102 protein-coding genes and 1 tRNA gene (2 of these 103 cut by a window edge) are annotated in these 115,343 nt (G+C 52.7%); 76 read left to right on the top strand and 27 right to left on the bottom strand.

Going from position 1 to position 115,343, the window contains the following annotated elements; all coding sequences use genetic code 11:
- Both EYB48_RS03965 and ftsY read right to left on the bottom strand, forming a co-directional pair.
- Window positions 1-526: the 5' portion of a cell division ATP-binding protein FtsE gene (locus EYB48_RS03965; protein WP_162019013.1), read on the bottom strand. 149 nt of this gene lie to the left of the window's left edge; 526 of the gene's 675 nt are visible here — the first part of the coding sequence; its start codon is at window positions 524-526; the stop codon falls past the left edge of the window.
- A 12-nt stretch (window positions 527-538) separates the two neighbouring features.
- The gene (gene ftsY / locus EYB48_RS03960) at window positions 539-1,669 is read right to left on the bottom strand and encodes a signal recognition particle-docking protein FtsY (protein ID WP_162019012.1); all 1,131 of its coding nucleotides are present in this window, start codon (window positions 1,667-1,669) and stop codon (window positions 539-541) included.
- 102 nt (window positions 1,670-1,771) lie between these two features.
- Between ftsY and rsmD the strand changes: the two genes are divergently transcribed.
- The 3 genes from rsmD (at window position 1,772) to EYB48_RS03945 (ending at window position 3,385) form a co-directional block, all read left to right on the top strand.
- Window positions 1,772-2,440 (top strand): 16S rRNA (guanine(966)-N(2))-methyltransferase RsmD, encoded by a 669-nt coding sequence (gene rsmD / locus EYB48_RS03955; RefSeq protein WP_235934903.1) that lies wholly within the window; start codon window positions 1,772-1,774, stop codon window positions 2,438-2,440.
- A 139-nt stretch (window positions 2,441-2,579) separates the two neighbouring features.
- Window positions 2,580-3,074, top strand: a complete 495-nt coding sequence (coaD, locus tag EYB48_RS03950) for a pantetheine-phosphate adenylyltransferase (protein ID WP_162019011.1) — start codon at window positions 2,580-2,582, stop codon at window positions 3,072-3,074.
- Window positions 3,075-3,130: 56 nt separating this feature from the next.
- Window positions 3,131-3,385, top strand: coding sequence for a YfhL family 4Fe-4S dicluster ferredoxin (locus EYB48_RS03945; protein ID WP_162019010.1), 255 nt, complete (start codon window positions 3,131-3,133; stop codon window positions 3,383-3,385).
- A 37-nt stretch (window positions 3,386-3,422) separates the two neighbouring features.
- Here EYB48_RS03945 and EYB48_RS03940 read toward each other — a convergent pair whose 3' ends face one another.
- From EYB48_RS03940 to EYB48_RS03930, 3 genes are all read right to left on the bottom strand, one after another.
- On the bottom strand, window positions 3,423-4,550 hold the full coding sequence (locus tag EYB48_RS03940; protein ID WP_162019009.1) for a GGDEF domain-containing protein: 1,128 nt from the start codon (window positions 4,548-4,550) through the stop codon (window positions 3,423-3,425).
- A gap of 23 nt (window positions 4,551-4,573) precedes the next feature.
- On the bottom strand, window positions 4,574-5,419 hold the full coding sequence (locus EYB48_RS03935; RefSeq protein ID WP_162019008.1) for an MOSC domain-containing protein: 846 nt from the start codon (window positions 5,417-5,419) through the stop codon (window positions 4,574-4,576).
- A gap of 163 nt (window positions 5,420-5,582) precedes the next feature.
- Complete coding sequence (locus EYB48_RS03930) at window positions 5,583-6,638, bottom strand: GlxA family transcriptional regulator (protein ID WP_235934901.1); 1,056 nt, start codon at window positions 6,636-6,638, stop codon at window positions 5,583-5,585.
- An 89-nt stretch (window positions 6,639-6,727) separates the two neighbouring features.
- Between EYB48_RS03930 and EYB48_RS03925 the strand changes: the two genes are divergently transcribed.
- Window positions 6,728-7,372, top strand: a complete 645-nt coding sequence (locus tag EYB48_RS03925; protein WP_162019007.1) for a cysteine hydrolase family protein — start codon at window positions 6,728-6,730, stop codon at window positions 7,370-7,372.
- 114 nt (window positions 7,373-7,486) lie between these two features.
- Here the strand turns inward: EYB48_RS03925 and ychF are convergent, their stop codons facing one another.
- The 3 genes from ychF to EYB48_RS03910 are packed head-to-tail and all read right to left on the bottom strand — an operon-like array spanning window position 7,487 to window position 11,809.
- Entirely contained in the window at window positions 7,487-8,578 is a 1,092-nt protein-coding gene (gene ychF, locus EYB48_RS03920; protein WP_162019006.1) for a redox-regulated ATPase YchF, read from the bottom strand.
- Between the two features lie 23 nt (window positions 8,579-8,601).
- The gene (locus tag EYB48_RS03915) at window positions 8,602-9,996 is read right to left on the bottom strand and encodes an MATE family efflux transporter (protein ID WP_162019005.1); all 1,395 of its coding nucleotides are present in this window, start codon (window positions 9,994-9,996) and stop codon (window positions 8,602-8,604) included.
- Window positions 9,997-10,036: 40 nt separating this feature from the next.
- Window positions 10,037-11,809: an SgrR family transcriptional regulator gene (locus tag EYB48_RS03910; protein WP_162019004.1), complete on the bottom strand. Its 1,773-nt coding sequence runs from the start codon at window positions 11,807-11,809 to the stop codon at window positions 10,037-10,039.
- Window positions 11,810-12,078: 269 nt separating this feature from the next.
- Between EYB48_RS03910 and EYB48_RS03905 the strand changes: the two genes are divergently transcribed.
- The 4 genes from EYB48_RS03905 (at window position 12,079) to EYB48_RS03890 (ending at window position 15,082) form a co-directional block, all read left to right on the top strand.
- Window positions 12,079-13,458, top strand: a complete 1,380-nt coding sequence (locus EYB48_RS03905; RefSeq protein ID WP_162019003.1) for an MFS transporter — start codon at window positions 12,079-12,081, stop codon at window positions 13,456-13,458.
- Window positions 13,459-13,568: 110 nt separating this feature from the next.
- Window positions 13,569-14,480, top strand: coding sequence for an SPFH domain-containing protein (locus tag EYB48_RS03900; protein ID WP_162019002.1), 912 nt, complete (start codon window positions 13,569-13,571; stop codon window positions 14,478-14,480).
- Between the two features lie 147 nt (window positions 14,481-14,627).
- Entirely contained in the window at window positions 14,628-14,846 is a 219-nt protein-coding gene (locus EYB48_RS03895) for a hypothetical protein (protein WP_162019001.1), read from the top strand.
- Between the two features lie 2 nt (window positions 14,847-14,848).
- Window positions 14,849-15,082, top strand: a complete 234-nt coding sequence (locus EYB48_RS03890; RefSeq protein ID WP_162019000.1) for a type II toxin-antitoxin system antitoxin — start codon at window positions 14,849-14,851, stop codon at window positions 15,080-15,082.
- A 231-nt stretch (window positions 15,083-15,313) separates the two neighbouring features.
- On the opposite strand, the gene EYB48_RS03880 is transcribed toward EYB48_RS03890, so the two are convergent.
- The 5 genes from EYB48_RS03880 to uvrA form a co-directional block, all read right to left on the bottom strand.
- On the bottom strand, window positions 15,314-15,922 hold the full coding sequence (locus tag EYB48_RS03880; protein WP_162018998.1) for a hypothetical protein: 609 nt from the start codon (window positions 15,920-15,922) through the stop codon (window positions 15,314-15,316).
- Window positions 15,923-15,976: 54 nt separating this feature from the next.
- On the bottom strand, window positions 15,977-19,513 hold the full coding sequence (locus EYB48_RS03875; RefSeq protein WP_162018997.1) for a Kelch repeat-containing protein: 3,537 nt from the start codon (window positions 19,511-19,513) through the stop codon (window positions 15,977-15,979).
- A 113-nt stretch (window positions 19,514-19,626) separates the two neighbouring features.
- Window positions 19,627-20,724, bottom strand: coding sequence for a patatin-like phospholipase domain-containing protein (locus EYB48_RS03870; RefSeq protein ID WP_162018996.1), 1,098 nt, complete (start codon window positions 20,722-20,724; stop codon window positions 19,627-19,629).
- 28 nt (window positions 20,725-20,752) lie between these two features.
- Entirely contained in the window at window positions 20,753-21,328 is a 576-nt protein-coding gene (gene pth / locus EYB48_RS03865) for an aminoacyl-tRNA hydrolase (RefSeq protein WP_162018995.1), read from the bottom strand.
- Window positions 21,329-21,352: 24 nt separating this feature from the next.
- Window positions 21,353-24,220: an excinuclease ABC subunit UvrA gene (gene uvrA / locus EYB48_RS03860; RefSeq protein ID WP_162019423.1), complete on the bottom strand. Its 2,868-nt coding sequence runs from the start codon at window positions 24,218-24,220 to the stop codon at window positions 21,353-21,355.
- A gap of 248 nt (window positions 24,221-24,468) precedes the next feature.
- Between uvrA and EYB48_RS03855 the strand changes: the two genes are divergently transcribed.
- From EYB48_RS03855 to EYB48_RS03840, 4 genes are all read left to right on the top strand, one after another.
- Window positions 24,469-25,653, top strand: coding sequence for an MFS transporter (locus EYB48_RS03855; protein WP_162019422.1), 1,185 nt, complete (start codon window positions 24,469-24,471; stop codon window positions 25,651-25,653).
- Between the two features lie 75 nt (window positions 25,654-25,728).
- Complete coding sequence (gene ssb, locus EYB48_RS03850; protein ID WP_162018994.1) at window positions 25,729-26,220, top strand: single-stranded DNA-binding protein; 492 nt, start codon at window positions 25,729-25,731, stop codon at window positions 26,218-26,220.
- A gap of 259 nt (window positions 26,221-26,479) precedes the next feature.
- Window positions 26,480-27,604: a HEPN-associated N-terminal domain-containing protein gene (locus tag EYB48_RS03845; RefSeq protein ID WP_162018993.1), complete on the top strand. Its 1,125-nt coding sequence runs from the start codon at window positions 26,480-26,482 to the stop codon at window positions 27,602-27,604.
- A gap of 268 nt (window positions 27,605-27,872) precedes the next feature.
- Window positions 27,873-28,274, top strand: coding sequence for a lysozyme inhibitor LprI family protein (locus EYB48_RS03840; RefSeq protein ID WP_162018992.1), 402 nt, complete (start codon window positions 27,873-27,875; stop codon window positions 28,272-28,274).
- Between the two features lie 65 nt (window positions 28,275-28,339).
- Here the strand turns inward: EYB48_RS03840 and EYB48_RS03835 are convergent, their stop codons facing one another.
- Complete coding sequence (locus EYB48_RS03835; protein ID WP_162018991.1) at window positions 28,340-29,137, bottom strand: 4'-phosphopantetheinyl transferase family protein; 798 nt, start codon at window positions 29,135-29,137, stop codon at window positions 28,340-28,342.
- A gap of 126 nt (window positions 29,138-29,263) precedes the next feature.
- Here EYB48_RS03835 and EYB48_RS03830 point away from each other — a divergent pair, with 126 nt between their 5' ends.
- The 16 genes from EYB48_RS03830 to EYB48_RS03755 all read left to right on the top strand — a co-directional run bounded on the left by EYB48_RS03830 (window position 29,264) and on the right by EYB48_RS03755 (window position 55,318).
- On the top strand, window positions 29,264-31,204 hold the full coding sequence (locus EYB48_RS03830; protein ID WP_162018990.1) for a TonB-dependent receptor plug domain-containing protein: 1,941 nt from the start codon (window positions 29,264-29,266) through the stop codon (window positions 31,202-31,204).
- A 321-nt stretch (window positions 31,205-31,525) separates the two neighbouring features.
- A complete protein-coding gene (locus tag EYB48_RS03825; RefSeq protein ID WP_162018989.1) occupies window positions 31,526-32,809 on the top strand; it encodes an isochorismate synthase in 1,284 nt (427 codons plus the stop codon).
- Complete coding sequence (locus EYB48_RS03820; RefSeq protein WP_162018988.1) at window positions 32,806-34,473, top strand: (2,3-dihydroxybenzoyl)adenylate synthase; 1,668 nt, start codon at window positions 32,806-32,808, stop codon at window positions 34,471-34,473. The genes EYB48_RS03825 and EYB48_RS03820 overlap by 4 nt, the downstream gene beginning before the upstream one ends.
- Before the next feature lie 37 nt (window positions 34,474-34,510).
- Entirely contained in the window at window positions 34,511-35,401 is an 891-nt protein-coding gene (locus tag EYB48_RS03815) for an isochorismatase family protein (RefSeq protein WP_162018987.1), read from the top strand.
- A 10-nt stretch (window positions 35,402-35,411) separates the two neighbouring features.
- Window positions 35,412-36,245 carry a 2,3-dihydro-2,3-dihydroxybenzoate dehydrogenase gene (gene dhbA / locus EYB48_RS03810; RefSeq protein WP_235934899.1) on the top strand — a complete coding sequence of 278 codons (834 nt, stop codon included), beginning with the start codon at window positions 35,412-35,414 and terminating at the stop codon, window positions 36,243-36,245.
- A gap of 43 nt (window positions 36,246-36,288) precedes the next feature.
- Window positions 36,289-37,509, top strand: coding sequence for an efflux RND transporter periplasmic adaptor subunit (locus EYB48_RS03805; RefSeq protein ID WP_235934897.1), 1,221 nt, complete (start codon window positions 36,289-36,291; stop codon window positions 37,507-37,509).
- 5 nt (window positions 37,510-37,514) lie between these two features.
- Window positions 37,515-40,736 (top strand): multidrug efflux RND transporter permease subunit, encoded by a 3,222-nt coding sequence (locus EYB48_RS03800; RefSeq protein ID WP_162018985.1) that lies wholly within the window; start codon window positions 37,515-37,517, stop codon window positions 40,734-40,736.
- A 7-nt stretch (window positions 40,737-40,743) separates the two neighbouring features.
- The gene (locus EYB48_RS03795) at window positions 40,744-41,025 is read left to right on the top strand and encodes a hypothetical protein (RefSeq protein ID WP_162018984.1); all 282 of its coding nucleotides are present in this window, start codon (window positions 40,744-40,746) and stop codon (window positions 41,023-41,025) included.
- Window positions 41,015-41,356: a hypothetical protein gene (locus EYB48_RS03790; RefSeq protein ID WP_162018983.1), complete on the top strand. Its 342-nt coding sequence runs from the start codon at window positions 41,015-41,017 to the stop codon at window positions 41,354-41,356. Before EYB48_RS03795 ends, EYB48_RS03790 begins: the two co-directional genes overlap by 11 nt.
- Window positions 41,353-42,978, top strand: coding sequence for a PepSY-associated TM helix domain-containing protein (locus EYB48_RS03785; RefSeq protein WP_162018982.1), 1,626 nt, complete (start codon window positions 41,353-41,355; stop codon window positions 42,976-42,978). The genes EYB48_RS03790 and EYB48_RS03785 overlap by 4 nt, the downstream gene beginning before the upstream one ends.
- On the top strand, window positions 42,975-44,261 hold the full coding sequence (gene fes, locus EYB48_RS03780) for an enterochelin esterase (protein ID WP_162018981.1): 1,287 nt from the start codon (window positions 42,975-42,977) through the stop codon (window positions 44,259-44,261). Before EYB48_RS03785 ends, fes begins: the two co-directional genes overlap by 4 nt.
- 60 nt (window positions 44,262-44,321) lie before the next feature.
- Window positions 44,322-44,534 carry an MbtH family protein gene (locus EYB48_RS03775; protein ID WP_162018980.1) on the top strand — a complete coding sequence of 71 codons (213 nt, stop codon included), beginning with the start codon at window positions 44,322-44,324 and terminating at the stop codon, window positions 44,532-44,534.
- A 10-nt stretch (window positions 44,535-44,544) separates the two neighbouring features.
- A complete protein-coding gene (locus EYB48_RS03770; protein WP_162018979.1) occupies window positions 44,545-52,065 on the top strand; it encodes an amino acid adenylation domain-containing protein in 7,521 nt (2,506 codons plus the stop codon).
- Window positions 52,066-52,152: 87 nt separating this feature from the next.
- Window positions 52,153-53,391: an enterobactin transporter EntS gene (entS, locus tag EYB48_RS03765; RefSeq protein ID WP_162018978.1), complete on the top strand. Its 1,239-nt coding sequence runs from the start codon at window positions 52,153-52,155 to the stop codon at window positions 53,389-53,391.
- Between the two features lie 324 nt (window positions 53,392-53,715).
- Complete coding sequence (phnD, locus tag EYB48_RS03760; RefSeq protein ID WP_162018977.1) at window positions 53,716-54,699, top strand: phosphate/phosphite/phosphonate ABC transporter substrate-binding protein; 984 nt, start codon at window positions 53,716-53,718, stop codon at window positions 54,697-54,699.
- Between the two features lie 274 nt (window positions 54,700-54,973).
- A complete protein-coding gene (locus EYB48_RS03755) occupies window positions 54,974-55,318 on the top strand; it encodes a hypothetical protein (protein WP_162018976.1) in 345 nt (114 codons plus the stop codon).
- Window positions 55,319-55,429: 111 nt separating this feature from the next.
- On the opposite strand, the gene EYB48_RS03750 is transcribed toward EYB48_RS03755, so the two are convergent.
- Window positions 55,430-57,112: a methyl-accepting chemotaxis protein gene (locus EYB48_RS03750; protein WP_162018975.1), complete on the bottom strand. Its 1,683-nt coding sequence runs from the start codon at window positions 57,110-57,112 to the stop codon at window positions 55,430-55,432.
- Between the two features lie 234 nt (window positions 57,113-57,346).
- Here EYB48_RS03750 and EYB48_RS03745 point away from each other — a divergent pair, with 234 nt between their 5' ends.
- From EYB48_RS03745 to tatC, 27 genes are all read left to right on the top strand, one after another.
- Window positions 57,347-58,054, top strand: a complete 708-nt coding sequence (locus EYB48_RS03745) for a transposase (RefSeq protein WP_162018974.1) — start codon at window positions 57,347-57,349, stop codon at window positions 58,052-58,054.
- Between the two features lie 189 nt (window positions 58,055-58,243).
- The gene (locus EYB48_RS03740) at window positions 58,244-62,926 is read left to right on the top strand and encodes a glutamate synthase-related protein (protein WP_162018973.1); all 4,683 of its coding nucleotides are present in this window, start codon (window positions 58,244-58,246) and stop codon (window positions 62,924-62,926) included.
- A 116-nt stretch (window positions 62,927-63,042) separates the two neighbouring features.
- Window positions 63,043-64,506: a glutamate synthase subunit beta gene (locus EYB48_RS03735; protein WP_162018972.1), complete on the top strand. Its 1,464-nt coding sequence runs from the start codon at window positions 63,043-63,045 to the stop codon at window positions 64,504-64,506.
- 316 nt (window positions 64,507-64,822) lie between these two features.
- Entirely contained in the window at window positions 64,823-65,626 is an 804-nt protein-coding gene (locus EYB48_RS03730) for an ABC transporter ATP-binding protein (protein ID WP_162018971.1), read from the top strand.
- Window positions 65,623-66,393 (top strand): lipid asymmetry maintenance ABC transporter permease subunit MlaE, encoded by a 771-nt coding sequence (gene mlaE / locus EYB48_RS03725; RefSeq protein ID WP_162018970.1) that lies wholly within the window; start codon window positions 65,623-65,625, stop codon window positions 66,391-66,393. Before EYB48_RS03730 ends, mlaE begins: the two co-directional genes overlap by 4 nt.
- A gap of 115 nt (window positions 66,394-66,508) precedes the next feature.
- The gene (gene mlaD / locus EYB48_RS03720) at window positions 66,509-66,985 is read left to right on the top strand and encodes an outer membrane lipid asymmetry maintenance protein MlaD (protein ID WP_162018969.1); all 477 of its coding nucleotides are present in this window, start codon (window positions 66,509-66,511) and stop codon (window positions 66,983-66,985) included.
- Window positions 66,982-67,755, top strand: coding sequence for an MlaA family lipoprotein (locus tag EYB48_RS03715; protein WP_235934894.1), 774 nt, complete (start codon window positions 66,982-66,984; stop codon window positions 67,753-67,755). Before mlaD ends, EYB48_RS03715 begins: the two co-directional genes overlap by 4 nt.
- Window positions 67,756-67,841: 86 nt before the next feature.
- Window positions 67,842-68,480 (top strand): MlaC/ttg2D family ABC transporter substrate-binding protein, encoded by a 639-nt coding sequence (locus EYB48_RS03710; protein WP_162018968.1) that lies wholly within the window; start codon window positions 67,842-67,844, stop codon window positions 68,478-68,480.
- Between the two features lie 10 nt (window positions 68,481-68,490).
- Window positions 68,491-68,778: an STAS domain-containing protein gene (locus tag EYB48_RS03705; protein WP_162018967.1), complete on the top strand. Its 288-nt coding sequence runs from the start codon at window positions 68,491-68,493 to the stop codon at window positions 68,776-68,778.
- 151 nt (window positions 68,779-68,929) lie between these two features.
- Window positions 68,930-69,850, top strand: coding sequence for an ABC transporter ATP-binding protein (locus tag EYB48_RS03700; RefSeq protein WP_162018966.1), 921 nt, complete (start codon window positions 68,930-68,932; stop codon window positions 69,848-69,850).
- Between the two features lie 5 nt (window positions 69,851-69,855).
- A complete protein-coding gene (locus EYB48_RS03695) occupies window positions 69,856-70,611 on the top strand; it encodes an ABC transporter permease (RefSeq protein WP_162019419.1) in 756 nt (251 codons plus the stop codon).
- Window positions 70,612-70,715: 104 nt separating this feature from the next.
- Window positions 70,716-70,952 (top strand): BolA family protein, encoded by a 237-nt coding sequence (locus EYB48_RS03690; RefSeq protein WP_162019418.1) that lies wholly within the window; start codon window positions 70,716-70,718, stop codon window positions 70,950-70,952.
- Window positions 70,952-72,202 (top strand): UDP-N-acetylglucosamine 1-carboxyvinyltransferase, encoded by a 1,251-nt coding sequence (gene murA, locus EYB48_RS03685; RefSeq protein ID WP_162018965.1) that lies wholly within the window; start codon window positions 70,952-70,954, stop codon window positions 72,200-72,202. Before EYB48_RS03690 ends, murA begins: the two co-directional genes overlap by 1 nt.
- Window positions 72,202-72,855 (top strand): ATP phosphoribosyltransferase, encoded by a 654-nt coding sequence (hisG, locus tag EYB48_RS03680; RefSeq protein ID WP_162018964.1) that lies wholly within the window; start codon window positions 72,202-72,204, stop codon window positions 72,853-72,855. Before murA ends, hisG begins: the two co-directional genes overlap by 1 nt.
- 18 nt (window positions 72,856-72,873) lie before the next feature.
- Complete coding sequence (gene hisD, locus EYB48_RS03675) at window positions 72,874-74,187, top strand: histidinol dehydrogenase (RefSeq protein WP_162018963.1); 1,314 nt, start codon at window positions 72,874-72,876, stop codon at window positions 74,185-74,187.
- A gap of 16 nt (window positions 74,188-74,203) precedes the next feature.
- Entirely contained in the window at window positions 74,204-74,980 is a 777-nt protein-coding gene (locus EYB48_RS03670) for a DNA-methyltransferase (RefSeq protein WP_162018962.1), read from the top strand.
- 84 nt (window positions 74,981-75,064) lie between these two features.
- Complete coding sequence (gene hisC, locus EYB48_RS03665) at window positions 75,065-76,150, top strand: histidinol-phosphate transaminase (RefSeq protein WP_235934891.1); 1,086 nt, start codon at window positions 75,065-75,067, stop codon at window positions 76,148-76,150.
- Complete coding sequence (hisB, locus tag EYB48_RS03660; RefSeq protein ID WP_162018961.1) at window positions 76,147-76,749, top strand: imidazoleglycerol-phosphate dehydratase HisB; 603 nt, start codon at window positions 76,147-76,149, stop codon at window positions 76,747-76,749. The genes hisC and hisB overlap by 4 nt, the downstream gene beginning before the upstream one ends.
- A 50-nt stretch (window positions 76,750-76,799) precedes the next feature.
- Complete coding sequence (gene hisH / locus EYB48_RS03655; protein ID WP_162018960.1) at window positions 76,800-77,438, top strand: imidazole glycerol phosphate synthase subunit HisH; 639 nt, start codon at window positions 76,800-76,802, stop codon at window positions 77,436-77,438.
- 87 nt (window positions 77,439-77,525) lie between these two features.
- Window positions 77,526-78,317, top strand: a complete 792-nt coding sequence (hisA, locus tag EYB48_RS03650; RefSeq protein WP_162018959.1) for a 1-(5-phosphoribosyl)-5-[(5-phosphoribosylamino)methylideneamino]imidazole-4-carboxamide isomerase — start codon at window positions 77,526-77,528, stop codon at window positions 78,315-78,317.
- Complete coding sequence (gene hisF / locus EYB48_RS03645; protein WP_162018958.1) at window positions 78,314-79,078, top strand: imidazole glycerol phosphate synthase subunit HisF; 765 nt, start codon at window positions 78,314-78,316, stop codon at window positions 79,076-79,078. Before hisA ends, hisF begins: the two co-directional genes overlap by 4 nt.
- Window positions 79,075-79,476 (top strand): phosphoribosyl-AMP cyclohydrolase, encoded by a 402-nt coding sequence (gene hisI / locus EYB48_RS03640; protein ID WP_162018957.1) that lies wholly within the window; start codon window positions 79,075-79,077, stop codon window positions 79,474-79,476. The genes hisF and hisI overlap by 4 nt, the downstream gene beginning before the upstream one ends.
- A complete protein-coding gene (locus tag EYB48_RS03635; protein WP_162018956.1) occupies window positions 79,473-79,826 on the top strand; it encodes a phosphoribosyl-ATP diphosphatase in 354 nt (117 codons plus the stop codon). Before hisI ends, EYB48_RS03635 begins: the two co-directional genes overlap by 4 nt.
- Before the next feature lie 55 nt (window positions 79,827-79,881).
- Window positions 79,882-80,253: a histidine triad nucleotide-binding protein gene (locus tag EYB48_RS03630; protein ID WP_162018955.1), complete on the top strand. Its 372-nt coding sequence runs from the start codon at window positions 79,882-79,884 to the stop codon at window positions 80,251-80,253.
- Window positions 80,254-80,291: 38 nt separating this feature from the next.
- Entirely contained in the window at window positions 80,292-80,504 is a 213-nt protein-coding gene (gene tatA, locus EYB48_RS03625) for a Sec-independent protein translocase subunit TatA (RefSeq protein ID WP_162018954.1), read from the top strand.
- 36 nt (window positions 80,505-80,540) lie between these two features.
- Entirely contained in the window at window positions 80,541-81,035 is a 495-nt protein-coding gene (gene tatB / locus EYB48_RS03620; protein ID WP_162018953.1) for a Sec-independent protein translocase protein TatB, read from the top strand.
- Between the two features lie 58 nt (window positions 81,036-81,093).
- Window positions 81,094-81,858, top strand: coding sequence for a twin-arginine translocase subunit TatC (gene tatC, locus EYB48_RS03615; RefSeq protein WP_162018952.1), 765 nt, complete (start codon window positions 81,094-81,096; stop codon window positions 81,856-81,858).
- Between the two features lie 281 nt (window positions 81,859-82,139).
- Here the strand turns inward: tatC and EYB48_RS03610 are convergent, their stop codons facing one another.
- Together EYB48_RS03610 and EYB48_RS03605 are read right to left on the bottom strand one after the other, a co-directional pair.
- Window positions 82,140-82,808: a DUF2461 domain-containing protein gene (locus EYB48_RS03610; RefSeq protein ID WP_162018951.1), complete on the bottom strand. Its 669-nt coding sequence runs from the start codon at window positions 82,806-82,808 to the stop codon at window positions 82,140-82,142.
- A gap of 3 nt (window positions 82,809-82,811) precedes the next feature.
- Window positions 82,812-83,978, bottom strand: a complete 1,167-nt coding sequence (locus EYB48_RS03605; protein WP_162018950.1) for a Do family serine endopeptidase — start codon at window positions 83,976-83,978, stop codon at window positions 82,812-82,814.
- A 9-nt stretch (window positions 83,979-83,987) separates the two neighbouring features.
- On the opposite strand from EYB48_RS03605, the gene EYB48_RS03600 reads away from it, so the two are divergent.
- On the top strand, window positions 83,988-84,755 hold the full coding sequence (locus tag EYB48_RS03600) for a Nif3-like dinuclear metal center hexameric protein (protein ID WP_162018949.1): 768 nt from the start codon (window positions 83,988-83,990) through the stop codon (window positions 84,753-84,755).
- Window positions 84,756-84,846: 91 nt separating this feature from the next.
- Here EYB48_RS03600 and mscL read toward each other — a convergent pair whose 3' ends face one another.
- A complete protein-coding gene (mscL, locus tag EYB48_RS03595) occupies window positions 84,847-85,269 on the bottom strand; it encodes a large conductance mechanosensitive channel protein MscL (protein ID WP_162018948.1) in 423 nt (140 codons plus the stop codon).
- A gap of 481 nt (window positions 85,270-85,750) precedes the next feature.
- On the opposite strand from mscL, the gene petA reads away from it, so the two are divergent.
- The 7 genes from petA (at window position 85,751) to EYB48_RS03560 (ending at window position 92,469) form a co-directional block, all read left to right on the top strand.
- Window positions 85,751-86,365: a ubiquinol-cytochrome c reductase iron-sulfur subunit gene (gene petA, locus EYB48_RS03590; RefSeq protein WP_162018947.1), complete on the top strand. Its 615-nt coding sequence runs from the start codon at window positions 85,751-85,753 to the stop codon at window positions 86,363-86,365.
- Window positions 86,365-87,777, top strand: coding sequence for a cytochrome b (locus EYB48_RS03585; RefSeq protein ID WP_162019416.1), 1,413 nt, complete (start codon window positions 86,365-86,367; stop codon window positions 87,775-87,777). Before petA ends, EYB48_RS03585 begins: the two co-directional genes overlap by 1 nt.
- 25 nt (window positions 87,778-87,802) lie before the next feature.
- Window positions 87,803-88,567 (top strand): cytochrome c1, encoded by a 765-nt coding sequence (locus EYB48_RS03580; protein ID WP_162018946.1) that lies wholly within the window; start codon window positions 87,803-87,805, stop codon window positions 88,565-88,567.
- Window positions 88,568-88,715: 148 nt separating this feature from the next.
- Window positions 88,716-89,327 carry a glutathione S-transferase N-terminal domain-containing protein gene (locus EYB48_RS03575; RefSeq protein ID WP_162018945.1) on the top strand — a complete coding sequence of 204 codons (612 nt, stop codon included), beginning with the start codon at window positions 88,716-88,718 and terminating at the stop codon, window positions 89,325-89,327.
- Window positions 89,328-89,441: 114 nt separating this feature from the next.
- Window positions 89,442-89,915 carry a ClpXP protease specificity-enhancing factor gene (locus tag EYB48_RS03570; RefSeq protein ID WP_162018944.1) on the top strand — a complete coding sequence of 158 codons (474 nt, stop codon included), beginning with the start codon at window positions 89,442-89,444 and terminating at the stop codon, window positions 89,913-89,915.
- Window positions 89,916-89,976: 61 nt separating this feature from the next.
- Window positions 89,977-90,052: transfer RNA gene (locus tag EYB48_RS03565), tRNA-Thr, on the top strand.
- A gap of 281 nt (window positions 90,053-90,333) precedes the next feature.
- Entirely contained in the window at window positions 90,334-92,469 is a 2,136-nt protein-coding gene (locus EYB48_RS03560) for a S9 family peptidase (protein ID WP_162018943.1), read from the top strand.
- A 77-nt stretch (window positions 92,470-92,546) separates the two neighbouring features.
- Here the strand turns inward: EYB48_RS03560 and EYB48_RS03555 are convergent, their stop codons facing one another.
- Both EYB48_RS03555 and grxD read right to left on the bottom strand, forming a co-directional pair.
- On the bottom strand, window positions 92,547-93,134 hold the full coding sequence (locus tag EYB48_RS03555) for a UbiX family flavin prenyltransferase (RefSeq protein ID WP_162018942.1): 588 nt from the start codon (window positions 93,132-93,134) through the stop codon (window positions 92,547-92,549).
- A gap of 4 nt (window positions 93,135-93,138) precedes the next feature.
- Window positions 93,139-93,450 (bottom strand): Grx4 family monothiol glutaredoxin, encoded by a 312-nt coding sequence (gene grxD, locus EYB48_RS03550; protein WP_162018941.1) that lies wholly within the window; start codon window positions 93,448-93,450, stop codon window positions 93,139-93,141.
- A gap of 225 nt (window positions 93,451-93,675) precedes the next feature.
- On the opposite strand from grxD, the gene EYB48_RS03545 reads away from it, so the two are divergent.
- Entirely contained in the window at window positions 93,676-95,610 is a 1,935-nt protein-coding gene (locus tag EYB48_RS03545; RefSeq protein ID WP_235934889.1) for a sigma-54-dependent Fis family transcriptional regulator, read from the top strand.
- A gap of 30 nt (window positions 95,611-95,640) precedes the next feature.
- Here the strand turns inward: EYB48_RS03545 and EYB48_RS03540 are convergent, their stop codons facing one another.
- The 3 genes from EYB48_RS03540 to EYB48_RS03530 all read right to left on the bottom strand — a co-directional run bounded on the left by EYB48_RS03540 (window position 95,641) and on the right by EYB48_RS03530 (window position 100,471).
- The gene (locus EYB48_RS03540) at window positions 95,641-96,024 is read right to left on the bottom strand and encodes a DUF779 domain-containing protein (RefSeq protein WP_162018940.1); all 384 of its coding nucleotides are present in this window, start codon (window positions 96,022-96,024) and stop codon (window positions 95,641-95,643) included.
- 149 nt (window positions 96,025-96,173) lie between these two features.
- A complete protein-coding gene (gene adh / locus EYB48_RS03535; protein ID WP_162018939.1) occupies window positions 96,174-97,694 on the bottom strand; it encodes an aldehyde dehydrogenase in 1,521 nt (506 codons plus the stop codon).
- A gap of 428 nt (window positions 97,695-98,122) precedes the next feature.
- On the bottom strand, window positions 98,123-100,471 hold the full coding sequence (locus EYB48_RS03530; RefSeq protein ID WP_162018938.1) for a Tex family protein: 2,349 nt from the start codon (window positions 100,469-100,471) through the stop codon (window positions 98,123-98,125).
- Between the two features lie 239 nt (window positions 100,472-100,710).
- On the opposite strand from EYB48_RS03530, the gene EYB48_RS03525 reads away from it, so the two are divergent.
- From EYB48_RS03525 to EYB48_RS03505, 5 genes are all read left to right on the top strand, one after another.
- Window positions 100,711-101,703, top strand: coding sequence for an alpha/beta hydrolase family protein (locus EYB48_RS03525; RefSeq protein WP_162018937.1), 993 nt, complete (start codon window positions 100,711-100,713; stop codon window positions 101,701-101,703).
- A 257-nt stretch (window positions 101,704-101,960) separates the two neighbouring features.
- A complete protein-coding gene (locus EYB48_RS03520) occupies window positions 101,961-103,469 on the top strand; it encodes a COG3014 family protein (RefSeq protein ID WP_162018936.1) in 1,509 nt (502 codons plus the stop codon).
- A 22-nt stretch (window positions 103,470-103,491) separates the two neighbouring features.
- A complete protein-coding gene (locus tag EYB48_RS03515) occupies window positions 103,492-103,893 on the top strand; it encodes a YcfL family putative periplasmic lipoprotein (protein ID WP_162018935.1) in 402 nt (133 codons plus the stop codon).
- Window positions 103,894-103,928: 35 nt separating this feature from the next.
- Window positions 103,929-104,543: a penicillin-binding protein activator LpoB gene (lpoB, locus tag EYB48_RS03510; RefSeq protein WP_235934888.1), complete on the top strand. Its 615-nt coding sequence runs from the start codon at window positions 103,929-103,931 to the stop codon at window positions 104,541-104,543.
- Window positions 104,544-104,564: 21 nt separating this feature from the next.
- Window positions 104,565-105,383, top strand: coding sequence for a penicillin-binding protein activator LpoB (locus tag EYB48_RS03505; protein WP_162018934.1), 819 nt, complete (start codon window positions 104,565-104,567; stop codon window positions 105,381-105,383).
- A 196-nt stretch (window positions 105,384-105,579) separates the two neighbouring features.
- Here EYB48_RS03505 and EYB48_RS03500 read toward each other — a convergent pair whose 3' ends face one another.
- Entirely contained in the window at window positions 105,580-106,926 is a 1,347-nt protein-coding gene (locus EYB48_RS03500; protein ID WP_162018933.1) for an MFS transporter, read from the bottom strand.
- A gap of 150 nt (window positions 106,927-107,076) precedes the next feature.
- Here EYB48_RS03500 and cyoA point away from each other — a divergent pair, with 150 nt between their 5' ends.
- The 7 genes from cyoA to EYB48_RS03465 are packed head-to-tail and all read left to right on the top strand — an operon-like array spanning window position 107,077 to window position 113,863.
- Window positions 107,077-108,093 carry a ubiquinol oxidase subunit II gene (gene cyoA, locus EYB48_RS03495; RefSeq protein WP_162018931.1) on the top strand — a complete coding sequence of 339 codons (1,017 nt, stop codon included), beginning with the start codon at window positions 107,077-107,079 and terminating at the stop codon, window positions 108,091-108,093.
- A 2-nt stretch (window positions 108,094-108,095) separates the two neighbouring features.
- A complete protein-coding gene (gene cyoB, locus EYB48_RS03490; RefSeq protein WP_162018929.1) occupies window positions 108,096-110,099 on the top strand; it encodes a cytochrome o ubiquinol oxidase subunit I in 2,004 nt (667 codons plus the stop codon).
- Window position 110,100: 1 nt separating this feature from the next.
- Window positions 110,101-110,727, top strand: coding sequence for a cytochrome o ubiquinol oxidase subunit III (gene cyoC, locus EYB48_RS03485; RefSeq protein WP_162018927.1), 627 nt, complete (start codon window positions 110,101-110,103; stop codon window positions 110,725-110,727).
- Complete coding sequence (gene cyoD, locus EYB48_RS03480; RefSeq protein ID WP_162018925.1) at window positions 110,724-111,176, top strand: cytochrome o ubiquinol oxidase subunit IV; 453 nt, start codon at window positions 110,724-110,726, stop codon at window positions 111,174-111,176. The genes cyoC and cyoD overlap by 4 nt, the downstream gene beginning before the upstream one ends.
- Window positions 111,173-111,952, top strand: coding sequence for an SURF1 family protein (locus EYB48_RS03475; RefSeq protein ID WP_162018923.1), 780 nt, complete (start codon window positions 111,173-111,175; stop codon window positions 111,950-111,952). Before cyoD ends, EYB48_RS03475 begins: the two co-directional genes overlap by 4 nt.
- 44 nt (window positions 111,953-111,996) lie before the next feature.
- Window positions 111,997-113,313: an ATP-binding protein gene (locus EYB48_RS03470; protein WP_162018921.1), complete on the top strand. Its 1,317-nt coding sequence runs from the start codon at window positions 111,997-111,999 to the stop codon at window positions 113,311-113,313.
- Between the two features lie 13 nt (window positions 113,314-113,326).
- Window positions 113,327-113,863 carry a response regulator transcription factor gene (locus EYB48_RS03465; RefSeq protein ID WP_162018920.1) on the top strand — a complete coding sequence of 179 codons (537 nt, stop codon included), beginning with the start codon at window positions 113,327-113,329 and terminating at the stop codon, window positions 113,861-113,863.
- Window positions 113,864-113,895: 32 nt separating this feature from the next.
- On the opposite strand, the gene EYB48_RS03460 is transcribed toward EYB48_RS03465, so the two are convergent.
- The 3 genes in view from EYB48_RS03460 to EYB48_RS03450 are tightly spaced (at most 2 nt apart) and all read right to left on the bottom strand, a layout consistent with a single transcriptional unit that may run on beyond the window.
- Entirely contained in the window at window positions 113,896-114,312 is a 417-nt protein-coding gene (locus EYB48_RS03460; protein ID WP_162018918.1) for a GNAT family N-acetyltransferase, read from the bottom strand.
- A gap of 2 nt (window positions 114,313-114,314) precedes the next feature.
- Complete coding sequence (gene prmC / locus EYB48_RS03455) at window positions 114,315-115,166, bottom strand: peptide chain release factor N(5)-glutamine methyltransferase (protein ID WP_162018917.1); 852 nt, start codon at window positions 115,164-115,166, stop codon at window positions 114,315-114,317.
- A protein-coding gene (locus EYB48_RS03450; protein ID WP_162018916.1) for a disulfide bond formation protein B crosses the window boundary here: on the bottom strand, window positions 115,166-115,343 show its 3' portion. Its footprint extends 323 nt past the window's final position; the window shows 178 of its 501 coding nt (coding positions 324-501); the start codon falls outside the window, past its right edge; its stop codon occupies window positions 115,166-115,168. The genes prmC and EYB48_RS03450 overlap by 1 nt, the downstream gene beginning before the upstream one ends.

Genomic DNA, 115,343 nt, shown 5'->3' with positions numbered 1-115,343 from the left:
CCTTATTCGCGTTATCACGGTCGAGGAAAGCCGTAGGCTCATCCGCCAGAATAATCTTGGGACGATTCACAATCGCGCGTGCGATCGCCACCCGTTGTTGTTCTCCGCCTGATAATTCCATAGGCATGGCCTGCGCCTTATCCGGCAAACCGACTTTGTCGAGCGCAATGCGCGCGCGCGATTCGGCTTCACTGGCCGAGGCGCCGGTCACAATCAGCGGCAGCATCACATTGGCCAGTACATGGCGGTCAGACAGCAGTTTCTGATCCTGCAGTATCAGCCCCAGCTTGCGCCGCAGATAGGGCAGACTGCCTGCTTTGAGTTTGCTGATATCCTGGCCATTGACAATCACACGGCCGCTGCTGGGTTTTTCTATACCAGCGATCATTTTCAATAAAGTCGATTTCCCGGCACCGGAAGCACCGGCCAGAAAAATCAGCTCTCCATCGGGGATAGAGAGCGACACATCGCGCAGCGCATAGGCATCGCGGGAATACTGCTTACTGACATTATCAAATTCGATCATGGTAGCTCGCTTTTAATTGAGCAGGGCGTCAACAAATTCCTGGGCATTGAAGGGCTGCAAATCCTCTATCTGTTCACCGATACCGATGAAGTAGACCGGCACCGGGCGAGTTTTGGCGATCGCCGCCAGTACACCGCCTTTGGCCGTACCATCGAGCTTGGTGATCACCAGCCCGGTGAGTTGCAGTGCATCGTCAAATGCCTTGACCTGTGCCAGGGCATTCTGACCGGTATTGCCATCAATAATTAACAGCACTTCCTGAGGTGCACCATCCATGCCCTTGGCAATCACGCGCTTAATCTTTTTCAGCTCTTCCATCAGATGCAGCTGAGTCGGCAAACGGCCTGCGGTATCGACCATCACCACATCAGTACCGCGCGCCTTGGCCGAGGCAACCGCATCAAAAGCGACTGCGGCCGGATCACCGGATTCCTGGGCGATCACCGTTACGTCATTGCGCTCACCCCAGATCGTCAGCTGTTCACGTGCCGCAGCACGGAAAGTGTCGCCTGCCGCCAGTACCACCGATTGCTGATGGGTCTGCATATGTTTCGCCAGCTTGCCTATGGTGGTGGTCTTACCAGCACCATTGACGCCCGCGATCATCATGACCATGGGCTGATATTGGCCTAGCACTAAAGGCTTTTGTAAAGGTGTCAGCAAGTCGATCAGTAAAGTCTTCAGTGCTGCCTTGACCTGCTCTGCTTCCGTCAGCTTTTCTTCTTTGACTTTCTTTTTCAGTGCATCGAGCAAAAACAGCGTCGCTTCCACGCCTGCATCTGAAGTCAGCAAGGCCGCTTCCAGCTCATCATATAAGTCATCATCGATGCGTGCACCGATGAACAGCGTGGTCAGATTAGACGAGGTTTTGGCCAGTCCTGCTTTCAGGCGGCTCAGCCAGGAGCGCTTTTGTTCCGGCGCAGGAGCGGGGGCTGCGACGATTTCTGCGGGCTGCGCTGCGCTAGCCTGTACTTCTTGCACGTTCTGGGCTGGCGGGGTGACAACTGCAGGCGTAACAGACACAGGGGCCGGGCTAGTGGTTAAGGGGGCGGCTGGCGCTGGTGCCGGTGCTGACTGAGCACTGGCTGGCTGTTCCGGTACGGGCGCCGGTTCTTTGGGTTTTCGTTTGAAAAAGCTAAACATCGGGGATGAATTTGTCGAGTGCGGGAAGGTATACCTCACTTCCCTGGATTAGAATGCTGCCATTCTAACAGACAGCGCTGGGTAAAATGACTTACCCATGTCATGCAAACAATGAAAACAACTGGCAAAAAAAATGTCGCGCCTAAGCGTGCCACCCATCAGATACGCATCATAGGCGGGCAGTGGAAGCGCAGTGTGCTGACTGTGATCGATGCGGAGGGCTTGCGTCCTACCCCCGACCGTGTGCGTGAAACGGCGTTTAACTGGCTCAATCACTTGTTTGATGCCTACTGGGCGCAGTGCCAGTGTCTGGACCTGTTCGCGGGCAGCGGTGCACTCGGTTTCGAAGCAGCCAGCCGTGGTGCGCAAAGCGTGACGATGGTGGAAAACCATACTCAGGCTTACCAGCAGTTAGCTGAGGTCAAAAGCAAACTGGGTGCTGAACAATGTCATTTACTGCGCAGTGATGCGCAAAAAGCGATAGCGCAACTGATCACTCAGGGAAAACAGTATGATTTGATTTTCCTGGACCCGCCGTTTGCCAAGGACTGGCTGCATAAAATGTTGCCATTTTGCCTAACATTATTGCAGCCTAAGGGCGTATTGTATGTCGAGGCTGAATTTGCACTGAATCCCGAGTCTGACGATGTAGGTATGCAGGATTTGTTGCGAGGTTGGCAGGTGTTGCGGGCCGATAAGGCAGGAAGTGTGTATTTTCACATTCTGCAACGCAGCAATTTGGCGCATGAGGCGCACGAAATTAAGGCATAATGCCGTTTCAAATTGTTTAGGACTGTCGCAAAATCGCCCCGGCGGCGTTATGGTTCCTTGCCGGGACAATTTTGCGACAGTCCTATTGTTAAGTCTTGGTGCAAACCCTGTACGATAAGTGAAAAAAAAGGGAGTGAAGATGGTCACAGCCGTTTATCCGGGAACATTCGATCCTTTGACCCGTGGTCATGAGGATTTGGTACGTCGCGCCTCAGGCTTATTCGATACGCTGGTGGTGGGCGTTGCCGACAGTAAGAGTAAACGCCCTTTTTTCTCACTGGAAGAGCGCCTGAGTATCGCCAATGAGGTATTGGGGCATTATCCGAATGTACGGGTAGAGAGCTTTTCCGGCTTGTTAAAAGACTTTGTGCGAAAAAACGACGCCCGTGTGATCGTGCGTGGTTTGCGCGCTGTGTCGGATTTTGAATATGAGTTTCAGATGGCAGGCATGAACCGCTATCTGTTGCCGGATGTAGAGACCTTGTTTCTGACGCCGTCTGATCAGTACCAGTTCATCTCCGGTACCATCGTGCGTGAAATTGCGATGTTTGGCGGCGATGTCTCCAAATTTGTATTCCCTTCAGTAGACCGTTGGCTCAAGCAGAAAGTCGCTGCGCTCAACGAAAATAAGTAAGCTGTACCACACCCTGTCGGGCATGCAGGCAGGGTGGTTTTCAGAAAGAGATAGACATGGCGTTAATGATTACAGACGATTGCATCAACTGCGACGTTTGCGAACCCGAGTGCCCCAATGATGCCATCTTCATGGGCCCGGAAATTTATGAAATCGATGCGCACAAATGCACCGAATGCGTAGGTCACTACAAAGAGCCGCAATGCAAGCAGGTTTGCCCAGTCAACTGTATTCCGTTTAATCCTGAATGGCGTGAGACGCCAGCGCAGCTGCAGGCCAAATACGAGCGGCTGCAGGCAGAACAGAAATAACTTCTTCGTATATACAGCAGCGCTTCCTGTGCTGCGCTTACTGATAACAGACGCGGTTACGGCCACCATGTTTGGCTGCATATAATGCGTGGTCAGCACGCGCCAGCATCTCGCGTGCAACATGGTGTGCATCGCCGAAATTCTCTTGTAATCCGACCACCGTGAGGCCGATAGAAATACTGGTCTTGCACTGTCCGCCATCGGTCAGCGCAAACGAGGTGGATGCGATACTGCGGCGTATGCGTTCGGCCACCATTGCCGCATCCTGCAGGCTGGTATTGATGAGCAAGACTACAAACTCTTCGCCGCCAAAACGTCCCAGCGTATCGCTGAGCCGCAGCTCGGCCTTGATGCGGCGCGCCACTTCACACAGCACATCATCGCCACCCTGATGACCGCACTGGTCATTGATGTTTTTGAAGTAGTCGATATCCAGATACATGCAGGCGATGCTGTAATTCTGGCGCCGCGCACGTGCAATTTCCTCCAGCATGCGTTGTTCCACATAACGCCGGTTGCTGACCTGGGTCAGCGGGTCGGTCAGGCCTATATACACCAGACGCTCATTGTTGAGCACGTTTTCCAGGCAGATCGCAATGATAGAACCCAGGCGTTCAATAAAGTCGGTCGCCATACTGTGCTGAAAACGATCCGCTTGCAGACTGCCCAGATTCAGATAGCCGATCAGTTTATTCTGGCGCAGCAGCGGTATCACAGCGACACTGCGTGGCTTTTTGTGGCAGCAGCGGAACAGGCGCGCATGGTGCAGGTCTTGATAAGGACCCAGTACAGGCTTGAGTAAAGGCAGGCTGTGGATCTGTAATTCTTTACTGTGGCGTATGAAGTGCAGATGCGGAAATGAAGACAGATCGATACGCAGATCTGCCAGCATTTTTTGCAGGTCAGTGCGTGGGTCAAGTAATACCAGCGTCACCATATCAAGTTCAGAGGTAATCGCGAGCGCACTGAAAATATGACTGATCAGTTCTTCAAAATGGCTGGCTCCGATAATTTTTAAATCGAAGTGCTGATGCCGCTCCATGATGTTCTGATTACGGTGCGCCTGCTCCAGGATATCTTGCAGACGTGTACGCAGCAGGAGATTTTCCTGACGCATTTGCTCGAGCTGATGCTGGACCTGGGCCGGATGCAGAGTGTGGTTCATGGTGATCTGATAGCTTCCCGGTCTCAGAATGCGATTTCTATGTCCAGCTGCGCACCGACTTGCAGTGTCTTGCCCAGCCCTTGTGCCACCACCAGATTCACACCAAAGGTGGTTTCGCCATCGACCTTGGGATTGGACCGGTAACTTTGCAGGATATCGACCGGATTCCATCCGGCCTCACCGCTGGACTGATCGACCGCAGGCATAGGGCAGCGCGTGCAGGGTTTGACAGCACGTAATTCCACGCCATCACTGAAAACAAAACGCTCTGCATAATCTTCTTCAAACGCAGGACTGTCTGCGATTATCAGATTGGGCCGGAAGCGATTGATGGGAACGGCTGCATGGCCTTGCGCGATTGCGCGCTGATTCAGATCATCCAGCGAGGATTGTGCCGCCAGCAGAAAAGGATAGCCGTCGGCGAACAGCGTGCGCACGGCTGGCTCACCGGTCCATTTGAGGCTGGCGGTACGTTGCGCCTGTGGCGCAACCTTCACCAGGCGGCAGTTCAATCCCAGTGCAGCAGAAAACCATGCAGCTATCGTATCGCCCGCATCCAGCGCAGGCAGCGTGTCGTCCCATACCGTCACAGCTAATTCACGCTGCCAGACGATGTCAGGTGGCAGCAGTACATCTGGCTGGCCGCTCCAGCTGACGCGCAGCACGCCATCGTTAATCTGGGTGCGCAAGCGCGCCATCTGCGGGTGGCTGCGTTGTGTCAGAAACTGACCATCCGGCGTGACCAGCATCCATTCACGGTCACGTACACCCTGATACTCCAGTCCGCTCTCACCGATGACTGCACTGCTCAGGCTGATGCCAGCACAGGATTTGATCGGATAGAGCTTGAGTTCGCTGAGATAGGGCATGCGGATTCCGGCAAAAGAAAATACTGAAGCAGATATTGTAGAACGGTTGTGTTCAGTCAGTGTTACACTTTTTCTGCACCTTGCTTTTTTATGTCATCTTGCAACGACATACGCTCTGCTTCGTTCACTTCGTGGGCGCAACACAGTGACAGCCGGAGCGCAGTCAGGCGGGCTCAGCAGTGCGGAACTGCTGGCGGTAAGAAGACGGTGAAATCTGTAATTCCCGCGCGAAGTAACGCCGCATCATCAGCGCTGAGCCGAAGCCGCTTTGCAGTGCAATCTGTTCTATGCCCAGCTCAGTGCTCTCCAATGCGCGTTGCGCGTGGTTCAGCCGCTGATACAGCAGCCATTTGCCGGGGCTGCTGCCTGTCTGTTGCTGGAAATGGCGGGTGAAGCTGCGGCGGCTCATGCAAGCGCGTGTCGCCAGTTCGTCGACAGACGGCGTTTCACATAAGTGCGCCAGCATCCAGTCCATCACCTGCGTCAGCCGCTGATCACTGGCGGATTCCGGCAAGGGCCGCTCTATGTATTGCGCCTGACCACCTTGCCGGTGCGGCGCCACCACCAGTTTGCGCGCCACTTGTGCCGCCGCTTCGGGGCCGCATTGTGTGCGCAGGATATGCAGACAGCAGTCAATCGCCGCTGCCGTTCCTGCCGAAGTCATCACGTCAGCATGCGCGACATACAGCACATCCGGTGCCAGACTCACATCCGGAAAGCGCCGTGCAAATTCAGATGCCGCGGCCCAGTGCGTGGTTGCGGCGCGCCCTTGTAATAAGCCGCATTGCGCGAGTACGAATGCGCCCAGACACAGACCTACCATCATCGCTCCGGCCGCATGGGCTTTTCTCAGTTGCGTCAGTAATTCGGGTGGGGCAGGGCGCAGATCCGGGTGCCAGGACGGAATGATCACGATATCGGCTTCACGCAGCGTGCGATAGCCATAGCGCGGCTCTATGTAAAAACCAGCGCTGCTGCGCAGTTTGCGGCTACCACGCTGAGTTTCTGCAGCACAGACTCTGACATCAAATGCAGCTGCTTCTGTGGTCTGGACTGATTCACCAAACACCAGGCTGGGGACCGATAAATGAAAGGGGCTGATGCCATCAAAGGCAAGCACAGCAACCCGTACCGGAGCGGAAGAAAGGGCAGATGTCGTCATGGCCTGATTGTATCGGTAAATGGCAATCGGGTCACTCTGCAGATGCAGCGAATTCATCCACAATCCTATCCCATGCAGCACCAGTTTGCTGTCCGTCCTGAATCTGGCTGTTCTGCACAGCCTTGACCAAACCGAAAGGAAATACTATGTCCACACTGAACCAGACTGCATCTGCACCGCGCCGCGCCCTGATTGTGATTGATGTCCAGAATGAATATTTCAGCGGCCAGATGCGTATCAGCTACCCTGATCCACAAAATTCCTTACTACAGATAGGTCGCGCCATGGATGCCGCCCATCAGGCGGGTATACCGGTCTTCGTGATCCAGCACTCGGCACCGGAAAATTCACCCATATTCGCACGTGGCTCTGCCAGCTGGGCTTTGCATGAAGAAGTTGCACGCCGCCCATCGACCGCACAGATAGAAAAGACAATGGCGAGTTCATTTACCGGAACCACGCTGGACGCACAATTGCAGGCCTTGCAGATTGATACCCTGAGCATCGTTGGCTATATGACCCACAACTGTAATGCCAGCACCGTGTTTGAAGCGGCCCATCGCGGCTATCAGGTTGAAATCTTAAGCGATGCCAGTGGCTCTCTGCCTTACCGCAATGCGGCTGGTGCGGCCAGCGCAGAAGAAATCCACCGTGTCTTTCAGGTGGTATTCCATTCCAATTTCGCGAGTTCCTGCAGCACGGATCAGTGGTTAGCCGCACTCGCTCAACAAGTCCCGCTCAGCCATAGCAATGTGTATGTATCGCACCAGGACGCGCTCAGCAAACCCTAAGCAAGCCGTGACCAGCCCTAAGCGCTGATGCCAATAAAAAAGCGGAGCCTGGTATGGGCTCCGCTTTTTAGTGTGAACGCAGGTTTGTGCCGATCTGCGTTCTATCGTTCAGATTTATACATTGAACAGGAAGTTCAGTACGTCGCCGTCTTTGACGATGTACTCTTTACCTTCAGCGCGCATTTTTCCTGCTTCTTTGGCGCCGGCTTCGCCTTTGAACTGGATGTAGTCATCAAATGCGATGGTCTGGGCGCGGATGAAGCCGCGTTCGAAGTCAGTGTGGATCACGCCGGCTGCCTGTGGTGCAGTGTCACCAACGTGGATCGTCCAGGCGCGTACTTCTTTGACGCCGGCGGTGAAGTAAGTCTGTAGACCCAGTAATTTGAAGCCGGCGCGGATCAGGCGATCCAGGCCTGGCTCTTCCATGCCCATATCGGCCAGGAAGTCGGCTTTATCGGCATCATCCAGATCAGCGATTTCCGCTTCTATCGCTGCGCAGATAGAGACGATAGGCGCGTTCTGAGATTTAGCGTATTCGGTCAGCTGATCCAGCAAAGGATTGTTGGTGAAACCGTCGTCCGCCACGTTGGCGACATACATCGCTGGCTTAGCCGTGATCAGACACAGCGGTTTGAGTAAGGCCATTTCTTCTGCATCCAGACCCAGTGCGCGTACTGGCTTGGCATCGTTCAGCGCAGGCATGAGGCGCTCTAACAAGGCAACCAGTTTGGCGGCGTCTTTATCGCCGGAGCGGGCTTTTTTGTTTTCGCGGTGGATCGCTTTTTCCACGCTGCCCATGTCGGCCAGTGCCAGTTCGGTCTGTATCACTTCGATGTCATCGAGCGGGCTGACTTTGCCTGCAACGTGGATCACGTTCGGGTCTTCAAAGCAGCGTACTACGTTGACAATCGCATCGGTTTCGCGGATGTGTGCCAGGAACTGATTGCCCAGACCTTCACCTTTAGATGCACCGGCCACCAGACCTGCGATATCAACGAACTCCACGATGGCGTTCTGGACGCGCTCAGGTTTCACGATCTCAGACAGCTGTTTCAGGCGTGGATCAGGAACTTCCACCACACCGACGTTAGGCTCAATGGTGCAGAAAGGGTAGTTTTCTGCCGGGATGCCCGCTTTAGTCAGTGCATTGAATAAGGTGGATTTGCCGACGTTAGGCAGGCCGACGATGCCGCATTTGAGACTCATGATATTTTGCCAGTAAGATGGAATTAACCCGCTATTTTACCGGAATTAGCCGTCAATCTGATCCTGCCTTGACTGATCCTGTGCAAATAAGCGAGTAACAGGATGCCAGCCACGGTCAGACCGGACACCAGACCTATCCAGAAACCTGCTGCTGCCATCGGCGTTTGTGGTCGCCAAGGCAACCAGTCAGGAGCCAGACCCAGCAGGCAGCCGATAGGCAGCGCAAAGCCGTAAAAGGCCATCAGGTGGATCAGCATAGGGGTGCGCGTGATTTTGTAACCCCGGATTGCACAGGATGTGGTGACCTGCGCCGCATCCGACAATTGGAAAATCGCCGCAAACAGCAATAAATCTGCAGTCAGGCGCTGTACCGCCGGGTCCGAGGTGTAAGCGGCAGCGATCAGGTCACGGAATATCGTGATCAGGCTGGCCGACAGTACAGAAAAAATCACTCCCAGACTGACGCCGACCCAGGAGATAAAACGTGCGCGCTCTGCATCGCCTTCCCCCAGACTTTGCCCGACCCGGGTGGTGAGGGCGATGCCTATGCTCATCGGCACCATAAACACCAGCGAAGAAAAATTCAGTGCGATCTGGTTGGATGAAACTTCGATCACGCCAAAACGCGCGATCAGCAGGCCGACCGCGGAAAACGCCGAAACTTCTGCAAAATAAGTCACGCCTATCGGCAGACCCAGCTTCAGCATAGAGCGGATTTCCGGCCAGTGTGGCGCTTCTGACTGATGGAAAGGATAGGTCTCCTGATACACCGGTGAACGCCGCATCCACCACAGCATCGCTCCCAGCATCAGCCAGATACCGAGTCCGGTCGCCAGTGCGCAGCCGCTGGCGCCCAGTTGTGGCAAGCCAAAGCGGCCATAGATGAACAGCCAGTTAATTACGATATTGAATACCAGCCCTGCGACAGCGATCAGCATCACGGGTTTGGTTTGATTCAGGCTGGTGGTATAGCCATACAGTGCACGGTATATCGCGAATGCTGGCATGCCTATGCTGATGATATGCACAAAGCGCGCGGCTTTTTCCTGTACCTGCGGCTCCAGCATCAGATAGTCAAACACCAGTGTGGACGCATTCAGCAGCACGCAACCGGCCAGGCCTATGCCCAGCCCCATCCACATCGACTGCCGGACTACATGCGGCACGCGCTGGGTTTGCCCGGCACCGACTTCATGTGACACCACAGCATTGACCGCCATCATCACGCCCATCGCGGTCACCAGCACGATAGTCCAGAGTGAAGTACCAAGCGACACCGCAGCCAGTTCTTCGGCACTGAAGTGGCCGGTCATGGCGACGTCCGCCACGCCCATGCCTACGGTGGCGAGTTGTCCTATTAATACTGGCCAGGCTAATTGCCATAGTGCGGCGGCTTCGGTGCGGATGCGGGTTTTCATGACGAGACTAGTGAAATGCTATTACAGCTGGACCCGCATCTTACCTTATCTGAGTGCATGCACTCAAATGGTGCTGCCCGCTATGGCTGTCTAAGGCGTTCTGGATTGCTGGTTGTTGCTGTGCTTCCGGCGTGTTTTTCAGCCACAGTTCACAGAAGGAGACAAAGCCCAGCGGCGTCATGCGCACCCCGGCTACATGCGGTGCCACGCTGACGAAATGGTTTTCGTGGGACACCGGTATCAGCCATCCTTCTTGGACTAATTGCTGGCCAATACGCGCGTAGGCGGGCATTCTGCTGGCGCTGTCAGGCTCAGCCTGTATGCGGCGTAATTGCTGATCGATTTGCTGCCATACCGCTTCCGGCATCCAACGCCGATACAGGGTGTCGGCGCTAAACCATTCAAAGCAGCCAAAGTCCTGATCATCGTGCATGATTTCTCTGGCGAGATATAAGTCGCATTCCTGCATCCATTCGCGGCTCATCTGTTCTTTGAAATTGACAGTGCGCCATTCGACTTCCAGCCCGGCGGCCTGCAGTCTGGCTTGTATCAATGCGCCGAGGTGCAAAATTTCATTCGATTGTCCGGTCACAAAACGCAGCATGCCAGCACGCCGGAAAGCAGGGCGTTCACCTGCACACGCGACGCGATGGGTCCAGCCCGGCAGTAAGCCCGCTGCGGGTTTGCGTGCCGGGTCATCCGATGGAAACAGAGTTTCCGGTGCCAGCCAGTCAGCCCAGGCCAGTCTTTGTTGCGTGGTGCGGAACAGAGGATGGGCAGGATTGCAAATCAGATGCGTACAACCAGACTCTGCAATCATGGTGCTTTGCTGCTTGCCAGCCTGGGCCGGGTCATAGCCGAACTGTAAATCGAAGCTTGCCTGTTCCGCACTGGGCTGCATCACCCACAGATCGATTTCATCCAGCAAAGCGCCTTCGCGATAATACGATTTAAACGCCTGCAGACTGAGCTGGTAGGGATTGTTGCGTATCACTTTAAATGCGCCGCAGCCAACCGGAAACTGCGCGAAATTACGCGCTCGCTGGCGTGGCACGATAGAGGACATAGCAGTAGCCAGACAATGCGGCCATAAGTAGTCGCTGTGCTGTAAGTAAAAGCTGATACGTTGATTCGGTCCCAGCTCTATGCGGTTGATATGACGGTATAGGTTTTGATAAATCGAATATTGATCGCGCAGTCGTAAGAACGTTGCTTTCACGTCTTCCGGACCCAGTTCACTGCCATCATGAAAACTCAGTCCGGGGCGTAACCAGAAATGCCAGACGCGCGCCTCGTCTTCGCTTTCCCAGTGATGCGCAAGTACCGGACGCAGGCTACGCTGCTGATGATCAAAGGTCAGCAGCCTTGAGAAAATCTGACGGATCAGATGCGCTTCCAGTCTTCCGTATGCATGTAAAGGATCGAGGCTGGCAATAGGCCGGTACAGCGGCATGCGTAACAGCTGCTGCTTGCCATCGGATAGACCCAGATAGGCGGGTAAGCGGCTCGCCAGTTGCTTGCGTTGCGCGCGACCCAGACTCGCAAAAGCCTGTTCCAGATCGCCGCGTGCGAGCAAGCCCGATAAGTGATCCAGCGCGAGCGCATCCGGCGTTTTCAATAGCTGCAATTGCGAATGATGGCCACGCCCGCGTGCCGCTGTCCACTGTAGCCAGCCCTGCTCCTGCATTTTAGCCAGCAGATGACGCATATTCCTTTCACTGCAATGCATGGCCTCAGCCAGCGCTGGCAAACCGGGTTGCTGCCTGCCTTGCATGAGTTCATAGAGCTTGGTGTATTGGTCGCGCAGTTTCATACTTATGGGCCAGTGAGCATCGGGTTTTATCTCATCATTGAGGCTGACTTAGTACAGTCTGATTATTAAATTTAGTGTGAATTCAGTGTGAATTCAGTGCTGAATTATGCAAGCTTAAAACAATCAGAAAAGCGGAAATAAAAATATTTTCTTCTTCCATTTTTTTTGTCTGCTTTTATACGGATACTGATTCCATTCCTGCCGCAATCCCGGTTCGCAACGGAGCTGCGCAGCGGTTCAATGTATATTTTTCGCTATTGGGGTCAGCCATGAAGTCAGCCAGCTCTGTCAGTCGCAACAGCCTGATTCAGTCGCGTCGCCTTGTGCCACGCATGCGTTCAGACCTGCAGCATGATGCGCTGGCATTTCCTGCGCCGGTGCGGCGTTTGCTGGCCAGCTCCTTCGTCTTCGTCATCGGGCGCGCATTTGCGTTGCCAGTGATGGTGCTGTTTTTGACCCGGCAATTCGGGCTGAGCCAGCATGCCATAGGCTGGATATTGGGCGGCAGTATGCTGGTCGCAACGGCGTCCGGTGTGTTTTCCGGTTATCTGGCTGACCGTATGCCTAAACCACGCTTAATGGCATGGGCTTGTGTGTTGGTGGCGCTGAGTTCTGTGTTACTCAGTCTGACTGCCTATGCCTGGCTGGCCTTTCTGATGCTGGCGCTGATTGAATCGGCTTTGGTATTACGCAGCATTGCCTTGAAATCCATGCTGGCAGATTACTTGTCGCCAGTTGAACGTGCACGCGCTTTTTCGATGAATTATTTGTTGATTAATCTGGCATTCGCGCTCGGCCCTTTGTTCGGTACCTGGCTGTTTGGCTGGGACATGGCAGCACCCTTATGGATAGCCGCTGGCTTTGCTTTGCTGGCGTCCTGGCTGGTTCAGAATCTGGCGGTAAACGTGCCAACAGACGCGGCATTGCGAGCGTCTGCGGCTGTCGTACCGGCGCGCTTCAGTGACACCTTACGGGATTTGCGGCAAGACCGGCGCTTACTGTTATTTACGATTGCCAGCATGCTGACTTCCTTTGTATTCGGACGTTTTATTACTGGTTATCTGTCGCAGTATCTGATTAGCAGCCGGGGTGTGCAGGCGGCGGCTGATTTGTTGCCCGCGATGCTAATGGTGAATACCATAGGTGTAGTCGGCCTGCAGTACCTGATAGGCAAGCGCATACAGGCACAAAGCTTCCTGCGCTGGATCAGTCTGGGAATAGCGATGTACATCCTGGGGCTGGCCGGCTTTATGTTTGCTGATCAGCGCTGGCAGTGGATGCTGGCGACGGCCTTATTCACGGTGGGTGAAGTGATCGTTATCCCCTGTGAATTCATGTGTATCGATATGATCGCACCGCCTGCGCAGCGCGGCAGTTATTACGGCGTACAAAGTCTGGCAACGCTGGGGACCGCACTGAATCCCGTCGTCAGCGGATATTTGCTCACCCATTTTTCTGCGCATAGCATGTTTATGGCCTTGATCAGCGCTGCGCTGGCTGGTCTGCTGTGTTATGTGCTGGGGATGCGTGCACAGCCACGTTGTGTTGCTAAGCCAGCCGCAGCCAGCGAAACACTGAGCTCAGCCCGTCCACGCGCGGCACAGCGCATGGCCGGTACCGCTGTGCGTACCTTGCGTGGCTTTTTTTGACGGTCAGCGTCTACGGTAAAAAAATATCAAAATTACCCTTGCTAGCCCGACTATCTTCTACTAAAGTGATATCACTTTGATTTCAATGGTGAAGTCATTCAGGAGATAAAATGAAAACTGAACAAGAAGTTATAGGACGGCATCTCACCCAGGAACGTCAGATCCTATCGTCTGATGGCTATCTGGTCGTCGGTATCGCTGTATTGTTAGTTGCAGTGGGAATTTACAGCTTTGTCAGCATGCCTTTCGGTGTTGGGATCGTCGGTTTATGGGCCCGGCTTACACCTATATTCATTGCTGTGTTTTTGTTTACCGGGCTGTATATGCTGCAGCCGAACGAGGCAGCGCTGCTGTCCTTGTTTGGTAAGTACAAGGGAACTGATCGCAGCGAAGGACTGCGCTGGGTGAATCCGCTGTACAGCAAGCGCAAGCTCAGTCTGCGTGCACGTACACTGAATACCGCACCGCTGAAGGTCAATGATAAACGCGGTAATCCGGTGGAAATCGGTGCTGCCATCGTCTGGCGGGTACGCGACAGTGCGTTGGCGATCTTTAATGTGGATGATTTCGAACGCTATGTGCATGTACAGGCGGAAGCCGCTTTGCGCCACATCGCTTCTCTGTATGCGTATGACGATGGTGAGGATTTAGCAGAAGGTGAAACTACCTTGCGTGCCGGGATGGAAGTGGTTGCCAGCGCGATGCGTGCCGAGTTACAAACCCGTTTCGCAGCAGCCGGGATCGATGTGGAAGATGCCAAACTGACCCATCTCGCCTATGCCGCAGAAATCGCACAAGTCATGTTGCGCCGTCAGCAGGCCGAAGCGATTATCAGTGCGCGTAAAAAAATCGTACATGGTGCAGTCAGTATGGTGGAAGCCGCATTGCAAGGCTTGTCTGAGCGTCAGATCGTGGAACTCGATGACGAGCGCAAAGCGGCGATGGTCAGCAATTTGCTGGTGGTGCTGTGCTCGGATAAAGAAACCCAGCCCGTGATCAATACCGGGACTTTGTATAATTGATGGATTAGCCGGTGTGGACGTTCAGCTCTGCACCGGCTCAGTTTTTTTGTCCTTATTGTCGTTTTACTGATAAGCGAGTGCCTTATGCCTGCCGTCCTGACCAGACTGTGTCAGTTTTTATTACTGAGTTGTGCTGTGGAGTTGTTCATGGATGAGCCTGGCCTGGGCTTTACCGGTTTGCACATGGTGACAACGGGAGCCGTTATGCAAGTGTTGATGCCTGCAGCGGGCATGCCTGATCCTGCAGCCTGGATGGCACGCTTTGGCAATGGTGCACAGCTATGGAAACGTGCGCGTCAAGTCCTGCCGCGCTGGCATGCTGATCTGGTGCAGCCCCAGTCATTCACTTATATGTCTCAGGGATAGCGATGGCCAGTCCAGGCAAAAAATCCTTCCCATTGCGTATAGATCCGGCCTTGTGGGCTGAGATAGAAAGGCTGGCTGCGCAGGAGTTACGCAGCGCGAATGCGCAGGTCGAGTACATGCTGCGTCAGTCCTTGCAACAACGCGGACTGGCACGCAGCAAGCCCGCTGCACAATCGCGCCAGGCGGATGTGGCAGACAGTTCTGACGACCTTGATAGAGCCGATAAAAAATTCTGAACAACACACTTCTGGCGGAAGGCAACCGCACTGTACAACGCAGCTATGATCGTCATTTGCAGACGGATCGCATCTGGTTGAACATTTCTATTGGATCACATCAAGCAATTTCGAAGAATCGCAACACGCTATGAAGAGTTGGCACGTAACTACCTGTCATTTCTTCATCTCGTTTGTGTTTACATCTGGATCGCTTAATTGCTAACAGGCCCTAGTATCATGCTAATTAGCTCAGTCTTTTACTGCCGTGATGACACCATTGATCGCGTAGACTCGACTATCTTCTGTACTAGAAAAAATATAGAGCCGTAACGGTATATTTCCATTTTTGCTGACGACTATCTGCAATGCTTGGCTAAATCGCGCTTGGTTGGTGCAGTTTCTAAAGGTTTCATCACTCATGCCAACTATGGCATGTTCGTACATTTTTCCACCACAACTGTCTTTAATTTCAGCCACACGTTGATTGAATTTTTTTAAAGAATCTGCATTCCTTTCCTTAATCTCTTGCTGAAATTTTTGATGCTGTACTTCGTACTCCTGAGCATCGAAACCCTGTTTCTGGTATATGGACATGGTCGGAACATGTTTGTAATTCTTGTCTGGATTAGGAACTTCTGGCGTAAATTTATCCTGTATAAGACCATGACCTTGTGCCGCAAGATGATCTAACTTCTTATGTAAATTTAGCTTAAGTTCAGGGTGCAAATTTTCTGTCACCGGTAACACTCTATTGTCACGAGCGAGAGCCGCCTGTGTAACGAAAAAGCAATAAAAAACACAGAACACAAAACCTAAATACGATACAAGCCCCTTGTCATTAGCCGATGCCTCTGTCATAAAAAAGTCCTCTTCAATTTGTAGAAAACTACAATATGTAATTTCGAGCAATTATTATTTTGAGCAATGCTGTGATGAACTTAGTTGGTTCAATTCAAAATGGGTTTTACTCCCATCGAATTCAGTTAATGTAAATTGCCTCTCGTCGTCAAATATAATCGGATTGCGCTCAATATCTGTTCCGCCTTGTTCGTGTCGCCATGCGATTGTATCGCCTTGCTTTGACCACAAGCCAGTATAGACCTTACCATCCTCCGCGCTGCCTTGTACCGATTTCATCGAATAACTACCGTCATCCTTAAGGGTGATGCGACGCTGCACATTGTATTTTCTGTATGTCCAAGTACCTACCATATTGCAAGGGACTGAGCTTGGTACTTGGTTTTCGGATTTTAATAGCCCAGTCTTTTCGTCGAGGCACGCTTTGATTTCCAAATCGCAGGTGAACCAAATATCTTTTTTGGGGGCGCTAAAACGCTGTGATAGGTTTGCGATCACATATAAGCCCACTAGCGTATAGATGAAAATTCGAAAAGACAGGGATGATTTGATTTGTACTTTTCCGAGATCCGTCTTTTTTGAAAGAACAAAAATGATTGTTAGTGCAAGTACAATCAAAATAATCCATAGATATTGTTGGAACCAAGGTTGAACTTTCTGAAACCAGAATTCGCGCACAACATTAATAAAGTGACGTTCTTCAGACTTTGTTATTGCGACTGGTGTGGCAAGGTCTTTGATTAAACCCCCAAAGACTTGATCATTCGTTAAATCAATTGAAGTAATACCAGAGCAACTTGCTTTTCCCGAAAAAAATGCGATGCCAATGTCGGTTTCGTGTTGCATTTCTTTAACCACTGTGAATGTACCGTCGTCATAGACCTGCAATACACCGTATTTAGGAATTCTTGCTGCTATTGATCCTTCGATCAACTCGGCCTTTCCAGTTGATGGATTAAATATTGAAAGCGGATTAGTAGAGAGGGCACAACCATCGGGTAGAAATTGGGCATCTTTCCCTATAACTTTTTGTCCATGTAAAACATAAGTCCAGATTCCCGCTTTTTTATCTAATAAAAGTCGATCGCCATCGCTGGTTGTTCCCCGCATCCAAAAATGTGCCCCCGCATTGTTGTCCACTATCCACTTGCCGGTGTATTCATCGTAGAGCGAAAAGAGTGGCGCTTCTACGCGCATCGCAACACCAAATTGTAGACTGTTGGGATTCCATTCAGAGTGCCAAACATTCCACTCCTTTGTCTCCGCATCGAATACAAATGTTTCGTGTAAATTGGCGATCGCAAATACGTGACCATCTGGCATGAGTCCTAGCTCTAGTGGGGTATGACTGACGTATTCTGACTGCGCGGCCCCGCAATCGGTCCATATTGTTGTACCAGGCTCCCATATTTCGCATTGCAGAACATCTGCGGTAATTCCAAGATGCATGACTTGGCGTGAGGACAGTTCAATACTGGCTTCATTGGACCACTGCCCGCGATTTAAGCGACCAGCGTTAGACCATGTTTTTGAAATGGGATCGTACAGATAGGCAATCGGTCGCGTTGTTCCCATATTCCCGAACTCAAGTCCAATCCACATTGATTTACCATCAGCTAGCTTGGTGATGCTCGGATAGTTTCGCCAATTGGGAATCGCTTTGAAAGACGTGTCTTTGTTTGGTCTCCACCGGAAGATCCCGTTTTTTGAAAGGATATCAATTCCGCCTTGGTTGTTCTCTGTAAGTGAAAGGCCAGTGGATAATGAATCACGCTTCGGTATGACTGCCCTGCCAATGGCATGCCATTCATTACTATTAACATCCAAAATCCACGCCCAAGGTATTTCTCGATCCGGGGATGCGATCCAGGCACCACCAACCACAACCACCGCGCCAGTGCTCAATACTGTGGCCGCATGTCCATGCAGAGTAATAGGCAAATCTGGACCGGGGGTCCAATTTTCTAAAGAGAGGTCCAGAATTTCAACTGATGACGTGGGCGTTTCTGCGCTACTCCACCCCCCAGCAAAGATGACCTGTCCATTTTTTAATAGACTTGCTGTGTGACTGAATCTAGCTGTTTTCATAGGTGCCAAAAGACGCCACGAAGAAGTCGTTGGATTCCAAATTTCGACTGAATCTAAGGGGTTTCCACTTAGATCAAAACCACCAGCAACGACCACGCTGCCATTGGGGAGAATTGTAGTACTGTGCTTTGCTCGTGCCTGTAATAATGGAGGCAGGATGCTCAATGTGCCCTGCGAAAAGAGCTCGACACTATTGAGGACTGTTTGTGTTCCATCGGCTTTTGATACATCCAGACCACCGATAATGATGACGCCACCGTTTGGCATTAGGTTGGCAGTATGGTAGACGCGGGCTTGTTGAGTAACAGGCGCTTTCAACCATTTGCGTGTAGAAACATCGAGTAGCGACAATCCGATATTGCTTTGTAATTGCGCATTCGTGGTTTCGCCGCTGTCCCTGGAGCATACCCCGCCGACAATCAGTACTTTTCCATCAGGTAGTTCTGTTGTCGTATGCAAGGAGCGGCGGTTGCTGGGGCACTCGGGGGCAGCCATTAGTTTGTGCCAGCCATGTTGCTTTGGATCCCACAGTAAAGGATCTATTCTGTTCTGATCAAATTTACCCATTACCAGATGGGATTTCAACTTTTGGAGTTGAAAAGAGTTTGGCTCCCAATAGTCGCTGGACAAGCCAGCACCATAAACCAAAATATGGCGATTAGCCAATTGCTTCGCACTACTTCCTTCGGAGCGCCATAAGTACGCACCTACTGACTGCATGTTGCCTTTTGGTGCATCCTCTTCTGACTCGACGTAAACATCCCTTTTAATTAAGCCCGTCGTATTCGTTTCAGAAATTGATTCGACAACGGGATCAGGGTAGAGACACTGCAAGGCACTCGCACTTCGCTTGTGGATTGTCAGCTTTTGCAAGTACGCTTGACGTAGAGCTTCATATTCATTCGACTTTGATTTTTCTGTCACGTCACTAGAGCGTCTCGCTCTTAAAGCTGCAAGAAGTGCTTCCTCATGCTTGCTTTTGATTGCTTGAAGCGTATCGTTAAACAGTTCGCAACGAGCCGCGCTTTCCTCCCAGTGACTTGCTAGAGCAGCCGTGGTGGGATCGTATCTAAGAGCTTTTTGTACAAACTCTAAGAACAGCGCTTTATAAGCAGTGAGGTAAGGTTCAGGAGGATATTTGCGTACAATGATCTGGTCCGCATAGATTTCTCTTTGTGCTCTATCAGAAATTGGGTCCCCGGATTTCATCGACCTTAAGGCATTTGATACTCGGTTGTAAGCCAAACTCATTCTTGCATTGTGGCGCATCTGATCGATTAATTTGCAATTTTGCAAGGCAACTTGCCTCCACCGAGGCGTTGGATTTGGTACTGCATTCACTTGCATTTCGCATTCAGCTGTCGATTTAGCATCGTAGCGCCCCACAGCTAAACTATTCGATGGATACAATACTGAGAGAAAAATCAACGCAGCCAGCAATAGGAACAGGAAACAATGTCGACTCAAGCGTAAAGATGTGAGATATGTTTGATCGCTATGCATTTTTTAACTGGAATGTAAATCAATACTCACAGAAATCTAATTTTGATAAATTTGGCAGAATTTTTTCGCTGGGCTCGAACATCATACATTGCGTTTGCGAGCGATAGTAAGCTTTAGAACAAGCGTACGGCGCGCATATCTGGCCGTGCGATGAAAGCCGCAAGATCATCGCGCATACGCTGGCTCCCGGCCATCGCCAGCCGCCATTGACTGATGCGTTGCGCATGCTGCAGACCATAATAGGCAAAGTCTTTGCGATCCGGCAGTTTGGCGCGCGGCAGGCTGCGTATGAAATCGCGTGAAGGTGCGATCATCACCACATTGTCCAGCCAGGGTGCAAAATGGCCACGTGCGGCACGCCGCCATGGCAGCGCCTTATCCAGCCAGCCCGGTATGATCTGATCGCTGAAATGGGGATACAAGACCAGTTCGCTGCGCTTGTTGCTCAGCAAGCGTGAGTAGGGAAATGCCAGGTGATAATCGATGATGCCACCATCCCAATAGTAGCCAGCCGGTGCCTGCGCGACAGCGCGGACTTCCTGCATGATCAGAGGCAGTGTGCCGGAAGCCAGTAATGCGCTTTGCAGATTGGTGCTGCTGAGTGCACAAAACTGGCTGCTGAACGCGTCAAATGGCGTTTTCAGCCAGTGCAGCGCATCGCGGCTATCGCTCATCACCACCCGTTCCAGATGTTTCGCCAGATGTTCCCGGCCGCGCAGATTCGCCAGCGCCGCCGCGACAAAGCCAGCCTTCGCCGCTTTCATATTGGCCGGTGCGCTGAGGCCGCGCTGACCGCGATTGATCAGGATATGCAGACGCTGGTAAGGGTGTTGCAGTATTTCCTGTTCATAGCCGCCGATGAAGCGCTGCAGCATGCCTTGAATCTCAGTCGTGACATATTCAGCACTAGGTTTTTCCGGATAAGTCTGTTCGCAATACAAATCCCCGAGCCGTGCAAATGCAGCTGCCGGATCTGCGCAGGCCGCAGCGGCCATACGCCAGGAGCCTATCGATGCGCCGATCAGGCTGCGTTCACGCGGTGCAGCGGCCAGCCAGTCACCAAACAGCCATTGATCCATGGCTTGCAAAATCAGGCCTTTGGGGCCGCCAGCAGCGGCCGGAATCACGGCGATATCAGCTGCTTGCAGACCATGTTGCTGTATGTGGCGATAAGCAGTCTGACCGGCAAAAATCTGTATGGACGAGGACATGAGGACTCCGCTGGTGCTGAATTGATGTCTACTTTGCGCTGGTATGCAAACGCGTCATCGCTTCCGCGAATTCGCCATCGACCATCAGCGGCAATACATCCATACTTTTTGCAATCGCTTCATCGATCAGTGGCTGTTCTTCTTTGCGGGGACGGTGCAGTACAAAATCTGCCACGCCCTGATTCAGATTCAGCGTGCGCGGATGACCGATGCCGATACGCAGCCGCCAGTAATCCTGAGTGCCGAGCGCAGCGGTGATGTCTTTGAGTCCGTTATGGCCGCCGGACGAACCGCCTTTTTTGAGCTTGGCGACACCGGGCAGCATATCCAGCTCATCATGCACCACCAGAATCTGATCCGGGGTGATTTTATAAAAGCGGCAGATCGCACCGACTGACTGGCCGGAACGATTCATAAAAGTCTGGGGTTGCAGCAGCCAGACTTCCTGACCGGCGATACGGGTTTTTCCCACCAGCGCATTAAAATTTTTGTCGCGCTGCAGGCTGACCGGAAACTGATCCAGCAGCCAGAAGCCTGCGTTGTGACGGGTTTGTTCATACTCCGGCCCAGGATTACCAAGGCCGACGATCAGACGGATAGACATACAAATTTAAGATAAATATAAAGCTTATTTTTTGTGTTTTTTCAGCAGTGGCAGCAGGTATTTACCCGTCACGCTGTCGGGGTTGGCGGCCACTTGTTCCGGTGTGCCGGTAGCGATAATTCTGCCGCCACCCGCACCGCCTTCCGGTCCCAGATCAATCAGCCAGTCGGCAGTCTTGATCACATCCAGATTGTGTTCGATGATGACCAGCGTATTACCCTGATCACGCAGGCGGTGTATGACTTTGAGCAGTAGCGCAATATCGTGGAAGTGCAGACCGGTGGTCGGTTCATCCAGGATGTACAAGGTGCGGCCAGTATCGCGCTTGGATAGTTCCAGCGACAGCTTCACCCTTTGTGCCTCACCACCGGACAGCGTGGTGGCGCTCTGACCCAGACGGATATAACCAAGGCCGACATCCAGCAAGGTCTGCAGCTTACGTGCGATCACTGGTACAGGCTTGAAGAATTCGTGCGCATCCTCAACCGTCATTTCCAGCACTTCGTGGATATTCTTGCCCTTGTACTGGACTTCCAGGGTTTCGCGGTTATAGCGTTTGCCATGGCAGACATCGCAGGGGACGTACACATCCGGCAAGAAGTGCATTTCGACTTTGATCACGCCATCGCCCTGACAGGCTTCACAGCGGCCACCTTTCACGTTGAACGAGAAGCGGCCAGCGCTGTAGCCACGTTCTTTCGCGGTCGGTACCGTGGAAAACAAATCGCGGATAGGCGTGAATAAGCCGGTATAGGTGGCTGGATTCGAACGTGGTGTGCGGCCTATCGGCGCCTGATCGACAGAAATCACCTTATCAAAATGCTCGAGTCCGCTCACATGATCAAACGCTGCAGGCTCAGTCTGTGAGCCATACAAATGGCGGGCCGCCACATGGTAGAGCGTGTCATTCACCAGCGTGGATTTGCCCGAGCCGGATACGCCGGTTACGCAAGTCAGCAAACCAACCGGCAGTGTCATATCCTGATTTTTCAGATTATTGCCACGCGCACCTGCAATCAGCAATTGCTTATCGGGATCGGCGGCGCTACGTTGCTTCGGTACGCTGATTTCCAGTTCGCCGCTCAGATACTTTGCCGTCAGCGAACGCGGATTCTGCATAATGTCATCCAGCGCGCCCTGGGCGATCACTTCACCGCCATGCACACCAGCGCCTATGCCCATATCGACTACGAAGTCGGCGCAGCGTATCGCATCTTCGTCATGCTCCACCACCAGCACGCTGTTGCCGATATCGCGCAAATGCTTGAGCGTATCGATCAGCCGGTCGTTGTCGCGCTGATGCAGACCTATAGAAGGCTCATCCAGCACATACATCACGCCGGTCAGGCCCGAGCCGATTTGTGAAGCGAGGCGGATACGCTGAGCTTCACCGCCTGACAGCGTATCGGCACTGCGTTCCAGCGACAGATAATCGAGTCCTACGTTATTCAGGAAAGTCAGGCGCGCCGTGATTTCTTTGATGATGCGGTCAGCAATATCGCGTTTCGCGCCATGCAATTGCAAATGCTCGAAGAAATGCAGGGTTGCGCGCAGCGGCATTGCGCTGATATCAAATATCGCTTTTTCCTGCTCACCACTGCCTACCTTCACATAGCGTGCTTCTATGCGCAGACGTGCGCCATCGCAGGATGGGCAGGTTTTTTCATTAATGAATTTCGCCAGCTCTTCCTTGACCGCCATCGAATCGGTTTCGCGGTAGCGCCGCTGCAGATTCGTGACCACCCCCTCAAAGCTGTGTTCCTTAACGACGGTGCGGCCTTTTTCATTGATGTAGGTGAACGGGATTTGCTGCTTACCCGAGCCATACAGAATGACTTGCTGTGCAGATTCCGGCAATTGCTCAAAGGGCGTGTCGATATCGAATTCATAGAAGGCTGCCAGATTCGACAGCATCTGGAAGTAAAACTGATTGCGGCGATCCCAGCCTTTGACCGCACCACTGGCCAGCGACAAATTAGGAAAGGCGACGATACGTTTCGGATCAAAGAATTCGATATGACCGAGTCCGTCACATTCGGGACAGGCACCCATAGGGTTATTGAACGAGAACAGACGCGGCTCCAGTTCTTGCAGCGAATAGCCGCATACCGGACAGGCAAATTTATTTGAAAACAGTTGTTCATGGCCGCTGTCCATATTCACCACCAGCGCGCGGCCATTCGCGATGCGCAGACAGGTTTCAAAGGATTCCGCCAGTCGCTGCTTGATATCCTCGCGTACTTTGACGCGATCGACCACTACAGCTATGGTATGTTTTTCGGTCTTTTTCAGTTTAGGCAAATCATCTGCTTCAACGATGCGCGCTTCCTGGGTGCCGCTCTGCACGCGAAAGCGTACGAAACCCTGAGCCTGCATCTGTTCAAACAGATCCACATGTTCGCCTTTGCGGTTAGACACGACCGGCGCCAGTATCATCAGCTTGCTGTCTTCCGGCATGGCCAGTACCGCATCCACCATTTGCGATACCGATTGCGCGGCCAGCGGGTTTTCCGGATGATCCGGGCAATACGGTGTGCCTACCCGTGCGTACAGCAGACGCAGATAATCATGGATTTCAGTGACGGTGCCGACGGTAGAGCGCGGATTATGCGAGGTCGCCTTCTGTTCGATAGAAATCGCCGGTGACAGACCTTCAATCAGATCCACATCCGGTTTTTCCATCAGTTGCAGGAACTGACGCGCATACGCCGATAAAGATTCGACATAACGGCGCTGTCCTTCCGCATACAGGGTATCAAAGGCCAGCGAAGATTTGCCTGAGCCGGACAAACCGGTGATCACCACCAGCTTATTGCGTGGCAGGTCCAGATTGATGTTTTTCAGATTATGGGTACGTGCGCCTCTGACGCGTATCAACTCGCGTTTTTGCATACGTGCTATATCATCGGCGTCGAATTCGATTTCGGCGGGTTTTGGTGCTTTTGCGGCTTTTGATCGTGTCGTCATGGTATCAACTGAATTTTGGCGGAGGCAAGCAACCTGCTACTATAACGGGTTTTTCAAATTTACCGCGGACTCGGGTCTGCTTTCCGCATTTTAGGCCACACACCAGCGTTATTCATATGACTATTGCAACAGATTTCGACCACGCCAGGCAGCCAGAGGCGGAACCAGCGGGCATGAGTCGCAGCGAGCTGCGCGCCAGTGCCTCGCTGGCATCCGTGTTCGCTTTGCGCATGCTGGGCTTGTTCATGCTGTCGCCGGTATTTGCGATTTATGCCAAGAGTCTGAGCGGCGGCAATAATGCACTGATGGTTGGGCTGGCGCTGGGTATGTTTAGCCTGGTACAGGCGTTTTGCCAGATTCCTTTTGGGATGGCTTCTGACCGTTTTGGCCGTAAGCCCGTGATCGTGACGGGACTGATCCTGTTTATCGTAGGCGCCATTATTTGCGCTGCCTCGACCAGCCTGAGCGGCATCATGCTGGGACGCGGCATACAGGGGCTGGGCGCGATCTCGGCTGCCATTACCGCCATGATTGCCGATACCACACGCGAAGAGCACCGCACCAAGGCGATGGCGATGGTGGGCGGCTCCATCGGCCTGACCTTTGCGCTGGCCATGGTAATTTCCCCGGTACTGTTTGAAAGCATAGGCATGCCCGGCATGTTTGCCATGATCGCCGTGATGGGCGTGGCAGCCATCGCTGTGGTGTTACGCGTGACGCCGGATGCGCCGCCGCAACAGCACGCGCCGGTACCGTTTTCCGTGGTACTCAGGAACAAAGAATTAATGCGCCTGAATCTGGGCGTGTTTGTATTGCATTTTGCGCAGATGGCGATGTTTGTCGTGGTGCCGGGCGCGCTGGTACAGGTGGCTGGCATGCCGGTCGCGAGTCACTGGAAAATCTATCTGCCAGTGATGCTGGTCTCGTTTGTTGCTATGTTGCCCGCTATTTTTGTGGGCGAAAAATATGGAAAAATGAAGCAGGTATTTATCGGCGCCATTGCTTTATTGCTGGTGGTGCAGATCGGCTTCTGGCAATTACTGCAGCAACCACTGGCGCTGGTCGCCTTACTGTTCGCGTTTTTTATGGCCTTTAACACACTGGAAGCCAGTCAGCCTTCGCTGGTGTCACGCATCGCACCGCCCGCCGCCAAAGGCGCAGCGCTGGGTGTGTATAACACCTTGCAGGCCTTAGGCATTGCCTGTGGCGCCGCAGCCGGTGGCTGGCTGACTCAGTCTGCAGGTGGTGCAGCAATCTTCGCGCTCTGTGCGGTATTGACGCTTATCTGGCTTATAATCGCAGTCAATATGCCGGAAGTAGCGCGCCGTGCAGGCAAGAACAAGCCCGAAGCAACTTGATCGCTATCGATTCAACTGGAAATTGACGGCACAATTCGGGAAAATACAGGAAGTAATAGGAAATCAGGAGAAAATATGGCATCTGTGAATAAAGTGATTATCGTCGGCAATTTGGGCCGCGATCCGGAAACCCGTTATATGCCTAACGGTGATGCCATGACCAGCATTACTGTAGCGACCACCGATACGTGGAAAGACAAAGCGACAGGCGAAAAGAAAGAACAGACCGAATGGCACCGCATTACCTTCTTCGGTAAGCTGGCTGAAATCGCTGGCCAGTACCTCAAAAAAGGCTCCCAGGTCTACGTCGAAGGTTCCCTGCGTACCCGCAAATACACCGATAAAGACGGCGTGGAAAAGTATGCAACTGACATCAAAGCAGATTCCATGCAGATGTTAGGCAGCCGCCAGGGTATGGGCGGCGGTATGGGTGGCGGCGCAGGCATGGACGACGGCTACGGCGCACCGGCCCCAGCCCAACGCCCGGCAGCCCCGGCCCAACGCCCAGCCCCGGTATCCCGCCCAGCCCCGAATTTCTCGGATATGGATGACGATATTCCGTTCTAATTCGTACCTGCGATGTAAACTGTAAAGTTTCAATTTAAAGCCCTGATTTTTCAGGGCTTTTTTGTTTTGAAAATGAGGCTGTCTTGTCGATACTGATCATTTGGCATGGTGAGATTTTGATAGATTCCGTACGGCGTTATAGGTGAAACGCATTGCCCTACGCATGCTATCGACATCACATCAGCCTTTAACGTATAAGCAACAACTCTAAAAATATGTAGCAAGTAAATGCTATGACATTCTTTATAATTTCCAGCATATGAACTCAAAACGTGTTTGCTCCTCTTGCTTTTCCAATCAAGACTTACGTGCCTGGATTCGTAACCATGATGGACGTCGTGGTTGCAACTTCTGCGGTAAGTTTGATTCCCCAACTTTGGAGTTCAAGAAAGTTGCGCAACATATTGAGCAGTGTATTGGGCGCTACTACGGTAGAGCTGTTGATCAGCTTGGGTATTGCTCAGCTGAAGGGGGCTATCTTGGGGAGTATTGGGATTCTTGGAGCATGCTGGATAAGATTGGGCTAGAAATGCCTAGAGACCATAATGGCACTCTTTATTCGGCAATCGCTTGCGAAATGAACGACGAACCATGGTGTGACTTTGATGTTGGCGCACTCGATCTTGACGATGCATTGTGGAGTAGTTGGGAGTCTTTTTGCCATACTGTAAAACACAAACGAAGATTCTTTTTTCAAGATGACGGTGGAGATGATCGAGATTCCCTTACTCCAGCGTCACTGCTAAGTAGCATTGCTAGCGCAAGTGAAGATCTTGGTTTGGTTGTAGAGCTTCCTGCAGGATTGAGACTTTGGCGCGCGCGACCTGACATTCCGAAAGGTCGACGTGTTAGGGCCGCGGACTTCGGGCCACCGCCTATAGAGTTCGCCACTCAGAGCAATCGTATGAATCCAGCCGGAATTCCGATGCTTTATCTCGCATCTTCGCCAACTACTGCACTTATTGAGACTCGTGCAAAGCAAGCAAAAGTCGGGCTCTGGCGATCGCTTCGCCAAATACGGATTTTAGACTTACGGAGCTTACCAGCTGTACCGAGCATGTTTTCGGAGAAGTCGCGTACTCATAGTCTCACTTTGCGCTTTTTGCATGATTTTGCAAATGACATCATGAAGCCGATTGATCGCACCAACCAGGTTCATATCGACTACCTGCCATCACAAGTTGTAACCGAGTTCATGCGCGACTATAACTTCTCAGTCGGCGCTCTTGATGGAGTTGCATACGGTAGCACCGTTCATGATCGAGGTTGGAATGTGGCACTCTTTCTTGAGCCAGTTAAGTTAGGACTTGCAACTCATGAATCGGGTATTGCGCCCTTTCCAATTTTTGCCTTTGACAAAACAATATGGGTGACCTCCGGTTAAAGCCGTAAGGTGTGTAACCCTCCCGTAAAAACAAGCCATACATAGCCAGGATCGTTAGGTAAAAGACTATTTCTGTGTTGATTGAGAATATAAAAATATTTATGCATTAAGTTGCTTTATTTTATATATTTCATGATTTAATATTAACTCATGGAAAAAGAAACGCACTCCATCCATGTGCAAATCGCACTTAGAAAATTGGCCTCCAAAATATCTTCAACCACAAATTTCCTCTCTGAAAATGAAAAAATCAACATTGGTAAAGTCTGTGTTTGCCACCGTTTTTGCCTTGCTTGCTAACACAGCATGGTCAGCGCAAGATGCGGCGGTATGTGCAAATAGTAAAAATACGGTGGAGCTTACAGCGTGTATGAATGGGCAGATAGAGTTGAAGATTGCCAAGTTTCAGAAATATTATCTGGCTGCGCAAAAGCAGGACAGTGTGGTCTGGGGCAGCGCTAAAGCATTAATCAAAACCCAGGAAGCCTGGGAAACGTATCTGCGTCAGCATTGTGATTCTCTGTATAGCCGCGAGCAGGGCAGTGCGCGCTTTGTTGATAGTGCTGCCTGTCAGTTGCGGCTGTACGATGAGCGTATCCATGAAATCTGGATTTCCCATCTGACTTATCGCGATGCCACGCCGCCGCTACTGCCCGATCCTAAACAATAAAGTCTGCGCGATTGCGCTTGGGGTGGCTCGTGAAAACGGTGTCGACCTGCTGTGTTTGACGCATGCTAAGCAAGCTCGGTGACTGTGGTCTGACGCTCCTGAGCTTCGCTGAGCTTATAGCGTTCACCCAGCTCACTAAGCTCACCAAGCTCAATCAGCCTGATGCGGGTAGTTGTAGGGAGGGCAGGAATTGCGATTGCGACGTGGTGCGCATCCCGTATGTCATGCCTGACTTGCCAATGCTGATCCTGCAGAGCGCAGCTGTAAGCCTGATCGCCTGAGGCCGTCAGTCGCAAGCTGCTGAAGGGCAGGGACAGGCCGAATCCTGCGCACTTGCTGACAGCCTCCTTCATGCTCCAGAGCGCCATGAAGCGGGTCGCTGCGGAAACTTCCTGCCAGGCCAGATCATCGTGTGGATGCGTGACAGACGGCAGCAGGTTTAGATAATCAAGCGGCTTGCTTTGCTCAACATCGATGCCGACTGCATGCGTATGACTGAAGGCGAGGGCGACCCAATCGCCGCTATGCGAGAGATTGAACTGTAAGTTCTCCCCGCTCAGACCGGGCTTGCCGTTGGAATTCGTTTGAAATTTCAGCTGTGCTGGGGCTTTGTTGAGCAGCTTAGCCAGGATCTCGCGTTTCAGACTATGTGCGAGTAAATGCCTTTGTTTGTCTGCCGCAAACACATAGGCGTGATAGCGGGCTTGCTCAGTCTCATCTAAGTACGCCAGCTTCATCTGTGCTGCCAACTGACGTCTGGCCAGCACCACGAGAACTTCATCTTTGCCGATGTGCAGCTCGTCAGGCAGTTGCCGCATTGCGAAGGCGGTGACTGGCATGCTCTTATCATCCCTCTGTTTCATGCTTAAAGCACTCATGCGGTTGACCTTATTTCTGGGAACAATTAATTATTTCATAAAGTATTTGCAAACACAAATGAGAATCAGTATCATTTGCGTTTATTGATCTTATTGTTACCGAGGAAAGAAATGTCATTTGCAAAGAAAATCCTGGCCCTGGCAATTGCAAGTATAGGGACGCAATCCGCGCTGGCAGTTGAGGCTGCAGATTCAGCTGACGGTTCTGTGGTGGTGGTCACCGCGACCTTGCGCGCCCATACCATAGCGGCGGCGCCAGCATTTACCACCGTCGTGACCGAGGATGACATTGCCAAGTCACCGGTGAATAGTCTGGCTGATCTGTTACGTGAAACAGTGGGCGTGAATAACATGACCGACGGCACTGGCCGCGATGAAATTCAGATCCGTGGTCTGGGTGGCAAATACACGCTGATGTTGCTCAATGGCAGACGGGTATCTTCTTCCGGTGTGTTGTGGCGTGGCGGTGATTTCGATTTCAGTTCTATTCCTTTGAACAGCATCAAGCGCGTGGAAATTGTGCGTGGTCCTATGGCTGCGCTGTATGGCTCGGATGCGATCGGTGGTGTGGTCAACATCATTACCAAAGAACCGGGCAAGCAATGGATAGGCAGTGTCAGCAGTGAATACCGCCGCATCGCCTCGGGTACAAATGGGGATCAGTATCGTCTTGGTGCCTCCACCTCTGGCGCCATCAATGACAAGCTGAGCCTGTCCATCAGCGGCGAAATGTATGATCGTCAGCCTTGGTTTTCTGATGCCGATCCAATTCACGCGCCACGCCTGGAGCAAAAACGTTCGCAGAATCTGATGACGACCGCCACCTGGAAATTGTCGGAAACGCAGACCCTGGATATCGACTTTGGCTACAACAAAGACAAGCGTCCGTATGGCATGTACTACTATGCCTATTTCCCGCAATGGAACTATGAGGCCAAGGATTACCGTGAGCAGGAAATCACCCGCAATACCTACGGTTTGAATCACAAGGCCAGCTGGGACTGGGGCACCACCACGGCCTATGTCAGTCGTGAATCTTCCAGCATCGATGATTTCAATTCGCGCTATAACAAGCCGCAGCAACGATTCATCAAAGAAGAAAATACTTACGCCAAGCTCTACGCCAATACCAATTTTGGCATCAATGCGATGACTGTCGGTTTTGATTTCCGCGATCAGAAAATTTCTGACATGGTCTATAAAAGCGGTGGCGTCAGTACCCGTACTTCTGCCTTGTTTGCCGAAGATGAAATCAATTTGCTCAAGGGTCTGAACCTGACACTGGGCGGACGTTTTGATAAGAACGATGCGTTTGGCAATCACTTCTCACCTAAGACTTACCTGACCTATCAGGCCAACGATGCAGTCACGGTCAAAGGCGGTATCACCAAAGGTTTTAAAGCTCCGGATGCGTATCAGATCACGAAAGAATACAGCGTGGTCAGTTGTGGCGGTAAATGCTTCCTGGCCGGGAATCCGAACTTGTCGCCGGAAAAAAGCACCAACTATGAAATCGGTGTGGAAGTGCATCAGAAAGCCTGGAACTTCACCGCTGTCGTGTTTAAAAATGAACTCGATAACATGATCGTCTCTCTCTATGATGCGGCTGGTCCTTCGCGCAAATGGGCGAATGTGGCCAAAGCCAAGACTCGTGGACTGGAATTGCAGGCGGATGTGGAGCTCGGTTCCGGTGTATCGGTGGCGGGTAATCTGACACATCTGAAGGCGGAATACATCGATGAAAGCGGCAAGCTCAGCAAGCTCGACAATCGTCCGGAAAACATGCTCAACCTCAGTCTGAATTGGAAAGCTACGGACAATCTGCAAACCACGCTGGCTGCAAATTACGTGGGCAAGCAATACTTCGAGGGCAATGACTTGCCAGCTTACACCCGCTATGACGCGACCTTCGCCGCTAAGCTCAACAAGAACACGACCTTGCGTTTTGGTGTGAAAAATCTGACTAACGTCAGCCTGGAAGAGAAAAACAAAAACTTCCAGACCTTTGAACTGGGCCGCAATTACTACGTCAGCGCGACCTACGCATTCTAAAAACGTATAAGCCAGCCGGGGCAGCGCGCTGCACATGCGCGCGTTGTCACCGGCTTAGGTAGATCAAGTAATCATCGTCAACATCGTCAACATCGCAATAAGTGGCCGGGACACGGAGCATTTTGCCCTGTAGTCCTGACTGCCAATATTTTGCTAACTCCATCACTCACCAACAGCCACAGGCTGAAGGCGACAGTGGAGCAGGACTATCCCGCAAAACGCGGAGCGAGCCAGCGTAGCGCCAGCCAATGAAATGCTTAGATTTTCAGTGTGACCACTGAGAGCGTAGCGATATTTTTTTAGGCTAGTGAGGATATGAGCATGCTTGCATTTCCATCCGGCGCACGCAAAGACGAACGCGACGCCAATACAGAATCAGCGGTATTTCAATTCATGTCGGCGCATCGCTGTGTGCGCGCGACTGGCGTAGCGGAATGGATCACCATGCCAGCCCGGGCTGAGGGGCGTGAACCAGCGCAGTTTCAGGCTCATGTCCAGGCTGCACTGGAGCGTGCCCGTAGCAACGGCATAGCACATCCCATCGTGATCGGTGCGCTTCCATTTGATCTGAAGCAGCCTGTCAGTCTGGCCATTCCACAGTCTTATGAATTTTTTACACGTGAGGATCAGCCTGCTGCAGTACAGTCAGTACCGACAGCTTTGCCGCAAGCGACTTACGCACGCAGCGTGCCGGAAGAAATCCGCTTCCGGCAAGGCGTGCAGCAGGCGATCGCAAACTTTCATTTCAGTGATATCCGTAAAGTGGTGCTGTCACGCCTGCTCGAAGTCGGACTGGCAGAGAATATCGATCCGGCGCAGCTCTTTGCGCGGCTGTTAGCGCAGAATCCGGGCGGCTATCAATTCCGCATGCGCACAGCGAACGGCGCTGAACTGATCGGTGCGAGTCCAGAACTACTGCTTAGGAAGCATGCGGGCCGTATCTATTCCAATCCGCTGGCGGGCTCGGCACGGCGTCAGGCCACGCCTGCGCTGGATCAACAAGTCAGCCAGGATTTGCTGCACTCAGACAAAGACTTGTATGAGCACAGCCTGGTCATTGAAGACCTGCAGCGCGTCATGCAAACTCTGTGCAGTGAGCTGACGGTGCCAGCGACGCCATCCTTAATCAGCACTGCATCGATGTGGCATTTGTCGACAGCGATTGAAGGCATTCCGGCCGATCCCGCCATGTCAGTGCTGGAACTCGCCTGTCAGTTACATCCTACGCCAGCACTATGTGGCTATCCTACCCAGCTGGCACGCAAACTGATCAGCCTGGTTGAACCGTTTGAACGTGGTTTGTTTGGCGGCATGGTGGGCTGGTGTGATGCAGAGGGCGAGGGCGAGTGGGCGGTCAGCATACGTTGTGGACTGGTGCGCGAAAAACAGATTCAGTTATTTGCCGGTGCCGGCATCGTGGCCGCATCCTGTCCCGAATCTGAATGGGCAGAAACGCAGGCGAAATTACAAACCATGCTCAATGCCTTAGGCATAGAGATACAGCCGACAGAAAAGCAAAGCACAGCACAGCAACAAACCCAGCAACAAACCCAGCAACAAACCCAGCAACTGCAGCCGCAAGCGGCGGATGAGGTGCTGGTATGAGTGCAGCGATTTCCCGTAAACCGCTGCTTCCTTTCAGCCCCTGGCCCAGTGATCTGGCCAGACATTATCGGCAACAGGCTTACTGGCTGGACCTGCCATTGACTGACATCCTGCAGCGTCAGGTGACGTCACAGCCTGAGCATATCGCCGTCATTTGCGGCGAGCGCCAATACAGCTATCGTCAACTCAACGATGACGCGGAACGTCTTGCCCGTGTCCTGCATCAGCGCGGGCTTGGCCCCGGCGATAGCGCCCTGGTGCAATTACCCAATGTGGCTGAGTTTTACATCGTCTTTTTTGCCTTGCTCAAGGCCGGCATTGCACCGGTCAATGCCTTATTCAGTCATCAGCGGCTTGAGCTTTCTTCCTATGCCAGTCAATTGCAACCTAGCTTGCTGATTGCATCAGCGCGGCATCAGTTGTTTACCGATGCTGGATTCAGCAATGAACTGCGGACCGGGATACCGGCATTGCGCAATATCCTGGTACTGGGTGCGACGGATTATGCAGAGGACTTAGCGGATTTGATCAGTCAGCAAAGTGACACAGTTAGCGTCATGCAGACGACACCTGCGGATGAAGTCGCATTTTTCCAGCTATCGGGTGGCAGCACCGGTACGCCTAAGCTGATACCGCGTACCCATAATGACTACTACTACAGCGTGCGGCGCAGTGCTGAAATTTGTGCACTCAGCCCTGCCACACGCTATTTGTGCGTACTGCCAGCCGGGCACAATTATTTGCTCAGTTCGCCCGGCAGTCTGGGTGTGTTCTATGCTGGAGGTACGGTGATACTGGCATTGGACCCGGAGCCAGTGCGCTGCTTCGCGCTGATCGCGCAGCATCAGGTCAACATGGCGGCACTGGTGCCATCTGCGGTGATTTTATGGCTGCAGGCCGCAGTGGGCAGGCAACAGCAATTGCACTCTTTGCGCTTATTGCAGGTCGGCGGCGCCAGCTTTGCAGAAGCCTTGGCCAGACGGGTTCCGGCTGAGCTGGGCTGTCAGCTGCAACAGGTGTTTGGCATGGCAGAAGGCTTGGTGAATTACACCAGACTGGATGACAGCGAAGACAAAATCTTTACCAGCCAGGGTCGTCCTATGAGTCCGGATGACGAAGTGCTGGTGGTGGATCAGGAGGGCGTACCGGTGGCAGATGGCGAAACAGGGCTGTTGCTGACGCGTGGTCCCTACACCTTCCGTGGCTACTATCAGGCACCCGACCACAATCGGCAAGTCATCAATGCCGATGGCTTTTATGCATCCGGCGATCTGGTGCAAAAAACGGCGGATGGCTATTTGCGTGTGGTTGGCCGCGTCAAGGATCAGATTAATCGTGGCGGTGAAAAAATCGCTGCCGAAGAAATCGAGAATTTACTGCTGAAGCACCCGGCGATTTTGCAAGCAGCTTTGATTTCGATTCCGGATGCTGCACTCGGTGAAAAAAGCTGTGCCTGCATCGTGGTCAGCGACAGCACGCTGCGTGCCGTCAGTTTGCGCCAGTATCTGCGTGAGCAAGGCGTAGCCGATTTCAAATTGCCAGACCGTTTTCAAATTCTCGAGCGTTTGCCGCTGACGGCGGTAGGGAAGACCGATAAACAAAGCCTGCGTGCGCATCTGCACGCAGTGATAGCACAGGGCAAGCCTCTTGCCGCCCAGGTCTGAACTGAGCCTAACTGAATTTATACCCAAAGAGCTAGCCATGTCGATTCCAGTGATACCGTTTTACACCTTGCCATCTGCCCATGATTTACCTGCAAACCGCGTGCAGTGGAAACCAGATACCACGCGGGCAGTTTTGCTGATCCATGATATGCAAGAATATTTTCTGCGTTTTTACGGCGCAGATAATCCGCTGGTGCATGAACTGATTGCGAATATCAGCGCCATCCGGCGTTGGGCCAAAGCGGCGGGTATTCCTGTCGTGTACACCGCTCAGCCTGCCGAACAAAATCCACAAGACCGCGCGCTGTTGAATGATATGTGGGGACCTGGTCTGACGAAGGCTGATCCGGCCCAGAAAGCGGTGGTCGCTGCGCTCCAGCCTGAGCCAGACGATACCGTTCTGGTCAAGTGGCGCTACAGCGCATTTCAACGCTCATCCCTGCAGCAACTGATGCAGGAGTGGCAGCGTGACCAGTTATTGATTGTCGGCGTGTATGCGCACATCGGCTGTATGACGACTGCGCTTGATGCATTCATGCGTGATATCCAGCCCTTTATGATCAGCGACGGTGTGGCCGATTTCACAGAACAGGAACATCACATGGCATTGAATTATGTGGCGGGCCGATGCGGTGCTGTGCTCAGCATGGCACAGCTACTGGAGACCACAGGGTCAACAGTCTCGCCTGCGCGCCCTGTGATGAATCGCGAACAGCTCAGACAAATCCTGCTCAGCTATATCGATGAAGACGACAGTGAATTCGGGGAAGACGACAATCTGATGGACTACGGTCTGGACTCAGTGCAGGTGATGGGGCTGGTAGCGGAATGGGAGAAATTTGGCGTCAAGGTGACATTTGAAGAGTTAGCCAGAAAGCCTAGCCTGAACGCATGGTGGACACTGTACTCGCAAAAGCAGGCAGCGTGAGGAGCTTACTATGATGCGCGCAACGCCGGAGCAGGTGGCCAAGGCGCCGCTTCCCAAGCAGGCACCGCCGCCGCGTCTCCAGTTTGAGGGCCAGCAAGTCTGGGTCACCGGTGCCGGGCGGGGTATAGGCTATCAGATCGCCATGACCTTTCGTCAGCTCGGTGCAAGGGTGGTCGGTCTGGATCGTCATTTCGAGAGTGAACTGGGTACGCAGGAGGGCAAGCGTTATCCGTTTAAAACGGTGGTGCTGGATATTACTGATCGCGCTGCAGTAGCACGTGTATGTCAACAGCTGTTGCTGGAAATGCCGCGCCTGGATGTATTGGTGAATGCCGCTGGCATCTTGCGTCTGGGCTTGCTGGAAACACTGACGCTGGATGACTGGAAAAGCAGTTTCGATATCAATGTCAGCGGTGTGTTTTATCTGCTGTCTCAACTCATGCCGCAATTTAAGCAGCAAGCGTCCGGTTGTATTGTGAACCTCGCTTCCAATGCCGCCCATGTGCCGCGTATGAATATGAGTGCCTATTGTGCGTCCAAATCCGCCCTGGTCAGCCTCAGTCATTGTGTCGCCTTGGAGCTGGCGGAATATGGTGTGCGCTGCAATCTGGTCTCCCCAGGATCGACCGACACACCCATGCTGCGCGCCATGCTGCCCAGCGAAGCGAGTATGCAGCGAACCATAGAAGGTTTGCCTGAGCAATACAAGCTGGGCATTCCTTTGAAAAAAATTGCGACCCCGAGAGAAATCGCCAACACCGTGGTTTTTCTCGCTTCCGATCTGGCCAGCCATATCACGATGCAGGATCTGGTGGTGGATGGCGGTGCGACGCTGGCTGCGTGATGTACGCATTGATGAATCAACATACTGTGAACAGGTTGTCCCCTTGCTTAATCGAACCGTAAAAAAAGTGGTAAAACTGAATTTTATCTATGTATCAATTCTGAGCGCGTCAACGGCATTATTGTTGTCTGCCTGTGGCAGCGAACAGATTGCGACCGCAAAAGAAGTGACAGAGGAAAAAGAAGTGCTGCCTGAAGTTGCGGTACTGACTGTGCATACGCAGTCCTTGCCGGTGCGCACAGAATTGCCGGGGCGGGTTGCGGCATTACGCGTATCCGAAGTCCGGCCACAGGTTAGCGGCATCATACAGAAACGCCTGTTTACGGAAGGCTCCGATGTCAAGGCGGGTGACCTCTTGTATCAGATTAACCCGGATAGTTATCAGGCTAAAGCAGAACAGGCAGAAGCCGATCTGGCATTGGAAAAGGCGGCTTTAGTCAACCTTAGGGTGATCGCGGAGCGCTATACCAGACTGCTCGATAGTAAAACGGTCACGCAACAGGAATATGAACTGTCGCAAGCAAATTATCAGCAGGGGCTGGCACGGGTAAGACTCAAGGAAGCTGCGCTGAAAACAGCGCAAATCGATCTGCAACGCACGCAGATCCGCGCTGCCATCGCAGGACGGATAGGGCGTTCCAACGTGACCGAAGGTGCCTTAGTATCCGCTGACCAGATTGCGTCACTGGCCAGAATACAGCAGCTTGATCCTATTCATGTCGATATCGTTCAGTCCAGCCAGCAATTGACGCAATTGCGTCGTCGATTGGGCAGTGGCTCGCTTAAGCCTGGTCTGTCAGCGGTACATCTGGTGCTGGAAGATGGGCAGGCTTATAGCGAAGCCGGTACCTTGAAATTGACGGAAATGGCGGTTGATGCCGATGCTGGCGCAGTCACGCTGCGTTCCCAGTTTGCGAATCCCGAAAAGCTGTTGATACCTGGTATGTATGTACGCGCCAGCGTAGCGCAGGGCGTGGAGTCGGAAGTCATACTGGTACCGCAACAGGCAGTACGTTATGACGAGAAAAATCAGGCCAGTGCACTGGTCGTGAATAAGCAGCAGCAGGTAGAAGTGCGCGTACTGGAATTGGCAGGCAGTCAGGGTAATCAATGGATAGCACGCAGCGGTCTGCAGTCTGGAGAACGTGTCATCGTTGAGGGTGCATTGAAAGCCGCACCGGGCGCCAAAGTCAGGCCAACAGAATGGAAGGCTGCCGCAATGCCTGACCCGGCGGACAGTCCGGCACGAACGGCGAAAGAGTAACAGTCATGATTTCCCGTTTCTGCATAGATCGCCCGGTTTTGACCTGGGTGCTGACGATAGCCTTGATGCTGGCCGGCCTGATCGCCATACGCATGCTGCCGGTTTCACAATATCCCAATATCGCGCCGCCAGTGGTGCGCATCGCTGCCATGTATCCGGGAGCTGCAGCCCAGGTGGTGGAGCAAAGCGTGACACAGGTACTGGAGCAGGAATTAAAAGGCCTGAAGAATTTGCTGTACTTCGATGCGAGCAGCAGTGCCTCCGGTGAAGCCGAAATCATGCTCACGTTTTCTCAGGAAACGGACAATGAACAGGCCTTGATTCAGGTGCAGAACAAGGTCAACCAGATCAGCAACCGGCTGCCGCGCGCAGTTCAGCTAAATGGCCTGAGTGTGAGCTCGATGCAAAACAGCTTTCTGATGATTGCCGTGTTTTACGATCAGAATGGGCAGCGCACCGATACCGATATTTCCGATTGGATGAACAACTATTTGATGGGACCGCTCAGTCAGATAGCCGGGGTAGGTCATGTGCGTAATTTCGGATCATCCTATGCGATGCGTATCTGGCTCGACCCTGCAAAACTCCATCGTGTCAGCCTCATGCCTTCCGATGTGATCGAAGCGATCGAAGCACAGAATACCGAAGTGCCGGTTGGTGAGCTGGGTGCCAGGCCTGCCAGCGACAGCCAGCAATTGAATGTGACCATCACCGCTTTGTCTCGTTTAAAAACGCCTCAGCAATTCCGCGATATCGTGGTCAAAACCGGTGCGGATGGCGCACTGGTGCGGCTGGCAGATGTGGCCAGAGTTGAGATAGGAAATGAAGCTTATAGCAGTACTTCGCGTCTGAACGGTATGCCGGCGTCGGGTCTGGCCATCATGCTGGCGCCGGGCGCCAATGCGCTGAGCACGGCTGACGCAGTCAAGCAGCGTATTGCACAGCTGGCGCCCGCATTCCCACCTGGGGTGCAGGTAATGTATCCGGAAGACGCGACCCGTTTTGTCAAACGCTCCATCAGTTCCGTGCTCATCACTTTGCTCGAAGCAGTCGCACTGGTGGTGTTGGTGATGTTTTTGTTTTTGCAGAACTGGCGCGCTACCTTGATACCAGTGGTTACCGTCCCAGTGGTATTGCTGGGTACTTTGGCGATTCTCGCCGTATCCGGCTACACCATCAATACGCTGAGCTTGCTCGGTCTGGTGCTGGCAATAGGTTTGCTGGTCGACGATTCCATCGTCGTGGTTGAGAACGTCGAGCGTTTAATGAATGAAAATGGTCTGGATGCGCGCACGGCTACCTTGCAAACCATGCGTGAAATGACCAGTGCCCTGACCGGCATCGCCCTGGTATTGGGAATGATATTTTTACCTATGGCATTTTTTGCCGGTTCGGTGGGAGTGATTTACCGCCAGTTTTCCATCACCCTGGTATCCGCTATGGCATTGTCAGTTCTGCTTGCCATCAGTCTTACGCCCGTATTGTGCGTCGCTTTGCTGCAAGCTAAAAAGCCCCGCCTTTCTTCGTCCAGTGAGCAGATGCACACGAAGCAGGCTGCAAACACAAAAAGTACAAGGATTGCAGTCGTACTGGCCAGCTTTGCCGCTGCGACGGCTTACCTGCAGCAGGCTTATGTAGCGCTGTTGTTCAAGGTGTTATCGCGTCCGCTGCGCTTTGTGCTGGTATATGTGGTGGTGATAGGTGCAGCCTGGTTTGGCTATCAGCGTTTGCCCATGGCCTTTATCCCGGAAGACGATCAGGGAACCATCATGGTGCGTTTCATGTTGCCACCCGGAGCGACCTATCCACGCACGGCAGAAGTGGCGAAACAGATTGAGCATTACTTCCTCACTACAGAGGCAGCCGCGATCAATGGAATTTATACCGTGTCTGGTTTCAGCTCGACCGGCGCTGGTCAGAATGCCGGCATTGCTTTCGTGCCTTTGAAAGACTGGGCACAGCGTCAGGCGAAAGGTGATACTGCACAAGCTATCGCTGCGCGTGCTAACCAGGCACTCAGCATGCTGCGCGACGCGCGTGCTTTTGCCATGGTGCCACCGCCGATAGATGGCTTAGGAAATGCCAATGGCGTTGAGTTTTGGTTACAGGATGCGACTGCGTTGGGGCATGCCACGCTGACCGAACGTGCTGCAACACTGGTCAATAAGGCGGCGGCTTATCCTGAGCTGATGTTTGTCGATGCGGCTGGTATCGAGAATAGTCCGCAACTAAGGATAGATATCAATCAGCAAATGGCGATGGCTTCTGGGCTGGACCCGAAGGACGTCAATTCCACGTTGAGCACCGCCTGGAGCGGCGTCTATGTGAACGATTTTATTCACGGTGGACATGTCAGGAAAGTGTTTGTTCAGGCTGATGCGCCGTATCGCTCTGCTCCGGAAGATATTCAGCACTGGTTTGTGCGTGGCGCTAAAGGCAGCATGACATCGTTCTCTGCCTTTGCCAGCACGCGCTGGGAGAATGGGCCCAGTCAGTTGCGCCGCTTTAATGGCATGCCAGCGATCCAGATCAGCAGCGCCGGTGTGCCCGGGGTCAGTTCGGGGGAAGTGATCGCAACGCTGGAACAGCTGGCCCGCGCTATACCGGGTACTCAATATGCGTGGAGCGGTTTGTCGTATCAGGAAAAGCTCTCAGGAGGACAGGCGATGCTGCTATATGGCGTTTCTGCGCTGTTCATTTTCCTGTGCCTGGCAGCCTTGTATGAAAGCTGGACTATCCCGGTCTCTGTCATGCTGGTCATTCCTTTGGGGGTGTTGGGTGCAGTGGCAGGCGTGAATTTGTCCGGCAGTGACAGGGATATTTTTTTCCAGGTCGGTATCCTCACTACGATGGGCTTGGCAATCAAAAATGCGATTCTTATCGTCGAGTTTGCCGAGAGCCAGATCCGGCAAGGGCAGTCTGTGCTGGCGGCAGTAGTCGCTGCTGCCCGCCTGCGTCTGCGTCCTATCCTGATGACCTCACTTGCGTTTGGCGCCGGCATCGTACCGTTGGTGCTGGCGAATGGACCGGGTGCTGCCGCTCAGCGCTCTATCGGAGCCAGTTTGCTGGGCGGGGTGATTTCAGCTACCGCACTGGCCTTGATTTTTGTTCCGCTCAGCTATCTGTTGGTGGTGAAGACGAGCCAGAAAATACGCCAGCTCGCGGGGCGTCTTTCCGGTCCCGCTAAGCGCACTGATTCCGCTTCTGATTCCATTTCCTCGTTTTAGTACAAGCATGATGAAACTACTCTTTTTACTCCTCACCGTGACGGCTTGCGCGCTGCTGTATCTGAGCCATCGTCATCAGGCATGGTTGGCGCAGCCCTTAGCGCAGATGCCCTGGCGCTATGCAGGATTTGCTCTGTTATTGCTGGCACCTGTGGTGGGTGCGCAAGCTTATAGCACCGCCGCCTCGGTGTTTGCCTGGCTGGTCATCAGTATGCTGACACTCAGCTTGCTGCCATTTTTTTCTCTGATTTTTTTACTGTTTGCGAAGAAGGCTGAACATGGACGCTAATGCCAACACGGCTACTGTCAAGCCGCAAAAAAAGCCCGCTATCCATCCTGACTGGTGGAGCAAAACCTTAGCCGGTGCCGTGTTGGGGCTGACACTGGCATTCGCTGTATGCGGGCTGTTTGCCTGGTGGGGGCCAGGCGGTATCAGCGCACCGAACAAGGTTCAGTTCGTGATGTGGATGATCACGCCGCTATGGCTGGTGATCTTTAGTCTGGTCTATCTGTTTCACACGGGTATGCGGGCCGTACTTTGGCTGCTGGCGGCCAATGTGCTTGCTTACCTGTTGTTGTGGATCTCCCGTGGAATGCCTGTTCTCTTGTCTTTATCATGAAAATTCGTAGCGATATTCTCCGTATCTATCAGTCCTTACATACCTGGGTCGGTATCACGACCGGTATGTTGTTATTCATCGGTTTTTTTGCCGGTGCCCTGACCATGTTCAAGCAGCCACTGGATCGCTGGATCAGCCCGCCCGCCAGCCATGGCGCGCCTGCGCCGGTTGCGATGAGTCCTGACCAGCTGGATGGTCTGGTGCGCGCTATGCTGCAACAGCGTCCGGACGCACGTCAGGAATTTACTTTGCATCTGACGCAGCAGGAAAACATCGCTGCCCCACTGAGCTGGACTGGCAGCGAAAGCGGACATGAGCTGGATTTGTCCGCGCAACGCTGGCTGGGCACGCTGAATGAAGCCGGGCAATTCACTGCGCGTGCCGACACGCCTTCGCTGCTGGCGGAGCTGATCGACATGCTGCACCGTACTGCCGGCATCCCCGGAACATTGGGCGATGAGTATCTGGGTACCTATCTGATGGGTATCGCCGGTGCGATGTATTTCCTGGCGCTGGTCTCAGGTGTGATCTTGTTATTGCCTACCCTGGTCAAGGATTTTTTTGCGCTGCGCCCCGGCAAAAACCGCAAACGTTTCTGGCTGGATGCACACAACATCATAGGCATACTCAGCCTGCCGTTTCATGTACTGATCAGTATTACAGTCGTGGTCTTTGCTTTTCATGATTTGTTTTACGGCAGTCTGTCGCGCGTGGTGTATGGCGATACGCCGATGTTTACCCGGCCAGCTGTCCATACCAGTGAGACGCACAATGTCGCGAACATGTTGCCGGTCAGCGCATTGATAGAAAAGCTGCAGCAGGCAGCACCGGAGGCGAGTTTGCAGGAAATCCTGTTCATGGGGCTGGAAGGGCCACGTCCTGTGGCACGTGCTGCCTTGCTGAGTCCTGAACATTTGGTACAGGGGCCGCAGGCCGCCTATGTACTGATACAGCCTTATACCGGTCAGGTGATCGATACCAGCATGTTACCGGGTCAGGGCAATGTCTGGAGCGCGCTGACTATTCCATTCTTTTCCCTGCATTTCGGCAGCTTCGGTGGTGACCTGATGCGCTGGGTGTACTTTGTGTTTGGTCTCAGCGGTGCGTTTCTGTTCTATTCCGGGAATTTGCTGTGGGTGGAAAAACGTCGCAAAAATCAACAAGCTAAGCAGCAAGCTAATCAGCCTGCTGTGATCCAGTCGCGCGCCACACTATGGATGGCTGCGGCAACGGTAGGTGTGTGTCTGGGCGCGGTAGCAGCTGTGTGTTGCACCATGGTTGCCGGCAAGCTGATGGTTGCCTGGGTCAGCCAAATCAACCATGCTTATCTGACCGTGTATTACAGCGTTTTTGTGGCGGCAGTGAGTTGGGCATTCTGGCGCGGTGCGGCGCGCGCAGCAGTGGATTTGCTGGCTGTGTGCAGCATCGCCGCGCTGGCAATACCGCTGACCAGCCTGCTGGCATGGCTGCTGCCAGGTTCCGGCGTATGGATGCATCTGAGTCTGGCCAGCCTCAGCGTTGATCTGGTCGGTTTTGTGGCTGCGCTGATGTTTGCCTGGGCATGCTGGCTGACTGCGCGTCGTGTGCGACATGGTCCCAAAGACAGCGTGTGGGCAGCATGAGGCCGATATCACCGGCGCTGCTCAGACACCCTCTGCTGCAGCGCGCCGATCTGGGCAGTCCAGCCTGGTGGCATGCCGTGCAGCAGACGGGTACGCCTTTGATACAGGCTATGGATGAAGCGAGCGATCAGGTCATTTTTTTGTGGCGAGATCCACAGGGTGGTCCACAAGACTCTGCATGCCAGCATGTCTACATCGACGTGTATTCACATACGCCACATCCGCTGAAGCAGCTGAGCTCCTTGCAGCGCATAGGACAGAGCGATGTCTGGTGCTGGCAGACGGTGCTGCCTAAGGACTGGTGTGGCAGTTATTTTCTGCTGCCTGCAGAACAGCAGCATCTGCCTCCATCGGGTGCAACGCGCGCGCAAATGCGGCAATGGTGGACAGATCTGATGGCAGCGCGGGCACAGTCTGACAGCTTCAATCCGCTACCCACACATAGCAATGGCTCTGGCGTCTCCTTGTCCCGTCTAAGTTTGTCACAGGCGGTCAAGCATGCTGCCTGGCAGCAGCTTGAATCCGGTTTAGAAACCGATGCACGGAATAGCCCGTCACTGCGCGGGCAATTGCAAACTTTGCGCTGGAACAGCAGTCGCCTGCATACCGATCGCACGGTCTGGCTGTACCGCACGCAAGGCAAAACCGCAGATGCCGTGGAGGGTAATTTGCCGCTGGTGCTGTTACTTGATGGCCAGTACTGGACGCAGCACATGCCCCTGTTTCCGGCTTTGGATGAATTGAGTGCGCGCGGCGATTTGCCTGCTGCGGTCTATCTGTTCATCGATGCGATGAACCACACCCAGCGTGCCAGCGATCTGACTTGTAATGCAGATTTTTGGCTCGCTGTGCAGCAAGAATTACTGCCGCAAGCCTGTGCCTTGCAAGCCTTCAGCGCTGATCCCCGGCGCAGCCTGGTTGCTGGCCAAAGTTATGGTGGGCTGGCTGCCATGTATGCAGCCTGGCACTGGCCACAACGCTTTGGTCTGGTGCTAAGCCAGTCCGGTTCGTTTTGGTGGCCGGATGCCAATGAGACGGGTGATCAGGGCTGGCTGACCCGGCAAGTCCGTAGCGGTTCAGTAACGCCCGGCAGCTTGCGCGTCTGGATGGAAGCCGGTTGCTATGAGAGCGACATGACTGGCGTTAATCAAGCCATGTGTGCTGCTCTGAAGTCGGCCGGACATCAGGTTTCTTATCGCGAATTTCGCGGTGGTCATGACTGGATATGCTGGCGCAATGGCTTACTGAGCGGGCTTTGCGATCTGCTGTCAGCGCTGGTCTGAACACTCACCCATTTCATTCTATTTTTTTGCGACATCCAATCAGGGAAGCGATATCTCATCATGAGTCACGATAACTACCTCAATCCTTTTGACGACGAACAATTGCAATTCAGTGTGCTGGTCAATGCGCGCAAGGAATACAGTTTATGGCCAGTGTTTGCGGCACAGCCTGTTGGTTGGGACTGTGCATTTGGCCCTGCCTCTCGCAAGGAATGTCTGGACTATATAACGCTGCATTGGACCAGCATTAATCCTTTCAGTAACGCAGCCTGAGGAGCGCAGCATGCAACAGCTATCCGCACTGCCTGAGCTGCAGATTTCCAATGACAGCCAGTTCCGGGATGTTCCGTTAACCGGCACCCAGCAAGGTATCTGGCTGGCTGATCAGGTATCTGAGCGTAAAAATCTTTATGTGATATCGCATTACATCGCCCTGGATGCGGCCGTGCAGATCAATGTCTTGCAACAGGCAATACGGCAGGGTCTGGCTGAAGCCGATACCGTCACGGCGGTCTATTCCGTCTCAGATGCGCAGTTACCGCTGCAACGCATACGGCAGGGCGGCAATGCAGACGATATCCCTGCGCCGGAAGTCTATGATTTTCGCAACCTGAACGACAGTAAGGCACAGGCCTTGCAATGGATGTGGGCGGATACGCAGGCCGACCTGATTGCAGATGGGACGCAGCCTTTGTACCGGCAAGCGCTGTTCATGGTGAACGATGGCGCTAAGGCTGAAGTGTTGTGGTATCAGCGCTACCATCACATCATGCTGGATGGGTATAGTTTTACTGCGCTGACACGCCGTATTGCAGCGATTTACAGTGCGCTGCTCAGCGCAAATCCTGACGCGTTGTCAGCTTCACCCTTCATCGCAGTCGATGCCGTCATCGCTGAAAATGCGGCTTATCAGCAATCAGCCCAATTCGAAACGGACCGCGCATTCTGGCAAGCATACTGCAGCGATTTGCCGGTACCGCTGAGTCTGTCCCGTCATCCTGGCGCTATGCAGGGTACCGCGGATCTGGTGCTGCATCAGATCCGCTTACCAGCACCGCTGCTGACTGCCCTACGGACGCTGAGTGCCAGTCAGCATGCCAGACTGACGCTGGCGGATCTCTTGCATGGCTTGTTGGCGATGTATCTGTACCGTATGACCGGACAGGCGCAGCAAAGCATAGGTGTGCCGTGGATGCGCCGTATGGGTTCGGTCGCGATCGATGCTGTCGCACCGGTAGTCAATGTCCTGCCCTTAAAGTTGCAGATGCATGCGGCGATGAGCTGGCTGGATGTGGCGGCTCAGGTCAGAAAGGCGATGGCTCAGGTACGTAAGCACCAGCGTTACGATGCAGAGCGCATACAGCGTGATTTGGGATTGGTCGGTTCAGCGCAAAAGCTGTATGGCGCGCTGATCAATTACAAGATGTTTGACTACAGGCTGGACTTTGCCGGTATGACTGGTGTCACCCATCACCTCGCGACGGGGCCGATAGATGATATTGAGTTTGGCATTGTCATGCACGAAGAGCAGCTGACGCTGGAATTACGCGCCGACAGTGCACGCTACCGGCATCAGGACTTATGCACTCATGCAAACCGCATACTTCAATTGCTGGAAAACTGCCTGCAAGCACCGGATAGCGCACTTGCCCGTATCAGTTTGCTGACTGCCCAGGATCAGTCGAATCTGGCCATATATTCGCAAGGTCCAGTCATTGCGCATCCTGCAAATACAGCAAATACGGCGGATACCTCAGAGCCGGAACAGTCGGCACAGCTGTGCAGTATCGCTGAAATTTTCTTCCGCCAGGCAGCGCAAACACCGCAAGCTATCGCATTGATTTGCGGCGATCAGCGTCTGACTTTTGCCGAACTGGCGATGCAGGTGGCACGCCTGACCCGTCTGTTGCAACAGCATGGTGCTGGCCGTGGCAAGGTGGTAGCCGTAGCGCTACCCCGTTGTGCCGATGCACTGATTGCCATGCTGGCTGTCTTATCTTCCGGTGCCAGCTACTTGCCGCTGGATCTGGACTATCCATCAGAACGCATTGCGCTGATGTGTGAAGATGCCTGTCCTTTGCTGGTGCTGAGCCAGTGTGCAGTGGCGACGGAATTACCTGCCGCTATTCCAAGGCTGGATCTGGATAGTGCTGCGCTGCGCGCTTCGCTGGCCGCGCTGCCCGGCCATGCCATCTGCTTCAGCCGCGACAGCAGGCTTGCTGCGGACGATGTCGCCTACATTATTTTTACCTCAGGCAGTACCGGCAGACCCAAGGGCGTGATGAATACGCACGGCGCTTTGCTGAATTTATTTCTGTCCCATCAGCCCAGTGTGTATCAGCCAGCGATGGATGCCGTGCGGCGTACCAGCCCGGGCCGGATGCTACGCGCGGCGCATACGCATTCGTTTTCTTTCGATTCATCCTGGCTGCAGATATTCTGGATTTTGCATGGACAAGAGCTGATCGTGTTCGATGAAGAAGTCAGGCGGGATGCGTATCAACTGGTGCAGGAAGTCGATCGCTGGCAGATAGACGCGATGGATTTGCCGCCATCCTTTCTGGCGCAAATGCTGAACAATGGTTTGATGGCGGAGGGGCGTCACGCGCTGACGCTGATACTGATCGGTGGTGAAGCCGCACCCGCTGCTTTGTGGCAGCAATTGCGCGCTTTCCCACATTTGCAGGCGCATAACATGTATGGACCCACCGAATACACGGTGGATACCTTGCGTGCACCGCTCGCTGCCAGTGAATCGCCGGTCATCGGACGGCCGATAGGCAATACCACCGTGTACGTGCTGGATGCTTGTCTGCAGCCGGTACCGTCAGGCGTGGTGGGTGAATTGTATTTGTCCGGACAGGGGCTGGCGCAGGGCTATCTGGCACGTGCTGATTTAAGCGCGACCCGCTTCGTCGCGAATCCATTTGTTCAGCCAGCAGTGGGGACGGCAAATACAGGTGCACGCATGTACCGCAGCGGCGATCTGGTGCGCTGGAATGAAGCCGGGTATCTGGAGTTCATAGGCCGCGCCGATGATCAGATCAAGGTGCGCGGCTACCGGGTGGAAATCGGTGAAGTGGAAAATGCCTTGTCGCTGTTGCCCGGTGTGGAAAGCGCGGTGGTGCTTGCAGAGTCCGTCAATCATAGTCATCGTCTGATCGCGTATTGTGTGGTGCCTGATACTGACATGGCTGAACATGCTCAACATAGCGCAGACCGGGATGCGATCCGCAGTCAGATCAGCCAGAACCTGTTAAGTGAGCTGCGCAGCAGCTTACCTGATTATATGGTGCCATCTGCTCTCGTCGTGCTGCCTGAATTTCCGCGCAATGTCAGCGGCAAAGTCGACAGAAAGCGGCTGCCTTCGCCAAACACACACATGCACTTGCTGAGCAGCGACAGCGCTGCCACTAGCGAGCAGGAAAAGCTGCTCTGCCAATTGATGGCTAAGGTGTTGAAGTTACCACACGCTGGTGTCGATGACGATTTCTTTGCCTTAGGGGGCGACAGTATCTCTGCCATTATCCTGTGCTCAGAACTGCGTCAGGCCGGTTTTGAACTGCGTCCCAGCGCCGTGTTTTCACAACGAACTCCACGTCATATGGCAGATAAACTGGGCGCTGTGCGTAGTAGCCAAGCTGCTCCTGAACTGAGCCGGAATACCTGGGCTTTACCGGCTCAGCAACTGGCGGATTTGCAGCAGCGTTATGGCGGGTTTGCCGATGCAGTTCCTGTGTTACCACTGCAAAAAGGGATGCTGTTCCATGCACAGATAGGGGATCAGGCCAGCAGTTACAACGCCTACACACGGCTGCATTTCACGGGTGTGATGGATGGCGCCCGTTTGCATCGTGCGCTGAACGCCACCTTGTCGCGCTATCCGCAGTTAGGCGGTTTGTTTGATATGGAAACGGGCGATGAGCCGGTATTCCTGCTTCCTGAGGAAGGGACAGCAGCAGCCAGCACCTGGCCCTGGCAGGAAATAGATTTGTCCGGTATCAGTGAAGCAGAGCAGACGCTGCAACTGAGCGCAATAGAGCAGCGGCTGCTGCAGCGTCATCACACCGGCACGGAATTTGGTGGTCTGATACAGGCGGCATTGGTCCATCTGCATGCCAGTCAACATGTACTGATACTGGTGATACACCATTTGGTGATCGATGGCTGGTCTACACCGCTAATACTGCGCGATGTGTTTGAGGCTTATCGCCATCAACTGCCACAACTGCCTGCATTGCAAACCAGTTACGCATCGCTGATGCGGCAACTGACGCAGCGTGATATGCAGGCCAGCAGGGAAAAATGGCGCGCCAGTTTGCAGCAAGTGCAGCCCACGCTCTTGTTTGAACAGGTGAAGCCGCAGGCGCAGGTCGATGAGTGCCTGGTCCGGCTGCCTGCAGAGTTGACACAGCAATTGATGATGCAGCTCAGACAGCGTGGCCTGACCTTGAATGTGCTGATGCAAGGCATCTGGGCCATGGTATTGAGCAGCCTGGCCGGACGCGATGAAGTGGTGTTTGGCAGCCCGGTAGCAGGGCGCAGCGCATCCATTCATGGCATAGACGAACAGGTAGGCTTATTCCTGAATACCTTGCCGGTCCGGGTGACCTTACAAGCCCATCGTTCTCTGTGGGAGCAATTGCCAGCGTTGCAGCAACAGCATAGTGAGCTGATGGAACATGATGGCCTGGGACTGGCGGAAATCCTGCGCATCGCCGCTGAAGCCGGAGCGGGCGGCAGTGGTATTCCTCATACCGGAAACCGGAATTTGTTTGATACTTTGCTGGTAGTGGAAAACTACCCTGATCATGCTTATCTCACACAAGAGCTGGATGGGCGTGAGGGTAATAGTTTGACAGTCAGTGAGATCCACAATCGTGGCTACAGCCATTATCCGCTGGCGCTGCTGGTGATTCCCGGTGAGGAGTTACAGCTGCTGGTAGAAAACCGGGGCGCGTTAAAAGATGGCGCTGCCCTGGCGCAGCGTGTGCTCATGCTGCTGCGTAGCTTGTTGGCGCAGCCGGATTTACCGTTGTCGCGCTTTACCTTACAAACCGCACAGGAAATCGCCTGGCTACAGCAGATCAATGCCACACAACATGCGCTGGCACCGGCGACGCTGCGCAGTGCGCTGGCGGCGCAAGCCTTGCGTTCGCCGCAGACAATTGCGCTGGTCGATGCACAGCATCAGTTGTCCTATGCAGAAACGCGGTATCAGGTCATGAGCCTGGCCTGGGACATGTTGCGCGCCGGTGTGCAGCCCGGTGATATTGTCGCCATCGCTTTGCCGCGCTCGGTACAGCTGAGCATCGCTATCATGGCGGTGATTGAAGCCGGAGCCGCTTACTTGCCGCTGGATACCGGCTATCCAGATGAGCGTCTGGCCTATATGCTGGACAATGCATCGGCCCGGCTGCTGATCACGGACAGCGCATGCCATCCGCGCTTCGCGACGATGAAGTATGCAGCCCAGATACTGGTGTTTGATCAGCTCGCGGCCATCACGGAGCCGTCTGCACTTCCAGCCATCGAGCTGGCGCTGACACCCGCGCATCCGGCTTACCTCATTTATACCTCAGGCACCACAGGAAAACCCAAAGGCGTACTGGTGTCGCACCAGGCCATCATCAACCGGCTGGAATGGATGCAGCACGCTTATCAGCTCAGTGCAGACGATGTGGTATTGCAAAAGACGCCCTGCAGTTTTGATGTGTCAGTCTGGGAGTTTTTCTGGCCGCTGATGGTCGGCGCACGCTTAGTGATGGCGGCGCCGGATGCCCATCGCGACCCGGCCATGCTGCTGCGTAGCATAGAGCAGCATGGCGTCACTTGTATGCATTTTGTACCCTCTATGCTGGCCATGTTTGTCCGTGCCGTTCAGGACTTGCATGGGGCGGATCAGCAGCAGCCAAAAGCCCTTGCTGGCAATCTGCGGCTGGTGTTCTGTAGCGGTGAAGCGCTTAGCAAGAGCCTGGCGCAGGAATTTGCGCACTGCTTCAACGCTGGCTTACACAATTTGTATGGCCCGACCGAAGCCGCAGTGGATGTGACTTACCGGCCTGCCTGTGGCGATCTGGGTGAGGGCGGGGCAGGCGTGCCTATCGGACGGCCAGTCTGGAATACGCAGTTACGGGTGTTGGATCAGTATCTGCGCCCAGTGCCGCCTGGGTGTCAGGGCGAACTGTATTTATGCGGGGATCAGCTCGCCATGGGCTACCTGGGCCGGGCCGATCTGAGTGCCAGCCGCTTCGTGGCCGACCCCTATGCTGACCAGCTTGACGGCGGGCAGCGTATGTATCGCACAGGTGACGTGGTGCGCTGGCTGGACAGCGGTGAAATTGAATACCTGGGACGTGCTGATGATCAGATCAAAATCCGTGGGCTACGCATAGAACTGGGTGAAATTGAATCCCTGTTACTGGCCTTGCCAGATGTGGGCGCAGCGGTGGTGCATGCCATCACACTCAACAATACGTCGTCCGCCGTGAGCAATGAAGATCATCGACAACTGGTCGCTTATCTGGTGATGGCGCAAGGTGCTGAACTGGACAGTCTGCGCATACAGACCTATTTGCAGCAACACTTGCCAGTTCATATGGTGCCGGTGGCTTTTGTCGCACTGCCCCAGCTTCCCTTAAGTGCGAATGGTAAATTAGACCGTAAAGCCTTACCGCAGCCAGCGTCTGCGCGTACCGCTACAGCCACAGATCAGACGCGCCAGGGCAGCTTACCGGCACCTGGTCTGGAGACGCGTCTGGCGCAAATTTTTGCCAGCGTGTTGCATCTGGATCAGGTCTGCGCCGATGAAAATTTCTTCCATATCGGTGGCCATTCGCTACTCGCGATGCGTCTGGCATCAGAGATACGCCGGAACTTGCAGCGCCCGGTCAGTGTTGGTCAGATCATGACTGCACCGACCGTGGCAAAGCTGGCCGCTCAATTGAATCAGGATGTGATGCTGAATGATTTCGGTAGCCAGGGCTTCGATCATCTGCTGTATCTGCGCGAAGCGCAGGGAACGCCTTTGTTTTGCTTCTATCCGGGCTCAGGTTTTGCGTGGCAATACAGTGTGTTGTCCCGTTATCTGAACAGTGGGCAAGCCATCATCGGTTTGCAATCGCCACGTCCCGGCGGCCTGATTGCCAGCAGCCCAACGATGCAAGCACTGATTGATGCTCAGCTCGACATCATACGCAAGGTGCAGGTGCAAGGACCCTATTTCCTGCTCGGCTATTCTCTGGGTGGCACCGTGGCGTATGGGGTGGCGGCCAGATTACGCGCGCTGGGAGAAACAGTCAGTTTCCTTGGGTTGCTGGATACCTATCCGGCCGAAGTCCATGACTGGTCTGATCCTCAGGGGGCTGAAGCGGCGATGGGTGCCGAGCGCGAGCAAACGCTATTACTGAACGAGGCCTACGCCGGTCAGGCAGAGGCAGCAGAGGATGCCTTGTTACGGCAGGAAAAAGAAGCCATGCTGGGCCAGATTTTCGCCAATTACAAAGATGCGGTGAGGCTGTTGTCTGGTACGCAGACGCCGCTCTGCGACGCTGCAGTTACCCTGTTTGTGGCTGAGCAATCGCTGCCCGCCTACATCCAGCCGGAAAGCAGCTGGCAGCCTTATGTACAGCAGTTGCAGGTACATCGACTGTCTGGCTGTTCACATGAAAATATCCTGTCGCCTGCCTCACTGGAAACGCTGGGGCCGCTGCTGGATCAATTGCTGACAGCGGCTTTACGCAATCCTGCCCAAGCTGTGCCTGGTATTGAATCCGGTCCGGCAAAAACAGTGCATTCAATATGACAGCCATTCTCAGGAATGAAGCGAAACCGCGCTGCAGATTTTTTCTTCAGTCCTGATTTTTAACCGTTCAGAAATACAGACATGAAGATGACTTCTCTTTTCCTTGATTTTGGTCTGCTCAAGCGCAATCCGGCTTTTTGCAGTGTGTTCATTGCACGCACGATTTCCCTGCTCGGTCTGGGCATGTTATCGGTGGCGATACCCATGCAGATTTATGCATTGACGAATGATACTTTCCATGTGGCGCTGGCCATGGCGCTGGAAGGTACGGGCATGTTTGTTGGTCTGCTGCTGGGCGGAGTCTTGGCGGACCGGTATGAGCGCAAACAGCTGATCTTGTTCGCACGTGCGGTGTGTGGGCTGGGCTTCCTGGGGCTGGCGATCAATACCTGGCTGCCAGCGCCTTCGTTATGGGTGATCTATCTGTTGTCGGTATGGGATGGTTTTTTTGGTGCGCTTGGTGTCACCGCACTGATGGCTTGTATGCCGTTTATCGTGGGGCGCGAAAACATACTGCAGGCGCGTGCCATCAGTATGGTGACGGTCAGGCTGGCTACTGTGATTTCACCCGCTCTGGGCGGTATCATCATCGCTGCCAGCGATGTAGGCTGGAATTATCTGATCGCCGCGCTGGGGACCGCTTGCACCTTGCTGCCTTTGTTACGCTTGCCCGTCATGCAGCCACAGTGTGATGATAGCCAACATCCTCTGCAGGCACTGGCCGACGGTTTCCGCTTCATGATCAGCAATACTGTGGTCGCCAGTGCCACCTTGATCGGCACTCTGGTGACACTGACCACGGCAATCCGCGTACTGTTCCCGGCTTTGGCGGAATCGGCTTTCAATGGCGCAGCGTTTGAAGTCGGCCTGATGTACTCGGCTGTGCCGCTGGGCGCGACACTAGGCGCTGTCATCAGCGGCTGGGCACATCAGCTCAGGCGTCCGGGGCTGGTCATGATGCTGGTCAGTCTGGCGGCTTTTCTGGTGATGATTTTATTGGGCGTAAACCGCAGTTTTATTGGTGCTTTGTTGTTGCTGGCTCTGTTCGGTTATCTGGTTTCCATCGCCTCCTTGCTGCAATACGCTTTAGTGCAGAACTACACACCGGATCAGTATCTTGGGCGCATCAATGGATTGTGGTCAGCCCAGGATGCTGCAGGGGATTCGCTGGGTACAGTTGGTATCGGCGTGCTCGGAAAATTTATGTCGTCCTTAGGCAGCGTTTTGGTTTTCGGTAGTGCCGCGATGGGACTGGGGCTGTGTATGTTGGGTATTTTTAAAACCCTGCGTCAGGCCGCCATGGTGGCCGAAGCGGCTGAGTCGTAGCAGCCGCTGAATGTGGTTTTTAGACTGGTTTGGACTGCTGGTCAGCGCAGGAATCCAAGGGTTTCTGTGCTGAGCTTCATTAGCTGGAAAACAGCATCTTCTTCCATGGAAAATTTGCTGTGACGCAATAAATGGTATAATTCTGCATAAAAATTCATCATCACAGGCGGAAAATTGTCATATCAGCCCCCTGTCTCAGAATCACCGTCGATCTCATTTGTAAGATCAACGCCATGACGATGTCAGGGCTGCGCTGTTGTCGCTTCTTGTATTGACGATAAAGCAAACTACACTTCTCTTAATTCATTTCTCAGTGAGTCTACTATGTCTATCAAAAAATTTGGCCTGGCCCTGATGCTCAGCCAGACCCTGTTGTCAGTCGCGGTGGCGGCTGAAAAATTAACCGTGGGGCTGATTGCACCGACCAATCCTGAAGATACCCGCAAACGCTGGCAGCCTTTGTTGGACGACCTGGCCAAGAGCACAGGCATGGAAGTGCAGGCGCAGATTTCAACGAACTACAAAGATATTCTGGATGGCTTTAAGAACAATACGGTACAGGTAGCCTGGCTTAGCAGCAAAGTGGCACTCGAAGCGGTAGAAGGCGGTAAGGCCAGTGTGTTTGCGCAAATGATTAAGTCGGATGGCTCACGTGGTTATACCTCGGTGCTGATTGTTCCTGCTGCCAGCCCTATCCGTAGTTTTGATCAAATTGCGGCCAAGCCCGGTACTTACCGCTTTGCCGATGGTGATCCGAATTCGACTTCCGGTCATTTGGTGCCTGCATATTATCTGTTCTCGAAAAACAAGGTTGAACCTGCCAAAGTGTTTAAACAAGTCATCGTCGGCAATCACCAGGCTAACCTGGCTTCTATTTTGCGCGGCGAAGTGGATGTGGCGACTTTCAATTCGGAAGAAATGGACAGACTGAAGAAAGAAGCACCGGATAAATTGAAGAAGATCCGTGTCATCTGGACCTCGCCACTGGTGCCAAATGATCCGATTTTGTATAAAAAAGATATGTCAGCGGCCAGCAAAAGCCGTATTGACGATTTTTTCCTGAACTACGGTAAAGGGAAAAATCCGGCCCAGCGCGAGACTTTGAAGAATATTCTGAATTTGTCCGGCTTCCAGCGTTCGAATGACGCACAGTTAAAACCGATTGCTGATCTGGCGTTGTTCAGTATTTTGCGTACCAATATGAATGATACGACGCTGACCAATGAGCAAAAACAAAAGAAATTTGACGAGGTGAGTGCGCGTTTCGGTAAGCTCAGCTTTATTCTGGAGTCTGCCCGCCTGAATTAATGACGGTTTGCTGCATGCCCGTGCGAACGGGAAAACTAGCCTGTCCGGCACCAGGACAGGCTTTTTTTTTGTAAAAAAAATACTGATCCTGACAAAAGTATCTATTTATATTAAAAATATGACATTTATTTGATGAAAAATCGGATTTTTTTGAAATTTTTTTGGTTTGTGTAACTTTCTTTGTCAACCTGTACGCCGGATGCCACGTTTCTGTAGATAAATAGTCTTTGCCCATACTGGATTAGCGCGAAGACGCTACTCAAGGAGTCTGAAAATGATCTACGAAATTCTGGTTCGTGCTGCTGAAAGCAAAAAGATGACATCTGATCATCTGATTTGGATAGAAAGTGATTTGCCATCCCGCTCCTTTGAAAAATGGTTGCGTGACCGTGCCTTGCTCGATACCAGTGCTCAATCGCCGGTGGTACGCTGGAGTATCGTGCAGACGCAGCGCCCAGCCCATTTCAAGCTGGCCACTCAGGCAAAAGCATTAAAAACCCGGATTTCGGAATTGATGAGCGGTATGCCAGAAGTGTTGGCGGTACCTGATGCATCGAAAGCATTGAGTGCCTTCCGTTTGAAAGCAAAAACACCGGAACTGGCTGGCGCTTATCTCTGAGTCGCTGTAGTCTGTACAAAACAAAAAGGAGCCGTTGGCTCCTTTTTTGTTGTTGCTTTAACCTGCTAATGCAGGTTAAAGCAGGGATGAAGCAGAGGATAACGAGATAGCTTAAAACTCTTCCCAATCCTGTTCATTACTTTTCCGGGCGGCAGGACGGCTTAACTGCGCTGGACGGATCAGCGGGCTTTTTGCAGTATGGCTGGTACGCGCTGGCGCTGGACGCGGTGCAGGTGCATTGCTTGCAGGATTTTGGTTTGTGACGCGGAATTGCTCGACCACGTGCGACAGTTTTTCAGACTGATCGCGCATACTTTCGGCGGCAGCAGCTGCTTGTTCTACCAGTGCTGCGTTTTGTTGCGTCATTTCATCCATCTGATTGATGGCAAGATTGACTTGCTCAATGCCGGAACTTTGTTCCTGGCTGGCAGAGCTGATCTCGGCCATGATATCGGCCACATGCTGCACGCTATTGACAATATCTGCCATGGTTTTACCAGCAGTGTCTACTAACTTACTGCCGTGTTCGACTTTGCCCACGGAGTCATCAATGAGCGCTTTGATTTCTTTCGCAGCAGATGCACTGCGCTGTGCCAGGTTGCGCACTTCGGATGCCACCACCGCAAAACCACGGCCCTGTTCACCGGCACGCGCCGCTTCAACAGCCGCGTTCAGCGCCAGAATATTGGTCTGGAAAGCGATACCGTCGATGACCGCAATGATATCCACGATCTTGTTTGAGCTTTCTTTGATCGAACCCATAGTTTCAACGACTTGCCCGACCACTTCACCACCCTTAACGGCAACACCGCTGGCGGAAACCACCAATTGATTTGCCTGGCGCGCATTGTCAGCATTTTGTTTCACGGTCGAAGTCAGTTCTTCCATTGAGGAGGCAGTTTCTTCCAGTGAGCTGGCCTGATTTTCTGTACGCGAAGACAAGTCAGCATTGCCAGAGGCGATTTCCGAGGCGGCCACATTGATCGCCTGTGTGCCTTCTCTGACGTCGGCAATCACGTGGCTGAGACCGGCACTGATGCCATTGATGGCATTCATCAACATACCGATTTCATCGCTGCGTGTGACTTCTATATGATCGCGCAGATCGCCTTGTGCCATTTTCTGCGCAACTTCTGTTGCTTCATGCAGAGGCCGGGTAATGGAATTCGTCATCAGCCAGGCGCAGATGATCGCAAACAGTGAGGATAACAATATCAACACAATCAGTAAGATGCGGCTATTTTCATAGCTTTTTTGAATGTCTGCTGCGGTTTCATCAATTTGCAGACGCTGCTCTTTCAGGATTTCTTCGACTTTTTTGACGTAGGCAGTGGAAGTCGGTACGAATTTCTGCTCGAGCAAGGCATTCGCTTCGTCAGCCTGGCCTTCTTTTTTGAGGGCAACGATCTTATTTCTCGCTGCCAGATAGGCTTCGCGTAATTCGCTGACTTCTTTCAGCAGTTTTTGCTCTTTATCTGTCTCCATTCTGAGCGTAATTTCTTTGAGCAATTCCGCGGAGGTTCTTGAGGATTCAGCCTGGTCTGCTTCAAAGAAAGTCGCCAGCGATGGATCGCTGCTCTTGGCGATTGCTGCAGTTCTGCGTATACCTGTGTGAATATTACGGTACCAGTCGCTCATCAGACGTTCAGTAGCGAGAGGTTCCTGCAACAAGGTTCGGGTAGCTGAGGCAACGGAATTAAGTTGCGTCAGGCCAACCAAGGTAGAGCAGATCGATAACAACAGGATCAGGGCAAAGCCCAGACCCAGTCGTTTACCAACGGAAAGTTGTTTCATGAGGTTATTCATAATCAAATTGGGACACGCGAAATTTTTGGGGGGAAGGAACTTTCAACGCTGCGCAAATTTGAAAAATTCCCACAGTGCAACATTATAAGTGCTACATAAGTGTGCATAGATGAAAGCTATTCACTTATTTAGTGCAGGTATAACTCAACTAGCATAACCGAGTATCGACGCAGTGATGTTGATTTACTTTACACTGCAATTATTTCTTTATTCAGATTTCTTATGGCCAGGTTACCGCGGCTGGTGATTCCATCAGCCTTGCATCATGTGGTTCAGCGCTGTCACGAAGGCGTGCAACTGTTTCGGGATGAGCAGGATTATCTGCAGTTTCTGAGCTGGTTACGTCAGGGCGCGCACCAATTCCACGTGGCAATTCATGCCTACGTGCTCATGCCCGATCATGTGCATTTTTTATTGACACCAGCAGATGCGGAAGGCTTGGGCAGGCTGTTGCAATGGCTGGGGCGTTACTATGTTCCTTATTACAATCGCAAGTATCTGCGCACGGGTAGTTTGTGGCAAGGACGCTACAAAGCAACTGTGCTGGAAGCGGAAAATTATTTTCTGCCATGCAGTATATTTGTGGAATCCAATCCAGTCAGGGTGGGTTTAGTGGAAGAGGCGGCTGCCTATCCCTGGTCCAGTTATCAGCATCACGCGGGTCAGCGTATCGACCCTGTACTGTCGGATCATCCCATTTTCTGGGCCCTGGGGAATACCCCTTTTCAGCGAGAAGCGAATTACAAAGAACTGATGGTTCAGTCTTTGAGTAAGTCCGTGATGGATCAATTGCGCCATGCGACACAGCATGCCTGGGCTTTGGGTAGCGATGCCTATTTGCACGCGCTGAGCAAGGAAGCAACGCGTCGCCTGGTGCCAGGCAGGCGAGGGCGGCCACGTAAGCAGTCGGATGCATTGAAAGCCGATTAAGCAAGTGTGCCTGCAATGTTGCGGCGTTTGCGTCATTCCTATTAAAGAATTACTCTGACCCTAATTAAAATGCAGTGAAAAATTAGAGTATTTTTAATGACACTGACCCCATTTTATTTCGATTGATGTTTCTATTGCGCTGCACTATTCTCTTTTCCAGACAGACCATTTTGCCTTCTGGAGATAGTGATGCAAGCTCAAGGTTTATACGATCCTAGCAACGAACATGATGCCTGTGGTGTGGGTTTTGTCGCCCATATCAAAGGTAAGAAAAGCCACGCGATCATTGATCAGGGCTTGTTGATCCTGAAAAATCTCGACCACCGCGGCGCGGTCGGTGCCGATGCCCTGATGGGCGATGGTGCCGGTATCCTGATACAGATTCCGGATGCGTTTTACCGTGCAGAAATGCTCAAGCAAGGCGTTAGCCTGCCACCGCCGGGTGAATACGGCGTCGGTATGATCTTCTTGCCGAAAGAACATGCATCCCGTCTGGCCTGTGAGCAAGAGATAGAACGTGCCGTGCGTGCCGAAGGCCAGGTAGTGCTGGGCTGGCGCGATGTACCGGTCGACCGTGACATGCCTATGTCGCCGACAGTACGCGAAAAAGAACCGGTGATCCGCCAGATTTTCATCGGTCGTGGCCCGGACATCATGGTGACCGATGCACTGGAGCGTAAGTTGTATGTGATCCGTAAATCAGCGGTCCACGCGATTGAAGCGCTCAAGCTGTTGCACGGTAAAGAATACTTTGTGCCATCGATGTCGGCCCGTACCGTGGTCTATAAAGGCTTATTGCTGGCTGATCAGGTCGGCGTGTATTACAAGGATTTGCAGGACAGCGCCTGCGTATCGGCGCTGGCGCTGGTACATCAACGCTTTTCCACCAATACTTTCCCTGAATGGCCACTCGCGCATCCTTATCGCATGATTGCGCATAACGGCGAAATCAATACCGTCAAAGGAAACTTCAACTGGATGCGTGCGCGCGAAGGTGTGATGAAATCGGCGGTGCTCGGTGATGATTTACAAAAGCTGTATCCCTTGATATTTGAAGGCCAGTCGGACACAGCCAGCTTTGACAATGCGCTGGAACTGCTGGTGATGGCGGGCTATCCGATTGCACAAGCGATGATGATGATGATTCCTGAAGCCTGGGAAAATCACAGCATGATGGATGATAATCGTCGTGCCTTCTATGAATACCATGCAGCGATGATGGAGCCTTGGGATGGTCCGGCAGCAATGGCATTTACCGATGGCCGTCAGATTGGCGGCACACTCGATCGCAATGGCTTGCGTCCAGCGCGTTACATCGTGACCGATGATGATTTGGTGGTGATGGCCTCTGAGTCTGGCGTATTGCCTATTCCTGAATCGAAAATCATCAAGAAATGGCGCCTGCAACCCGGCAAAATGTTCCTGATTGACCTGGAAGCTGGTCGTATTATCGACGACAAAGAAATCAAAGATACCTATGCCAATGCCAAGCCTTATAAGCAATGGATACAATCGGTCCGTATCAAACTCGATGGCCTCAAAGGTCAGGCTGCTGAGCAGGTAGAAAGCGCAAGTCTGCTCGACCGTCAGCAAGCCTTTGGCTATACCCAGGAAGACCTTAAATTCCTGCTGACACCGATGGCACTCAGCGCTGAAGAAGCGATAGGCTCTATGGGCAACGATTCTTCATTGGCGGTGATGTCGAACAAACTCAAGCCTCTGTATAACTACTTCAAACAGCTGTTTGCGCAGGTCACCAATCCGCCTATCGATCCAATTCGTGAAGCGATGGTGATGTCGCTGGTTTCCTTCATCGGCCCGAAACCGAATCTGCTTGATACCAATAACATCAATCCGCCTATGAGGCTGGAAGTCGCACAGCCTGTGTTGGATTTTGACGATATCGCCAAGCTGCGCAATATCAGTGCCAATACCGGCGGTAAGTTTAAATCCTATGAGCTGGATATCTGCTATCCGGTTGCCTGGGGCAAGGATGGTATTGAGGCGCGTCTGGCTTCTATCTGTGCTGAAGTGGTGGATGCGGTCAAATCCGGTCACAACATCATGATCATCACAGACCGTAAGATGGATGCCAACAATGTCGCGATTCCTGCGCTGCTGGCGACTTCGACTGTGCATCAGCATCTGGTCAGCAAGGGCTTGCGTACTACGACAGGCCTGGTGGTCGAAACCGGTTCAGCGCGCGAAACGCATCACTTTGCTTTGCTGGCTGGTTATGGTGCGGAGGCAGTGCATCCGTATCTGGCGATGCAGACGCTGGCCGATATGGTGAAAGATCTGCCCGGTGATCTGAGTGCTGAAAAAGCCATCTACAACTATACCAAGGCGATTGGTAAGGGCCTCATGAAGGTGATGTCCAAGATGGGCATCTCGACCTACATGTCGTATTGCGGCGCGCAGATATTCGAGGCGATTGGTCTCAATAAATCGCTGGTCGACAAATACTTCCGTGGTACCGCATCCAATGTTGAAGGCATAGGCGTGTTTGAAGTGGCAGAAGAAGCTCTGCGCCTGCATCAGGCTGCTTTTGGCCAGGACCCGGTATTGGCCAATGCGCTGGATGCGGGTGGTGAATATGCATTCCGGATACGTGGTGAAGACCATATGTGGACACCGGATGCGATCGCAAAACTGCAGCATTCCACCCGCGCCAATAACTACAATTCTTACAAGGAATACGCGCAGATCATCAATGATCAGTCTAAGCGTCATATGACTTTGCGCGGCTTGTTTGAATTTAAGATAGACCCGGCGAAGGCAATTCCATTGGAACAGGTCGAGCCAGCCAAAGAAATCGTAAAGCGCTTTGCGACCGGTGCGATGTCTCTGGGCTCCATCAGTACTGAGGCGCATGCCACACTGGCGATTGCGATGAACCGTATCGGCGGTAAATCCAATACCGGTGAAGGCGGTGAAGATCCTGCGCGCTATCAGCAAGAGCTCAAAGGCATCCCGATTCGCAATGGCGAGACGCTGGCATCGGTGATCGGTAAAGAGCAGATAGAAGTGGATATTCCGCTGCAGGATGGCGACTCGCTGCGCTCCCGTATCAAGCAGGTGGCGTCTGGCCGCTTTGGTGTGACCGCCGAATACCTGAGTTCTGCAGATCAGATACAGATCAAAATGGCGCAGGGCGCTAAACCCGGTGAAGGTGGTCAGTTACCTGGACATAAAGTTTCCGAATATATCGCTAAGCTGCGTTTCTCGGTGCCTGGTGTGGGCCTGATCTCGCCACCGCCGCATCACGATATTTACTCTATCGAAGATTTGGCGCAGCTGATTCATGATCTGAAAAACGTGAATCCGCAGGCATCGATTTCGGTCAAGCTGGTCTCTGAAGTCGGTGTGGGCACGATTGCAGCAGGTGTGTCTAAAGCTAAGGCTGATCACGTGGTGATCGCCGGACATGATGGCGGCACCGGCGCGTCGCCGCTGTCCTCGATTAAGCATGCAGGTACCCCTTGGGAACTGGGCTTGTCTGAAACCCAGCAGACGCTGGTACTCAATGGCTTGCGTGGACGGGTCAGGGTACAGGCTGATGGTCAGATGAAAACCGGCCGTGACGTCGCCATTGCCGCCATGCTGGGCGCGGACGAAATCGGCTTTGCCACTGCGCCGCTGGTGGTTGAAGGCTGCATCATGATGCGTAAATGCCACCTCAATACTTGCCCGGTCGGTGTTGCGACACAGGATCCGGTATTGCGTGCCAAATTCTCTGGTAAGCCTGAATATGTCGTGAACTACTTCTTCTTTGTGGCCGAAGAAGTGCGTCAGATCATGGCGCAGCTGGGTGTGCGTACCTATGATGAATTGATAGGCCGCGTCGATTTGCTGGATAAATCTAAGGCAGTCGCGCACTGGAAAGCCAAAGGTCTGGACTTTGCGCGTATCTTCCATCAGCCACAAGCTGGCGCTGATGCTGCGATCCGCCATGTGGATGTGCAGGATCATGGCCTCGACAAGGCATTGGACAACAAGCTGATCGCGCAAGCCAGACTGGCGCTGGATACCGGTGAAAAAGTATCTTTCATTCAGCCAGTTAAAAATCTGAACCGCACGGTAGGCGCGATGCTGTCGGGTGAAGTGGCGAAACGTTATGGTCATGCCGGTCTGCCGGACGACACCATTCATGTGCAGTTGCAAGGTACTGCAGGCCAGTCGGCCGGTGCTTTCCTTGCGCATGGCGTGACGCTGGATCTGGTCGGTGAGGGTAATGATTATGTGGGCAAGGGTCTGTCTGGTGGTCGCATCATTATTCGTCCGAACACCGAATTCCGTGGCTGGGCGGTCGATAACATCATTTGCGGCAATACCGTGTTGTATGGCGCGATTGCCGGTGAGGCGTTTATCAATGGTGTGGCTGGCGAGCGTTTTGCGGTGCGTAATTCCGGTGCGGTCGCGGTTGTTGAAGGCACCGGCGATCACGGCTGCGAATACATGACTGGCGGTACGGTGATCGTATTAGGTCAGACCGGACGTAATTTCGCAGCGGGTATGTCTGGCGGTATCGCTTATGTGTATGACCCGGATGGCGAATTCGAAGCGAAGTGCAATCTGGCCATGGTCAGTCTGGAGCCGGTTTTGGCAGGTGACGTGCAAGCGGCGACGGTGGATGCCTCGGTCTGGCATAGCATCCTGCGCGGTGGCGAAGGTGAAACTGATGAGGCGATTTTACGCAGCCTGATTGAGCGTCACTTCAAACATACCGGCAGCACCCGTGCACGCAACATACTGGATGACTGGGCCCGTAGCCGCGCTAAGTTCATCAAGGTATTCCCGAATGAATACAAGCGTGCGCTGGCTGAAATGGCTGCAGCTAAACAGGCGCCTGTCAGTGCCAAGGCTGCCTGACGCGAACTGGCTTATCGATGCGGCGCGCATCACTGCGATGCAGATTGTCTGTATGCAGTGATGTCGCTTAACAGGATTTCAGGGCGTTCAGCCCCTTACGAATTAGAGGTTTTATCATGGGAAAAGTCACCGGTTTTATGGAGTATCAGCGACTGCAGGAAGCCAGCGAGGCACCGCAGTCACGTAAAAAACATTACAAAGAATTTTTAGTCCATCTGGATGATGCGCAGGCGAAAACTCAGGCTGCACGTTGTATGGATTGCGGCATTCCCTTCTGTAACAACGGCTGCCCGGTCAATAACATCATCCCTGACTGGAATGACCTTGTGTACAACGGCAATCTGAAACTTGCACTCGACACTCTGCATTCCACCAATAATTTTCCGGAATTCACCGGGCGCATCTGTCCCGCTCCATGCGAGTCGGCCTGTACGCTGGGGATTAACGATGACGCCGTTGGTATCAAATCGATAGAGCACTACATTATCGACAAGGGCTGGGAAAATGGCTGGGTCACGCCGCAGCCGGCCAGTGTGAAGACTGGAAAAAAAGTGGCGATTGTTGGCTCCGGTCCAGCCGGTCTGGCGGCAGCTCAGCAGTTGGCGCGCGCAGGGCATGAGGTGACGGTATTTGAAAAGAATGACCGTGCCGGTGGTTTGCTGCGCTATGGCATTCCTGACTTTAAACTGGAAAAAAGTCATATTGATCGTCGCATAGAACAGATGCAGGCGGAAGGTGTCGTGTTCCGCACTGGCGTCCTGGTCGGCAAAGATTTTCCTGTCAATATCACTAACTGGTCAAAAGAAATCATCAGTCCTGAGCAATTGCAAAAAGACTTTGATGCAGTGGTGATTGCCGGTGGTGCCGAAGTGCCACGTGACTTGCCGGTGCCGGGCCGTGAGCTCAAAGGCGTGCATTTTGCGATGGAGTTCCTGCCAGCACAGAATAAGGTCAATGCCGGTGATAAGCTGAAAGACCAGATCCTGGCAGCAGGCAAACATGTCGTCGTGATCGGTGGTGGTGATACCGGTTCTGACTGCGTAGGCACCTCGAATCGCCATGGTGCCAAATCAGTGACCCAGTTCGAATTACTGCCGCAGCCACCTGAGCAAGAAAACAAGGCGTTGGTCTGGCCTTACTGGCCGACAAAATTGCGTACCTCATCTTCGCATGAGGAAGGCTGTGAGCGCGACTGGGCGGTTGCCACCAAGCGGCTGGAAGGCAAGGCGGGCAAGGTCGATAAGCTGATCGCGTGCCGGGTTGAATGGAAAGACGGCAAAATGCAGGAAGTGCCGGAGTCTGAATTTGAACTGAAAGCCGACCTGGTCTTGCTGGCCATGGGTTTTGTCTCGCCAGTACAACAGGTATTGGATGCATTTGGTGTCGACAAAGATGCACGTGGCAATGCCAGAGCGAGCACAGAAGGCGCGGGCTGTTATCAGACCAATGTGCCTAAGGTCTATGTAGCAGGTGATATGCGTCGCGGTCAGTCGCTAGTGGTATGGGCCATACGCGAAGGGCGTCAGTGTGCGCGTGAGGTTGATCTGGCCTTGATGGGCGCTTCAGTCTTGCCACGTTGATCGCTGGCTGAGTCATGTCTATGCAAACAGGATTTCCTCAGCAATGCAGGGAATCCTGTGAAAAATGGAATAGTCAAAGTTCAAGCTGGGTCATTTTTCTTAATTAATGACCCAATATTCATTAATTTCTATAGTATTTCTACTACTGTTTTTAAATAAAATTCCGTAATTCAATTGAATTGTTAATTATTATTTTGTTGATAATCGTTTATTTGAATAAATATGAGTTTTATTGCAAAAAAAATCATTTTCAACTCCCCACCTTCATGAGTGTTCTGCATTACAATCTGGTTTTTGCAAAACACTATTGATTACTGTGTCCAATCTTGTCGAAATTCGCGATATCCAATTCGGATATGGAAGCAGGACTATTTTGTCCGGGCTAAGCATGGATTTCCCACGTGGTAAGGTCATCGCCGTCATGGGCGGGTCCGGCTCTGGGAAAACCACGATACTGCGTCTGATCGGTGGACAAATTCAGCCTCAGCAAGGCAGTGTTACCGTGAATGGTCAGGCGGTGCATACGCTGGACTCTGCAGGTTTATACGCCATACGGCGCAAAATGGGCATGTTGTTCCAACACGGCGCATTGTTCACTGATCTGAGTGTGTTTGATAATGTGGCTTTCCCTATGCGTGAACACACCAATTACTCTGATACGGTGATTCGTGACCTGGTCATGCTGAAATTGCAGGCAGTCGGTTTAAGAAATGCTGCGCATCTGATGCCAGCTGAGATTTCCGGCGGGATGGCACGCCGGGTCGCACTGGCACGCGCTGTGGCACTCGACCCGCAACTGATTATGTATGACGAACCCTTCGCAGGTCTGGATCCGATTTCTATGGGCGTGACTGCGAATCTGATCCGTAACCTGAATGACGCATTGGGATCGACTTCAATACTGGTATCACATGATGTGCATGAATCCTTTGCGATTGCTGATTATGTGTATTTCCTGTCGCAAGGAAAAATCGTGGCGCACGGAACTCCGGAACAGATGCGTGACTCTGAAGACCCGTATGTAAAGCAATTCGTGCATGCTGAAGCTGACGGACCAGTGCCATTTCATTATCCCGGTAAGTCGCTCATGGATGATCTGGGTTTGAAGGGGAACGCATGATATTTGAATGGATAGGCCGTCATATACGGGAAGGAGCAGCGGATCTGGGCTATGCCACGCGCTGCTTTTTCTCGATATTGTTCAGCGCTGGCGGATTATGGCGCCGGCCACGGCTGGTGACCGACCAGATTCACTTTATCGGTAATTATTCGCTGGTGATTATTGCTATCTCCGGTTTGTTTGTTGGCTTTGTACTCGGATACCAGGGCTACTACACGCTGAATCGCTATGGCTCAGAAGAGGCGCTGGGCTTGCTGGTTGCTTTGTCGCTCACGCGCGAACTGGGGCCGGTCGTTACAGCTTTGCTGTTTGCCGGTCGTGCCGGAACCTCACTGACTGCAGAAATAGGCCTGATGAAGGCGGGTGAGCAATTGGCTGCGATGGAAATGATGGCGGTCAATCCGGTGCAAAGGGTACTGGCGCCACGTTTTATCGCCGGGCTGATTGCGATGCCAATACTGACAGCGATCTTCAATGCGATGGGGATCATTGGTGGCTATATCGTCGGTGTGAAGCTGATCGGTGTGGATAATGGCTCGTTCTGGTCGCAGATGCAGGCAGGTGTGGAAGTTTGGCAGGACATCGGTAATGGTGTTGTCAAGAGCGTTGTGTTTGGATTTGCTGTGACCTTTGTAGCGCTGTTCCAGGGCTATGAAGCGCAGGCTACGCCTGAGGGTGTGGCGCGTGCGACCACCCGTACCGTTGTGGTTTCTTCGCTGCTGGTGCTGTGGCTGGATTTCCTGCTGACCGCCTGGATGTTTCAGTGAGACAGGGCTTGCAGTCTGGCACCCGGTAACATAAAGATACTTAAAGAATTAACTCTCGTGCTATTCGCTGGCAAATTTCCGGATAGAGATGGAAGGCGCCGCGTAAGGAAAAAAAATGCAAAAAAAATCTCTGGATTTCTGGGTGGGCTTATTCGTGGTACTTGGCGCAGCGGCATTGCTGTTCCTGGCACTCAAAGCTGGAAATATGAGCGCACTTTCTCTGGAAAAAACCTATGATGTAGTCACACGTTTTGACAATATCGGTGGTTTAAAGCCGCGTGCAGCTGTCAAGAGTGCTGGTGTGGTGGTCGGCCGGGTGTCGGACATACGCTTTGATGACAAAACGTTTCAGGCTACCGTGACGCTACAGTTACAGTCGCGTTATCAGTTCCCGAAAGACAGTTCTGCCAAAATCTTGACGGCAGGTTTGTTAGGTGAGCAATACATAGGCCTGGAACCTGGTGGCGATACCCAGAATCTGGCTGCCGGTGACCGTATCAAGATGACCCAGTCGGCGGTGGTGTTGGAAAATCTGATTAGCCAATTTTTATTTAGTAAAGCTGCAGACAGCAGTTCGGAACAAAAGAAATGAACGCGAAATTATCTCTCCCGGGTTCCTCCCGTTTGATGGCTCTGTTGGTACTTATGCTGAGCATGATGCTTAGTGCATGCAGTACCGTGAAAATGGACCAGATCAAAGCCAAGGCAGATCAGACGCTTGATACCATCAGCACTAAAACCAATATCGGTAAAAATCCGCGCGACCCGCTCGAAGGCTTTAACCGGGTCATGTTTAACTTTAATGACAATGTGGATCAGGCTGTGTTGCAACCGGTTTCACGTGCGTATCGTGATGTGACACCGGGTTTTGTACAGACTGGGGTTGGCAATTTTTTCAGCAACATCGGTGATGTCTGGAACGCAGTCAACAATCTGTTGCAAGGCAAAGTAGGCGATAGTGCCTCCGACTTCATGCGCTTTGCCTTGAATACCACCTTTGGACTGGGCGGCTTTCTGGATATCGGTTCTCCTGCCGGTCTGACTAAGCACAAAGAAGATTTTGGTCAGACTCTGGGGCGCTGGGGAGTACCGTCCGGCCCTTACTTAGTACTTCCGGTATTTGGATCCTCTACTTTGCGTGACACGGTTGCCTTGCCAGTCGATATGAAGGCAGACTTGTGGTCGTATAAAGAGCCACTTTATATCCGCAATACCGGCACGGTGATACGCCTGGTGGATAAGCGTGCATCGGTATTGGATGCGGGTTCACTGATCGAAGAGGCCGCTTTGGATAAATATGTGTTTATCCGCGATGCTTACCTCCAAAGGCGTGCAGGGCAAATCAACCCTGAGCAGGATTAATAACTGCAGCTGACTATTAACTCAAGGACCTGAAGCGAATCGGTGCACGTGTGCAGATGAACGCTACAGGTTGATAAGGAATACACATGAAATCACTTTTTTCCCGCTTTGTTTTAGCCTTGATGGCAAGTCTTAGCATAGGCGGTACAGCACTGGCACAGGAAGCGCCCGATCAGTTAGTTAAACGTCTGAGCCAGGAAATCCTGGATCTGGCTAAAAACGATAAGGAAATCCAGGCCGGTAATCAAAAGCGCGTTTATGACATGGTAGAAAATAAAATTCTGCCTTATATCGACTTCCCAAGAATGACTTCTCTGGCCGCCGGTAAAAGCTGGCGTGAAGCCACGCCTGAGCAGCAGAAGCAGTTGACCAACGAATTCCGCACTTTGCTGGTATTCACCTATTCCGGTGCGATTTCCCAAATCAAAGATCAGCGCATGGAATTCAAACCTTTACGTGCTGCTCCGGAAGATACTGAAGTTGAAGTACGTTCCCAGGTGATCCAATCCCGTGGCGAGCCGATTCAGTTAAACTATCGTCTCGAAAAGCTGCCTACAGGCTGGAAGATCTATGACATCAATGTGCTGGGAGCCTGGCTGGTTGAGACGTACAAAGGCAGTTTTTCTGCTGAAATCAGCAAATCCGGTATCGATGGTTTGATCAAAACTCTGGTAGAAAAGAATAAAAAACTGGCGGCAGCTTCGGCTAAATCTGGTTCAAAATAATAGGTGATCTGTGTTTACAGTCGGTCAGGAACTCACTCAGGATAATGCGATGCAAGTGATCGCTGCAGGTAAGGCAGCGATACTCGCAGGAGAAAGTGAGTTTGATTTTTCCGGACTTTCCCGTCTGGATTCTTCCGCGGTCGCCGCCATGATAGAGTGGCAGCGACAATTATTGACGAAAAGTCAGCAAATTACTTGCCTTCAAGTTCCTGCCGGACTGGAAAGCCTGATTCGCCTTTACGGGCTCAGCGAGCAATTCGCTACCCACGCATCTGTACAAACACCTGAGCGACATTGACGCTCACGGCTACGAACCACTGGCCTGAACGAAGTTTCAGGTCAGTCCGGTTCTCTCTCTGAAAATCCCCTATAATCAAAGGTTTCGCCACTGAAAATTGGCGCTCACCTTAAATCCACTTTCTGAATGCACTGAAGTGCAAGCACGCCACATGGCAGCCATACAAATTAGCAATATCCAAAAGCGTTACCAGTCTTTGCAGGCTTTGGGTGGCGTATCACTCTCGATAGAAGAGGGCGAATTTTTCGGTCTGCTCGGCCCGAACGGTGCGGGCAAGACCACGCTCATCTCCATCCTGGCCGGACTGAACCGCGCCGACGCTGGCAATATCAGCGTACAGGGGCATGATGTGGTCAGCGATTATCGTAATGCACGCCGTAATCTGGGCGTGGTGCCGCAAGAGCTGGTATTTGATCCTTTCTTCACGGTGCGCGAGACTCTGCGCATGCAATCCGGTTATTTTGGCATCAAAAATAACGACAAATGGATAGATGAGATCATGGAGAACCTGGATCTGACCAATAAGGCAGATGCCAATATGCGCTCGCTGTCTGGGGGCATGAAGCGCCGGGTTTTGGTGGCGCAAGCGTTGGTACACAAACCACCAGTGATCGTGCTGGATGAGCCGACGGCCGGTGTCGACGTGGAGTTGCGTCAGACCCTGTGGAAGTTTATTTCCAGACTGAACCGCGATGGCCATACCATCGTGCTTACTACCCATTATCTGGAAGAAGCTCAGGCGCTGTGCAACCGCATTGCGATGCTCAAGTCGGGTAAGGTCGTTGCGCTAGACAGTACCGCCGCACTGATACAAAGGATATCCGGTTCACAGTTACGCATAACGGTCGCAGCCAGTGGGTATACCCAGTTGCCACCTGCGCTCAGCGATAAAATCATCAGCCATGAAGTGACCGCGGATCCGCGTCAGTTTGTATTGCGTGTCACCGATTTCAATCAGGTTGAATCCATATTGACGGCTTTCCGCCAGGCGGGGTGTGTCATTGAAGATATGCAGTTGTTACAAGCGGATCTGGAAGATGTCTTCCTGCAGATTATGGAGGGCAAACAATGAGCAATATGACTGGCTTTAACACCTTGCTGTACAAGGAAGTGCTGCGCTTCTGGAAGGTTGCGACGCAGACCATTACTGCGCCGGTGATGACAGCTTTACTGTATCTGCTGATTTTTGGGCATGTGCTGGAAGAGCATGTGCAGGTATATCCCGGTGTGCGCTATACCGCCTTTCTGGTGCCGGGTCTGGTCATGATGAGTGTGCTGCAGAATTCCTTTGCCAACTCATCTTCCTCACTGATTCAATCCAAGATCACCGGCAATCTGGTATTTGTCTTGTTGCCGCCTTTGTCGCACTGGGAGATTTTTGGTGCTTATGTGCTGGCCGCTATTTTGCGCGGGCTGACGGTGGGTGCAGGCGTGTTTATTGTGACTGCATGGTTCGCTGATTTGCATTTTGTCGCGCCGCTGTGGATAGCCTTGTTCGCCTTGCTTGGCGCAGCGATGCTGGGAACCATGGGGCTGATCGCCGGTATCTGGGCAGAGAAGTTTGACCAGTTAGCGGCATTCCAGAACTTCCTGATCATGCCAGCCACCTTCTTATCCGGTGTGTTTTACTCGATACATTCCTTGCCGGCGTTCTGGCAGGGCTTGTCTCGCTTTAATCCCTTCTTTTACATGATAGATGGTTTCCGTTTTGGATTTTTTGGCAAATCGGATGTCGATCCTGTATTTAGTTTAATGATCGTTGCCGTCTTCTTCCTGCTGCTGGCAGGGTTGGCGGTGCAAATGCTGAAGCGTGGCTATAAACTGCGTCACTGAGTTTCAGAGATAAATAAAAAAGAATATGCGCACCATTGTCACTGTCGGACACTTGCAGACAACTGAGCTGGTGTGCGCAAATTCTGCCAATTAGAAAGATGAACGTGTTACCTACTCCACAACAGATTCAAGACTATATCGCTGCCGGCCTCGACTGCACTCATCTGAGCGTAGAAGGCGACGGCCAGCATTTTCAGGCGGTCATCGTCTGCGCCGCTTTTCAGGGTAAGCGCCTGATTCAGCGCCACCAGATGGTGTATGCGGTATTGGGTGACCGTATGCGCGAAGAGATTCACGCCTTATCGATGAAAACACTGACTCCCGAAGAGTACCAGGCATAATGGATAAATTATTGATTACAGGTGGTCACCGCCTACAAGGTGATATTCGTATTTCCGGCGCTAAGAACGCGGCCTTGCCGATACTGTGCGCGGGTTTGCTGAGTGCTGAAGATGTGACTCTGCATAATGTCCCATCGCTGCAGGACGTGAATACCATGTTGAAGCTGTTGCGTCAGATGGGTTTGCAGGTCAGTCAGGAAAACGGCGTCACCGTCCTCAATGGTGCGCAGATCGACAAGCTGGAAGCACCCTACGATCTGGTGAAAACTATGCGTGCATCGATACTGGTGCTGGGGCCTTTGCTGGCACGCTTCGGTGAAGCCAAGGTGTCACTGCCTGGTGGCTGCGCGATAGGCTCACGTCCGGTGGATCAGCATATCAAGGGCTTGCAGGCGATGGGTGCTGAAATCACTATCGAAGCTGGTTATATCCATGCGAAAGCCAAGCGCCTCAAGGGTGCGCGCATCGTGACCGATATGATTACAGTCACCGGTACCGAAAATCTGCTGATGGCGGCAACCCTGGCCGAAGGCGAAACCGTGTTGGAAAACGCAGCACGTGAACCCGAAGTGACCGATCTGGCGAATCTGCTGGTCGCCATGGGCGCAAAGATTGAAGGTATAGGTACTGATCGTCTGGTGATTCAGGGTGTCACTGCCTTGCATGGCGCCAGCCATGCCGTGATTGCAGACCGTATCGAGACTGCGACTTTCCTGTGTGCGGTGGCAGCGACCGGTGGCGACATCACGCTGACCCATACCCGCAGCGACATCCTCGATGTGGCACTTGATAAGCTGCGTGAAGCGGGCGTGATACTGACCACAGGTCCGGACTGGATACGGGCTCAGATGAGCAGCCGCCCTAAGGCAGTTGGCTTCCGCACCACCGAATATCCGGGCTTTCCTACCGATATGCAGGCACAGTTCATGGCGTTGAACTGTATCGCACAGGGAACCAGCCGCGTCACTGAAACGATTTTTGAGAACCGTTTCATGCATGTGCAGGAAATGAACCGCTTAGGTGCAAAGATAGAGATCGACGGACACACCGCGATCGTGAATGGCGTTGATAAATTACTGGGCGCACCAGTGATGGCCACCGATTTACGCGCATCTGCCTCGCTGGTGATTGCCGCTATGGTGGCGGAAGGTGAAACACTGATAGACCGCATTTACCATCTGGATCGTGGCTACGACAGAATGGAAGTGAAATTATCGGCAGTCGGTGCACAGATACAACGGATCAAATAATGGGATCACAATTAACGCTAGCGCTCTCCAAAGGGCGGATTTTTGAGGAAACCCTGCCTTTACTTGAAGAGGCAGGTATACGCGTCACCGAAGACCCGGAAAAATCCCGCAAGCTGATCCTGGCGACCAGCGATCCTGATGTGCGCGTGATCATCGTGCGGGCCTCCGACGTGCCGACTTATGTGCAGTATGGCGCGGCTGACTTCGGCGTGGCCGGCAAGGATGTACTGCATGAGCATGGTGGTGAAGGCCTGTATCAGCCTATCGATCTGCACATCGCCAAATGCCGCGTTTCTGTTGCGGTGTCGGCCGGTTTTGATTACGAGAATGCGGTACGTCAGGGCGCACGTTTGCGCGTGGCGACAAAGTACACCGAAACCGCGCGTCAGCATTTTGCCAGCAAAGGCGTGCACGTAGATCTGATCAAGCTGTATGGCTCCATGGAGTTAGCGCCGCTGGTGGGGCTGGCCGATGCCATCGTCGATCTGGTGAGTACCGGCAGTACGCTGCGTGCCAATAATCTGGTCGAGGTGGAGCATATTATGGACATCTCCTCGCGTCTGGTCGTGAATCAGGCGGCGCTGAAATTAAAGCGCGAACGTCTGCAACCGATACTGGCGGCATTTGAACGCGCATCTTTGTCTAAAGCATAAAATCTGAAGAGAATTTTCATGGCATCACTGATTACCCGACTCGACGCATCGGACCCGGATTTTGCAAGCCGCCTGTCTTCTCTGCTCGCCTTTGAAGCCAGTGAAGACGAGGCCATCGACCGCGCTGCGGCGCAGATACTGGCCAGCGTGAAAGCCAGTGGTGATACCGCTGTGCTGGAAGCGACTAATCGCTTTGACCGCTTGCAGGCCAGCAGTGTGGCTGATCTGGAACTGAGTCAGCAGGCTTTGCAGCAGGCACTGGACTCACTCACGCCGGAGCGCCGGCTGGCGCTGGAAACTGCAGCACAACGGGTACGTGCTTACCATGAACGTCAGAAGCAGGAATGTGGTTCTGCCGGTTTTAGCTATACCGAGGCGGATGGCACGGTGCTGGGCCAGAAAGTCACGCCACTCGATCGCGTCGGTATTTACGTACCGGGCGGTAAAGCGGCATATCCTTCTTCGGTATTGATGAATGCGATTCCGGCCAAAGTAGCCGGCGTCGGCGAAATCATCATGGTGGTGCCGACTCCGGATGGCGTACAAAACCCGTTGGTGCTGGCTGCAGCCGCGATTGCCGGTGTAGACCGCGTATTCACGATCGGTGGTGCGCAGGCAGTTGGCGCGCTGGCCTATGGTACGGCCACCATTCCTCAGGTAGATAAAATCGTCGGTCCCGGTAATGCCTATGTGGCAGCCGCCAAGCGTCGGGTATTTGGCACGGTCGGTATTGATATGATCGCCGGTCCATCGGAAATCCTGGTGTTATGCGATGGCAGCACGGACCCTGACTGGGTGGCGATGGATTTGTTTTCTCAGGCTGAGCATGATGAACTGGCGCAGTCCATCCTGTTATGCCCGGACGAGGCGTATATCGAAGCGGTGCAGGCCAGCATCATCAAGCTCTTGCCGCAGATGCCGCGTCAGGAAGTGATCTGTACTTCGCTCGCGAATCGTGGCGCCCTGATTAAAGTTGAGGATATGCAGCAGGCCTGCGAAATCGCCAACAGTATCGCAGCTGAGCATTTGGAAATCTCGGCGGAGCAGCCGCAGCAATGGGCCGATCAGATACGTCATGCCGGTGCGATGTTCCTGGGCCGCTACTCATCCGAAGCGCTGGGTGATTATTGCGCCGGGCCAAATCATGTATTGCCGACTTCGCGCACCGCACGCTTCTCGTCGCCACTGGGCGTCTATGATTTTCAGAAGCGTTCATCCATGATACATGTGAGTGAGCAGGGTGCGCAGACACTGGGCAAAGTGGCAGCAGAACTGGCTTACGGCGAGGGATTGCAGGCACATGCCCGCAGTGCCGAACTGCGTCTGAAGTGAAGCGCTGGAATTTTCCATGACTGAGACCTGGCGTAACCGGATTTTTTGCGAAGATGCCCTGCAGGGCATGGCACGCATTCCTGATGCCAGTGTGGATTTGCTGCTGGCAGATCCCCCTTATGGACTGGGCAAGGATTACGGCAATGACTCTGATAAGCTGGAATCAGCCGCCTATCTGGACTGGATGACGCAATGGGTGGATGCGGCACTGCCTAAGCTGAAGCCAAATGGCAGCCTGTATATTTTTCTGACCTGGCGTTATTCGCCGGAAGTGTTCGTGATGCTCAAACAGCGTATGACCATGCTCAATGAAATCATCTGGGACCGGCGCGTACCATCGATGGGTGGTACAGTCAGGAAGTATTCATCGGTGCATGACACTATCGGTTTTTTTGCGAAGGCAAAAGACTATTATTTTGACCTGGATGCGATCCGGATTCCTTACGATGCCGCCACCAAAAAAGCGCGCAGCCGTAAGATTTTCGAGGGCGCAAAATGGCTGGAACTGGGGTTTAATCCTAAAGATGTATGGAGTGTGTCGCGTTTGCATCGCGAACATGCAGAACGGGAAGACCATCCCACCCAAAAACCGCTCGAAATCATAGAGCGTATGATCAAGGCTTCTTGCCCACCCGGCGGTGTAGTCTTCGATCCCTTCATGGGCAGCGGCACGACTGCCGTTGCGGCACAACGTTGTGGGCGTGATTACGTCGGTTTTGAGTTAAATCCTGACTATTGCGCAATGATAGAGAAACGTCTGGCTGCCGGTATGGCGCATGAGCTGTCTGCCTGAGACGGAGCGTGATTGCGGCTATACCTGTCGCGCCTGATGCACTGTAAATGTCTTAATGTATGCCTGTATGAGTTGGAGTCGAGATTGAGCGCTTTCCCTGCGGCGGATGTGATCCGTCCTGAAATTGCTGCCCTGGCAGCCTATCATGTTCCTGATGCAGACGGCTTTCTGAAGCTCGATGCGATGGAAAACCCGTTTACTTTACCGCCCGCTTTGCAGCAAGAGCTGGCGCAGCATTTATCGCAAGTGGCATTGAATCGCTACCCGGTACCGTCTTATCAGCAATTGAAGCAACTGATCGCTGACAAATTGGGCGTGCCGGCTGGACGTCCTGTCGTGCTGGGTAATGGCTCGGACGAATTGATCGCGATGATGTCGGTCGCGTGCGCGCGTCCTGGCGCCAAGGTGTTGGCTCCCGTGCCTGGCTTTGTGATGTATGCGATGTCGGCCAAATTAGCCGGGCTGGAGTTTATCGGCGTGCCATGCCATGCTGATCTGACGCTGGATGTCAGTGCGATGCTGGAAGCGATACAGCTGCATCGCCCGGCCATCACTTATCTGGCCTATCCGAATAATCCTACCGGCACTTTGTTCGATACTGCACAGATGGAGCAGATAGTGCGCGCAGTGGGTAATACCGGCATCGTGGTAGTGGATGAGGCTTACCAGCCATTTGCGCCCGCCACGTTCATGTCCAGAATGGATGAGTTCCCGAATCTGGTCGTCATGCGTACCGTCTCCAAGCTGGGACTGGCCGGCCTGCGGCTGGGCTATATGACCGGACACCCGCAACTGATGCAGGAATTCGAAAAAGTCCGTCCCCCATACAATATCAATGTGCTGAGCCAGGCAGCAGCCGAATTTGTGCTGCGCCATGTGGAGGTGCTGGAAGCGCAGGCTGCCATACTGCGCGAGCAGCGCAGCGCGCTGGCGGCCGCACTGGCTGCCTTGCCCGGTGTGCAAGTCTTTCCTTCTGCCGCGAATTTTTTGCTGATCCGTGTTGCGAATGCCGAACAAGTGTTCGCGAAATTAGTCCAACAAAAAGTTTTAGTTAAAAATGTAGGTAAAATGCATAATCTGCTGCACGACTGCTTACGGGTAACCGTCAGCTCTGCAGAAGAAAATGCTTCATTTCTCGCTGCATTTGCAGCATCTCTTGAAACAACATGACTAAGCCAACAGAACGCATTGCGGCGCTTACCCGCAATACCAATGAGACCCAGATCCGTGTCGCCATCAATCTCGACGGCAGCGGTAAGCAGAATCTGCACACTGGTGTTCCTTTCCTCGATCATATGCTGGACCAGATCGCCAGACATGGTCTGATTGATCTGGATATCGAAGCCACCGGTGATTTACATATCGATGCACACCATACGGTCGAGGATGTCGGCATTACTCTGGGCATGGCGTTTGCAAAAGCAGTCGGCGACAAAAAAGGCATACGTCGTTACGGCCATTCTTATGTGCCGCTGGACGAAGCCTTATCGCGGGTAGTGGTCGATTTTTCTGGCCGTCCCGGTCTCAGTTATCACATCCCATTCACCCGTGCCATGATAGGTCAGTTTGATGTCGACCTGACCCGTGAGTTTTTCCAGGGCTTCGTGAATCATGCGCTGGTCACGCTGCATATCGATAACCTGCGTGGAGACAATGCGCATCATCAGTGTGAAACCGTGTTCAAGGCGTTTGGCCGTGCGCTGCGCATGGCAACAGAGCTTGATGAACGCGCTGCTGGTACTATCCCATCCACCAAGGGTACTCTCTGACATCAGGACTCAATACCGGTTTTCCGGCTGGATGAAACCGGTCCATCATTATGAATAAAATTGTTGTAGTTGATTATGGTATGGGCAATTTGCGCTCGGTGGCACAAGCCTTGCGCGCTGTTGCTCCCGAAGCTGAGGTCCTGATTTCCGGCGTCGTCGCCGATATTCGCAGTGCCGATCGCATCGTATTGCCCGGTCAGGGCGCGATGCCGGATTGTATGCAAAGCCTGCGTGATTCCGGTGTGCAGGAAGCGGTACTGGAAGCCAGTCGCAGCAAACCTTTGTTTGGCGTCTGTGTCGGTGAACAAATGCTGTTTGATCTGAGCGAGGAAGGAAATACGCCGGGCCTGGGATTATTGCCGGGTAAAGTGGTACGCTTCCAGCTCGATGGCCGCCTGCAGGCAGATGGGTCGCGCTTTAAGGTGCCGCAAATGGGCTGGAACCGCGTCGCACAGTCTCAGGATCATGCCTTATGGCAGGGTATTCCGGACCAAAGCTATTTCTATTTCGTGCATAGCTATTTTGCGCAGCCTGAAGTCGCGGCGCACACGGTGGGTGTGACTGACTATGGACAGGCTTTTACCTGTGCCGTGGCACGTGACAATCTGTTCGCCACCCAGTTCCATCCGGAAAAGAGTGCTGCAGCAGGCTTGCAACTGTACAAGAATTTTGTACACTGGAAGCCCTGAGCCTCAGAACAGTCTGCATTTTATTATCTGAATCATTTCTGAATTTTTAGTCTTTTACAGTCTTTTAGACGCCTACTTTTTTACATCATGCTGCTCATTCCTGCTATCGACCTCAAAGACGGTCACTGCGTACGCCTCAAACAAGGTGATATGGACCAAGCCACTGTGTTTTCCGAAGACCCGGCCGAGATGGCCAGGCATTGGCTGAAACAAGGTGCGCGCCGCCTGCATCTGGTGGACCTGAACGGCGCTTTTGCCGGTAAACCTAAGAACGAAGGCGCGGTTAAAGCAATACTGCAGGCAGTGCGTGACTATGCCGAAGAAAACGATACCGAAGAAATTCCGGTGCAGCTGGGCGGCGGTATCCGTGACCTGGATACCATAGAACGCTATCTGGATGATGGCCTGTCTTACATCATTATCGGCACAGCGGCAGTGAAGAATCCGGGTTTCCTGGCTGATGCCTGCAGTGCCTTTCCGGGCCAGATCATCGTTGGTATCGACGCCAAGGATGGCAAGGTTGCGACTGACGGCTGGAGTAAATTATCCGGCCATGAAGTGATTGATCTGGCGCAGAAATTTGAAGGCTATGGCGTGGAAGCCATTATTTACACCGATATCGGACGCGATGGCATGATGGGTGGCGTGAATATCGATGCGACCGTTAAGCTGGCGCAGGCCGTCTCTATCCCTGTGATCGCTTCCGGTGGTGTGCACAATCTGGCCGATGTGGAAGCCCTGTGCGCGGTGCAGGACGAAGGCATAGAAGGCGTGATCTGTGGTCGCTCGATTTACGAGGGCACGCTGGATCTGGAATCGGCACAATTGCGCGCCGACGAATTAAGCGGCGATTTGCCGGAAGAAGATGAGGCCGAATGACGCTCGCCAAACGTATTATTCCATGTCTGGATGTAACTGCCGGACGCGTAGTCAAAGGGATTAATTTTCAGGAATTACGCGATGCCGGAGATCCGGTCGAAATCGCGCGTCGCTATGATCAGCAAGGCGCGGACGAAATCACCTTTCTCGATATCACGGCTTCTTCCGATGAGCGTGACCTGATCCTGCCGATTATTGAAGCGGTTGCTTCCCAGGTATTTATTCCTTTAACGGTAGGCGGCGGCGTGCGCTCCGTTGCCGATGTCAGACGCCTGCTGAATGCCGGTGCGGATAAGGTCGGCATTAATACGTCTGCTGTGACCAATCCGCAATTGGTGGCTGATGCAGCGCATAAATACGGTTCGCAATGCATCGTCGTGGCGATTGATGCCAAACGCATCGCTGACGGAAAATGGGAAGTATTTACCCATGGTGGCCGTAATGCGACGGGACTCGATGCGGTGCAATGGGCGCAGAAAATGGCGGCACTTGGTGCCGGTGAAATTCTGTTGACCAGTATGGATAAAGACGGCACACGCTCTGGTTTTGACCTGGGCCTGACCCGTGCCGTATCGGATGCCGTGTCGATACCTGTGATTGCTTCCGGCGGCGTCGGTGGTTTGCAGGACTTAGCCGATGGCATCAAACTGGGCGGTGCCGATGCGGTGCTTGCCGCCAGTATTTTCCATTATGGTCAGCATACTGTGGGCGAAGCCAAGCAGTTTATGGCGGCGCAGGGTATTCCTATGAGGTTGTTATGAGTGCAGCAAAATGGCTCAATAAAGTACGCTGGGACGATCAGGGACTGGTGCCTGTGATCGCTCAGGAAGCAAGCAGTAATGATGTGTTGATGTTCGCCTGGATGAATCGCGAAGCCTTGTCGCGTACCGTGGAACTGGGGGAGGCCGTGTATTGGAGCCGTTCCCGTAAAAAACTGTGGCACAAGGGTGAAGAATCCGGTCATGTTCAGAAAGTGCTGGAAATCCGTCTCGATTGTGATGAAGATGTGGTGCTGCTCAAGATAGAACAGGTCGATAGCATCGCCTGTCATACCGGCAGACATTCCTGTTTTTTTCAGAAATTTGAAGGCACTTTACATGATGGTGACTGGCAGGCTGTCGATCCTGTCCTGAAAGATCCGGAAAGCATATACAAATGAGCGAAGTACAACAAAGCATACTGGAGCGGCTGGCCGACATTATCGAGAGCCGCAAGCTGGCCAACGGTGGCGATCCTGCGAGCTCTTATGTCGCTAAATTATTCAGCAAGGGTGACGACGCCATCCTGAAAAAAATTGGCGAAGAAGCCACAGAAACCGTCATGGCCGCTAAGGATGCGCGCGTTTCCGGTGACGCCAGCCAGGTTTTATATGAATGTGCCGACCTCTGGTTTCATTCTCTTGTCATGTTAGCCCAGTATGATTTGCGCCCTCAGCAGGTATTAGATGAGCTGGCGCGGCGTGAGGGTTTATCGGGTTTAGAGGAAAAAGCATCCCGTCAGGATGCCTGAGGCTTTAAACACTCAGCTTGCATGGCTATGTTCAACTCATCTGACTAGGAAAATCGTGGATAACTGTATTTTTTGCAAAATCGTTGCTAAACAAATTCCGTCCAGCATCGTGTATGAAGATGATGATTTACTGGCATTTAAGGACATCCGTCCGGCCGCGCCTGTGCATCTTCTGGTGATTCCTAAGCGTCATATAGGCACTTTATCCGATGCAAAGTCAGAAGATACTGTCCTGCTGGGGAAATTGCTGGCTTTGGCACCAAAGCTGGCAGCAGAGCATGGCTGTGCCCCCGTACTGCAGGCAGATGGCAGCTTGCAGGGAGGTTACAAAACCTTGATCAATACTGGTCCGGATGGTGGCCAGGAAGTGTATCATTTGCATCTACACGTCATTGGTGGTCCGCATGCCTGGCGTGGACAGCATTAATTTTTTCACGAGAGTGTGACTCTCAATAGGAGCAGGTAATGGGTTCATTCAGTATTTGGCATTGGGTTATTGTTCTGGTGGTGGTGATCCTGGTATTCGGCACCAAAAAATTGGGCAATGTGGGCGCTGATCTGGGCAAGGCGGTCAAAGGTTTTAAAGATGGCGTCAAGGGTGAGGATGATAAATCTGCCACTCCGCAGACTGCGCAATCGACCATCGACGTCGATGCTAAAGAAAAAACCAAGCAGTAAAGTGTCAGCTTACGTTCAATTACCCGGAGACTGTGCATGATAGATCTGGGTATCAGCAAATTAGCATTGATAGGCGTGGTCGCGCTGATCGTGATCGGCCCGGAAAAACTCCCTAAGGTGGCCCGCATGGCGGGTACCTTGCTGGGAAGGGCGCAACGCTATATCAATGATGTGAAAGCGGAAGTCAGCAAAGAGATAGAACTCGAGGAGTTGCGCAAGATGCAGCAGCATGTCGAGCAAGCTGCGCAGCAGGTAGAGCAGACTGTGCAGCAATCCTGGTCTGAGGCTGAGACGGGTTTACGCAATCTGGAAGAGCCGGAAGAGCTCGCACAAATTGCGCCTGCGGCCACGCTCAGTCATGCCCGTCAGGATGCCAGGATCAAGGATTTTCGTCGCAAGCGCCTGGCCAAAACCACTGCGTTGCCAGCCTGGTACAAACACCGGCACGGCCAGCGTAATCACATCAGCTCCGGTGCCGCACGCATGGCTCGCCATCGTGCGCAACCCCGTCCCCCTGCCAGCTTTTTCTGAGCGGTTTTTTCCTACGTGACTTTATGACAGACGAAATGAATTTATCCATGGTGGGTGCATGACTGATCAGCAAGAACAGGGCGCAGAAGAGAGCTTTATTTCTCATCTGGTTGAACTGCGTGACCGCCTGGTAAAAGCAGGGTATGGCTTGCTGGCCGCCTGCGTGGTTCTGATGGTATGGCCCGGGCCTTCTGCTATCTATGATTTTCTGGCGCAGCCTATGCTGGCCTCCTTGCCAGCCGGTTCCAAGATGATAGCGACCGGTGTGATCGCCCCTTTCCTGGTGCCGATGAAAGTGACATTGCTGATTGCGTTCATGCTGGCATTGCCTTGGATACTGTATCAGGCCTGGGCCTTTATTGCGCCAGGCTTGTATACGCATGAAAAGCGCCTGGTGGCACCCTTGGTGATCTCGTCTTCGCTGCTGTTTCTGGCAGGGGTCGCGTTTTGCTATTTTCTGGTGTTTGGCCGCGTTTTCAAGTTCATTAACGAGTTCGCACCCGCTTCCATTAATGTGGCACCCGATATAGAAAACTATCTCGACTTCATTATGTCGATGTGCCTGGCCTTCGGTGTGACTTTTGAAGTGCCGGTGGTGGTGGTGGTGCTGGTCAGAATGGGGCTGGTATCGATAGAAAAACTCAAGGCGATCCGCCCTTATGTGATCGTCGGTGCATTTGTGATTGCAGCCATCGTAACGCCACCCGACATCGTCAGCCAGTTCTCACTGGCCGTGCCGATGTGTTTGCTGTATGAGCTGGGGCTATTGATTGCGCCCTTATTTGTCCGTGTTACGCAGGCGCCTGACGCTGCTGAACAATAAATGAAAAGCTAGGGCCTGTTAACATTTAGATTACGTGTGCGAAAGGGGTAAAACAGTTGCAGGGCTAGGCGCAGCCCGCGCAGCAGTGTGATCACTGTCAGCGGGATGCAACAACGCCATGCGGCTGTTTTACCCCTTTCCCTCCGGGTTCAAGCCAAAACCCGTGCTGGACTGCGTTGCGTGTCTTGTCAGGGGCACCAGCCCTGACGGCGACACACGCCTTGCCAGCCCACGTTTTGGCTTGAACGCATCTCGCAATTTAAATGTTAACAGGCCCTAGTTCAGGCTGCGCGTAACCACTGCACCAGCGGTTGCGCGCTTTGAAATGCCTTGACCAGCGTAGACTGGACCTGGGCGCTGTCCCAGCCTTCGATCTGAACTTCAGTCCAGACCATAAAATTCTTGAATTTGATGTATTCAATCAGCGCATGGCTGGCATCAAAGCCCTTAGGCGGGCGTTGCAGTTTGCCTTCTTCCTGCAAGCTGCCGAATTCACGCTTGAGCTTCTTGTCAGCTAGGACTGCCTGGAAGCCTGCACTGTCATTCAGGATATGTGTACGTATCGCTTTCAAGCGGTCAGACGGAGGCATGTATTCGCCGCAGGCAAAGAACAAGCGTCCATTTCCATCCAACTGAAAATAATAGGCCGGACCACCACCTTCGCTGGGTTTTTTTCTGCCATTCGGAACGATGGAAGAAGAGAAGGTGGTTTTGTAAGGCGACTTATCGTGCGAAAAGCGCATGTCGCGGTTAATCCGGAATAGCGCTTTCTTAGGATCGCAGCCCGCAATCGCTGGATCAAAACGCGCAATTTCTGCGATCAGTCCTGTCACCAACTGGACGAATTCGGCACGCAGTATGTCGTAGCGTGGCTTGTTCATGACAAACCATGCACGGTTATTATTCTCTGCCAGCTCGCTCAGAAATGCTTTGAGATCGATCAGGTGCATACATTACTCTTCGCGGTTAAGGACAGGACGTTTGCCGATGGCGATATCCAGCGTGGGCTCAGAACTGCTCCTTAATACTTTGACTTTTGCGTGGTTACCTGGTTTTAACTGTGCGACCAGATTGAGTAGCTCTGTAGTGCTGGACACGTTTTTACCTTCTACCGTCAGCAGAATATCGCCAGGTTTCATCCCAGCTTTAAATGCCGGGCCATCGCGTACCACGCCGGTGATAATTGCACCGGACTTCATTTTTAAGCCAAAACTGTCGGCCAGCTCAGGCGTAATGTCCTGCAACTCTACCCCGATCCAGCCGCGGACTACCTGGCCCTGACTGATGATGGACTCCATCACTTGTCGTGCGATGGAAATAGGAATCGCAAAGCCTATCCCTACCGAGCCTCCGTTTTGTGAATAAATTGCCGTGTTAATACCGAGCAGATTGCCATTGGCATCCACCAGCGCACCGCCGGAATTTCCCGGGTTGACCGCCGCATCGGTCTGGATGAAATTCTGGAATGCACTGTCGGCCAGGTTGGTGCGTCCCAGTGCCGAAACGATACCCATGGTCACGGTTTGTCCGACACCGAAAGGATTGCCGATCGCGAGTACCACATCGCCAACCTGCGCCTGATCGGAATTGCCGAGGGTGATGACGGGTAAGTTGGCCATATCGATTTTGATGACAGCCAGATCAGTCTCAGGATCGGTGCCCACGACTTTTGCGCGCGCTTTTCTGCCATCGGTGAGCGCGACTTCAATTTCATCAGCGGATTCAACAACGTGATTGTTAGTCAGAATATAGCCTTCAGCGCTGACGATGACGCCCGAGCCCAGGCTGGCCTGCCGTTCGCTGCGCTGCCCTTGCTGATCCCCAAAGAAGCGACGCAGAAAAGGATCATTCAGCAAAGGATTGCCGGAACGTCTGGCTTCTTTAGATGTGTAAATATTGACGACCGAAGGCATCGCTTTGCCCGCAGCGCCTCGATAGGAATTTTGTGCCGGTGTTTGGCTGACCAACGCTTCTTTGAGTGTGACGCCAGCACCGAGCCGGGTTTGCAAAGCAGGATTGAAACCGGAACGTACCCACTCAGGTTTGAGCGTGGTTACAATAAACCAGATCGCCAGACCAACTGTCACAGTCTGTGCAAATAACAACCAAAGACGTCGCATAAGGAAGATATGGAAAAGAAAAGTGTGAATCGGGATGAACTGGCCAGAGCACTGGAAAATGAACTGCAAGTTAATCGTTTCCGTGATTATTGCCCAAATGGCTTGCAGGTGGAAGGGCGAACTGAAATCCGGCACCTGGTGACCGGCGTGACAGCCAGCCTGGCCTTACTGGAGCGTGCGCTGGAGCTGGGTGCCGATGCGGTGTTGGTACATCACGGTTACTTCTGGCGTGGTGAAGATATGCGGCTGATAGGGCATAAATACAAGCGTCTGGCCGTATTGCTGAAAAACGATATCAGTCTGTTTGCCTACCACTTGCCGCTGGACAGTCATCCTGAATTGGGAAATAACGCGCAACTCGCGCGTCTGTTGAACTTCACGCCTACAGGACGCTTTGGTGATGACGATATAGGCTGGCTGGGGAAGGTTGCCGATACTGCGCTACGCACGGTGGGTGACTTGCAGAACCATATCGCTGCTGTGCTTGGCCGTACGCCCTTGTTAATTGGCGACCCGGCACAGGCATTGGGGCAAATTGCCTGGTGCAGCGGTGCCGCCCACAGCATGCTGGATCGCGCAGTTGCTGCCGGTGCCAGCGTTTATCTGTCTGGGGAAATTTCAGAGCCCACTGTGCATCTGGCGCGTGAGACTGGCGTGGCTTATCTGGCTTGTGGTCACCATGCGACCGAGCGCTATGGGGTACAGGCGCTGGGGGATTGGATAGCGCAGCAGTTTGGCATTACCCACCAGTTTATTGATGTCGACAATCCGGTCTGATGTGCAAGCTTTAAATTCCAGGCCATAAAAAGCAACAGCCAGCGATGAAATGCGCTGGCTGTTGCTTGGCAGAGACAAAACGGAGGCAGACTTATTTTTTCAATGCGTCGCGAATTTCGCGTAATAACAACACATCTTCCGGTGTCACAACCGGAGCTGGTGCAGCTACCGGTTCATCCTTTTTCATTTTATTGAACAGGCGAACCATCTGGAAAATCACAAAAGCCAGTATCAGGAAATTTACGGTAACAGTGATGAAATTGCCGTAAGCAATAACACCGCCTAATTTCTTGGCTTCCGCCAGTGCCAGCTGTGTGCTCTGGCCATTCAACGGCAGGTAATAGTTGGAGAAATCGAGGCCGCCTCCTAATAAACGGGTGATTGCGGGCATCACGATATCACCGACCAGCGAGTCCACAATCTTGCCAAACGCGGCGCCGATGATCACACCAACCGCCAGATCGATCACATTGCCTTTGGCAGCAAATGCCTTAAATTCTTGCATCATACTCATAAAAAAACTCCCTTTTTCCATTAATAGTTATGCCACGATTTTCTTGACGGATGTATTCTAATGCGCAAGCCAGAAAATTGGCGCAAAGACATTGTTAATGATGTTTTCCAGAAAATACCGAATAAACACATTTTTCGCATTTTTGCATCCAAATATGTCAAAAAACAGTGAAAATGTTTAAAAAATCGCGTATTTTTGTTGTTTGGGGATCTTTTGCTTTAAAACCATATTCCGCTACTTTATAATTTAAGGTTGCTAGAAGTTAGAGCTTATTTCATCCGTAGCTGTGGGTGCGGATAGGGCAATTCGGGGCGCTTGTATCTGTGGTTCGCGGTGCTGGCCAAAAACTGATTGCCTGACAATACAGCACAGGTTTGTGCTGATGCATGTATTGTCAGTTCCCGGAGGTGTGACCTCCGACTCGTATTGATGAAATGAGTTCTAGTCGTCGGGTTTTGACTTTTGACAGATTGGGGTTGGTATGAGTAACGAAAAGCAGGTCGATTCTGGCCGCCGCGGTTTGCTCGTCGCCACTTGCGCGGCAGGTGGCGTGGCGGGCTTGGCTACGGCGGGAGCATTGGTAAGCACGTTCCAGCCATCAGAGCGCGCGAAAGCGGCTGGTGCGCCGGTAGAAGTGGACATTTCCGCTTTGAAAACCGGTGAAATGACAACGGTGGAGTGGCGTGGTAAGCCAGTCTGGATTCTCAAGCGGACACCGGAAATGTTGGCCAGTCTGGCCAAGACCGAAGATAAAGTTGCTGATCCGCAATCCAATAAACCTTACACCATGGATATGCCGGAGTATTGCGATAAGCAAAGCCGCTCCCGCAAAGAGCATCCGGAAATTCTGGTGACAGTCGGTATTTGTTCCCACCTCGGTTGTTCCCCAAGTTCTAAGTTCCAGGCTGGTGCCCAGGCTTCTTTGCCAGATGACTGGCAAGGTGGCTTCTTATGCCCATGCCATGGATCTACTTTCGATCTGGCTGGTCGTGTATTCAAAAATAAACCAGCACCACAAAATCTGGATGTGCCGCGCCATATGTTCCTGTCGGACACCAAGATACTGATTGGTAAAGATGAGAAAGGTGAGGCGTAATCATGGCATTTGTTGAGAAAAAACTGCCTGCAGACGCGTCTGCAGCTGAGCACGCACTGAACTGGGTTGATTCCCGCTTCCCGCTGACCAAGCTGTGGAATGATCAGTGGGGTAAATACTACGCACCGAAAAATTTCAATTTCTGGTACATCTTTGGCTCGCTCGCGATGCTGGTGCTGGTGATCCAGATTGTGACCGGTATCTTCCTGGTCATGCATTACAAACCAGATGCGAATCTGGCATTTGCATCGGTGGAATACATCATGCGTGATGTGCCCTGGGGCTGGTTAGTGCGCTATATGCACTCTACCGGTGCTTCGGCTTTCTTCATCGTGGTTTATCTGCATATGGCCCGTGCCTTCATGTATGGCTCCTACCGTAAGCCACGTGAACTGATCTGGTTGTTTGGTTTCGCGATTTTCCTGTGCCTGATGGCAGAGGCGTTCTTCGGTTATTTGTTGCCTTGGGGCCAGATGTCTTACTGGGGCGCACAGGTGATTGTGAACCTGTTTGGCGCGATTCCTTTCATTGGTCCTGATCTGTCACTGTGGATTCGTGGCGACTATGTGGTGTCGGATGCAACGCTGAACCGTTTCTTCTCTTTCCACGTGATTGCGATTCCGCTGGTCTTGCTGGGTCTGGTTGCAGCGCATCTGATCGCTCTGCATGAAGTTGGCTCTAACAATCCTGACGGTATTGAAATCAAGGATAACATTGGTGCTGATGGTCATCCGGTGGATGGCATCCCATCACATCCTTATTATTCGTCGAAAGATATCTTCGGTGTGACGGTATTCCTGACCCTGTTCAGCGCGGTTGTGTTCTTTGCGCCGGAGATGGGTGGTTACTTCCTGGAGTACAACAACTTTATTCCGGCTGATTCGCTGAAAACGCCGCCACATATTGCGCCGACCTGGTATTTCACGCCTTTCTATTCGATCTTGCGTGCAACGACCTCGGAATTCCTGTATGTGGTGCAGGTTGGTATCGCAGCCTATGTCGCGTTCATTTACATCAAAACCAAGCTGCCGACTATCATCAAAATGGCGATTGCAGGTATTGCACTGGTCGCGATCGCTGGCATGATGCCTGGCGCACTGGATGCGAAATTCTGGGGTGTGGTCTTGTTCGGCGGCTCTGTTGTGATCCTGGCTTTCCTGCCTTGGCTGGATTTGTCGCCAGTGAAATCGATACGCTATCGCCCTGACTGGCACAAATATGTGTACATCATTTTCGCGATTGCCTTTGTGATCCTGGGCTACCTCGGTGTACAGGCACCGTCACCGACAGGCGAACGTGTGTCGCAGGTTTGTGCAGTGATTTACTACGGCTTCTTCCTGTTGATGCCATGGTGGAGTGCGATGGGTACATTTAAGCCTGTACCGAAGCGTGTGACTTTCAGCGCTCACTAAGTCAACTAAGCGAGGACGAATTAGCATGAAATTACTTAAAAAACTGATCGCTGCTGTTGCTTTGGTTCCAGCATTAGCGCTCGCAAGCGGTGCCACTCATCCTTTGGATAAAGCACCGGACCGTACAACCGATATGGCAGCCCTGCAAAACGGTGCCAAACTGTTTGTTAACTACTGCCTCAATTGCCACTCGGCGTCCGCAATGCGTTACAATCGCCTGCGCGATATCGGGCTGACAGAAGATCAGATCAAGCAAAATCTCTTGTTCACAGGGGAAAAAGTTGGTGATCTGATGAAAAACACCTTGTCAGCCAAGGACGCAAAGGCCTGGTTCGGTGCAGTACCGCCGGATTTGTCCGTGATCGCAAGAGCGAAAGCATCTGAAGCAGGAACCGGTGCAGATTGGTTGTATACTTATCTGCGCACTTACTACAAAGATGAGTCCCGTCCTACCGGCTGGAACAATCTGGTCTTCCCGAATGTGGGTATGCCACATGTATTATGGGAATTGCAAGGTGTTCGTACTGCCAAGTTTGTAGAAGAAAAAGATGCACATGATGCATCAAAGTCGGTACACAAATTCAGTGGTTTTGAAACTGTTGCTGCTGGTAAATTAAGCGCTGCCGAATATGACAATGCTGTCGGTGATCTGGTTGCATATTTGCAATGGATGGGTGAACCTGCCCAAAATACCCGTAAGCGTCTTGGTGTAATAGTCTTGATTTTCATGGCAGTTTTAGCGACACTTGCATGGCGTTTGAACGCTTCCATCTGGAAAGAGGTCAAATAATTGCATGTATCTTGTTGATGTGAAGAGCTTCACATCTGACAGGAATTTTTCAGATCGTCCGTTTTTCTCCGTCGTAAGCGGACGAGTAATCCCAAGGGTGAGGTGCGTCAAGGTGCCTCGCCCTGATCGTTTTTAAGGAACTATAAAAATGATGGTTCTCTATTCGGGCACAACTTGCCCATTTTCTCAGCGTTGCCGTTTGGTGTTGTTTGAAAAAGGCATGGATTTCGAAATCCGTGATGTCGATTTGTTCAACAAACCGGAAGATATTTCGACCATGAATCCTTATGGTCAGGTGCCTATCCTGGTCGAACGTGAACTGATCTTGTATGAATCCAATATCATCAATGAATATATTGATGAACGTTTCCCGCATCCGCAACTGATGCCGGCTGATCCGCTGCAACGCGCACGTGCGCGCCTGATGCTGTTCAATTTCGAAAAAGAGTTGTTCGTTCACGTGCATACTCTGGAAAACGATAAGAGCACGACATCGGCCAAGGCACAGGATAAAGCACGTGCCGAGATTCGTGACCGCCTGACTCAGCTCGCTCCACTGTTTATCAAAAATAAATACATGCTGGGCGAAGAGTTCTCTATGCTGGACGTGGCTGTTGCGCCTTTGTTGTGGCGTCTGGATCACTACGGTATTGAATTGTCCAAAACCGCTGCGCCTATCATGAAATATGCTGAGCGCATTTTCTCGCGTCCGGCTTACATCGAGGCATTGACGCCATCCGAGAAAGTGATGCGCCGTTAATCAGGGCTGGTCAGGATGTGAAATATGTTAAGGCTGACTTTTTTCTAAAGTCAGCCTTAACTTTTTGTGTCAGACTTTCGATTCTCTTTATATCAAATCAAGCGGGTACTACAGATGCAGGAAACTTCAACCAAGCCTTATTTTATGCGGGCAATTTACGAATGGTGTACCGACAATGGCTATACGCCGTATATGGCGGTCAAAGTCGCAGCTGGCGTACAAGTGCCTATGGAGTTTGTGCGTAATGGCGAGATCGTGCTGAACATCAGCTTCGGCGCAACCAGTGGTTTGAAAATGGACAATGACGCGGTGAGCTTCAAAGCCCGCTTCGGTGGCGTCTCACGCGAGATTCATGTACCGGTCGGAAACGTCATTGCGGTCTATGCCAGCGAAAACGGTCAGGGCATGGCATTCGAAGCCTCACTCGATGAAGTGCCAGAGATCAATGAACTGGATGAGCAGGAGCAACGGCCGCGTTCTGGACTCGGACTGGCATCGGTGAGCAGCGGCGAAAATACTGAAACGGCTACTGAAACAGAAAAAGAACAAAAAAAACCGGGAAAACCCTCGCTAAAAATCATAAAGTAGCCTATAATACGTGTCTTCGGAACTGCTGCGGTAAAATGTAGCAACAATCGAAACGATTTTCGCCGGCTTAGCTCACTTGGTAGAGCAGTTGACTTGTAATCATCAGGTAGCCAGTTCGATTCCGGCAGCCGGCACCAATAAAAACCCATCGTTAGCAATAACGGTGGGTTTTTTCTTTTTCCCTGCTGCTTTTTATTCCGAATCAAATCGCGCGCTGCGCCTCCTGCCGGTGCCATAACAACACCGCTAGTCATTGCTGAAAATGGCTTGTCGTCCGGTTCGGGGAACGATTATGCTCTGCGCTGGTCATATCCGCCATTATCTGCGGGCAACTGCAGCTTTGTCTTTCACTCAACCGAGGTGTCAATTGAAATCAATATGGGCTTGGGCTTGCCTGCCTTTTGCATGGACTGCTGCGATGAATGTCGCTGCGCAGGATGGAAAACTCAGTCTGGAGATGCTGTATCACCCGACGCAGAAAGTGAAGTTTGAGACCCGTCCGCTGACGCGTCTGTCCTGGGATGCGCAAAACCGGCTGATCGAGACCCAGATCAAAGACGGTGCGGTGCAGTTATTCGTGGTGAATCCGCACAACTGGGAAAAACAGGCACTCGCGGTCGATGGCAATATCGTGCAGATCTTGCGTCAGGCCGGTATAGAAGAAAAGCAGCAAGTGGTGCTGGCTGAAAAGCTCGGTGCACAGATCACGCCCGGGCAGACTGCTTATCTGTTCACCTATAAAAATGATTTATGGTTGCTGGATACCCAAAAATCCCAGGCGCGCGAGTTGACGCATACCCCGGATCAGGTCGAAGACGAGGCGATTTTATCGCCGGATAATCAGTCCGTTGCCTACCTCAAGGGTAATGATATGTATATCACCGATATCGCAACGGCTAAAGAAACCCGGCTTACGCATGATGGCAGTGAAACCAATTTCAATGGACGGCTGGACTGGGTCTATATGGAAGAGATTTACGGCCGGGGCAAATTGCGTGCGTTCTGGTGGTCACCGGATTCCAAGCGTCTGGCTTTCCTGAATTTCGATGAAAGTAAAGTGCCGGTGTACACCCTGAGTGGTGATCACGCACAGCCTATAAAAACCGATCGCACCCGTTATCCCAAAGCAGGTGATCCGAATCCTACTGTGCGTTTAGGTGTGATCGATAAAGAAGGCAAAATCGCCTGGACAGAAAATCCTTATCCCGGCAAGGAAACGCTGATCGTACAGGTAGGCTGGACGCCGGATGGGCGTTTGCTGGCTTCCTGGCAGGACAGGGTACAAACCTGGCTGGATCTGCGTTTGTATGATGCTAAGCGCAGTGCGAGTCAGGTGGTGGTGCATGAAAGCAGCCCGGCCTGGACTGAGCGTCTGCCTTTCCCGACTTTTCTGAAAGATGGTGGCTTCGTCTGGGAGTCAGATCGCACCGGGCATCGTCATGTGTATCGCTACGACCAGCAATTCCGTTTGAAGCATGCTGTCACTAAGGGCGACTGGGATGTGCGCACAGTGTATGGTGTGGATGAAGCAAATGGCCGCATACTGTTTTCTGCCAATGAACGTAATCCTATCGGTAATGATGTGTACAGCATAGGCCTGGATGGCAAAGCCCAGCAGCGGCTGACTCAGGATAGCGGTACCCATCAGGTACGCTGGAACAAGACCTACAGCATGTTCCTTGATAGCTGGAGCAGTCTGAAGCAAACCCCGAAACAGGCCTTGCTGAGCGATAGCGGTAAGACATTGCGCGCGATTGACGATGTGGGTATGCCCGAGTCCATGAAAGGCGTACAGCTGGCTAAAGTCAGCCAGCAACAGATCAAGGCACGCGATGGCTTTTTATTAGAAAGCCTGCTGTATCTGCCCCCCGATTTTAATCCTCAGAAAAAATACCCTGTGTATCAGCACTTGTATGCAGGCCCAATGGCGCCACAGGTGAATGACCGCTGGAGCAATGATCTCTACCATCATTTCCTTGCTCAGCAAGGTTACATTGTGTGGGTGCTGGATAACCGTTCTGCAAGTAATAAAGGTGTGGCGAGCGCCTGGCCTATTCATAAAAAACTGGGGCAGCTTGAATTGCAGGATCAGCTCGATGGTCTGGAATGGCTGCGGCAGCAAGGATGGGCAGATATGGACCGGGTGGCGCTGAATGGCTGGAGTTATGGCGGTTATATGACCTCGTATGCCATGACCCATAGCAAGGCATGGAAGCTGGGCTTTGTCGGTGCGCCTGTGACTGACTGGCATCTGTACGACAGCGTCTATACCGAGCGCTATATGGGCCTGCCATCAGAGAATAAAGAAGGCTATGACAAGGGCAGTGTGCTCAAAGCCGCCAAGGATCTGCACGGTAAAATCCTGATCATGCATGGCACTATGGATGACAATGTCCATCCACAAAATGCCATCATGTTGATCGATGCGCTGATACAGAATGGCAAAGACTACAGCCTGCAACTCTACCCTGGCCAGGGCCACGGCCCACGCGGCGACTGGACGGTCTGGTCTCTGCAAAAAGCGAAGTGGGAATTTTTGAAGAATAATCTGTGACCGGCAATTACTGATCAGGAGGGGGCAGCAAAAGCCCCTCTGTTTGGTGTAGACCAGGCTTTTTGGCTAGAGCGGGTTCAGCTCTTCAATCCCGCCCAGCGGGGTGTGAGCTGGTGGTCGACAGCGAACATATCGAGCACCCGGCCTACCGTGTGGTCGACCATTTCTTCTATGCTTTGCGGGCGCTGGTAAAAGCCGGGTAGCGGCGGGAAAATGACGCCGCCCATTTCTGTGACTGCGGTCATATTGCGCAGGTGTGCGAGATTAAACGGTGTCTCCCTGACCATCAGCACCAGACGACGGCGTTCTTTGAGTACCACGTCGGCAGCGCGTGTGATCAGGTTATCCGATAAGCCGTGGGCCACCGCAGCCAGTGTTTTCATGGAGCACGGTGCGATGATCATGCCATCGGACAGGAAGGAGCCGCTGGCAATGCTGGCGCCGACATCGCGCACATTGTGGACCACATCGGCCAGCGCTTCGACATCTTTGCGCTTGAGGTCTAATTCCTGATGAATATTGAGCACACCGGCCTCGGACACCATCAGATGGGTTTCGACTTCAGGCAGTGCGCGCAATATCTGCAGCAGGCGCACACCATACACCGCTCCGGTCGCGCCAGTGATGGCGATAATCAGACGTTTGCGGGGAATGGCGGCCGGCATGGAATCAGTCTTTCAACAGGGATTGCAGTTCACCGTTTTCGAACATTTCATTCATGATGTCAGAGCCACCAATGAATTCACCCTTGATGTATAACTGAGGAATGGTCGGCCAGTTAGAAAAGTCCTTGATGCCCTGACGCACAGCGGCATCTTCCAGCACATTGACGGTCACCAGATTTTGCGTGCCACAGGCTTTTAACAACTGAACTGCACGGCCAGAAAAGCCACATTGTGGGAACTGGGCGGTTCCCTTCATAAACAGCACAACAGGGTTTTGGGTTACGGTTTCTTTGATCCAGCTTTGTACGTCGCTCATGGCAGTTTCCTTTAAAAACGAATTTCCGCATTATCCCAGATTTTCACGCTGGCCGTCTTGCTGGCGATAAAGCATTGCGCCGACAGGAGTGCACAGGGAGAATCGAAATTTGTGCGGTGCCGCAAAGCTGCTTTTCTATGCACTACGGTTTGGTGTTAGAGTCCTTGAATCAGAGTCCCTGCGTCTTGGTACGGATACGGGATCACCTTGAAAGAGGAGACAAACATGCAACAGCTTGGTGATACTCATGCAGCACGCGCCTGGGGCTTGATGCCGGGAGTGCACGTTCAGCAAGATATAGAACTGGCGCATCAGCGCTCCGCCGCTTTTGGGCTGGCGCGGCAGGATCAGCCGGATTATGCCTGCCTGGGTAAAGCTGATTTGCAATTGGTACTGGAACAGAACCGCTTGCTGTTCCGTCATGCAGCACCGGTGATGGACTCCCTGTATGAACAGATCGTCAATACGCACCACATGGTAGTGCTGACCGATGCACGCGGCCTGATACTACATACCCTGGGGGATGCAGATTTTCTGGAAAAAGCCGATCAGGTCGCACTGAATCCCGGTGTGGCCTGGTCTGAGCAGAGTAAGGGAACCAATGCGATAGGCACCGCCATCGCCGCGCAGACGCCGACGGTGATTCATGCCGATCAGCACTATCTGTTTGCCAATCAGTTCCTGACCTGTTCTGCATCGCCGATATTCGACGCGCAGGGACAGGTCATCGGTGTGTTGGATGTGACTGGCGATCAGCATCACTTTCACCGGCATACGATGGCGCTGGTCAGAATGTCGGCGCAGATGATAGAAAATCAGATGTTTAGCGCGGCATTTCAGAATGCAGTCAAAATCCATTTTCACAGCCGCCCTGAATTTCTGGGGACGCTGATGGAGGGCATCGCCTGCTTTACGCCTGACGGACGTTTTCTGGCCGCCAGCCGCAGTGCCTTATTCCAGCTGGGATTACCGGTTTCAGCCTTACAAACCCATACCTTCAGCTCGCTGTTTGGTATGCCTTTGTCTTCCTGTCTCGATACCTGCAGACGCAGTGGCAGCAATCTGATTACGCTGGCTTTACCAAATGGGATGAAGGTACATGCTCAGTGTCATGAGCAACAGAGGACGCTGCTGCCAGCCGGAATCAGTATGGATGCCAGCGGGATGGCACTCAAAAAAGCTGAACTGCCTGCCGCGCAGGGATTGAGTCTGCAGCAGTTGGCCAGCGGTGATGCGCAGATCGCCGCGTTGATCAATGGCTTGCGTAAAGTGATGGACCGCGGTATCCCCTTGATGATTACCGGGGAAACAGGTACCGGCAAGGACTTGCTGGCGCAGGCCATTCATCAGGCTTCAGCACGTTGTCAGGGGCCGTTCGTGGCGGTGAATTGTGCTGCGATTCCCGAGTCACTGATCGAATCAGAATTGTTTGGTTACGAGGAGGGGGCCTTTACCGGAGCCCGTAAAAAAGGCTGTCGCGGCAAGCTGTTGCAGGCGAATGGCGGCACCCTGTTTTTGGATGAAATCGGCGATATGCCTCTGCATTTGCAGGCGCGCCTGTTGCGTGTACTGCAGGAGCGTAGTGTGACGCCGCTGGGCGCAGCAGCCAGTGTGAAAGTCGATATCGAAATCATCTGCGCGACCAATCAGCCCTTGAAACAAATGATCGCCAACAAGCAGTTCCGTGAAGATTTGTATTATCGCTTGAACGGCTATGTACTGAAGTTGCCGGCACTGCGTGAACGCAGCGATCTGGCACAAGTGGTGGCGGGTATACTGCGGCAAGAGGGCGCGCCGCAAATGCGTATACACCCGGCGTTAATGCAGGTGTTTGAGCAGCATCCGTGGCCAGGAAATATCCGTCAGTTGAGTAATTTACTGCGCACGGCCTTGCGATTGGCGGAGGGAGAAACTGAAATCCATCTGCACCACTGTCCTCAGGATTTTCTGGAAGATGTCGTGCCCACATCCATCGTGCCTGTCGCGCAAGCAGACTTAACACCGGCATCGCCAGCATCTGCGTCGGATACGGGTCTGGCCGCTCAGGAACTGGGATTGATACAACAGGCCTTGGCTCAATGTAAGGGCAATGTCACGGTAGCCGCCAGAATGCTGGGTATTTCGCGTAATACGATTTATCGCAAGTTAGGGCGTGGCTGAACTGCGCAGGAATGCATTATTCAATATCGATCAGAGTGCAGGACGCGCTGGCAGAATCAGTTGTCCGAACTCTTCATCACTGAATAAGCGCGAGCGGGTCAGGAAGCGTTTGCCGGTTCCATTATCCAGGGAAAACATCCCACCCATGCCATCGACGACATCGATGATCAGCTGCGTATGCTCCCAATAAGCAAATTGTTCCTGGCCCATAAAAAAGGGAGCATCGCCTATGCTGCCCAGATAGACATCGCTGTCACTGATCTGAAATTCACTACGTGAATAACACAGCGGTGAGCTGCCATCGCAACATCCGCCTGACTGGAAAAACAGTAATTCTCCATAGCGCAGATGCAGCTGGTGTATCAATTCCAGCGTGGCGGCGGTGGCCACGACGCGTTCAGGACTGGCAGACATAAACAGCTCCTCAGTGCAGCGCAGTACGGACCCGGATGCTTACAAGTCCGCTGCAGGAAAACGAAAACCGTAGCTGTCGTACACAGCACAGCTACGGCTTAGTTCAGCATCTCAGCATAACAGTACAGGGATGCTTATCTCAACTCTGCTCAGAAAAAACCCAACGCATTCGGGTTGTAACTGACCAGCAGATTTTTAGTTTGCTGATAGTGATCCAGCATCATCTTGTGATTTTCGCGACCGATACCAGATTGCTTGTAGCCGCCAAACGCAGCATGGGCCGGATACAGATGGTAGCAGTTGGTCCAGACCCGGCCCGCCTGTATGCCACGTCCCATGCGGAAGGCGCGGCTGCCATCGCGGGTCCAGACACCGGCACCCAGACCGTACAGCGTGTCGTTGGCTATCGCCAGCGCTTCTTCTTCATCCTTGAAAGTCGTCACCGAGACCACCGGTCCAAAGATCTCTTCCTGGAAGATGCGCATCTTGTTATGACCTTTGAAGATGGTCGGCTGCACATAGTAGCCACCAGCCAGATCACCATCCAGTTGTTGGCGTGCGCCGCCAGCCAGCACCGTTGCGCCTTCCTGTTTGCCGATATCCAGATAGGACAGAATTTTTTCCAGCTGCTCTTGCGAAGCCTGCGCACCTATCATGGTGTTGGCATCCAGCGGGCTGCCTTGTTTGATTGCTGCTACCCGTGCCACCGCACGTGCGATGAAACGCTCGTAGATGGATTCCTGTATCAGCACCCGCGACGGACAGGTACAGACCTCACCCTGGTTCAGCGCGAACATCGCGAAACCTTCCAGACATTTATCAAAGAAGGCATCATCCTGATCCATCACATCGGCAAAGAAAATATTGGGCGACTTACCGCCTAATTCCAGCGTGACCGGAATCAGATTCTGTGCCGCATATTGCATGATCAGACGACCGGTACCGGTTTCGCCAGTGAACGCAATTTTGGCGATGCGCTTGCTGGAAGCTAATGGCTTACCGGCTTCCAGGCCAAAGCCATTAATCACATTCACCACACCAGCTGGCAGCAAATCCTGGATCAGTTCCATCAACACTAAGATTGAACAAGGTGTTTGCTCCGCGGGTTTCAGCACCACGCAATTGCCTGCCGCCAGTGCCGGTGCCAGTTTCCAGACCGCCATCAGGATAGGGAAATTCCACGGAATAATCTGACCCACCACACCCAGTGGTTCATGGAAGTGATACGCATAGGTTTCTGCGTCGATCTGGCACACTGAGCCTTCTTGCGCACGGATGCAACCGGCGAAATAGCGGAAATGATCAATCGCCAGCGGAATATCAGCGGCCATGGTTTCGCGTATTGGTTTGCCGTTGTCTATGGTTTCTGCGGTAGCCAGCACGCTCAGGTTGGCTTCCATGCGGTCCGCAATTTTATTGAGTATCTGCGCGCGTTCGGCCGGTGAGGTTTTGCCCCACGCAGTTTTTGCCGCATGGGCGGCATCCAGTGCCAGTTCTACATCCGCTGCGGTGGAACGCGCTACTTCGCAAAAGGCTTTTCCGATAATCGGGCTGATGTTTTCAAAATATTCGCCACTGACGGGTGGCACAAAGCGGCCACCGATGAAGTTGTCGTAACGTGTTTTATACGGATTCTTGATACCCAGTTTGCTCAGGTCTGCCATTGTCATGTTATGTCTCCTTTATTGTGAATTGCCACCATTCACCGGCTAGCTTTGGCTACAGCTAACTTGTGATGCAGTGTGGTCCTGGAATTTGTGCAAGCACGCATGACTTAGTGCAAAGCCTGTGCCAGTCAGGCTTCATCTTGCAAAGCCAATACAGATAAGGGTTTCAAGGCGATCTGCCTAGCTTGGGACGCTGTGATGCGCTGCGACTGTCACATAATGGAACACTGTCCCAGGTGACACTGTGTCAGCGCTGAGCAGAGTTGACACAGTGCAGGAGGGTGAGGAAAGAGAGAGTCACAGCAGCGCCGGGACTGAAAGAAAAAAGCGACAGACTGCAGGGCAATCTGTCGCTTAGCTTGTTACTTTGTGCTCAGGCATGTGCGCTTCATCTGCGCAACTTGAACCAGTCTGCCGATATTCGCTTGGTATTAGCCGCGCAATTTAGCAAATGCTGCTGCCATCGCATTGTTGGCCGGTGCAGCCGCCTGATTGCGTGACTGATGCTGATTCAAACGCTTTGCATCTTGCCGGTCACCGCGCTGTTCCGGTTTGCTGCCGGCTTGCGGTGCGCTGTCAGACAGGCGCATGGTGAGAGCGATACGCTGACGTTTGACATCGACTTCCAGCACTTTCACTTTGACTACCTGACCCGCCTTGACAACGGTGTGTGGGTCTTTGACGAAGGTCGACGACAGTGCAGAAATATGCACCAGTCCATCCTGATGCACGCCAATATCAACGAAGGCGCCGAAGGCTGCTACGTTGGTGACTACGCCTTCCAGTATCATGTCCGGGCGCAAATCTTTAATGTCTTCCACGCCATCCTTGAAGGTCGCGGTGGTGAATTCAGGACGTGGATCACGGCCTGGTTTTTCCAGCTCTTTCAGGATGTCGGTCACAGTCGGTACACCGAATTTTTCATCGGCGTAGCGCGTAGGGTTCAGGCTCTTCAACAGACTGCTGTCACCGATGACGGCCTTCACATCTTTTTGTATATCGGCCAGAATTTTTTCTACCAGCGGATAAGATTCCGGATGGACGGCTGAGGCATCGAGCGGATTGCTGCCATTCATCACGCGCAAAAAGCCAGCAGCCTGTTCGAAGGTCTTGTCACCCAGCCTTGGCACGGCGCGCAAATCGGCGCGTGCGCTGAACATGCCTTTGGCATCGCGGTAATTCACTATGCTTTGTGCGACACTCGCGGACAGGCCGGAAACCCGCGCCAATAAAGGCGCAGAGGCGGTATTGACGTCGACACCGACCGCATTCACGCAGTCCTCTACCACCGCATCGAGTGAACGCGCCAGCTGAGTCTGACTGACGTCATGCTGATACTGACCGACACCGATGGACTTTGGATCGATTTTAACCAGCTCCGCCAGCGGGTCTTGCAGGCGACGTGCAATCGATACCGCACCACGGATGGAGACATCCAGATCAGGCAATTCTTTAGACGCGAATTCCGACGCGGAATAAACCGAAGCACCCGCTTCAGACACCACGATTTTAGTCAGTTTCAGTTCAGGCTTGAGTTTGATCAGATCCTGCGCCAGTTTGTCGGTCTCGCGTGAGGCCGTGCCGTTGCCGATAGAGATCAGCGATACCTGATATTTTTCTGCCAGTTTCGCCAGCGTATGCAGCGAGCCATCCCAGTCATTGCGTGGCTGATGCGGGTAAATCGTGGCATGTTCCATCACCTTACCCGTCGCATCGACGATGGCTACTTTGACGCCGGTACGTAAGCCCGGATCCAGACCCATGGTGGCGCGTGGTCCGGCTGGCGCTGCCAGCAACAGGTCTTTCAGATTACGGGCAAAAACATTGATTGCCTCGATTTCTGCATTTTCACGCAGCTTGCCCATGAGCTCGGTTTCCAGATGCATGAACACCTTCACGCGCCAGGCCCAGCGTACAGTATCGGCCAGCCATTTATCTGCCGGACGGTCTTTTTGGCTGATGCCAAAGCGTGCGGCGATACGGCCTTCGCAAGGATTCAGCGGCGCATCCCATTTTGGTTTTTCTTCTTCACTGTCCAGGCGCAGTGTGACCGTCAGCATTTCTTCGCGGCGACCACGGAACAAGGCCAGCGCACGGTGCGAAGGAATGGTGCCCAGCGTTTCTGAGTAATCGAAATAATCGGCAAACTTTTCGCCCGCATCCTGCTTGCCTTCCACCACTTTGGATTCCACGATGCCATGTTCATTCAGGTATTCACGCAGGGTTTGCAGCAGAGTCGCATCTTCGGCAAAACGCTCCATCAAAATCTGGCGTGCGCCATCCAGCGCTGCTTTGACATCGGCCACACCGGGATTGTCACCGTTATCGGTGGTGAAGGCTGGCTTCAGATACGCGGCTGCTTCAGTTTCCGGCTGCAAGGCCGGGTTGGCGAGCAAGGCATCGGCCAGCGGTTGCAGACCGGCTTCCACCGCGATCTGTGCCTTGGTACGGCGCTTAGGTTTGTAAGGCAGGTAGAGATCTTCCAGCCGGGTTTTATCTTCCGCCAGGCTGACAGCCGCCAGCAGTTCCGGCGTCATTTTGCCCTGTTCGTTAATCGAGGCGATGATGGCTGCGCGGCGGTCTTCCAGTTCGCGCAGATAACGCAAGCGTTCTTCCAGCAAACGTAACTGGGTATCGTCCAGGCCACCGGTGACTTCTTTACGGTAACGCGCGATGAACGGCACGGTTGCGCCTTCATCCAGCAGGGCGACAGCGGCTGCTACCTGTACCGGTTTGGCAGCGAGTTCTACGGCGAGTCTTTGTTCAATTGAAGGCAACATAAATCCAGCATCCAGACATAAAAAAGCAATGAAGGCGCTGATGATACGCAATTTGCGGCTTTGCGCCAGTCTTGACAGCCAGACTGGCAGGGGGTAGAACTCGCTGCGCCGTATGCTGGCGAGCTGCGGTAAAGCACTATGTGCGTTGCTGCTGCCGTGGTCGCCAGCGATGCTGCGTGCGCATCGCCCGCCTTGCTGGAACTGGAAACACTTGCAAATACAAACAGGAGAAATCTGCTTTGCATCCTCAGCTTTTCATTTGTCTCGCACGTTGCCTGCAAGCCGGTCTGGCATGCTTCTGCCTGTTGCTGCAGCCAGCGCTGGCACAGAGCTCAAGCGTGGTGCAGAGTTTATCGTTCCGGTTTGCGGATGGCGCTTATGCAAATTATTTTTATCTGGACAAGGGTATCCACTCGCAGAGCAGCTTTGTGCCGGTTGCGGATACTGGCTATGAAAACTGGATTTTCGTCGTCGGTGGTTCTGGCTGTGCGAGTATGGGGCGCTATTTACCCGGCTATTTCCGCGGCCTGGAAGGCGAGTCCGGCGTCAGCCGTATCTGGTTGTTACAGAAGCGCCATGTCGGCGCTCAGGATGATGGCAGTCATTGCAGCAGCGTCTTTGTGCAGGATGATCATTTCAGTCGCTGGCAGGCGGATCAGCTGGAGTTCATCCGTTTTCAGCTCGCACAAGTCCCGGCCAACAAAACCATACGCGTAGTAGTGATGGGTATTTCTGAGGGGGCAGAGCTAGCCCCGGTGCTGGCGCTGGCGCTGCCCGCCGCTACCCACCTGGTGTTATTGGCGCATAGTGGGGATGGCGCAATGGGCACCTATCAGACGCTGGCCCGTGCTTACGCCCATATGCATACAGGATGGAAGCAATTGCAGGCGGCGTTGAGTAAGGAACCAGCCGACCCGGATCAGACGCTGATCCATGGCCGCAGCTGGCGCTATTGGTCGGAAATTCGTGCGGTCGATCACATCAGTAATCTGCGTGCATGGAAGGGGCCAGTGTTATGGGCCTATGGAGAGGCAGATGCACTGATTCCAAAAGATGCCAAGGATAAATTGCAACAAATAGTTAAGCCTATGCCCGGACAGTGGCGAACCTGTGTCTTTCCTGGTGCTGATCATGGCTTGCGCAGCCCGGATCATGCTTATTTGCCGGATCTGATGTGGCAGCTGGATCGCTGGCTGGCAGCTTTTCCACCTTTGGATCTATGCCAGGACTAAATGCCATTTTCTGGGATGGTATTTGGGCCTATAGCAAAGGGAGAAAAAGCCTTGGTTTTGAAGGTGGGATTAAGAGCGCGATTGAGTTAGCTTAAAATTTTTACAAATAATTACAATTATACGTAATTAATTATCACCTTGATAATGTAAAAAAACTTGTTTTACATATAATCCTATGCTCGTGTGAAATTGTTGTATTTCGACAATCTTGCCTCTCTCAATTGTTTCTCTTTATTTCCCTTTCCTTCCAGAAAACTATGCGCATTTCTACTTTTGCAGTGACTCCGCTGGTAGCGGCACTCGTACTCACGGGTTGCGTGACCACTCCTACCCACGAAAGCAAGGTGGCAGCTTCATTGGCGGTTGCTAAAACCGGCCAGATTGAAGATGCGATTAAGCAGGTTGAGGCGCAAACTCAGGGCAAGAATGAAAATGACCTGCTGCTGAATCTGGAAAAAGGCGAGTTAATGCGTATCGGTAAACGCTATCAGGACAGCCTGAATGCCCTGAATGTGGCGGATACCAAGGTCAAAGAGTGGGAAGAGAATGCCAAGAGTAATCCGCAAAAACTGATGGCGCAGATAGGCGCGACCCTGATGGGCGATGCCAGCCGCGATTATGAAGGCCAGGATTACGAAAAAGTGATGTTGACTATCCGTATGGCGATGAACCGCATCAATCTGGGTGACCTGGATACAGCGCGGGTCGACATCAAACGCACGCATGAACGTGAAGCCGTGATTGCAGAATTCCGCTCCAAAGAAACTGTGGCGGCGGAAGAAGAAGCCAAATCCAAAGGCGTCAGCTCAGGCAATAAAGAATTGAACGGCTATCCGGTCGAAACCCTGAATGATCCGGAAGTCCTGAAGCTGAAAAACGGTTACCAGAATGCGCTCAGCCATTATCTGTCCGGTTTTGTGTACGAAGCACTCAATGAGCCAGGCCTGGCTGCGCCCGGCTATCGTAAAGCGATTGAATTGCGTCCGGAATTGCCGGTGCTGGAAGAGGGGCTGAAGGGATTGGATCAGCGTACCAGTTTCCGCCGCAAGAAAGGCGTTACCGACGTACTGTTCGTGGTCGAAGCCGGTAATTCGCCAGCGCGTCAATCGAAAAAGCTGACCTTGCCGATTCCGACCGGACGTGGACTGATCACGATGTCACTGGCTTTCCCAGTGATTTATCCAGACAAGGATGCACCGCAGATCAATACCATCCAGGTTGGCAATCAGAATCTTCCGACAGCCTTGATTACTGATTTTAACGTGATGGCACGCCGAGCCTTGAAAGATGAGCTGCCAGGCATTTATACCCGCGCTGCGATCCGCGCAGCGGTGAAGGGTGTGGCGCAGGATCAGATCAATAAAAACTTTGGTGCCTTAGCCGGACTGGCCGCTAATATCGCAGTAGCTGCAACCGAGAGTAATGCCGATGACCGCTTGTGGCGCAGTCTGCCTGAGCGCGTCTTCGTGGCCCGCGCCTTCCTGCCGCCGGGTGACTACGACGTAAACTTCACCGGTCGTCCCGGCGAAACCAGTAAAATCTCGGTCGATGGTCGCTATATGGTGGTGCCGGTACGTTTGTATCAAAACAAAACCTATCTGGGTGACTTAGCCAAATTTGGCACGATAACGCCAGCTGCTCAGATTGAGGATAAACCTGCCACCACCGCGCAGGATGCGAAACCGGCAGTGAAGAAAAATGCCGTTAAACCTAAACCAGCACAAGGTGCCACGAATACTGGCACAACTGCTGTAAAAACCAATTAATTGTCGTCGCAAAGGATAAGACATGTTGAAAAATGCCCGCTTAATCGCAATCAGCGCCGTACTTACTGCGTGCTGGATGGCTCCGGTTCAGGCCGCTAACGATATCCCGAATGCCTCTTCGGCTGGTATCGCTGCCAAGCTGATGGTACGTGGCACGCTGGAAGGGGTGCAGGTCGTGGATCTGCGCTCGCAGCGTCGCAATGATGTGATGGTGGTACAGGCTGAGATGCTGAATCTGACCGACAAAGATGTACGTGTGTACTACCGCTTCCGCTGGACCGATGCAGCAGGTATGCAGGTCGGTGATGGTGAAGTGTGGAAGCCGCTGACCATACTCGGCCGTCAGAGCCAGCTGATCAAAGGCACAGCCTACGGTCCGCAGGCAAGTGACTTCAAAATCGAAATGAGTGCTGAGCCACGCTGAGCTCAGAGCCAGAAATTAATCTAAGGAATATATCCATGAAACAGTTCGTAAAATTGTCCAAAATGATTTGTCTGCTGGCGCTGGCTGGCGTCTCGCTGACTGCGTGCCAGACCAAGTTGTCGCAACCGACAGTCAGCCTTGCGCGTCAGGTTAGCTATGGCGATAACAAAGCGGTAGAAACGGTCACCAATGAATTCGGTTCTACCGACCTGCAAATGATCGCAGAAAAAATGGTGGGTTCTTTGCTGGAAGATCCGGTACTCGCCAATCGTCCTACTTTGACACTGGCCGGTGTGCGTAACAAGACCAGCGAATACATCGATACCAAGTCGATCATGAACAGTATTCAGACCGCACTGGTAAAAAGTAGAAAAGTGAAATTCACCCGCAGTGCAGACGAAATGCAGCAAGGTGTGGATGAGCTGCAGCGCCAGAATCAGAGCGGCCTGTACAAAGCGCAGGGCAAGGCAAAAATCGGTAACATGACTGCGGCTAAATATTCGTTGGAAGGTGAAATCGTTTCCATCGTTAAGCAGAATGCGACGACTAAAGATGTGTTCTACAAAATGACACTGAAACTGTACGACATCGAAGAAGGTTCGATCGAGTGGCAGGATGAAAAAGAAATCCGCAAGACATCTAAAAAATAATTTTCCGGTAAAGGAAGCACGATGTTGAATGTAAAAAAAATGATCGCTGCGCTGGCCTGTGGCCTGGCCAGCATCAGCGCTTATGCCGCTGAGCCTAAGATTGCGGTAACCGATCTGACGTATGAAGAAAAAGTCAGCGAGTATTTTCGCGTAGTGTCTGCCTCCAGCAAAAGCAGCGTCAAAGGCAGCTACAGCGAGCGTGAAACTGATCGCAGCTATTCCCAGCGTGGTCATGTAGACGCTAAAAGCGAAAGCAATTATTTTGAAGCAGAAGGCTATTACACCTATATCGATCGCGGTGAATTGAAAACTTACACGGCTGATCTGAAAGGTGCCTTACTCAAAGGTGGCGCTGTACATCTGATTCAGGCCCGCCCTTATGTAGGTAAGCCGATGGAGAAAATTTTCGACATCATCGGCCGCATCAAACAGGGGATGTATCCGGGTGCGGATTATGTGTTGTTTGGCACCGTCAGCAATATCCAGTTCCGTCAGGAGAGCAATCAACTGCAATACGGGAATTCCATGACAGCCAGTCTGTCGCTGGATCTGGTGGCGGATTTTAGTCTGATTAATACCAAGACTTATGAAGTGAAAGCAGCTTTCAGTGCCAGTGGCTCAGGTGTGGATACCAAGATCATCAGCCGTGCCGGTGATCGCGTAGTGTTCAACCGTGGCAAAGTCATGCAGGAAACTTCGCGCAGTCTGGCAGAAGCCGCCTATGGTGAACTGATGGTGCAGTTTGGCCTGCCACGCGGCGCCAACCGCCCGGCCAATGCAGGCACTGCAGCTCAGCCTGTCGTCACACCTGCACCGGAACCGGTGACTGTGTATCGATAAGCGATCAGTACATTGGTACAGGAGGCAGCAGGGCAGTGCGCTTGTACCAGTGAATAAAAAAAACAGCCAGCAAAAAATGCTGGCTGTTTTTTTTTTACGCCTTATTCCTGAGGATAAATACTTACGCCACTAAGTGGCTCAGACTGACTTGCATCAGCGTGAGCCACATCAATGCGGACTAGCAGGTGCAGCTCACTCAGTTCTTAATTTCTAAAGCACGGTTCAGATGTAGTGCCGCGAGTGAGCAGGCGGCGCCTGACAGCAGGTAGAGGCTGACGTAGGCAAGGCCGAAGTTAGCGGACAATCCCAGTGCAATCAGCGGTGCGAAGCCAGCGCCGACCAGCCAGGACAGATCCGAAGTCAGCGCAGCACCGGTATAGCGGTATTTTGCAGGGAAGTTAGCGGTTACTGCCCCGGCTGCCTGACCATAAGAAAGACCGAGCAGGATAAAGCCAAATAACAGGAAAATGTTTTCACCACTTTCGCCTGCCTTCATCAGCGTAGGTATGAAGGCACTGAGTGCAGCGATCAGAATGGCGAGTGTTCCCAGCGTGTTGCGACGGCCGATTTTATCTGCAATGAGGCCCGAAACCACCACCGATATCGCCATCAGGAAGGCACCTGCGACTTGCAGGTAAAGGAAGTCACTGAGGCTGCGGCCGGAATACAAGGTAATCCAGGACAGCGGGAAGACTGTCACCAGATGGAATAAGGCATAGCTGGCCAGCGCGGCGAGCGCGCCTATCAGTACATTACGACCCTGAGTGCTCAGCAACTCTATGATGCCTACCGGCTGTAATTCGCGTTCTTCCAGTAAATGGGTGTATTCATCGGTGGCGACCAAGCGCAGACGCGCGAACAGAGCGACTACGTTGATGGCAAACGCAACATAGAAAGGATAGCGCCAGCCCCACTCAAGAAAATCTTCCGGTGACAGGTTGGACAGCATATAGGCAAACATACTGGCCGCCAGGATGAAGCCGGTAGGCGCGCCCAGTTGTCCCAGCATCGCGTACCAGCCACGCTTGTCTTCCGGCGCATTCAATGCCAGCAGGGAAGGGAGGCCATCCCAGGAACCACCGAGCGCTATGCCCTGACCTATTCGCAATACCGAGAGCATCACGATGGCAGTGACGCCTATGCTGGCATAGGTAGGCAGAAAGGCAATGCCGGCAGTGGAAAAACCAAGCAGCACTAAGGCTATGGTCAGTTTTGCTTCACGTCCTAAATGTTGCTGTACAGCCATAAAAATCATGGTGCCTATAGGGCGTGCTAAAAAAGCAAAGGAAAAGATGACGAAGGCGTACAGCGTGCCTTCCAGGCGATCTTCAAATGGGAAAAATACCGAGGGGAATACCAGTACCGAAGCAATGGCATAGACGAAAAAGTCGAAATACTCAGAAGTGCGTCCTATAATGACCCCGATCGCGATTTCTCCGGGATCGACAGACGTATCCGCATGATCACCACGTTTAGGGGTACTGCCGTTGGCAGAAGGCTGGTTGGCGTACAGTGCGCCATTGTGGCTGCTGATGTTAGGCATAGTCGTCTCCGTCATCGTTGTTATGTCGATGGACGCAGTCGGCAGCTTTTCCCATGCAGGCAGAAAGGGTAGGACAAAACGTCCAATCGCTAATGCTTATCAGTGAGAGTACATTACCACATATTTACGTTCAGACTGGACTTTTCCTGTATGTTTTCTCAATTAGCTCGTCGCGGAATACTGCTGTTGCCCGCAATAATGATGGCTGGATGCAACACAATTGTGATGAATCCATCCGGAGATATTGCCGCTCAACAGAGTAAGCTCATTGTCATTTCGACATTGTTGATGTTATTGATCATCGTACCGGTGATTGCACTGACCTTCTTTTTTGCCTGGCGTTATCGTCAAAGCAACACCGAAGCACAGTACGAACCGGATTGGGATCATTCTACGAAACTCGAACTGGTGATCTGGGGTGCGCCTCTGTTAATCATCATTGCTTTGGGTATGTTGACATGGATTACCACGCATACTCTTGATCCATATCGAAAGTTGTCGCGTTTGGATGAGACTCGTGCGATTCCTGCTAATGTCAAACCATTAACGGTTGAAGTGGTTGCGCTGGACTGGAAATGGTTGTTTATTTACCCAGAGCAAGGCATTGCAACGGTGAATGAACTGGCTGCGCCGGTCGATGTACCGATTCATTTCAAAATTACTGCATCGACAGTGATGAACTCCTTCTATATCCCGGCACTGGCTGGTCAGATCTATGCGATGCCAGGCATGCAGACTGAACTGAATGCAGTCATTAATAAAGCGGGTGATTACGAAGGCTTCTCTGCGAACTACAGCGGCGCCGGTTTCTCGGATATGCGTTTCAAATTCCGTGGCCTGAGCAATGAAGACTTCGCGCAATGGGTACAGACAGTAAAAACTAATCAGCCTGCGCTCAAGCGTGCTGAGTACCTGGAACTGGAAAAGCCGAGTATCAAAGATCCGGTTCGCCGCTACGCGACCGTTGAGGCTGACCTCTATCATGCCATTCTGAATCGCTGCGTCGTTGACGGTCAGGTTTGTATCGACAAGTTGATGAGCACTGATCTGAATGTGAAGAGCGCAGCGAATGGTAAGTTCTCCAATTTACTGGCGCAAAACCAGCAGGCCGGCCGTGGTCCGCTCGCTGAAATCTGCACGACGCCAACCACAACCACCGGAAAATAAAGATGTTAGACCAAATTGATTTGACAAAGCTGGTGCTTGGCCGCCTCAGCTGGGAAGCGATTCCCTTCCATGAGCCAATTCTGATTGCGACATTTATCGGTGTCCTGTTTGGCGGTGCCGCCGTATTGGGTGGTCTGACCTACTTCCGTTTATGGGGTTACCTGTGGCGTGAGTGGATCACCTCTATCGATCACAAACGTATCGGTATCATGTACATGATCCTGGGTCTGGTCATGCTGTTGCGTGGCTTTGCGGATGCGCTGATGATGCGTGCCCAGCAGGCACTGGCATTCGGTGATTCAGCCGGCTTCCTGCCACCGCATCACTATGATCAGGTATTCACGGCGCATGGCGTGATCATGATTTTCTTCGTTGCGATGCCACTGGTAACAGGTTTGATGAACTACATCGTACCTTTGCAAATCGGTGCACGTGACGTGGCTTTCCCTTTCCTGAATAACTTCAGTTTCTGGATGACCGCATTCGGTGCCGTGCTGGTGATGGTGTCGTTGTTCGTGGGTGAATTTGCACGTACCGGCTGGCTTGCGTATCCACCGTTATCTGGCATTCTGGGTAGCCCGGATGTGGGGGTGGATTACTATATCTGGTCCTTACAGATTGCCGGTGTCGGTACCTTGTTGTCCGGCGTTAACCTGATTGTGACTATCATCAAGATGCGTGCGCCTGGCATGAATCTGATGAAAATGCCGGTATTCACCTGGACTGCGCTGTGTACTAACGTACTGATCGTTGCTGCTTTCCCGGTACTGACCGCCGTACTCGCGATGTTGTCGCTGGACCGTACTTTCGGCACTAACTTCTTCACAAACGACATGGGCGGCAATGCCATGATGTATGTGAACCTGATCTGGATCTGGGGTCACCCAGAGGTATATATCCTGATCCTGCCTTGCTTCGGTGTGTACTCTGAAATCGTATCCACTTTCTGCAGCAAGCGTCTGTTCGGTTACACCTCGATGGTGTACGCGACGGTGGTGATTACTATCCTGTCTTACCTGGTATGGCTGCATCACTTCTTCACCATGGGTTCCGGTGCGAGTGTTAACTCCTTCTTCGGTATCACCACCATGATTATCTCGATCCCAACTGGCGCGAAGATATTCAACTGGTTGTTCACGATGTACCGTGGCCGTATCCGTTTTGAAGTGCCTATGCTGTGGACTATCGGCTTTATGGTGACTTTCGTCATCGGCGGTATGACCGGTGTCTTGCTGGCTGTTCCACCTGCTGACTTTGTCTTGCATAACAGTCTGTTCCTGATCGCTCACTTCCATAATGTAATTATTGGTGGTGTAGTGTTCGGTGCGATGGCTGCGATCAACTTCTGGTTCCCGAAAGCCTTCGGTTACAAGCTCGACAGCTTCTGGGGTAAATGCTCGTTCTGGTTCTGGTGTATCGGCTTCTACTTTGCGTTCATGCCACTGTACGTGCTGGGCCTGATGGGTGTGACACGCCGTCTGAGTCACTTTGATGATCCATCGCTGCAGATCTGGTTCCAGATCGCTGCTTTCGGTGCGGTACTGATCGCGCTGGGTATCGGTTCCTTCCTGGTACAGCTGGTCGTCAGTTACCTGCGTCGTCATGAAAACCGTGATGTATCCGGTGACCCATGGGGTGGCCGTACGCTGGAGTGGTCGACTTCCTCGCCACCACCGGCTTACAACTTCCCATTCACACCACGCGTGCATGATAACGACGCATGGGATGACATGAAGAAGAATGGCTACCAGCGTCCGACTAAAGGCTTTGTGGATATCCATATGCCTAAGAATACCGGTGCCGGTTTCGTGATCGCTGCACTCAGCGGCGCATGCGGCTTCGCACTGATCTGGCAAATGTGGATTCCTGCTGTGGCCGCCTTCCTGGTGATGCTGACAGCAATCATAGTTCACACATTTAATTACAACCGCGACTATTACATTCCTGCTGATGAAGTGATCCGCACGGAAGATGAGCGCACACGTTTGTTAGCGAGCCAGGCCTGATATGTCTACAACTACACATAATGCTTTGAACGGAGACGCGGGTTCCCGCTTCTTCGTCCGGGAACACCATCCGGAAAATGGTACTTTGCTGGGTTTCTGGCTGTACCTGATGAGTGACTGTCTGATTTTTGCGTGTCTGTTTGCTGCGTATGCAGTACTGGGCCGTAACTATGCAGGTGGTCCGACCGGCGCAGAATTATTCGATCTGCCACTGGTGGCATTGAATACTTCTATGCTGTTGCTGTCCTCGATCACGTATGGCTTCGCCATGCTGGAATCCCAGAAAAACCGTCTGGGTACCACCATGGTCTGGCTGGCGATCACTGGCCTCTTTGGCGTGGCCTTTATCAGCCTGGAATTGTATGAATTCATTCACCTGATCCATGAAGGTGCAGGTCCGCAACGCAGTGGTTTCCTGACTTCCTTCTTTGCGCTGGTTGCCACCCACGGTCTGCACGTGACTTTCGGTATCGTCTGGCTGGTGACCTTGCTGTTCCAGCTCAAGCGTCACGGTCTCACGCCTGAAAATCGCCGTCGTCTGATGTGTCTGTCTATGTTCTGGCACTTTTTGGACGTGGTCTGGATCGGTGTATTTACCTTTGTTTATCTGATGGGAGTCTTGCCATGAGCGCACATCACACACATTCCGCATACGGTGATGACCACGCTCACGGTCATCATGGACACGAAGATCACGGCAGCCACGGCAGCCTGAAAGACTACACCCTGGGTTTCATCCTGTCGGTGATCCTGACAGCGATCCCTTTCTGGCTGGTGATGGCGAAGGTGATTCCTGATTCGAAAACCATGGGTATCGTATTGCTGGTATTCGCAGCGATACAAATCGTGGTACACATGATTTACTTCCTGCACATGAACTTCAAGTCCGAAGGTGGCTGGTCTATGCTGGCACTGATCTTCACTACCTTGCTGGTCGTGATTATGCTGGCAGGTTCGCTGTGGGTTATGCATCATATGAATCACAACATGATGCCTGGCATGAATCATGAAACCAAGCCAGAGTCGATTAATCTGGCACCAGCTAAGGATGGACAGAACTCACGCAATCTGCCATGAGTCTGTCTCCTGTTGAGACCCCGGCCGGAACTGCGGTTCCGGCTGACCAGGATAACCACCCGCGTTCACCTTTAGTGAGAAGCTTACTCACCATCGGTGCGCTGGTGGTTTTTCTTTGTCTGTGCGCGCTGGGTAGCTGGCAAGTGGTCCGCCTCCAGTGGAAGCTGGATCTGATCGCCCGCGTCGAGCAGCGCATACACGCTCAGCCGGAAGCGGCGCCGGGCCGTAGCGACTGGCCGCAAGTCAGCGTGGCCAGAGATGAATACCGTCATGTCAAAGTCAGCGGTGTGTTTTTGCATGCGCAGTCGAGCATGGTGCAGGCTGTGACGGAACTGGGTAGCGGCTATTGGTTGCTGACACCTATGCGTCAGAACGATGGCAGTCTGGTGTTCATCAATCGCGGTTTCTTGCCGTCTGCGGAGCGCGTCAAACAAGAGCTGGCACGTGCGCCTTCCTCTGAAACGCTGACCCTGACTGGTTTATTGCGTGTCACCGAACCAGGTGGCGGCTTCCTGCGTCACAATGATGCAGCGGCCGGACGCTGGTTTTCGCGCGATGTGGCAGCGATGGCCGCCGCACATCAGCTTACCGATGTGGCACCGTATTTTATCGATGCTGATGCAGCCAGCCAGACTGATGCCGCAGGGCCGGTAGCAGGCTTGACGGTAGTGCGTTTTCAGAACAATCATGCAGTCTATGCGCTGACTTGGTATGCTCTCGCTTTGATGGTCGGATTGGCGTACTGGTATGTACGCCGTACTGACCGGCGTCGCTGAACAAGTCTGCTGCGTTCAGCGCGCATCCACCGAAAGTGAGCCAGATGCGCGATACAGAAAACCATTCCACCTTTGTGATTTTGCCTGACTCAGGCGTCAAGGAACTGCAGCACTCAGCCGGGCATAAAAATATGCTGCAGCTGATCCATTTGCGCTGGCTGGCGGTATTCGGCCAGATCTCTACCATCGCCTTAGTCACGCTGGGCTTCGGCATCCATTTGCCGATACTGCCTATGCTGTATGTGCTGGCAGGTCTGATCGCTTTTAACATCGGCAGCCATTTACGCTGGCATGAAGAAGTTCGTGTTTCGAACCGTGAGCTATTGCTGGCTTTACTGGTCGACGTAGCGACACTGACTGCGCAGCTATATCTGAGCGGCGGCACTGGAAATCCGTTTGCCTTTTTGTTTTTGCTGCAGGTGATACTTAGCGCGGTGCTGCTGGAAGCCTGGTCGACCTGGCTCATCGTGGCGCTGAGTACAGCTTGCCTGATGGGCTTGTCACGTTTTTCTCTGCCGCTGAAACTGCCGCCGGATTCAGTCAACAGCCTGTTCAGTCTGTACCGTGATGGCATGCTGATCTGCTTTTTGCTGAATGCGGCCTTGCTGGTGTTTTTCCTGACCCGGATTAATTCCAATCTCAAAGAAAGGGATGCGCAGTTAGCCGATTTGCAGAAGCGCGCAGCAGAAGAAGAACATATCGTGAAGATGGGTTTGCTGGCATCCGGTGCTGCGCATGAACTAGGTACGCCGCTGGCCACCTTGTCGGTAATTTTGGGCGACTGGCGCCGTATGCCGCAATTCACTCAGGATGCAGAGTTGACCGAAGAGCTGACTGAAATGCAGCGCCAGTTACAGCGTTGTAAGAGCATCGTCAGCAGTATCTTATTGTCGGCTGGTGAAGCCAGGGGCGAGTCCTCCGTTAAAACAACCATCAATACTTTTCTGAACGATCTGGCCGAAGACTTCCGTGCCACCCGCATTTTGCAGGTTTTCGAGTACAGAAACAGCAATCCACATGATATTCCGGTGGTGTTTGATGTGGCACTCAAGCAGATGATATGCAATGTGTTAGATAATGCGCTTGAAGCATCACCACATTGGCTGGCACTCGATGTGCAGCGTCAGGAGGAAGTGCTGACTTTGTTGGTTACAGATCGCGGGCCGGGCTTCCAGCCGCATATTCTGGACAAGCTGGGGCAGCCCTATCAATCGACCAAGGGCCGCGCCGGCAGCGGACTGGGTCTGTTCTTTGTGGTGAATGTTGTACGTAAGCTGGGTGGGACGGTATCAGCCAGAAACCGTCTCGAAGGTGGGGCTGCTGTTGAAGTCACTCTGCCTATTTCTGCACTGAAGCTTTAAGAGGTAATCACCTATGTCAGAGAATCGTCTGTTGCTGATCGTGGAAGACGATACTGCATTTGCGCGCACACTGGTGCGCTCGTTTGAACGGCGCGGCTATACCGTTTTGCATGCGGACAGTCTGGAGCAGGTGTCTGTACTGCTGACTCAGCATAGCCCGCGCTATGCGGTGGTGGACTTAAAGCTCAATGGCAATGCTTCTGGGCTGGCCTGCGTACAGATGCTGCATAAGCATGACGAGGCCATGCTGATCGTGGTGCTGACTGGCTTTGCGAGTATCGCTACCGCGGTTGAAGCCGTAAAGCTGGGGGCTTGTCAGTATCTGGCTAAACCTTCCAATACCGATGATATTGAAGCGGCCTTCGGTCATGTGGCGGGTGTGGCTGAGCCTGAATTAAGCAATCGCTCAACCTCGATTAAAACGCTGGAATGGGAGCGCATCCATGAGGTGTTGGTGGAAGCCGAGTTCAATATTTCTGAAGCCGCACGCCGTCTTGGTATGCATCGCAGAACACTGGCACGCAAACTCAATAAACAGCAGGTGAAGTAAGCGCAGGTCTGGCTGTGTGCCAGCAAAATCGCTCAGGGCTGGTAGAGCGCAGGGCGATGGATTTCCATATAGGTCTCAGGTTTGCCTAATGCCTGGAAACCGAATTGCTGATACAGGCCGCGTGCATTGCTGCTGACCAGAACAAAGCGCCGTAAGCCTTGCAGGGCAGGATGGCGCAACACAAATTCCAGCAATTGTTTGCTGTAGCCACGACCTTGAAATTCAGGCAGCACAAACACATCCAGCAGATACGCAAAACTCGCATGGTCAGTAATCACGCGTGCAAACGCAATTTGCCGCCCATCTGACCAGCCGCCAAAGCATAGCGAATGTTCCATACCACGTTTAACGGTATCCAGCGGAATGCCCTTAGCCCAGCTTGATTCTTCAGACAAAAAACGATGGATCATAGCGATATCCATGCGTTGCAGATCATCTGAGCATTCCATCTTCAGGCCTCTGTCTGAAGTTTGCCGCCGCTGACGCGCTCTATACCAGCCAGATCGCGCCAGCTTTGTACTTCTGTGTATTGATGCCGCAGCAGTAGCGCACGCACAGCTTCCGCCTGATCATAGCCATGTTCCATCAGCAGCCAGCCATCTGCTGACAAATATTGTTTCGCTGTGCTGACGATATGACGGTAAGCACTGAGTCCATCCGCATGATCGGTCAGCGCAGACAGCGGCTCAAAACGCAGGTCACCTTGCGATAAATGTGGATCGTGCTGTTCGATATATGGCGGGTTGCTGACGATGGTATTGAATCCTTGTGGTCCCAGCGCTGCGAACCAGTCACTCTGCAATAGCTGAAATGGCTGCTGACGATTTGTGGGTAATAAGCGGGCTGCATTTTGAGTTGCGATTGCGAGCGCGTCAGCACTGATGTCGAGTGCACTGACGGCCAGATCTTCACGTTCATGTGCGATGCTGATTGCAATCGCACCCGAACCGGTACCCATGTCCAGTAAGCGGCTGTTAGGCGGTGCATGCTGCAAGGCCAGTTCCACCAGCAGCTCGGTATCGGCGCGTGGTATCAGCACAGCGGGTGAAGTCACAAAAGACAGGCCAAAGAATTCACGTTCACCAAGGATGTAAGCGACAGGCTCACCCGTCAGACGGCGACTGATCAGACTCAGCAAATGCTCTCTGACTGCCGTTGTCAGGGACTGATCGGAATGGGTGATTAGCTGGATACGGCTCTTGCCAGTCGCATGCATCAGTAACATGCGGAGCTCCAGCTTATCCAGCGGTACTAAGCGCTCATAATCTGCGAGGCTCAGGCCCTCTTGCTGCCAGGCCTGCATCAGCGGCGCTCTCCAAACATACTGCTACGTTTGCGTTGTAGCATAACGCTGGCAGTGGCGATGGCGCAGATCAGGAACCAGACCATAGCCCAGCCCGGAATAGACAAGCCCAGTATCGGTTCATACGGGGTATCGCATAAGCCATCGGCGCGGAAGAAGTCCGGCCACCAGACCGAT

Source organism: Cognatundibacterium crateris, assembly GCF_010078235.1.
Lineage (GTDB): Bacteria > Pseudomonadota > Gammaproteobacteria > Burkholderiales > Burkholderiaceae_D > Undibacterium > Undibacterium crateris.
The sequence above is the reverse complement of the archived record's forward strand: the minus strand, read 5'-3'. Positions and strand labels throughout refer to the sequence as shown.

Excerpts from the sequence above, each read along its gene's own strand:
- ftsY (WP_162019012.1), bottom strand. The coding sequence starts at position 1,669 with ATGTTTAGCTTTTTCAAACGAAAACCCAAAGAACCGGCGCCCGTACCG.
- rsmD (WP_235934903.1), top strand. The coding sequence starts at position 1,772 with ATGCAAACAATGAAAACAACTGGCAAAAAAAATGTCGCGCCTAAGCGT.
- coaD (WP_162019011.1), top strand. The coding sequence starts at position 2,580 with ATGGTCACAGCCGTTTATCCGGGAACATTCGATCCTTTGACCCGTGGT.
- EYB48_RS03945 (WP_162019010.1), top strand. The coding sequence starts at position 3,131 with ATGGCGTTAATGATTACAGACGATTGCATCAACTGCGACGTTTGCGAA.
- EYB48_RS03940 (WP_162019009.1), bottom strand. The coding sequence starts at position 4,550 with ATGAACCACACTCTGCATCCGGCCCAGGTCCAGCATCAGCTCGAGCAA.
- EYB48_RS03935 (WP_162019008.1), bottom strand. The coding sequence starts at position 5,419 with ATGCCCTATCTCAGCGAACTCAAGCTCTATCCGATCAAATCCTGTGCT.
- EYB48_RS03930 (WP_235934901.1), bottom strand. The coding sequence starts at position 6,638 with ATGAATTCGCTGCATCTGCAGAGTGACCCGATTGCCATTTACCGATAC.
- EYB48_RS03925 (WP_162019007.1), top strand. The coding sequence starts at position 6,728 with ATGTCCACACTGAACCAGACTGCATCTGCACCGCGCCGCGCCCTGATT.
- ychF (WP_162019006.1), bottom strand. The coding sequence starts at position 8,578 with ATGAGTCTCAAATGCGGCATCGTCGGCCTGCCTAACGTCGGCAAATCC.
- EYB48_RS03915 (WP_162019005.1), bottom strand. The coding sequence starts at position 9,996 with ATGAAAACCCGCATCCGCACCGAAGCCGCCGCACTATGGCAATTAGCC.
- EYB48_RS03910 (WP_162019004.1), bottom strand. The coding sequence starts at position 11,809 with ATGAAACTGCGCGACCAATACACCAAGCTCTATGAACTCATGCAAGGC.
- EYB48_RS03905 (WP_162019003.1), top strand. The coding sequence starts at position 12,079 with ATGAAGTCAGCCAGCTCTGTCAGTCGCAACAGCCTGATTCAGTCGCGT.
- EYB48_RS03900 (WP_162019002.1), top strand. The coding sequence starts at position 13,569 with ATGAAAACTGAACAAGAAGTTATAGGACGGCATCTCACCCAGGAACGT.
- EYB48_RS03895 (WP_162019001.1), top strand. The coding sequence starts at position 14,628 with ATGGATGAGCCTGGCCTGGGCTTTACCGGTTTGCACATGGTGACAACG.
- EYB48_RS03890 (WP_162019000.1), top strand. The coding sequence starts at position 14,849 with ATGGCCAGTCCAGGCAAAAAATCCTTCCCATTGCGTATAGATCCGGCC.
- EYB48_RS03880 (WP_162018998.1), bottom strand. The coding sequence starts at position 15,922 with ATGACAGAGGCATCGGCTAATGACAAGGGGCTTGTATCGTATTTAGGT.
- EYB48_RS03875 (WP_162018997.1), bottom strand. The coding sequence starts at position 19,513 with ATGCATAGCGATCAAACATATCTCACATCTTTACGCTTGAGTCGACAT.
- EYB48_RS03870 (WP_162018996.1), bottom strand. The coding sequence starts at position 20,724 with ATGTCCTCGTCCATACAGATTTTTGCCGGTCAGACTGCTTATCGCCAC.
- pth (WP_162018995.1), bottom strand. The coding sequence starts at position 21,328 with ATGTCTATCCGTCTGATCGTCGGCCTTGGTAATCCTGGGCCGGAGTAT.
- uvrA (WP_162019423.1), bottom strand. The coding sequence starts at position 24,220 with ATGCAAAAACGCGAGTTGATACGCGTCAGAGGCGCACGTACCCATAAT.
- EYB48_RS03855 (WP_162019422.1), top strand. The coding sequence starts at position 24,469 with ATGAGTCGCAGCGAGCTGCGCGCCAGTGCCTCGCTGGCATCCGTGTTC.
- ssb (WP_162018994.1), top strand. The coding sequence starts at position 25,729 with ATGGCATCTGTGAATAAAGTGATTATCGTCGGCAATTTGGGCCGCGAT.
- EYB48_RS03845 (WP_162018993.1), top strand. The coding sequence starts at position 26,480 with ATGAACTCAAAACGTGTTTGCTCCTCTTGCTTTTCCAATCAAGACTTA.
- EYB48_RS03835 (WP_162018991.1), bottom strand. The coding sequence starts at position 29,137 with ATGAAACAGAGGGATGATAAGAGCATGCCAGTCACCGCCTTCGCAATG.
- EYB48_RS03830 (WP_162018990.1), top strand. The coding sequence starts at position 29,264 with ATGTCATTTGCAAAGAAAATCCTGGCCCTGGCAATTGCAAGTATAGGG.
- EYB48_RS03825 (WP_162018989.1), top strand. The coding sequence starts at position 31,526 with ATGCTTGCATTTCCATCCGGCGCACGCAAAGACGAACGCGACGCCAAT.
- EYB48_RS03820 (WP_162018988.1), top strand. The coding sequence starts at position 32,806 with ATGAGTGCAGCGATTTCCCGTAAACCGCTGCTTCCTTTCAGCCCCTGG.
- EYB48_RS03815 (WP_162018987.1), top strand. The coding sequence starts at position 34,511 with ATGTCGATTCCAGTGATACCGTTTTACACCTTGCCATCTGCCCATGAT.
- dhbA (WP_235934899.1), top strand. The coding sequence starts at position 35,412 with ATGATGCGCGCAACGCCGGAGCAGGTGGCCAAGGCGCCGCTTCCCAAG.
- EYB48_RS03800 (WP_162018985.1), top strand. The coding sequence starts at position 37,515 with ATGATTTCCCGTTTCTGCATAGATCGCCCGGTTTTGACCTGGGTGCTG.
- EYB48_RS03795 (WP_162018984.1), top strand. The coding sequence starts at position 40,744 with ATGATGAAACTACTCTTTTTACTCCTCACCGTGACGGCTTGCGCGCTG.
- EYB48_RS03790 (WP_162018983.1), top strand. The coding sequence starts at position 41,015 with ATGGACGCTAATGCCAACACGGCTACTGTCAAGCCGCAAAAAAAGCCC.
- EYB48_RS03785 (WP_162018982.1), top strand. The coding sequence starts at position 41,353 with ATGAAAATTCGTAGCGATATTCTCCGTATCTATCAGTCCTTACATACC.
- fes (WP_162018981.1), top strand. The coding sequence starts at position 42,975 with ATGAGGCCGATATCACCGGCGCTGCTCAGACACCCTCTGCTGCAGCGC.
- EYB48_RS03775 (WP_162018980.1), top strand. The coding sequence starts at position 44,322 with ATGAGTCACGATAACTACCTCAATCCTTTTGACGACGAACAATTGCAA.
- EYB48_RS03770 (WP_162018979.1), top strand. The coding sequence starts at position 44,545 with ATGCAACAGCTATCCGCACTGCCTGAGCTGCAGATTTCCAATGACAGC.
- entS (WP_162018978.1), top strand. The coding sequence starts at position 52,153 with ATGACTTCTCTTTTCCTTGATTTTGGTCTGCTCAAGCGCAATCCGGCT.
- phnD (WP_162018977.1), top strand. The coding sequence starts at position 53,716 with ATGTCTATCAAAAAATTTGGCCTGGCCCTGATGCTCAGCCAGACCCTG.
- EYB48_RS03755 (WP_162018976.1), top strand. The coding sequence starts at position 54,974 with ATGATCTACGAAATTCTGGTTCGTGCTGCTGAAAGCAAAAAGATGACA.
- EYB48_RS03750 (WP_162018975.1), bottom strand. The coding sequence starts at position 57,112 with ATGAAACAACTTTCCGTTGGTAAACGACTGGGTCTGGGCTTTGCCCTG.
- EYB48_RS03745 (WP_162018974.1), top strand. The coding sequence starts at position 57,347 with ATGGCCAGGTTACCGCGGCTGGTGATTCCATCAGCCTTGCATCATGTG.
- EYB48_RS03740 (WP_162018973.1), top strand. The coding sequence starts at position 58,244 with ATGCAAGCTCAAGGTTTATACGATCCTAGCAACGAACATGATGCCTGT.
- EYB48_RS03735 (WP_162018972.1), top strand. The coding sequence starts at position 63,043 with ATGGGAAAAGTCACCGGTTTTATGGAGTATCAGCGACTGCAGGAAGCC.
- mlaE (WP_162018970.1), top strand. The coding sequence starts at position 65,623 with ATGATATTTGAATGGATAGGCCGTCATATACGGGAAGGAGCAGCGGAT.
- mlaD (WP_162018969.1), top strand. The coding sequence starts at position 66,509 with ATGCAAAAAAAATCTCTGGATTTCTGGGTGGGCTTATTCGTGGTACTT.
- EYB48_RS03715 (WP_235934894.1), top strand. The coding sequence starts at position 66,982 with ATGAACGCGAAATTATCTCTCCCGGGTTCCTCCCGTTTGATGGCTCTG.
- EYB48_RS03710 (WP_162018968.1), top strand. The coding sequence starts at position 67,842 with ATGAAATCACTTTTTTCCCGCTTTGTTTTAGCCTTGATGGCAAGTCTT.
- EYB48_RS03700 (WP_162018966.1), top strand. The coding sequence starts at position 68,930 with ATGGCAGCCATACAAATTAGCAATATCCAAAAGCGTTACCAGTCTTTG.
- EYB48_RS03695 (WP_162019419.1), top strand. The coding sequence starts at position 69,856 with ATGACTGGCTTTAACACCTTGCTGTACAAGGAAGTGCTGCGCTTCTGG.
- murA (WP_162018965.1), top strand. The coding sequence starts at position 70,952 with ATGGATAAATTATTGATTACAGGTGGTCACCGCCTACAAGGTGATATT.
- hisG (WP_162018964.1), top strand. The coding sequence starts at position 72,202 with ATGGGATCACAATTAACGCTAGCGCTCTCCAAAGGGCGGATTTTTGAG.
- hisD (WP_162018963.1), top strand. The coding sequence starts at position 72,874 with ATGGCATCACTGATTACCCGACTCGACGCATCGGACCCGGATTTTGCA.
- EYB48_RS03670 (WP_162018962.1), top strand. The coding sequence starts at position 74,204 with ATGACTGAGACCTGGCGTAACCGGATTTTTTGCGAAGATGCCCTGCAG.
- hisB (WP_162018961.1), top strand. The coding sequence starts at position 76,147 with ATGACTAAGCCAACAGAACGCATTGCGGCGCTTACCCGCAATACCAAT.
- hisH (WP_162018960.1), top strand. The coding sequence starts at position 76,800 with ATGAATAAAATTGTTGTAGTTGATTATGGTATGGGCAATTTGCGCTCG.
- hisA (WP_162018959.1), top strand. The coding sequence starts at position 77,526 with ATGCTGCTCATTCCTGCTATCGACCTCAAAGACGGTCACTGCGTACGC.
- hisF (WP_162018958.1), top strand. The coding sequence starts at position 78,314 with ATGACGCTCGCCAAACGTATTATTCCATGTCTGGATGTAACTGCCGGA.
- hisI (WP_162018957.1), top strand. The coding sequence starts at position 79,075 with ATGAGTGCAGCAAAATGGCTCAATAAAGTACGCTGGGACGATCAGGGA.
- EYB48_RS03635 (WP_162018956.1), top strand. The coding sequence starts at position 79,473 with ATGAGCGAAGTACAACAAAGCATACTGGAGCGGCTGGCCGACATTATC.
- tatA (WP_162018954.1), top strand. The coding sequence starts at position 80,292 with ATGGGTTCATTCAGTATTTGGCATTGGGTTATTGTTCTGGTGGTGGTG.
- tatB (WP_162018953.1), top strand. The coding sequence starts at position 80,541 with ATGATAGATCTGGGTATCAGCAAATTAGCATTGATAGGCGTGGTCGCG.
- tatC (WP_162018952.1), top strand. The coding sequence starts at position 81,094 with ATGACTGATCAGCAAGAACAGGGCGCAGAAGAGAGCTTTATTTCTCAT.
- EYB48_RS03610 (WP_162018951.1), bottom strand. The coding sequence starts at position 82,808 with ATGCACCTGATCGATCTCAAAGCATTTCTGAGCGAGCTGGCAGAGAAT.
- EYB48_RS03605 (WP_162018950.1), bottom strand. The coding sequence starts at position 83,978 with ATGCGACGTCTTTGGTTGTTATTTGCACAGACTGTGACAGTTGGTCTG.
- EYB48_RS03600 (WP_162018949.1), top strand. The coding sequence starts at position 83,988 with ATGGAAAAGAAAAGTGTGAATCGGGATGAACTGGCCAGAGCACTGGAA.
- mscL (WP_162018948.1), bottom strand. The coding sequence starts at position 85,269 with ATGAGTATGATGCAAGAATTTAAGGCATTTGCTGCCAAAGGCAATGTG.
- petA (WP_162018947.1), top strand. The coding sequence starts at position 85,751 with ATGAGTAACGAAAAGCAGGTCGATTCTGGCCGCCGCGGTTTGCTCGTC.
- EYB48_RS03580 (WP_162018946.1), top strand. The coding sequence starts at position 87,803 with ATGAAATTACTTAAAAAACTGATCGCTGCTGTTGCTTTGGTTCCAGCA.
- EYB48_RS03575 (WP_162018945.1), top strand. The coding sequence starts at position 88,716 with ATGATGGTTCTCTATTCGGGCACAACTTGCCCATTTTCTCAGCGTTGC.
- EYB48_RS03570 (WP_162018944.1), top strand. The coding sequence starts at position 89,442 with ATGCAGGAAACTTCAACCAAGCCTTATTTTATGCGGGCAATTTACGAA.
- EYB48_RS03560 (WP_162018943.1), top strand. The coding sequence starts at position 90,334 with ATGAATGTCGCTGCGCAGGATGGAAAACTCAGTCTGGAGATGCTGTAT.
- EYB48_RS03555 (WP_162018942.1), bottom strand. The coding sequence starts at position 93,134 with ATGCCGGCCGCCATTCCCCGCAAACGTCTGATTATCGCCATCACTGGC.
- grxD (WP_162018941.1), bottom strand. The coding sequence starts at position 93,450 with ATGAGCGACGTACAAAGCTGGATCAAAGAAACCGTAACCCAAAACCCT.
- EYB48_RS03545 (WP_235934889.1), top strand. The coding sequence starts at position 93,676 with ATGCAACAGCTTGGTGATACTCATGCAGCACGCGCCTGGGGCTTGATG.
- EYB48_RS03540 (WP_162018940.1), bottom strand. The coding sequence starts at position 96,024 with ATGTCTGCCAGTCCTGAACGCGTCGTGGCCACCGCCGCCACGCTGGAA.
- adh (WP_162018939.1), bottom strand. The coding sequence starts at position 97,694 with ATGACAATGGCAGACCTGAGCAAACTGGGTATCAAGAATCCGTATAAA.
- EYB48_RS03530 (WP_162018938.1), bottom strand. The coding sequence starts at position 100,471 with ATGTTGCCTTCAATTGAACAAAGACTCGCCGTAGAACTCGCTGCCAAA.
- EYB48_RS03520 (WP_162018936.1), top strand. The coding sequence starts at position 101,961 with ATGCGCATTTCTACTTTTGCAGTGACTCCGCTGGTAGCGGCACTCGTA.
- EYB48_RS03515 (WP_162018935.1), top strand. The coding sequence starts at position 103,492 with ATGTTGAAAAATGCCCGCTTAATCGCAATCAGCGCCGTACTTACTGCG.
- lpoB (WP_235934888.1), top strand. The coding sequence starts at position 103,929 with ATGAAACAGTTCGTAAAATTGTCCAAAATGATTTGTCTGCTGGCGCTG.
- EYB48_RS03505 (WP_162018934.1), top strand. The coding sequence starts at position 104,565 with ATGTTGAATGTAAAAAAAATGATCGCTGCGCTGGCCTGTGGCCTGGCC.
- EYB48_RS03500 (WP_162018933.1), bottom strand. The coding sequence starts at position 106,926 with ATGCCTAACATCAGCAGCCACAATGGCGCACTGTACGCCAACCAGCCT.
- cyoA (WP_162018931.1), top strand. The coding sequence starts at position 107,077 with ATGTTTTCTCAATTAGCTCGTCGCGGAATACTGCTGTTGCCCGCAATA.
- cyoB (WP_162018929.1), top strand. The coding sequence starts at position 108,096 with ATGTTAGACCAAATTGATTTGACAAAGCTGGTGCTTGGCCGCCTCAGC.
- cyoC (WP_162018927.1), top strand. The coding sequence starts at position 110,101 with ATGTCTACAACTACACATAATGCTTTGAACGGAGACGCGGGTTCCCGC.
- cyoD (WP_162018925.1), top strand. The coding sequence starts at position 110,724 with ATGAGCGCACATCACACACATTCCGCATACGGTGATGACCACGCTCAC.
- EYB48_RS03475 (WP_162018923.1), top strand. The coding sequence starts at position 111,173 with ATGAGTCTGTCTCCTGTTGAGACCCCGGCCGGAACTGCGGTTCCGGCT.
- EYB48_RS03470 (WP_162018921.1), top strand. The coding sequence starts at position 111,997 with ATGCGCGATACAGAAAACCATTCCACCTTTGTGATTTTGCCTGACTCA.
- EYB48_RS03465 (WP_162018920.1), top strand. The coding sequence starts at position 113,327 with ATGTCAGAGAATCGTCTGTTGCTGATCGTGGAAGACGATACTGCATTT.
- EYB48_RS03460 (WP_162018918.1), bottom strand. The coding sequence starts at position 114,312 with ATGGAATGCTCAGATGATCTGCAACGCATGGATATCGCTATGATCCAT.
- prmC (WP_162018917.1), bottom strand. The coding sequence starts at position 115,166 with ATGCAGGCCTGGCAGCAAGAGGGCCTGAGCCTCGCAGATTATGAGCGC.